This window comes from uncultured Veillonella sp., from assembly GCF_900545795.1.
Taxonomy (GTDB): domain Bacteria; phylum Bacillota; class Negativicutes; order Veillonellales; family Veillonellaceae; genus Veillonella_A.
In genome coordinates, this window is sequence record NZ_URAR01000009.1 from 1 (window position 1) to 90,701 (window position 90,701).

The window sequence follows — 90,701 nt, forward strand, 5'->3', positions numbered from 1 at the left end:
CGGTAGTATCCGTATTTATCAATCTGATGTACAGGAAAAAGTATTCAATGCTATTGGCCTTACAGAAGAAGAAAGTCGCAGTAAGTTTGGCTTTATGCTTGATGCATTCCAATTTGGTGCACCTCCACATGGCGGCTGTGCCTTCGGTCTTGACCGCTTGGTAATGCTTATGGCAAAACGTCAATCTATCCGCGATGTTATTGCATTCCCTAAAACACAAAGTGCATCTGACCTTATGAGTCAAGCACCATCTGAAGTAGCGCCAAAACAATTGCGTGAACTTCACATTAAAACTGATGTTGAAAAAGAAAAATTAGTTTAGTTCATAGCACATTTTATTGGAATGTCAAGCCCCTTATTTATGACAAATGTGTATCAAGAATACGCTGTGAGGACTTGAAATAACCGAGTGAGTTTGCTAATATATTATTAAAGATTACCCCTGCTGTGTGCGTGTGGTATCGCAGTTTTGAGCCAACACTATTACATAGGGAGCTTGGACTCTTGTAGTGGCGCTACGCCTGAAGAAGGACAGTAAAACTATGAGGAGAGCACCCACCTGCTCATGCAGGATCAAAACACGATACATATACGGCATGGTGGGGCTCTTAATAAGCCGCCTTAGGGCGGTTTATTTTTTTTCGCATAATGATTGTTAAACTGAAGCTGATGAGAAGCTTTAGTGCAAGGCTGTAATAAGTTTTCAGTCTAGATTTCGAAAACTTATTTAGTGCAAATTGTAATAATTTCTAAGTTTAGGCTGTGGTAATTTTTAGTGTAGACTGTAATAACTTTTTTAGGGAGGCTACCATAGTTTTTATTGGAGTCTGCAAAAAGCTTTTTAGTTTCAGGAAGAGGTAATGAGTGGCGCCTATAAAAGTTGCTATACCCTAGAAGATTGCAGTATTCTATGAGATAATAAAAATAATGATGAATACTTAAGTATAAGAAAATTTAAGCTCATCCTATGAATTAGTAGGACGGCTTTGTTCATATAGGGGCGCATAGCTCCTGTTGTGTAAACGAGTGAGGTGTTACGATGGATAGTCTCTTTGATTCAGTGGAAAAGAAAAGTTTTGAACCCTTAGCTGTGCGCATGCGTCCTACATCATTAGATGATTTTTTTGGACAGGAAAAAGCAGTTGGCAAAGGGACTTTTTTACGTGCCATGATTGAGCAGGACACCATTCCATCTTTACTTTTTTATGGGCCTTCAGGTACTGGTAAAACTACCTTGGCTGGTATTATTGCGAAGTTGACATATAGCCATTTTGTCGTGTTAAATGCAACGAATGCAGGTATTGGGGAGTTGCGCACGATTATTGATACAGCGCGTAAGACAATTCGCAATTTACAACAGCGGACAATTTTGTTTTTAGATGAAATTCATCGCTTCAATAAGAGTCAACAAGATGTGCTCTTGCCTTGTGTGGAAGATGGCACAATTATTTTGATTGGAGCAACTACAGAAAATCCATTTTTTGAAGTGAATCGACCTCTATTGTCACGCCTTCGTTTAATTACTTTAGAAAGTCTTACCCCCAAGGCCATTGTGAATGTACTGTCTAGAGCCTTGAAGGATACAGAAAAGGGCTTAGGCAATAAGCGCGTGACAGCATCTGACGAAGTACTACATGAAATTGGTATCTTCGTTAATGGGGATGCGCGCATTTCCTTAAATATTTTAGAACAAGCTGTAGCCATGGTCCCGGAAGGGGGCGAATTGACTTTAGACATACTGGAGCGCGTTGTGGGTCGTCGGATTTATAGTTATGACAAAAAAGGCGATAATCATTATGATACGATTTCGGCTTTTATAAAAAGCATGCGTGGTTCTAATCCAGATGCAGCAGTGTATTATTTGGCGCGCATGATAGAAGCGGGGGAAGACCCGAATTTTATTGCTCGACGTATTGTTATTTGTGCAGCTGAAGATGTAGGTTTAGCTGATCCTAATGCGTTAGTTGTGGCGAATGCAGCGGCTCAAGCAGCCCATTTGGTAGGATTTCCAGAGGCTCGCATTATTTTATCTGAAGCCGCTTTATATGTGGCGTTAGCACCGAAAAGCAATAGTGCTTATTTGGCTGTAGACAGAGCGATTCAAGACGTGCGTCATGGCGAGCAAGGTGCTGTACCGGCTCATTTGAGAGATGCCCATTATAGTGGGGCGAGTAAATTAGGCCATGGCGTGACATATAAATATGCCCATGATTATCCTAATGGTTATGTAAATCAGCAGTATTTACCTACGCCTTTAATGGGACGTATATACTATGAAGGGGTACGTAGAGGAACAGAAGCGGACTTATTGGATGATTTTGATAAACGGACTGGGAAAAAATAAAGTGTTATTACTTCAAACGTACGAACGATAAAAGTTCAAAAATCTAGCTCTTTTGTGGTATAATAGAGTGCTAAGGAATTATTTTGATTCTAAATAAAAGCGTCTATTCTTCTTTGGGTAGAAGAGTGAGACAATAGTAGCAATATATTATTTTTATTGTGAGTGAATAGATAGAGGTGTAAGGTTAAGATTATGGCGCAGCAAAAGGATTCGACTAAAGCTAAGCCTAAGAAAAGGCAAACTACGAGCCGAAAACGAACAACTACGGCAACAAAACAAGCAGTGACTTCGCCTAAAAGCACTAAGATTCGTAAAGAAGTGCGCGGCTTGCTCATCATGCTCATTGCCATCGTAGGGCTCATCGGGATTTTTGGTTTATCATCAGGCACATTTATTGATATTTTATCTGGATTTTTTATTTATGGTTTTGGCCTTGGTGGTATCATTCCTTGTCTTTACGTAGGCTATGTAGGTTGGCGTATATTGTATGCTGATGAGGGATTTCGCATTACGAGACGTGGTCTTTTACTGACCATATTTTTCTTGTTTTTAATTACCTTAATCACATTGATTCGCGTTCCTAATGGACAGGAATTACAGACGACTATGCTCGCTAATCAAGGTGGGGTAGTAGGGGGCTTTTTAGGTTCTGTATTGCGTAGTTTATTAGGTGAAATTGGCGCCTTAGTGGTTGATATTGTTATTTTATTGGCTTTAGGCCTGTTGATTACACAACTTTCCTTGCGTACCGGTTTGCAGAAGACCAAAGAAAAGGCGGAAGTTGGGTTTGTAGCAGCTAAGGCTGTTACAGAAGATGCAGTACAAACTGTGAGAGAACGCTATGAAGATTGGAAAGAAGAGCAGGTAGAGCGCCGTCGCGTATATGATCAAGAGAAGGATACGAGTTATACATATGACGACAAGGTAACGCCTGTAGAGGAAATTATAGATCCACATCCTGCAGTCAATGCTGATGCCGTATTTGAAGCGGAGTCTGAGGATGATGCGCTTTACAATGGGCGCTATGAGGAACATACAGGTAGTAGCGAGTCCCATGTAGCCGCTCAGGACGTTGTTGTAGCGCCGGAATTTGTTTCTGAAAATGTGGCAGAGCGTCCAATTTACGAGAATCACACAGCAGAAGACACCAAAGTAGCGCCACCAGTTCATGAGGAGCTACCAGTTAATACAGGCCAAGCGCCAGCTTTCTTAGAACCGCATATGGCAGATTCTATGAATGCCACTGGTGTAGATGCGCATAGTGCAACACCGGCTGTTGAGCTCAGTAGTACGATGGCAACTGCTGAAGATACGACTCGTAGTGCTGAAGATGATGTAGTATTAGGCCGTGAATGGCAGGCTGAGTCTACGCCTATGAGTAGCAATCAAACGGGTATGACTATTGATGTGAAAGCTGATCCTGCTGAATTTGCCTATGATGAATCTGATGTAGACGAGGCTCAAGAACATAATACTGGAGCTGTGCCGAGTGAATCAGCTCGTCCTGAGATTCCAGCGCTAGAAGGTACGGAAGAGGACACAGCGGCCGTAGCTGTAACAATTGGTACTCATGTACCAGCAGCTACTGCGGAAGTGCCATATCATTATCCACCGCTTAGCATGTTGGCGAAGGGCTCGGAAAGTGCCGTTTCAACAGAGGAAATTCAACATAATATTGTGACCTTAGAACAAGTCCTTAAAGACTTTAAAGTGGATGCGCGAGTAATTAATGCGACACGTGGACCATCTGTAACACGTTATGAATTAGAGCCTGCTGCAGGTACAAAGGTAAGTAAGATTGTCAATTTAAAAGATGAGATTACTATGGGCCTAGCAGCTTCTCATAGTATTCGTATTGAAGCGCCTATTCCTGGCAAGTCGGCGGTAGGCATTGAAGTACCAAATAGAGAGACTTCAGCTGTGTTTTTACGAGATGTGTTAGAGAGCGACGATTTCCAACATGCTGCGGGCGGTATTCCAGTCGGTTTAGGTAAAGATATTGCAGGCAAGCCTGTAGTAACTGATTTATCTAAAATGCCTCACTTACTTGTGGCCGGCGCTACTGGTTCAGGTAAGTCTGTATGTGTAAATACTTTAATCTCTAGTATCTTGTTTAGCCGTAAGCCATCAGAAGTTAAATTGATATTAGTGGACCCTAAAGTGGTTGAATTATCCATGTATAATGGCATTCCACACTTAATGGCGCCCGTTGTTACGGATATGAAGAAGGCAGCCAATGTACTTCGTTGGTTAGTTCGTGAAATGGATCAACGCTATAAGATTTTAGATGCCGCCCGTCAACGTAAAATTAGTGGCTATAATAAAGCCCATCCTGAAACGGCCTTGCCGTATATCCTTGCTATTATTGATGAAATGGCAGATCTTATGATGCAGGAGCCAGAAGTAGAAGAACAAATCAGTCGCTTGGCTGCAAAGGCCCGTGCTGCAGGGATTCATTTAGTATTGGCTACACAGCGCCCATCGGTTGATGTTATTACGGGCGTTATTAAAAGTAATGTGCCAAGTCGTATTTCCTTTGCCGTAGCAAGTAGTATTGATTCCCGTACTATTTTAGATACGAGTGGGGCAGAAAATCTACTTGGTAAAGGTGATATGCTCTTTAGCCCAATTGGCTCTAATAAGCCATTGCGTATTCAAGGGGCCTTTATCTCTGATGAAGAAGTGGAAAATCTAGTAAAATTTGTTAAGCGTCAAGGTCAACCTAGCTATGATGAAGGTGTCTTAGCGGCTAGTACAGAAGAAGTAAGCGAAAGCAATAATCCAGCTAATGAAGAAGAGTATGATGAATTATTGCCTCGAGCTATTGATTTAGTATTTGAACATAAACAAGCCTCTGCGTCTTACATTCAGCGTCGCTTACGAGTCGGTTTCTCACGCGGTGCACGACTTATCGATACGATGGAAGATATGAAGATTGTAGGACCGACTAATGCAAGTAAATCACGAGAGATTTTGATGACTCGTGAAGAGGTATATGAAAAATATAAGATTTAGTTAAGAAGGAGGAAACCCATTGGCAACGATTGGGGAAGAATTAAAGCGAGAGCGCAATCGCCGTGGCCTTACTATTAAGGATGTGGAGCGCGTATTGCATATTCGAGCGGCCTATTTAGAGGCTTTAGAGGAAGATAATTACAAATTAATCCCTGGCGATGTGTATGTGAAGGGCTTTATTGGTAATTATGCAGACTTCTTAGGTCTAGAGCGCCATCGTTTTATAGATCGTTATAAAAGCATAATCGGAGAGCCTTTGGGTGTGCCACTTCGGAAGATAAAGCCTCGACGCGTACAAGCTCATGAGGAAGTGGAGCGTCAAGTAGAGGTTGTGCCGCCTAGAGCGAAGCGTTTAAGTTATACATCAAGACAACAGAGACGAAAGAAAACGTTGGCTCAAGAGCGCTTAGCTGTAACGATTATTCTTATTTGTATTGTCATATTTTTAATTTGGTTATTCTTTATGTAATGACAGTTAAGAGAAAAGGACTAAGTAGTGGAGACAAATCGTTATTTAATTACTGAAAGAGCTGAGATGGAGGCCAAAGGCTGGGCTGAACTTGATTTTGTGCTCATCACAGGCGATGCCTATGTAGACCATCCTTCGTTTGCTGGCAGTGTTATTGCGCGCTTATTAGAAGCACATGGCTATCGCGTAGGGCTTATTGCACAGCCAGATTGGAATGATGTAAATGATTTTAAACGCTTAGGGAAACCGAGATTGGCCTCGTTAGTAACAGCGGGTAATCTTGATTCTATGCTCAATAAATTTACAGCAGCTAAAAAGTTTCGCCACACAGACGGCTATTCGCCAGGTGGTGAAAGTGGTCATCGGCCAGACCGGGCGACCTTGGTATATGCGAATCGCATGCGTGAAGCATTTCGCGATGTGCCGGTTATTATTGGGGGAATAGAAGCGAGTTTGCGGCGCTTTGCCCATTATGATTATTGGTCGGATTCTGTGCGTCGCTCCATTTTGCCAGATAGTAAGGCAGATGCTTTAATCTATGGCATGGGGGAAAAGCAAATTTTAGAGTTAGCAAAAGCGCTAGATGAGGATCAATTTGAGGCGCGCTTGCCAGAAATTAAGGGGATTTGCTACATGAGTAAATCCTTACCCGCCGGTGAGATAGTGGAATGCCCTTCTTTTGAAGCTGTAAAAGCTGATAAAAAGGAGTTTGCTGAAGCGTTTCGCTTGCAATATTACGAACAAGATCCTTACATTGGTAAGACTGTGGTACAGGCTCATGGAGATCGCTTTTTAGTACAAAATAGTCCAGCACTACCTCTTAAGCAAGAGGAGATGGATGAAGTATATAATTTGCCATTTACTAGACAATGGCATCCTCGCTATGATGAAAAAGGGGGCGTACCAGCGCTCAGTGAGGTGCAATTTAGCTTAGTTAGTCATCGTGGCTGCTTTGGTTCCTGTTCCTTCTGTGCGATTACAAGTCATCAAGGGCGCATTATTCAAAATCGCAGTCATCAGTCTTTAGTGGATGAAGCAAAGCGCATGATTGCCATGCCTGACTTTAAAGGCTATATACATGATGTAGGAGGACCTACTGCTAACTTTAGACATGTAGCTTGTAAGAAACAGGCTAAGTTTGGTGCTTGTCCTGGCAAGAATTGTGCGGCCCCGATAGCTTGTGAAAATCTTGATACAAGTCATGATGATTATTTAGCATTACTTAGAAAATTACGCAAGCTTAAAGGAGTGAAGAAGGTCTTTGTTCGCTCTGGTCTGCGTTATGATTATGTTTTAGAAGATAACAATCGAGAATTTGTTAAGGAGCTTTGCGAGCATCACGTAAGTGGACAACTTAAAGTGGCGCCTGAACATGTTTCTAAAAATGTCACTGATATAATGGGAAAGGCCGGGAAGGATGTATTTTTAAACTTCAAGGATTGGTTCGATACAGCTAATCGTCAGTTGGGGAAAAAACAATACTTAGTTCCTTATTTTATGAGCTCTCATCCAGGTTGTACTTTAAATGATGCCATTGAATTGGCAGAGTTCTTGCGCGACCAGGGAATGAATCCAGAGCAGGTACAAGACTTTATTCCTACGCCAGGAAGTTTGTCGACGGCTATGTATTATACGGAGATAAATCCACTTACTGGGGAGTCTATTTATGTGCCGAAAAAAGCCCATGAAAAAGCTATGCAGCGAGCACTTATGCAATATAAGCGCCCAGAAAATTATAAATTAGTTTATGAAGCCTTAACTAAGGCAGGTCGCCGTGACTTAATTGGTTTTGGTCCTCATTGTTTAATTCCTCCAAGACCGATTAAAAATTTCTCCTCTCCTCGCAATACTAATGGTATGCGTAATGGTGAGGGGCGTCAGCCTAGTCATAGAGGAAGTCGTAGTACTTCTAGCTCTCGCCGCACAGGTAAAGAATCTCGCTTTGGTAGCAATGGTGATAGCCAACATGAGATGCATCAGGTGAATCAAGCAAATCGCCATAGCTCTTCAGCTGGGCGTAGAGTCACTAATGATTTAGGTAAGTCATTAGGTGGCAGGGCAAAGCCGCAAGGACATGGCAAAATTGGTATAAGTAGTAACAGAAAAGGACGCAAAAGTCCTAGATAATTATATTTCTCTTGTGTCATAATGGAGGCGGGCAATAGTATGAAACGATTTTGGCCTATTGCACTATTAATAGTATTTGTTATGGCAGTATTTGCTGCAGGCACTTACTTTGAAAAGAATATGCAAAAAGCACGAACGGCAATTCCCATAAAAGCGGAACTTACAATTTATTCAGATTTGCCAACCAATGTAACGACTTTATTGGCACAACAATATGAAATGCTTTACCATGTGCGCCTTAATTTTCAGCCACTTACAGAAGAACAAATGGCCATGCGCATGACCTTGCCTTTGGTGGATCAAAAAGGCGATTTAGTAATTACGAGTCGAGATAATTTAGATATTGGCGTTAAATACAATCAGTTAAAACCGGTATTAACTGAAGGGGTAGACGAAATTTCAGACCGCTTTAAAAACCCTGATGCCCAATGGGTAGGGCTGTGGTATGATCCGGTGATTTTTGCACAGAGTGAAAATTTTTACGAGCACACAGGGCGCTATGTGACGGCTTGGCAATCATTGATTTTGCCTGGTGAATGGCGCGTTGTAATGACTGATTTTGTTGCGTCTCGCAGTGCAGCCAATATTTTATACAGCTTTGTAGAACGAGATGGGGAAGAGCAGGGGCTAGACTATTTTGTAGAGCTTAAGCCTCATGTCACGCAATATGCGAAGTTCTTATCTACCCCAGTTCGTTTGGCTGCTTTAGGCGAAACTGATTTAGGCATTGGCAATTATTCTGATGGAAAGCAATACGCTATGCATAAATACCCTGTAAAAATAATTTTCCCAGCTGATGGAACACCCTATTATTTAACTGGTGTGGGCATGTTAAAAAGCGTGAGCAATGAAGAAGAAGCTACGCGCGTAGTGAAGTGGCTATTATCAAAGCAAGCGGCTCAAGTATTGACGGATAATAGTTTTTACTATGTATATACAAATCCAGAAATTCCCAATCCTGTGGACTCCATAGGTAGGGAGCTCGTATTATTTGATAGCCAAGGTGGCTATACTGAAGAAGGTAAGAAAGTATTATTAAATAAGTGGATTAGTCAAGTGCGTTTTAGAAAGGGTTAAGAATGAGTAAAAAGTTAGGCTATGTCAGTTTAGGCTGTGCTAAGAATCTAGTAGATACAGAGATTATGTTAGGTGCTTTAAAAGCCAATGATTATGAAATTACTGATAATTTAGAAGAAGCCGAAATTATTATAGTAAATACTTGTACATTTATAGAAAAAGCTAAGGTCGAATCGGTTAATACGATTTTGGAAATGGCGGAATTTAAAAAGTTTGGAGCATGTCGAGGTTTGATTGTAGCGGGCTGTTTGAGCCAGCAGTATCAAGAGGAGTTATTTAAAGAAATTCCTGAAATTGATGCCTTAATTGGGACTGGCTCCTGGAATCGTATTATGGAAGCGATTGATGCCATCAATGAAGGTCATCGTGCTTGCATTATGGACTCCATTACTAATATCTATAATGAACGCATGCCGCGCATGCAAACAACACCTACTTATAGTGCATATGTAAAAATTGCAGAAGGCTGTGACAATGGCTGTACTTTCTGTATCATTCCTAAAGTGCGTGGTTCATATCGCAGTCGTACTATAGAGTCTATTGTAGAGGAAGTAGAGCGCTTAGCTTCTATGGGGGTAAAAGAAATTAATCTTATTGCCCAAGATACTACTAGTTATGGGTCTGATTTAAATAATGGCAAGCCTATGTTGGTAGATTTATTAAAAGCTTTGGTAAAAGTAGAAGGGATTCAATGGTATCGTTTGCTTTATTTATATCCTAAATACTTTACCGATGATCTACTTGATTTTATCGTACAAGAGCCTAAGATTTGTAAGTACATTGATTTACCATTACAGCATATTAATGATGATATTTTACGCCGTATGAACCGTAAGGATCGCAAGGCAGATATTGTATCTCTCCTTAAAAAAGTACGCAGTAAAGCTAAACATGTTACATTGCGAACATCTATTATTGTGGGATTCCCTGGTGAAACTGAGGAACAATTTGAAGAGTTGTGCGATTTTGTAAAAGACGTGCGCTTTGACAATATGGGGGTATTTACTTACTCCCAAGAAGAGGGGACACCAGCTGGCGCTATGGCTGATCAAATTTCAGAAGAAGTGAAGGAAGAGCGATATCATTCCTTAATGGCTATTCAAGCAGCTATTTCCGAAGAAAACAATCGCGATTTAGAAGGCACTAGTCAAGAGGCCATTGTCGAAGAAATTGATGAAACTGAAAATGGTCAATTGTTGGCTAAAGGTCGTCTTTCTACACAGGCGCCAGATGTAGATGGCAATATGTACATTGAAGACTGTGAAGGGCTGGCAGTAGGCGATATTGTACCAGTAAAAGTAGTGCAAGGCTTTTCTTATGATGTGGTCGTTGAAGTAGAGCGATAAGGCGAATACATATCTAAATACTAAGAGGCCGGTATAGTGCATTAAGACGAAATGAGGCGAAGATTCATGATTGTAGAACTTATTTCTACAGGTTCAGAATTGCTGCTTGGGGATACCTTAAATACAAATGTAACCTGGCTGGCAAAAGAGTTGAATATTTTGGGCTATACGGTGGCCTTTCAAACAACTGTAGGTGATAATCCTCAGCGCATGGCAGAAGCCTTTGAAATTGGCTCTAAACGTGCTGATATTGTAATTTGTACAGGCGGTTTAGGGCCTACTGATGGCGATATTACTCGCAATATATTAGCTCAGACTTTAGGCGCCCCCTTAGAGCTTAATAGCGATGCAGAGGCTATGGTACAAGGGTATTTTGAGGCACAAGGGCGTGACATGCCGGAGAAAAGTCGTCGTGAAATGTTTTTGCCCGCTCGAAGCATAGCGCTTTCGAATAGCAAGGGCATTGCCCCTGGTGTTGTTACGGAAGGCTTAGATACAGTCTTTATTCTATTGCCAGGTCCTCCTGGTGAAATGAAGGCCGTATTTTCTGAAGCGGTAGTTCCCTTTTTAGCAGAGCGCTATGGAGCACAAGGCACGGTGTTGTCTCACCGCTATGCTATATATGATATGAGGGAGCTTGCCTTAGAAGCGGCGCTAGAGGATTTGTTTAAAAATCAATCCAATCCTACTATTGCAAGCCTCATCAAAAATGGCTATATTGAATTGCGACTTACAGCTAAAGCGGCGAATAAGGAGGAGGCAGAAGCTTTGTTAGCTCCTTGGGATGAGATTGTAGCCTCGCGTCTTGGCGAGCATGTAGGACGCAATGTAGATACATCTATATTGGAATTAGTGTCTCAAAAGTTATGGGATGAAAATGCCACCATTGCAACGGCTGAATCCTGCACAGGTGGCTTAGTGGGTAAGTATTTGACTGATTTAGCTGGTAGCAGTTCCTTTATGCGAGGTGGTGTCATATCCTATGACAATGACATAAAGCATGAAGTGCTAGGGGTAAATGCTGAAGATTTGAGCACCTATGGTGCAGTTAGTGAAACTGTAGCCAAGCAAATGGCTGAAGGAGTGCGCCAGCTCATGAAGACCACTTATGCCATATCCACTACCGGCATAGCTGGTCCTGGTGGGGCTACGGATACTAAGCCTGTGGGCTTAGTATATATTGGCATTGCTGGGCCAGAAGGCACTAAGGTGTACAAAAATGAATTTCTTGGCGATCGCCAAAGCATACGCGAAAGCACTGTAGAACGGGCATTATTTTATTTATATAAATGCATGTAATATTTTTTGTTAGAAAGGAATTACCATGGAAGGCAGAGAACAGGCACTGGATAGTGCATTAAAGAAGATAGAGAAAGATTATGGTAAAGGCGCGATTATGCGTTTAGGGGATATTGGAGATCGCATGAATATTGATGTGATTTCCACCGGCTGTTTAGCCATCGACCTAGCTGTAGGTGTAGGCGGATTCCCTCGCGGCCGGGTTATTGAAATTTACGGTCCAGAATCTTCTGGTAAAACAACTGTAGCGCTTCATGCGATTGCAGAAGCTCAAAAAGGTGGCGGTATTGCTGCTTTTATTGATGCGGAGCATGCGCTTGATCCAGTATATGCACGCCGTTTAGGTGTTGATATTAACAATTTATTAGTATCTCAGCCAGATTGTGGTGAGCAGGCACTAGAAATTACAGAATCTTTAGTGCGCAGTGGCGCTGTTGATATTATCGTAGTAGACTCCGTAGCAGCTCTTGTGCCTAAAGCCGAAATTGAAGGTGAAATGGGTGATGCTCATGTAGGCTTACAAGCTCGTCTCATGAGTAAGGCCCTTCGTAAGTTGACTGGTATTATTAGTAAATCTCGTACAGTAGTTATCTTTATTAACCAATTGCGTGAAAAAGTAGGGGTTATGTTTGGTAATCCTGAAACGACTACTGGTGGTCGTGCGCTTAAATTCTACTCCACGATTCGCCTTGATGTGCGCAAAGGGGAAGTAATTAAGCAAAATAATGAAAATGTAGGTAGCCGCACGAAAGTTAAAGTAGTTAAAAACAAAGTGGCACCTCCATTTAAAACTGCTGAATTTGATTTGATGTATGGCACTGGCGTTTCCTATGAAGGTACTTTAATCGACATTGGTACTAATATGGAAATCATCAAAAAATCTGGTGCTTGGTACTCCTATAATGATGATCGTATGGGCCAAGGTAAGGAAGCGGCTAAAGAATATTTACGTGCTAACCCTGCTATTGCCCAAGAAATCGACAAGATTATTCGCGATACCTTAATGGCTGAGCCAGAAGTCTTTGATGTAGTTGGTGAAGATGTAGAAGCTACAGAAGAATAAGAAAGGGGCGGCGAATGAAAGGCGATTCAAACCTGGAATACAACTTTTCTACAGCTATGGATCAGGCTTTGCGCTTTTTAGCTCCGCGTTTTTTAAGTCGTTTAGAACTCACTCAGAAATTGAAGCGAAAACAAGTTCCAGATGCTCTTATTGAAGAGGTTTTGGCACGCTTAGAAGAACTAGACTATATTGATGACGAACGCCTCTCTCGGGAGGCGTTACGCCTTTATATGGAGGCTGAAAAGTATAGCGAGACCTTTATACGTCAAAAAATGTATCAACGAGGTCTTACTGTAGGATCTTTTATTAGTTCATATGATGAATCTTCAGTAGCCTATAAACTTTGTGAACGCCATTTTTTGCCCCTTAATGCAGAAGGGCGATATGAATGGGGAGACACTTGGGATGAAATTGATAAGATTCCTCAAAAGAAAGTTTTTAATTACTTAAAAAATCGCGGCTTTAAAATCGGCACTATTCAAGAGATTGCCCGTAAAATCGCTCGATTTAGCGAATTTTAAGCAAGATTTAATAGTCCCATTTAGACCGCGCAGTGCTTGACATGTTAATGTTCACCGTCTACAATTATAGTAGTCTCACAGTAGTGGGCAAAATATGAATATTGGATGAATTAGACGGCAACTTTAGAAGAAGCCTAATGGCTTCTTACTTTTTATACAGGAGGTGAAACTTATTTTAGAGTATAGTATTATAGCCGTTGTAATGGTTCTCATCGGTCTTGGTGTGGGCTATTTAATGCGTAAAAATATTGCTGAAGGGAAGCTCAATCGCGCTGAAACTGAAGCAGCTCGCATTATTGCTGATGGCGAACGCGTAGCTGAAGCTAAGAAAAAAGAAGCTTTGGTTGAAGCTAAAGAAGAAATCCATCAGATGCGCACTGAGGTAGAGAAGGAAAATAGAGATCGTAGATCTGAATTACAACGCTTAGAAAGACGCATTCTTCAAAAGGAAGAACATCTTGATAATAAATTAGAAACATTAGAAAAGAAAGAAGACAGTTTACATCGTAAGGAACAAGAAGTGACTACGATTCGTGAACGTGTTGAAGAACTTTATAAGAAAGAAATGGCTGAATTAGAACGTATCTCGGGCATGACTTTTGATGAAGCAAAAAACATTTTGCTCTCTAATGTGGAACGAGATATTCGCCATGAAACTGCTATTTTAGTAAAAGATTTAGAGCAACAAGCTAAAGATGAAGCTGAGAAAAATGCTCGTGAAATTATTGCTGCAGCTATTCAACGCTGCGCAGCTGACCATGTAGCCGAATCTACAGTATCTGTAGTGGCTCTTCCTAATGATGAAATGAAAGGGCGTATTATTGGTCGTGAAGGCCGTAATATTCGTGCTCTAGAAACCTTAACAGGTATAGATCTTATTATTGACGATACACCAGAAGCAGTTATTCTCTCTGGTTTTGATCCAATTCGTCGTGAAGTAGCGCGTATTGCTCTAGAAAAATTAATTGTTGATGGTCGTATCCATCCAGCTCGTATTGAAGAGATGGTGGCTAAAGCTCGTAAAGAGGTGGACAATACAATTAAAGAAGCTGGTGAGCAAGCTACGTTTGAAGCTGATGTACATGGCTTACATCCTGAAATCGTTAGAATTTTAGGTCGCTTAAAATATCGTACAAGTTATGGTCAAAATGTACTTAAACATTCCATTGAGGTATCTCATTTAGCTGGTATTATGGCGGCTGAATTAGGTTGTGACGTAACGCTTGCTAAACGCGGTGGTTTACTTCATGACTTAGGGAAAGCTCTTGACCATGAAATTGAAGGCTCTCACGTACAAATTGGTATTGATGTAGCTAAAAAATACCATGAAAGCGTATTGGTACAAAACTGTATTGGTGCACATCATGGTGATGAAGAATTTAAATCTGTTGAAGCTGTTCTTGTAGCAGCTGCTGATGCTATTTCTGCTGCTCGTCCAGGCGCACGCCGTGAAACATTGGAAAACTACTTAAAACGCTTAACTAAATTAGAGGAAATTGCCGAGTCCTTTGATGGCGTTGAAAAATGTTTTGCAATTCAGGCTGGTCGTGAAATTCGCGTTATGGTTAAACCAGACAAGATTGACGAAGCAGAAGCTACTTTATTAGTTCGCGAAATGGTTAAACGTATTGAGTCTGAATTGGAGTATCCAGGACAGATTAAAGTGGTGATTATCCGCGAAACTCGTGTTGTTGATTACGCTAAATAAATTTAGTATTTTACATATCATTACTCATAACAATTGTTTTGCATTAATAATTACGTAATATACAAGAAATTTTAAAACCTAATTTAACAAGATGAATATACTAGACTACAGCCCTTACGTTTGTAAGTGGTTGTAGTCTTTTATTGTGCCCTTGTGAAGTAGGGCTTTCCGCTATTGTAGTCTTTTGAAGTGCCGTTATGAAGTGATGATTTTAATATGATTGTTAGACGTATTTTGATGAAAGAGTCAGAGTAAGAACAGTGCTATTGTAAGCGGCATAAAGAGGTCAAATATAATAAAAACTTGATTTTTTACCAGGAAAACTAGTAAAATATATATTTGTCTGAAAAAATAATTTATATCATTCTTAAAGCGAGCGCAAAGTACTTTAATAAGCTACTTGCGCTTAATGCATTTATATTTTGCACTATTGATGTAATAAAATCTGCAAAAAATATTCTTGACAAAGAAGGAAAATAGTTCTTTTTTGTAGAATTATATAACAGAGAAGTTGAAGTATGGGGTGCGAAGAGATGAATAGACACTTTGATGACGAGTTAATTGAACAAATAAAAAACGCGAACGACATAGTGGAAGTAGTTTCTGAATACGTACCGCTAAAGAAAAATGGGCGAAACTATTGGGGCAATTGTCCCTTTCATAATGAAAAGACTGCGTCCTTCAGTGTTTCCCCAGATAAGGGCTTTTTTTATTGTTTTGGCTGTAAGTCAGGTGGAAATGTATTTAATTTCCTCATGCGTACAGATAATTTAACATTTCCAGAATCTGTAGAGAAGTTAGCTAATCGTGCCAATATACCGCTCCCTGTAAAAGCGTTAACCAAGGAAGAAATGGAACGAAAAGCTCACCGGGAGGAGCTATATAGGGTAAATGATTTAGCAGCTACTTTTTATCATAATTGTCTCACACAGACTGAAATGGGAAAGGATGCGCTCGAATATCTACATAAGAGGGGACTTTCAGAGGAAATAATTAAGCAATTTCGCTTAGGTTTTGCCCCAAAGAGCAGAGATAGATTGAATCGAGCCTTTACGCAACGGGACATACAAGAGCGTACTTTACTTGAGCTAGGTTTAGCTCGACGGAATGAACGAGGTTTGTATGATTATTTTAGTAATCGCGTGATGTTCCCTATCTGTGATGGTCGTGGTCGAGTAGTGGCCTTTGGTGGTCGTATGATTAATCCGGGGCAACGAGATCCGAAATATTTAAACTCAGCAGAAACTAGCTTTTTTAACAAAGGACATATGCTATTTGCTTTTGATAAGGCCTATCAAAGCATTCGCAAAAAACGGCAAGTTATCTTAGTAGAGGGCTACATGGATGTTATTAGTGCACATAATTGTGGCATTACTAATGTAGTGGCCTCTTTAGGAACGGCCTTTACGGAGAATCAAGCACGACTCTTAGTGCGCCAAGCGGATGAAGTAATTTTAGCCTATGACATGGATGGTGCAGGGCGCCAGGCTGTGCGCGATGCAATCCGTATTTTGCAGCCTATGGACTTTAAAGTTCGCATTGTGATTATGCCTGATGGGAAAGATCCAGATGATTATTGTCGAAATCATGGCGGAGAGGCTTTTGCTCAATTAGTGGAGGAAGCGGTGTCTCCTTTTGATTTCTTCTTAAATGAAGCCTTAATTCAGGAAGATCGCAATACGGCAACAGGTAAGCAGGCTATTTTAAAGAGAATGTTTGATTATATTAAAGGGGTAACGAACCCTATTGAAAGAGAGACTTACCTAAAGGCTTTGGCACTCCCTTTGTGGCTTGATAATAGTGCCATATTGCGCATGTTTAGGCAGTACACTGGTAAAGGTTCCCTAGACCTTAAGCCAGCACCTAAACCTAATAGTAAGGCAAAGGCAAGTGAAGAGGATTATTTGACGGCTATGGCTGTAAGCTCAGTTCCGTATTTAACAAGAGTTATACAATACTTGCCCCTAGAAGATATAAGCAATGACATTTACCGGACCTTATTGGAAAAGGCCGGACAAGTTCTAAAGGAAACAGGACAACTGCAGTCCACTGTGTTAGAAGAGCGCTTAACCGACGAAGAACGAGCAGCCTATGCACAATTGATGTTACTTCATTATGATGATAATACATTAGATGGCTATATACGGGCTGTGCGACTTAAGTCGTTGCGAGAACAGTATAAAACACATAGCACATTAGCAGATCAGTTAAATCGTGCAGGAGATAAACGGTTTATTGAAGAACTAAAACTCTGTCAGGACTTACAATCCTTGATAAAACAATGGTCCTGATAAATCTATAAAAGAAAGGAAGAGCGTTGTGGCTAAGAAGCAAAATAAATCGCGTTTAGAAGAAATAATAGAACAATTAGTAGCAAAGGGAAGAAAAACAGGTGCTTTATCCAGCAAGGAAATTACCGATGCTCTTCATGAAGAAGTGGAGCTTACAGCAGAGCAGCTGGATGATATGTATGAAGTATTGCAGAAGAGCAATATCGAGGTCATTACTGATGACGTAGCCGTAGAAGAAGAGGAAGATATTATCGAAGATGACGATGAAGAAGTAACTGATGATGTACGTGAAGCTAAGGAAGTAACTCTTGATTTAAGTATTCCTGAAGGCGTTAATATTGATGACCCAGTGCGCATGTACTTGAAGGAAATTGGTCGTGTGCCACTTCTTTCGGCAGATGAAGAGATTTTATTGGCGCAGCAAATTGAAGCTGGTGCAAAGGAAGATGCTACGTACAAAGAAATGCGTACTGGTGAGAAAGCTAAGCAAAAGCTGATTGATGCAAACTTGCGCTTAGTTGTTAGTATTGCAAAGCGCTATGTAGGCCGTGGCATGTTATTCTTGGATTTAATCCAAGAAGGTAACTTAGGTCTCATTAAAGCAGTTGATAAGTTTGATTATACTAAAGGGTATAAGTTCTCTACTTATGCAACATGGTGGATTCGTCAAGCTATTACGCGCGCCATTGCTGACCAAGCACGTACGATTCGAATTCCTGTACACATGGTAGAAACTATCAATAAATTGATTCGCATTTCTCGCCAATTGTTGCAGGATAAAGGGCGTGAGCCATTGCCAGAAGAAATAGCAGAAGGCATGGGGATCAGCGTGGAACGTGTTCGCGAAATTCAAAAGATTGCGCAAGAGCCAGTTTCTTTAGAAACGCCGATTGGTGAGGAAGAAGATTCCCATTTAGGTGATTTCATTGAAGACCAAGATGCTATTGCACCAGATGATGCAGCTAGTTACATTTTATTAAAAGAGCAAATTGAAGATGTATTCTCTTGCTTAACTGAAAGAGAGCAACAAGTATTAGTGCTTCGCTTTGGCCTAAAAGATGGCAAGCCAAGAACACTAGAAGAAGTGGGGCAGCATTTTAATGTAACTCGTGAACGTATTCGTCAGATTGAAGGTAAGGCTCTTACTAAGTTACGCAATCGTGGCAAGCGCGATAAAATTAAAGATTTCTTATAAGAACTATATATTGGGTATTTATGATAAGTGGCACAGATTATGTGTAATGAATTATAAATAGCCATGGGCTAGAAGCTAAAAAAGGCTCTCACCTAAACTCCTGAAGCACAGGGGACTAGGTGAGAGCCTTTCGAGTATGAAGGGGAAACGAATATGGGATAATAGGCAAAGGACTATTAGATGGTAGGTAAAAGAATATTGAATGATAGGTAAAAGAGTATTAGATTATAGGTAAAAGAATCTCGGCTGATGAGCAAAAGAACATCATATCATGGATAAAAGAAAATAAAAAGAACCAACTACAATGTAGTTGGTTTCTTTATTTGGTGGGCCCACCTGGGTTCGAACCAGGGACCGACCGGTTATGAGCCGGTTGCTCTACCCCTGAGCTATAGGCCCGCAAAGAAGTATGTTCTATACTTTGGTGCACTATATTAGAATTAACAGTCTAATATAGTACTACCAAAATATTATACAAAAAAGAATATCTTTTAGTCAATACAATTCGGAGTTTAGCGTGTATTGTTTTAATGGGCTTATAAATTTATAGCAGTGATTACGAAGGCAACGGTTAGATGCGTGTATTTCTTAACTCTAGTGTATATTGTTTTAATTCAGTGATGAATCGATGCACTGTAGGGGAGAAGAGACGATGACTTTTAGTTACTAAATACCATTTGTTTTCCACGGCAGGTTCAATAGGGCAAGCTGTTAATGTCGGATGATTGGCAGGCAATAGGCCATCTAACGTTATAGCATATCCAAGGCCTGCTTCTACTAAATAGGTCATATTATTAATTAAATTATAGGTGGCTACAATATTTAAATTGGAGCGGCTTGTACCAAATAGCTCGTAATCGGCGGGATTGACAAAGCCTTGACGAGATAAAATTAAAGGGAGATTTTTTAAATCCTCGCGAGCAATAGCATTTAACGTGGCCAAGGGACTATCACGGCGCATGACGAGCATACTTCGGTCGCTCATTTGAAGATCATAGTAGTCATAGCCTTCTTTAAAGATAGGTTCCACGACGAGCCCCATGTCAATGAGACCTTTGTCGAGACGATCCATAATAACTAGATGATCCCCTGTATACAGATGTAAATGGATTTGCGGATATAAAGATTGGAGTTCTTTAAAACATTGGCTAATCATAGCGATATGTCTTGTTTCACCACAGCCTAAATAAATATTGCCATTTAAAAGCTCACTCTCTTCTTGTAAAGCTGATTCAGTGCTTTCTAATAAATCTAATATTTCACGACCTCGTTGCTGTAAATAGCGACCTTCTTCGGTCAATGTAATTTTCCGTTTGCCTCGAAGGAATAGTGTTTTACCTAATTGATCTTCTAGTTCTTTTATTTGTTTAGACAAAGTGGATTGTGTAATATGAAGCCGCTTAGCTGCACCAGTAATCGTTTCTTCCTGTGCGATTGTGAGGAAATAGGTTAATAATCGTGTTTCTATCATATGCGCTCCTTTCATTACTTATTTTATCATTCCTTAAAGCGATGGTAAATAAGGACTAATAACTGTTGGTCATAATATAAAGATACGTCTATACTAAATACATAAACACCATGGTAGAGCGCATAGTGATGTTATGAGTCGGATATACTCTAGGATGATTATTAGAGGAGGTTTATATGAGTCGTTCATTAGTTGCGTATTTTAGTGCTACTGGCACTACCGAACAAGTAGGCGAAAACTTAGCAAAAGCCATAGGGGCTACGAATTATAAAATTCAACCAGCTCAGCCTTATACGGCAGATGATTTAAATTGGAACAATAAGCAAAGTCGTTCTTCTGTAGAGATGGCTGACTTGGATTCACGTCCAGCTATCAAAGGACCATTACCATCTACGACAGAGTATGACCATTTATACATAGGTTTCCCTATTTGGTGGTATCGAGCGCCTTCTATTATTAATACTTTTCTAGAAGGACTAGATCTTACTGATGTAGTTATCGTTCCCTTTGCCACCTCAGGGGGCAGTGGTATGGGGCGCACGAATGTAGCCTTATCACCATCTTGCGTGGGTGCAATTTTAAAAGAAGGTAAATGCTTCTCAGTTCATACGTCATTAGATGAATTAAAACGGTGGGCTCAAAGTTTTTAAGGTAACATAATATAACACATAACGAATTTGAGAGAGTAGAGTGGGAGGAGACATATTTTATGAAGAACAAGTATAAGAAAATCATGTTATTAGGCTTGGCCCTGTGTGTCATGGGTGCTGGCACTGTGTTAGGTGCTGCTGCACCTACAAGTGACACTATGCAAAGCGGTATAGCTGAGGAGGAGAGACTTATGAAAGATGAAAATAAAGAATTATTAAGTAAGAAGGATATTCATTTAGTTAAAATCAGTCAATATACAGCTACTGGTGATCAAGTTAGTCTTAAAGATAGCCTTATGAAAGGGTTAGACGATGGCTTAACTGTGAATGAAGCTAAAGATGCAATGGTTCAGCTCTATGCTTATACAGGTTTTCCGAGGAGCTTAAATGCTCTTTCTGTATTAATGAATACGGTGAAAGAACGAGAAGATAATGGCCTCGTTACAGAAGAAGGTCCTGCACCTACGACGACTTTGGTGGAAGGAAAGGCGCTACGAGAAGGAACAACAACACAAACTGAATTAGTTGGAAGCGAAGTAAAAGGTGCATTATTTGATTTTGCACCTGCCATTGACCAATACTTAAAGAGCCACTTATTTGGCGATGTATTTGCTTCTAATGTATTGGATTGGCGAGAACGTGAAGTGGTTACAGTGGCTGCATTAGAAGCAATGAGTGGTGTAGAATCACAGCTTGGAGCACATCGTCAAATTGCTAAACACAATGGTGTGAGTGAAGCTGCGTTAGATCAAATTGCCACTTTAGTTCATACAGAAGGAACTGTATCTGGTTTTGCTATAGGAGCACCTAATGAGGGGTATGCTCAGTATTTTAGTGGAAAAAGTTGGCTTGCACCGCTTAATACGGAGGAAGTGGGGATTTATAATGTCACTTTTGAACCGGGCAGTCGTAATGACTGGCATATTCACCATGGGGCAGCGCAAATTCTCATTGTAGTTGGTGGCAAAGGTTGGTATCAGGAAGAGGGCGGTGTAGCACGGCCATTACAAACTGGTGATGTAGTATATATTGCGCCTGAAATTAAACATTGGCATGGAGCAACAAAAGATAGTTACTTCTCCCATTTAGCGCTTAGCGTCAATAGAGATGATGTAAGTGTAACTTGGCTTGAAACGGTTAGTGAAGCACAATACAATCCACTTGAATGGAATGTACCTAATAAAGCGTAATGCTAGTATTGCGTAACTAGTAATTAATTTAGTAAAAGAAAAGGCCACTGTACGAAAGTACAGTGGTCTTTTTTACTATTCTGCAGGTAGCAGACTGCTATATGGAGGGGCTAAGATTTGCGAAATTAAAATAGGTTTGTTACACTAAATTATATATAGTAATATTGGTACATTAATCATTCGATTATAGGTCTAATGATACTTGTAGTTACTAGATAATATAAAATTATAGTTAGTTTTAATGAGGAGGTTGCGTATGTTTAAGAAATTATGGAAGCCTGTAGTATTAGGAGCTATAATGGGTCTTGCTCCAGCCTTAGTAAATTATATTGGTGTAGAGGCCGTTAATCAAGGGGCTCTTACAGACGGAGAAAGAGCTCCACATTCTGCCGTACAAGTGGAAGCGGTAGCTTCGCCTAGTGCTGTCGTGGGGATGGCACAAGAGGATGGTAATTTAAAATTACAATATCCTTTAGTTTATGTGGCAGATGAGAAGGCACAACAGAAAATTAATACAGAGATAGCTGATTATGTAGTGAAAATGCGAGATTTATATTATAATCAGAAAATGCATCAAGTGGTATTGGATTATAAAGTAAGTTATGAAGATGCTGACTTGTTATCAATTATTATTAACAGCGGTTGGTATAATGGACAAAGTGCACATGGCTATCATCAATCGCAGGGCTTAGTATTTAATAAACATACGGGTGAACACATACCAGCTACATATTATGTACATCTTAAGAGCGATGAGCAATTAAAAAATCTGGTAATGTCTGAGACTGTAAAAGTATATTCCCAAGGGATGGAGCTAATGCCTGTAAAGAGTTTATTTGGACTTAAGGATATAGAAGTTCGCAATGACAATTATATTTTATTAGGTCATGGGAATATAGCTATGTTATATCAACCTTATGAATTAACTGCTTATGCTTATGGTGTTACTCGTGTCGTGCTAACGAAGGAAATCATTGAAGAAATAAATCGAGAGTATAGTCACTAAGTGATGAATATAATGAATGAAGGAGTTCGCGGTGCATATTAAAAAGATGACAGATCGCTTAGAGGCGGTATTTACACTTATTCCTAAAGCGCAGGTTATAGCTGATATTGGTACGGACCATGGATATTTAGCTGTGGAATTAGTGCGCCGTGAGAGGGCGCAAAAAGCGATTGCTGGAGATGTAAATAAAGGCCCTTTAGCCTCAGCGCAAGGATATGTAAATGAACAAGATTTTACATCATTGGTTGAATGTCGCTTAGGCAATGGTCTGCAAGTTGTAAGCGCTGATGAAATTCAAGGGGCCGTTATTTGTGGCATGGGTGGATTTTTGATGCGCCAAATTATTGAAGAAGGGCCCGCTTTATTGGACTTTTATGTATTGCAGCCGCAAAATGGACAGGCCGAGTTGCGTCAGTATGTAGTAAATGCAGGCTACCGCATTTGTAAAGAAATAATTATGACTGATATGGGCAAGATGTATCAAGCATTTTTAGCGATAAAGAAGGGTAAAGAGGCTTTGTACATTACAGAAGAAGATCTTTTGAATGCGATGAAGAATGCATCTAGTGTATACGAAACTTTGCCCAAAGAGTCAATGCTTTGGACTGTAGGCGCGTTGATTAATGCAGAACGACCTCCTCTTTGGGAGGCTCATATGAAGCATATTATGCATGCTCGTGAAGCTGCCTTAGAAGGAATGACAGAGGCTCTTAAAGAGACTCAAAAGTATAAGGACTTAGCCAAGGAGCTCGCAGAATTAGAGCAAATAGCCTATGGTGATTAAACGCAAATATAAAATTTAGCTAAATTTTAGTGAGGAAGGAGATAGAGATGATAAAAGTACAAGATGTAATAGAGTGCATTGAAACACTGGCGCCTACGCATTTAGCCGAGTCTTGGGATAATGTAGGGTTAATGGTAGGACGCCGTGACCAAGTGGTGACCAATGTGCTCACTGTATTAGATGTTACTGAAGAGGGGATTGAAGAGGCCATTGAAAAACAATGCAATCTTATTGTCAGTCATCATCCACTTATTTTTAAAGGTTTGAAGCAAATCACCAGTGATACAGTGCTTGGTCGCATGATTGCGCGCTTGGTAAAAGCGGATATTGCTGTATATAGTGCACATACTAATTTAGATGTAGCTAAAGGTGGCTTAAATGATTTAGCGGCCGTACAATTAGGTTTAGGCTCTGTGGAGGGACTTGAAGTCGTTCACAGCGAAGGTCTATGCAAAATTGTTGTGTTCGTTCCTATAGAGCATACAGAAGCTGTAGTAACTGCAATGGGAGATGCTGGTGCTGGTCATGTAGGAAATTATAGTCATTGTGCTTACTATGGTGAAGGTACAGGCATGTTTAAACCGTTAGAAGGGGCTGAGCCATTTATTGGACAAGTAGGTGAAACTTCTAAAGTGGCAGAGAACCGTGTGGAAACAATAGTGCCTAAAGTCTTGCTTAGCAAGGTTATAGGGGCTATGAAAGAGGCTCATCCTTATGAAGAAGTGGCCTATGAGGTGTATGAGTTGAAATCTCCGGCTACAATGGAGGCTATTGGGCGTCAAGGTATTTTAAGTGATACTTTAGATTTAGAGGGCTTTATGGAATTAGTAACACATGCATTTCCTCAAGGTCGTCCTCGCTTTGGTGGGGCAAGAGTTAAGGAAGTTAAAAAAGTAGCTCTTTGTACTGGATCTGGTGCGGAATTTATTAAAGCAGCTGCTAAAGCAGGAGCGCAGGCCTATGTTACTGGGGATGTGAAATACCATGATATGCAATTAGCTAAAGAGCTCGGTATTGTGGTGGCTGATGTAGGACATTTTGGCACAGAAATTGGTGCTGCTGGCTTATTGGGGGCTCATATACAATTGACCTTTGGTAAAGAGCTCACTGTATTGACGAGTACAACTCAAGAAGACTTCTTTTTCTAATTGAGAGCGCTTATTATTTCAGCTTTTATCGATGAACTTAAGAACATAGCGCATTTGATAAAAATATAATTGACCGAATCATTATCAATCTGTTAGACTTTAATTAGCAAGTATGAAAGGTGATTGCGAGCGTAAGTTCGAGGAAAGTCCGAGCTCCAAAGGGCAGGATGCCGGATAACGTCCGGCGTGGGTAACCATAGGGAATAGTGCCACAGAAAAGTAAACCGCCACAGCAATGTGGTAAGGGTGGAACGGTGTCGGTAAGAGCGCACCAGCAATGCAGTAATGTATTGGCTCGGTAAACCCCATCCGGAGCAAGGCCGAATAGGAAAGGGATAAGGGTGGCCCGCCTACCTTTCGGGTTGTGCCGCTTGAGCCTATAGGCAACTATAGGCCTAGAAAGATAATCACCACTGCGCAAGCAGAACAGAACTCGGCTTATTGATTGCTTGCTTAACCGCTCCTTGCGAGCGGTTTTTTCTTTTCATGCAAAATCTATTATCTTTTTTTATTCTAATAGAGGATATTTTTTATTATAAGTAGAAATAGTATATAATAGAGGTTAAGATATCCAATTAAAGTATTCTCAGAGGGTCGATTTTTATTGTATACTATATATAATAAAGTATATCGAGGAGAGTAGGTATAAGGAGGTTTATTATGGCAGTAACAAAGATTGAGGACTTGGCTGCCCTCGAAGCGTATTTAGAAGAAAATCAAGGTGTTGTTGTGGCTGATTTTTGGGCTACCTGGTGTAAACCATGTGCACTTATGAATCCTGAAATTGAAAAAATGGCAGAAGATATGAAGGATGTTGTATCCGTAGTTACCATCGATGTGGATGAAGCTAAAGATGTGGCATTAAAATATAATATTCAGGGGATTCCTACTTTGATTTGCTTCAAAGGGGGCAAAGAAAAAGATCGTATTGCAGGCTACAAACCAGCTGCAGTAGTAGAAGGCCTAGTTAAATCTATTATTAAATAATATCTTGATATAGCTAAGAGCTTAGTAAGTGCAATCTAGGACGCTGAAATACTAGAGCACTAAGATGATATGTCTTCTAATATATGGACTGCGAGTGTATACGTATGCGTGGGCACACAATTACGTATACGCTTTGTCCTATAAAAACTATAGACTATAAAATGTAATTATTTTTGATTTATTTAATTCACTATATGTCTATCAGTGTAGAGCGAATCAAGCGTAAAACTAGACTAGGCTACTGGGCATATTCAGATGAGACTTTCAATAAAGTTATTGCTAATGAAGGGGGTCTTCCTGTGAAAGAGACGAAAAATAGTCTTTGGAATTTATTCCAGGATCGTAAACTAAGCCGCCGTACGTTTATGAAAACATGTGTGGCATTAACAGCTATTTTAGGTATGCCACCAACATTTTTAAATAAAGTGGTAAAGGCTGCTGATACGAAAGAATTGCCAACTGTGATTTGGCTTCATGGTCACGAATGTACAGGCTGTGACGAGTCCTTTATTCGTTCTACTTCGCCATTTGCATCCGATGTAGTACTTAATATGATTTCTCTTGAATATGATGATACCTTAGCTGCTGCAGCAGGGGCTCCATTTGAGGCCCATCTTCACCATATTATGGAAACGAAAAAAGGCCAATATGTATTGGCTGTTGAAGGAGGCGTGCCATTAGATGAAAATGGTACCTACTGTATGGTAGGGGGCCGTCCTTTTGTTGACGTATTAAAAGAATGTGCGGCTGGAGCTGCATTTATCATTGAATATGGTTCTTGTGCTGCGTGGGGTGGCGTGCAGGCCGCTAAGCCAAATCCAACAAATTCCGTATCTGTTTCGTCAGTTATTTCTGGTAAGAAAATAATTAAAGTTCCTGGTTGTCCTCCAATTCCAGAAGTAATGACTGGGGTTATTATGCACTATGCATTATTTGGTGAGATACCACCACTTGATGTGGAAGGCCGTCCAAAACAATTTTATGGCAATCGCATTCATGATACATGTTATCGTCGTCCATTCTTTGATTCTGGTCTTTTTGTTGAAAAATTTGACGATGATGCATCAAAAGCTGGATGGTGTTTGTATAAAGTAGGTTGCCGTGGTCCAGTGTCGTATAACTCCTGTGGTAATTTGCGCTGGTGGAATGGCTTATCCTATCCAATTCAATCTGGTCATGGTTGTATCGGTTGTAGTGAAAAAGGTTTCTGGGATAATGACAATTTCTATCAAAGATTACCGCAAGTACATGTAGCTAATACGATTACTGATGCGGATACTGTCGGGACTATTGCAGGTTTAACTGCCTTTGGCGCGGTTGTAGCACATGGTGGTGTTACCTTAGCAAAACATAAATATGATACAATTCAGCTTGAAAAGAAACAAAAGGCTGAATTAGAAGCTAAACAAGCGGCAGATGCTCAGGCAAAGCAAAGTGCAACTGAAGGAGCGAGCGAAGTGTCTGAGGAGACAAACAAAGGAGGTAACCATTAATGAAACGTGTAGTAGTAGATCCGATTACTCGTATTGAAGGCCATTTGCGAGTAGAGATTAATGTGGATGAAGCAACGGGCAAAGTAGAAGATGCCTTGTCTAGCGGTACTGCATGGCGTGGTATTGAATTGGTTGCTAAAAATCGTGATCCTCGCGATGTATGGGCTTTTGTACAGCGTATTTGTGGCGTTTGTACGTCTACACATGCATTGGCCTCTTTGCGTTGTGTAGAAGATGCATTGGGCATTGAAATTCCTAAAAATGCTAACTATATTCGCAATATTATGCATAGTTGCTTAGATGCTCATGACCATACGGTGCATTTTTATCATTTGCATGCATTGGACTGGGTAAGTCCTGTAGAGGCACTTAAAGCTGATCCGGCTAAGACAGCAGCCCTTCAAGAAACTGTGTTAAAAACTTATAATGTAAGTGGTTTACAGCCACCTGAATTAGCTAATGCCACCTCAGCGTATCCAAAAGAATTCCCGAAAGGCAATGCTACTTATTATGCAGCGATTCAAGGGAAGGTTAAGAAGATTGTTGAAAGTGGCCAGCTTGGAATTTTTGCCGCTCAATGGTGGGACCATCCAGATTATCAACTATTGCCGCCAGAAGTACATTTGATGGCAGTAGCTCACTATCTTAATATTTTAGATAAACAGCGTGATATTGTAACGCCACAAGTTGTGTTTGGTGGTAAAAATCCACATCCACATTATATTGTAGGCGGTATGCCATGCTCTATTTTTATGGATGATATGAATGCGCCAATCAATGCAGCGCGTCTAGCTGTAGTTGACGAATCCATTGCCTTAGCAAAGGATTTGGTAAACTATTTCTACTTGCCTGATTTATTGGCTATTGGCCATATTTATGCTAAAGCAGGCATGATTGATGGTGGCGGTTTATCTAAAAAACGCGTACTCGCTTATGGCGACTATCCTGATGAGCCACATACAGGCACTAAAAATGGCGATTACTTTAAGAAATGTATCGTTCGTGCCAATGGCGTCGTAGAAGACTTTGGCCTTGGTGTAGATAAGGCTAAGTTCATCCCATTAGAAGGGAAAGACCTTATGAATCCAGACTTCTTGTCAGAAGAAGTGGAACATTCTTGGTTTGAATACCCTGATGGGAAAAAATCTATACATCCTAGCGAAGGTGTTACTAAAGCTAATTATACTGGTCCTAAAACGGGTACTAAAGAACATTGGGAATACTTGGATGAAACCAAGAAATACTCTTGGGTTAAGTCCCCAACCTTTAAGGGCGGCGCTTGTGAAGTAGGCCCATTGGCTAAATATATTGTTGTATATACAAAAGTAAAACAAGGCATCATTAAAGATCCAACTTGGGCAGAAAAAATGATAGTACAGCAAATTGATACTGTATCGTCCGTGCTTGGTGCGCCAGCTCATGTATGGATGTGCAGCACCTTAGGGCGCACTGCTTGCCGTGCATTGGATGCTCAGGTAGCAGTAAATCTTAGTCAATATTTCTACAATAAATTAGTAGCTAATATTAAGGGCGGCAACACTAAGGTAGCTAATGTGACTAATTTTGACCCTAATACTTGGCCAAAAGAATCTAAAGGCGTAGGTTTAGTTGATGCACCTCGCGGTGGTCTTGGACACTGGTGTGTGATTAAAGAGGGCAAAACTGATAATTATCAATGTATTGTACCGACTACTTGGAATGCTTGTCCTAAGACGATTGCTAATGAACATGGCGCCTATGAGTCTAATATGATTGATACAAAGGTAAAAATTGCCGACAAGCCTCTTGAGATTTTAAAGGGTATTCACTCCTTTGACCCATGTCTTGCTTGTGCTACGCATTTATACAATAAAAAAGGCGAAAAAATCGTCTCTGTTAATACCGATGCTATGTGTAAATAATAGGGGGGATGTATATGCTACAACAGCCGGATAAAAAGCCGTATCGCGTGTTTAGTCTGTGGCTTCGCATATTCCATTGGACGATGGTACTTTGCGTAACCTTCCTATTTTGGACAGGGCTTTACATTGGAGATCCTGGATTTAGTATGTTTGTAGGACGTGAACCAGCAGAAGCCATTACGAGTTGGTTTTCTATGGAGACAATTCGTCGCGTTCATTTTACTTTTGCATTCGTCCTTATATTTTCATTCGTGTTCCGTATTTATGGGGCCATTCGCTATCGTGGTGACCGCTTGTTACCTAAGTTTAAAAGCCGCTTGTATTGGGTGGGCATTAAACAGACCTTCTTGCATTATTTGATGTTGCCTCGTCAAGAAGAGCATCGCGTGCTTCGCAATTCCTTAGCTCGTACGAGTTATTTGATTGTGTATATTATGATGTTCCTAGAGATTTGCACCGGTCTTGCTATGTATTCGCAAATCAATCCTAATAGTTGGTTAGCCATTGTGTTTAATCCTATTAATCTAATGCTTAGCGAATATGATATTCATATCATTCATCACTATATTGCCTGGTTCTTCTTGCTCTTTACGGTTATGCATGTATATTTAGCATTCCGCGAAGATGTTATGGAAGAGTCTGGTGAAGTATCCAGCATGGTATCAGGGATGAAATTCTATCCACATGATCCAGAAGATATTGAGGATTTATATGGTAAACGAAAGTAATATCATTGTGCTTGGTGTAGGCAATATTTTGCTCACTGATGAAGGCTTAGGTGTGCATGTAGTAAAAGAGTTAGAGGCAAATTACTCTTTTACGCCAAACATTGCTCTCATTGACGGTGGTACGATGGGGATGGAGCTCCTATCTTATATGAGAGGTATGACGAAGCTTTTATTAGTGGATGCCATTCATGGTGGTGAAGTGCCTGGTACAATATATGAATTTCCGCATCAGGAAACAGAAACATATTTCACTGGCAATATTTCTGTCCATGAAGTGGGCATGCAGGATATTTTGCGAATTCGTGCCCTTCAAGAAGATCCTTTGGAAGACGCCACCGTTATTGGTGTTGAGCCAGAGAGCTTAGATATTGGATTAGAACCAACCGATACAGTAAAAAAAGCCCTGCCAGAAGTAATTGCACGAGTGATTAAGCAATTAGAGGTTTGGGGGATTGAGGTAGAAAAACGATGATTGAACATTATGGCAATGTAAAGGTAATTTTAAATGAGTTAAAATTAGCTTTAAAGCAACTTCGCGAAACTGGTGAGACCCATACCATATATATTGAAAAAACGGGTTTAACCATGGAAGAACAAGTGGAGGTTATGGAAACATTAGGCCGTGGAACGATTACTATTAATTTCACGGAAACAGACCAACCTGTGGAGTGGTATGAGACTCAGTTTTCAGGGATTTGGTTAGGCACATTCCGCAATCCACGAGATGAAGCCATTGTGTACACCATTGAAGTAGGTCGTTATCCAAGCCTTTGCGGTGCATTTGATGAAGACATAATCAATGCAGAAGAAGAATTGCAAACTTGGATAGAGGCAGCTGATTTATAAAATCCTGGCCTTAAATAATTTTTATATAAATAAAGACTCCTAACTATACATTTACTCGCGGCGAGACAAGCTCGAATGTTCGCTGCATGTATAGTTAGGAGTCTTTTGTGTTTGTATTTAAATGATTCTTAAAGGCCAGGATTTTATAAATAGGAAAGAGGGAGAAGGATGTTCGTTATCCCTCAATTTAGTCTCCATTGGTAATGAAGATTTTGGTTACACGGTAGCCATCATGGTGGAAGAAGATGCCTTGGATATAGCCGGATCTTGGTTTAAATTTTCCGTAGAACCATTGGTTGTTGTACATGAGGTCAGGGCGACCATAGGCTGCATACACTTGTTCTAATGTATCGCCTACTGCAATGCCACGGTAGGTAGTGGCGTCGCGATTGATAACGCTAATATAATGCACAGGATTACAACCATAGGTGATGCCACCATAGGTGAGTTCGACGCCTACAAATTTTACATGGTCATTGTAATTGGTAGGGGTGCCCAAGCTTTGAATGACATTAGCAATTGGTGTGCCTAAAGTAACGCCAGCAATGGACATGTCTTGAGCACTTGGGCGCTGTCCATATACTTGGCCTTGTTGTACATTGGTATAGTTTGGATATTGCGGCAAGGCGGCCATAGCTGTTGCGCCAATTGAGCTAGCTAAGAGTAAACTTAAACAAATGGTTGACATTTTTTTCATAGTAACACTCCCTTAAAATAATAAAAATGTCTGCACAATTTTTGCAATTATAGAGCTTTGAAGAAATCTGTGTTTTCAATGGCTCTATATGATTTAAGTATAGCACTTGTACAGTAAGTTGCAATAAGATAGAATGTGCTAATATTGGCAGCTAGAATGTATTGATATGGGCAGATAAAATGTGTAATATTGACAGATTCAAAGGACATATTCAAGACGTAGCACATAATTGCTTGCCACTTAGGGCACAATATCATATAATTAAATGCTATGATTTGCCAAAGTTTCGAAAAAATAGTAAAATTAAAGCGCAATAGATTAACGGAGGCAGTGTATGTTATTGTCAATAGTGGTACCTGTTTATAATGAAGAGGCTAATATAAAAAAGTTTTATAGTTCAGTGAAGGAAGTTCTTAATACTCTTCCTTATGAGCAAGAAATCATTTTCGTAGATGATGGCTCATCCGACAATTCTGCCACTATGCTACGTCATATTGCGGCTGAAGATACAGCGGTGAAAGTCTTACTTTTAGCGCGTAATTTTGGACATCAATTGGCTTTGACTTGTGGGCTAGACCATGCCAAAGGGGATGCAGTAATTACCATGGATGGTGATATGCAACATCCACCAGAATTAATTCCAGAGATGGTTAGACTTTGGGAAGAGGGGCATGATGTGGTGCGCACGATTCGCGATTCCACAGAAGATGCTAGCTGGGCTAAGTCCTTCACGTCAAAATACTATTATAAATTAATGAATAAAATGGCCAATGTGCCCATCGTAGAAGGTGGGTCAGATTTTCGTCTCATGAACCGCAAAGCCTTAGATACGCTTCTTCAATTTAGGGAGCATGGGCGTTTCTTGCGCGGGATTGTAGGCGCTATTGGTTACAATCAAGGTGAAATTCACTTTGTAGCACCACCGCGATTTGCTGGCAAATCAAAGTTTAGTGTGCGAAAAATGTTGCATTTTGCCTTAGATGGCATTGCGGCATTTTCTAATGTACCGCTTCGTGCCGCCTTATATATAGGCCTCATGTCAGGCATTTTAAGTATTATAATGATTTTACATATTTTGTTTGTCCATTTCTTTACAGATAGTGCTGTAAGTGGTTGGGCAACGTTAGGCGTATCCATATTCTTCTTAGGTGGGGTACAATTAGTTTGTATCGGCATGATTGGAGAGTATGTAGGTCGAGTGTTTCAAGAAGTTAAACATCGACCATTGTATTGGATTCGCGATAGTGTGAATTGCGAAAGTGATAGTACACAAAAGTAGGATTGGCTAATAATTTAAGCATAATCCTAATTATAGGTTAATAGTTTAAGCATAATTATAATTATGCTTAGGGTTTAGCAAAATGAATGGTTTAGCACCGTGAATGGCTTATCACAGTGATAGGTAGGACGTAATGTTTTGTTCAGTGCTAACATAGAAGAAGGTGTACTGATGGGGTTCCTTGATAGAGAGCCCAGGTTAGAAACATAGCGAGGAAGAATGATGAGATACAAGTATAAGAAGTTGTCTATTATGGTAGCCTTAGTGCTAAGTGTAGGCGCTTATACAGTAGCTGGTGCCGCTGGCTATGAATATGGAACTAAGGGTGGCGAGATTCCTGCCATTCAAAAAAAATTAATTGCTGCAGGCTATAAAGCTCGTCCAAATGGTGAATATGATGCCAATACAAAATGGGCTGTACGTTTATACCAAAAAGATATGGGATTGCCAGTCAATGGCATTGTAGACGAAGCTACGTATAAATCTTTGATGGGTAAATCGTTAGATGCGAGTAAGCTTCGCAAGTTAGGTAAAATGTCTGACGATAAGATTGCTGCTGAATGGGCTGCGAGCCAACCGACGAAGGACAGCAAATCAGCTATTAAGGCAGATGAGGATCAATCCAAGAAGTCCGATAATAAAAAATCCGACAGCAAAAAATCTGATAGCAAGAAATCTAAAGCCGATAAAAATAGCAAAAAAGACAAGTCTGATAAAAGTAATAAATCTAAAATGACTGTAAGTCGTGCAGACAGCTTACTTGATCCATTTGATTCCGATTTTATTTTTACTAAAACGGGACCTGTATCAAAATCTATACAAGATATAATTAAAGAAGCAGAAAACTATCGCGGTGTGCCTTACGTATTTGGTGGCAATACGCCTAAAGGGTTTGACTGCTCTGGTTATGTGCGCTATGTATTTGCCAAAAAAGGCATTAGCTTACCGCGTTCTGCTGATGAGCAATATACAGTAGGCACTAAGGTGGCTAAAAAGAATTTACAACCAGGTGATTTAGTATTTTTTGAAACCTATGAAAAAGGCGTATCTCATTCTGGAATCTATATTGGCAATGGTAAATTTATCAGTGCCACTAGCAGTCGTGGCGTTGCTGTAGCTGATTTAGCAGGTGGCTACTGGGGCGAACGATATATTGGGGCGAAGCGCGTTATGTAAGGCGCAAGGCTCAGATAAACAAAGTACTTGGTATGTTGAAGAGGAGGCATAGCCTCCTCTTTTTCTGAATTGTTAGAAGGGCGGATATGGTAGGCATGATTGAGGTAAAAGAAGTCCAATTCTTCTATGAGCAAGAGGAAGTCTTATGCAATATTTCCATACAAATAGAAGAAGGCGATTTTACAATTGTTGTAGGGCCTAATGGAGCTGGTAAGACTACATTTTTGCGTCTCTTATCTGGTCTATTGAGTCCTACTCATGGGCAGATTTTAATAGATGGTAAAACAGTAAATGAGGCACAGCAAGCTGGCTTACTTCACTTGGTGCCACAAATATACAATAAAAATGCAGCACAATTTCCCGCTACTTGTTTAGAAATTGTTGAACTCGGCTTGCGACTTCATAAGGGCTCACGTGAAGAGCGCCGTCAAAGTGCCTTAGATGCCCTAGAACAAGTGGGCATGAGTGAATTTAAGGGTCGGCGTATTGGTGATTTAAGTGGTGGACAGCAACAACGGATTATGATTGCGCAGGCTTTGGCGCGCAAGCCAAAGTATTTATTGCTTGATGAGCCTACTAGTGGCATTGATTTTGAGGCTAGCCGGCGCATTATGGAGCTTCTACGCACCTTATCTGACAAGGGCATGACCATCGTCATGGTCACACATGATGTAGAAGAAGGCTGTAAATTGTGCGATCAGACCATTTGTATTAATCGCCATGTGTGCTATCACGGCAATGGCGCTGGATTTTTAGACTCTCATAAAGGGCCTTTATTGTTTTGGCATATAGGAGGCTAAGATGGATATTTTTAATTATGAATTTATGCAGCGTGCCTTTATTGCCGGCCTCATTGTGGCTCTCATGTGTCCTTTGATTGGCACATTTATCGTCATTAAACGGCAATCACTGCTCGGTGAGGGCCTAGGTCATATCGCCTTTGCTGGCGTTACAGGAGCTTCCTTTTTATCCCTATATCCACCGCTCGGTGCAGCGGGCTTGACTGTGTTAGCGGCTATAGGCATTGAACTAGTTAGACGGCGGCATAATCAATATACGGATATGATTTTGGCCTTATTCTTTTATACAGGCTTGGCGTTAGCTGTTATTTTTGCTAGTCTTAATAAAATGCCGAGCACGGGGTTATTGAATTTCTTGTTTGGCAGTATTTTAACAGTTACTGATGCGGATATTATGAGCATTGCCGTGGCGGCTGTAGTGGTGGGACTTATTATTTACAGCATATATTCACAGCTTTTGTTTACATCCTTTGATGAACAAGTAGCGATTACGGCCGGTGTACCAGTAAATCGGATTAATATGATTTTTTCGATTCTTACGGCCTTAGTAGTAGTTATGGGGATGACCATTGTAGGGATTTTGCTCATTGGGGCTCTCATGATTGTGCCGGTGGCGAGTGCACATTTATGGAAAGCAGGGTTTACTAAAACGTTGTGGATTAGTGAAATTTACTCAATCTTTAGTGTTCTAGCAGGTCTCGTGGTGGCCTTTGAATTTGATTTGGCACCAGGCGGCACGATAGTCCTTATGGCGATTTTAGCCTATGCTCTTACTTTTGTCGGCAGTATGGCATTAAATCGTCAATAAAAAGGGAAGTCATAATCGCAGCGGATTTGACTAAATGATGAGTATAGGTGCGAGGCTAGTATATGAGTGAGCTTAGCATATTGTAGGACTTAGAATTTGAATCTATAGATGCATATCATACGAGGTATAGGTATTTTAGTGACATCTATTACTGATTAGAGTATAATAAAAAGATAGTTATTAGTTTAGGAGGCTGAACTCATGAAGGGTAATGAACTGCGTCAAGCATATTTGCAGTTTTTTGAAAGTAAAGGACATTTAAAATTAGATAGTTTTTCGCTCGTTCCGGAAAATGACCCATCCCTATTGCTCATCGGGGCAGGTATGGCGCCATTAAAACCGTTTTTTACAGGTAAATTAGTACCACCTCGTACGCGTGTGACCACTTGCCAAAAGTGTATCCGCACAGGTGATATTGAAAACGTAGGTCGCACAGCGCGCCACCATACATTCTTTGAAATGCTAGGGAATTTCTCCTTTGGCGACTATTTCAAAAAAGAGGCTATTCATTGGGCTTGGGAATTCTTAACTGAAGTGATTAAACTCGATAAAAATCGCCTCTATGTTACTGTATATCCAGATGACCATGAAGCATATGATATTTGGCATAAAGAAGTAGGTCTTGATGATTCTCATATTAGCCGCTTAGAAGATAATTTCTGGGAAATTGGGGAAGGTCCATGTGGCCCAGATAGTGAAATTTTCTATGACTTAGGTGAAGACCGCGGTTGTGGTGAAGACACTTGTGCCCCAGGTTGTGATTGCGATCGTTATCTTGAAATTTGGAACCTTGTGTTCACTCAATTCAATCGCACTGCTGATGGTGAGTATGTGCCATTGGCTAAGAAAAATATCGATACTGGTGCCGGTCTTGAACGCTTGGCATCAGTACTACAAAATAAGGAAAGCAATTTTGAAACTGATTTGATTTTCCCTATTATTGAAAAAGCAGCCGCTATGGCGAAGATTGAATATCACAGCGATGTTAGCAAGGATGTATCCTTAAAAGTTATCGGTGACCATGCTCGCGCCATTGCAGCGCTTATTAGTGATGGTGTATTGCCATCAAATGAAGGTCGTGGCTATGTACTTCGCCGCATTTTGCGCCGCGCTGTTCGCCATGGTCGTTTACTCGGCATTGAAGGTCGTTTCTTAACTGACCTTATGGACGTAGTTATTGATATCTTAGGCCCAGGTTTACCTGACCTTGTAGAAAAACATGATTTCATTACACGCGTGGTAGCTAATGAAGAAGATCGATTCAATCAAACTTTAGCACAAGGCTTAGAACTTCTCAGTACATTAGTGGACTCCTTAAAAGCAGAGGGGGCTAATACAGTACCAGGTGCAGAAGTATTCAAATTATATGACACTTATGGATTCCCTTGGGAATTAACAGAAGAAATTGCTCATGAAGCAGGACTTGCTATTGACATGGACGGCTTTGAATCCGCTATGGCAGAGCAACGTGCGCGTGCTCGTGCAGCTCGTGAAGATGTAGATGCTAAAGTAGCTACACCAGATATTACATTTCTAGCTAATGAAGAATTGACTGATGATGAAAGCGCTACTGAGTCTGAAATCCTCATGCTTGGTGAAGGCGCTAATCGCTTAGAATCTGCTTCAGATGGCATGGAAGTGACTTTAATTGTTCGCACTACGCCATTCCACGCAGAAGGGGGCGGCCAATTAGGTGACTCTGGTCTTATTGTAGGCCCAATGGGTAAAATGGAAGTTCACACAACTCGCAAGCTTCCAGAAGGCACAACCTACCATGTGGGGACTATTATTGAAGGTAACTTGCAAGTAGGCGACACAGTACAATTAGATGTAGATACTACACGCCGCTTGTCGATGGCTCGCAATCACACAGCCACTCATTTATTGCATGCTGCTTTAAAAGAAGTGCTTGGCAATCATGTAAATCAAGCAGGCTCCTTGGTAATGCCAGATCGTCTACGCTTTGACTTCACTCATTTCTCTCCAGTAACAGCTGAAGAATTGCAAGAGATTACAAATCTTGTAAATGGTGAAATTTTAAAAGCTACTAATTTGGACATTAAAGAAATGCCTATGGATGAAGCAAAGAAATTGGGCGCTATGGCACTCTTTGGTGAAAAATATGGCGATGTAGTACGCGTCGTTACAGTACCTAAATTCAGTGTAGAGCTCTGTGGTGGCTCTCATGTACCTAACACAGCTGTTATTGGTACGTTCCGCATTGTTTCTGAAGGCGGTATTGGATCTGGTGTACGTCGTATTGAAGCTATTACAGGTGAAGCAGCCTTGCAATTAGCTCAAAAAGAACAAGCTGACCTTCGCGCGGCAGCGACTATTTTAAAAACTAAACCAGAAGAACTTGTACATCGCGCACAACAAGTGGTGGAAGAAGTAAAACAATTAGAACATGAATTGGCTGCTGTACGTAAAGAGCTTATGGCTGGTGGCCTTGATGGCTTATTAGCAGGTGCTTTTGACCTTAAAGTAGGTAAAGCTGTAGTGGCTGAAGTAAATGTAGCTGATATGGATGAACTTCGCAATACTGCTGATATGGTACGCGACCATCTTGGTTCTGGTGTAGTATTGCTCGGTATGGCTCATGAAGGTAAAGTTAATTTTGTTTGTATGGCTACGAAAGATGCTGTTAAAGCAGGTTACCATGCAGGTAATATCGTTAAGGCCACTGCGCAAGCTGCTGGTGGTAATGGCGGTGGACGTCCTGATATGGCCCAAGCTGGTGGTAAAGATCCAGCCGCTTTAGCTGCTGCTCTCAAAGTCGCAAAAGAAACTATTTTGGGCATGTAATGACTTTGATAGCATATGAGGAAATAAGTTCATATAGTTTTATGAAAATGAATTTCATATGCTTATTAAGTAAGCATGATATAATAGAGATATAACAAATAAAGGAGGTTATAGCATGAGTGTATCAGATGAAACTATGATGTTTAAAAAGGTTGAAGATACCCCTTCGGCTCGTGAAGTACTTCGTGATGTATATCACGCTTTACAAGAAAAAGGATATAATCCGATTGAACAAATCGTAGGATATCTTATCTCTGGCGAGCCTACCTATATTACAAGCTACAATAATGCGCGTAGCATGATTCGTCGTTTAGAGCGAGATGAATTGTTAGAAGAATTAGTAGCTGAATATGTAAAAGCAAAAGGTCTATAAGGGGCATATATGAGAATTATGTCCTTAGATGTGGGCAGCCGCACCATTGGCGTAGCATGTAGCGATGCCTTGTACTTAACAGCACAGGGCATCGAGACGATTCGCCGCACTTCCTTGGAGCGTGATTTTAATCGCATTCAAGAGCTCATTACTGAGTATGAAGTGGAAGAAATTGTGGTAGGCTTACCAAAAAATATGAATGGAACCAAGGGCGATCGAGCGCTCAAAACAGAAGAGTTTGTGGCTAAGATGCAAGAAGTCATCGAAGTACCTGTTACCTTTTGGGATGAGCGATTGTCTACGGTTATGGCGGAGCGATCATTAATCGCCGCCGATGTGAGTCGTAAGAAACGAAAAGGCGTGATTGATAAAATGGCCGCAGTGGTCATTTTACAAGGTTATTTGGATCGACGACAGAGTAAATCCTAAGGAGGTTGACCATGGCAGAGCAAGGTTTTGAAAATGAAGTACCTGTAGTAGTACTCACTGATGAGGATGGTAATGAATTATTCTACGAAGAAGACATGATCATTAACTATGAAGGTAAAGAATTTGCTATTTTAGTATCCTTACCACCTGAAGAATGTGAACCAGGTTGTAAATGTCATGAAGAGCCACATATTACGATTGCCCGCCTTGAAGAAGAGGACGGCGAAGAAGTATATGTTGTGCCTACAGACGAAGAGTTTGATGCAGTAAGTGCCTTATACGAAGAAGGTATGGAAGAAGAATAATTCTATGAGGTACGAGGAAGAGGGGCGATGCCCCTCTTTCGTGTGTTATATTAAAGGCCTAGAACTTGAAATATAACCACAATATTTACTGACTAGCGGTAAATAAAGAAGTATAAAAGTGTGTTACTAGATAAGGAGTTATTTTGCTTATGAGTCAACGCAAGAAGTTGATAACCTATGTATTGGGAGGTATCCTAGGCATAGTGCTTATCACTTTCTTAGGCGCTTGGGCATATTATTATATGCCTAATAGTAAAATGGCCCATCCACAGCAAGTTGTTTTAATTGTCGACAAGGATCAAACAGGGGCGGAAATTGGTGATATGCTCTATGAAAAGGGGCTTATTAATTCTCCTACAGCCTTTCGTTTAGCTTTGCGACTTACAGGCACTGTTGATAAATTGCAACAGGGCTATTATCAAATACCACAGAATGCGAGTTTACATCAAGTCATTGAACTCTTACAAAAGGGAAAGTTACAAGCTATTAGAGTGACCATTCCAGAGGGGTATACGATTGAACAAATTGCTGACGAACTAGCAAAAGACGGATTGGGTAGTAAAGAGGCCTTTTTAGAGGCTGCTAAAACCTATGTGCCTTATCAATATATGTATGGCCCTGCACCGGTCGTATATAAGCCGGAAGGTTTCTTATTCCCTAGCACATATGAAATTCCAGTGGGCGCTAAACCAGAAGAGATTTTAAAAATTCTCACAAAGGAAATGAATAGTAAAATAACGCCTGCTGTAAAACAACAAATTGCAGCTAAGAATTTGACGGTATTTGAATTCATCACGTTGGCTTCTCTGGTGGAAAAAGAGGCGAAATACGATGAAGATCGACCTATTATAGCGGCGGTATTTTTAAAACGTTTACAAATTGGTATGCCCCTTCAATCTTGTGCGAGCATTCAGTATATTTTAGGCTATCCTAAGCCTCAATTATCCATTGAAGACACGGAGCTACCAAGTCCATATAATACATATTTACACAAGGGCTTGCCACCAGGACCGATTGCTAATCCAGGGCTAAAATCCATGGAGGCAGTGCTCAATGCAGGGGATACAGATTATTTATATTTTGTAGCCGATAAAGAAGGCTATCATCACTTCACTAAGACCTATGAAGAGCATTTAAGCGTAGTAGCGTCTATTTATGGTGAGTAAGCGTGTTACTAAAGGTGGTTGCGTCAATTTATGGAATTAAAAGACATATTAAATGAGCAGCGCATTTATGCTGTACTCAATAAAGTGCCTATTTTGCGCGAGTCAGAAGTGCATCTGTTTGAGGAGCTCATTTCGCTTTACAAACCGAGCCGGATTCTAGAAGTGGGGACGGCCATTGGCTATTCAGCTTTGCTATTAGCTCGTCATGGTAGCCCAGAGGTGCAAATTGACACGATTGAACTGGATGAACAACGATATGGTATGGCGCAGCATTTTATCGGTCAGTCTAAGTATAAAGATCAAATTTCATTACATTTAGGGGATGCCAATGAAGTTTTGCCCACATTAGAGGGGCCTTATGATTTAGTATTCTTGGATGGGCCAAAAGGTCAGTACAAAAAACAGCTAGCGCTTATCTAACCTAGTTTAGCTCCTCAAGCTGTTGTGTTAGCTGATAATGTATTATTTAGAGGATATGTGCGAGGTGGCAAAGAAGCCCCGTATCGCTATAAGACTATTGTAAAACGACTTCGTGACTATTTAGACTTAGTAGAGGACAAAGAGCGTTATAATACGACAATTTATCCTCTCGGTGATGGCATGAGCGTAAGTGTTTGGAAAGGTAATAAGTAATACATGAAACCACAAATCGAAGTATTATCACCAGCTGGTAATATGGATAAATTAAAAATGGCCATTCGTTATGGCGCCGATGCAGTATATTGTGCAGGTCAGTCCTTTGGCCTACGAGCAAGTAGCTCGAATTTTAACAATGAACAATTAAAAGAAGCCGTTGAATTTGTTCACAGCCATGGTAAAAAGCTCTATGTAACTTGTAATATTATTCCTCATAATGAAGATTTAGTAGGTCTTGAGGAGTATTTGCAGTTCCTAGAATCCATTGGTGTGGATGCTATTATCGTAGCTGACCTTGGCATTTTCTTGTTGGCTAAACGAGTAGCACCTAATTTAGAGCTTCACGTAAGTACTCAAGCCAATACAACTAACTATTTGACTACTGAATTCTGGAAAGAGCAAGGCGCTACGCGCGTAGTAGTGGCTCGCGAGGTGAGCATTGCAGACATTAAAACTATGAAGGAAAAGGCGAATATTGAAATTGAAGCCTTCGTTCATGGTGCTATGTGTATTTCCTATTCAGGTCGTTGCTTATTGAGTAATTATTTTACAACACGCGACGCCAATCGTGGGCAATGCACGCAGGCTTGCCGTTGGAAGTACTCTCTTGTAGAAGAAAATCGTCCTGGTGAATACTATCCAATTGAAGAAGATCAACATGGCACTTACATTTTTAACTCCAAGGATCTTTGCTTATTAAAATATATTCCTGATCTCGTAGAAGCAGGTGTAGACAGCCTTAAAATTGAAGGTCGTATGAAGAGCGTTCACTATGCGGCTACAGTAACTAAAGTGTACCGTGAAGCAGTAGATACATATTTAGCTGATCCAGAGAATTATGAAGTGAAGCCAGAGTGGATTGAAGAATTAGAAAAGATTTCTCATCGTCCATATACAGAAGGTTTTTCAGTGGAAAAACCAGATGAAACAGCACAGAACTATGGCGCTTCTAGCAATACACAGACCCATGACTTTATCGGCCTTGTAGAGGGTTATAATAAAGAAGAAGGCTTTGCGTATTTAGAACAGCGCAATAATTTTAAAGTAGGGGATGAAGTGGAATTCTGTCAGCCTCATGGGGACTTAGTGCACCATGTGATTACTAAAATGACCGATGAAGATGGCAAAGATATTTCCGTAGCACCTCATGCACAAATGAAAGTGCGTTTATACATTGATACACCATTAGAGGAATATGCTATGATGCGTCGTAAATGTAAGCCAAAGGCGCCTAAGGCATAATCGTAGGGACTAATTAGGAGGCCGACATGAAGTCAATTTGTGAAGAATCATATGTATATTTTCGTATTGACCCATGTGAGACTAATTATGTAAACCGCATCTTAGAGGGCTATGAGTACTTAGGTGTTATGACTACCTTAGAGGGCTCCACAGGTCTTTGTATGGTGCGAAGTACGCCTGATACAGCGCCTGTAGTGGTTGAGGTACTGCAGAGTTTAGATGTGCCTATTGATTTGATTTCGTATGAAGAAATTCAGAAAAATTTTTAAATTGTGCGCAATGAGTATTGACAGTCCCTAGATTTTGGTGTAGCATGTATACATACATTGAAACAGGTAGTGCGAAGGACATGATATATATCCCCTGTGTTTCAGAGAGAGATGGCTAGGCTGTGACCATCTTACACATGATAGTGTATTACCCCCTTCAAACCGATTGGCTGAACTTTTAGTAAGTCAATCCGCGAGTAAGCGTTATCGACAAAAGAGTGAGTTATTAATGACTTCAGATAATCATACAATATGAGGCTAAGGCTTAAGTTTCTTAGTGGGCATAATAGATGATTATACAAGCTAATTAGTGACTAACTAGGGTGGAACCACGAGACCTTCGTCCCTTGTATTAGGGACGAAGGTCTTTTTGTATATGAATTAAGTAATCAGTAAGCTATGACGTGTCCCGCCGGTATAGCTCATTTCCAAGGAGGAATTTGTTATGTCAGACGTAAAAATTATTTTGCCAGATAATAGTGAAAAAGCCTATCCTGCTGGCACAACTTTAGGAGAAGCAGTAAAACAATTATCCAACAGTCTTGCTAAAAAAGTATTGGCTGCTGACGTTGATGGAGAATTAACAGACCTTCGTGAAGAAGTAAAAGATGGCTCTCATGTAAGCTTCTTAACTTTTAACGAACAAGGTGGTAAAGACGCTCTTCGTCATAGTGCATCTCATATTATGGCGCAGGCTATTAAACGCCTTTGGCCAGAAGCTAAATTAGCTATTGGTCCTGCTATTGAAAATGGCTTCTACTATGATTTAGACATGGAACATGTGCTTGTACCTGAAGATCTACCTAAGATTGAACAAGAAATGCAACGCATTGTAAAAGAAAACTTACCAATTCAAAAAGAAGTTATCTCTCGTGAAGAAGCGCTTAAATTATTTAAAGAAAAACACGAAGATTATAAAGTTGAATTGATTGAAGATTTGCCAGCTGATGAAGAAATTTCCATGTATCGTCAAGGTGAATTCGTTGACCTTTGCGCTGGCCCACATGTGGCAGCAACTGGTAAAGTAAAAGCCTTCAAACTTCAAAACATTGCAGGTGCTTACTGGCGTGGCGATGAAAAGAACAAAATGTTGCAACGTATTTATGGTACAGCCTTTGAAAAGAAAGAAGAATTAGAAGAATACTTACATTTACTTGAAGAAGCGGCTCGCCGTGACCACCGTAAATTAGGTAAAGAGCTTGGTCTTTTCGTATTAAAAGAGCAAGGCCCTGGGTTCCCATTCTTTTTACCAAAAGGTATGGCTCTTCGCAATGAGTTAGAAAACTTCTGGCGTGAAGTACATCATGACTTTGATTATGAAGAAGTGCGTACACCAATTATCTTGAATCGCCAGCTTTGGGAACAATCTGGTCACTGGTTCCATTATCGTGAAAATATGTATACTACTATGATCGATGATGAAGATTATGCAATCAAACCAATGAACTGCCCAGGCAGTATTTTAGTATACCAAAACGAAATGCACTCTTATCGCGACTTGCCAATTCGCATGGCTGAACTTGGCCTTGTACATCGTCATGAATTATCTGGTGCTTTACATGGTTTATTCCGCGTTCGTAGCTTCACTCAAGATGATGCTCATGTATTCATGTTGCCATCTCAAATTAAAGCGGAATTAATTAAAGTTATCGAGTTATTCGACCGCATTTATAGTCAATTTGGTTTAAGCTATCGCGTAGAATTGAGCACTAAACCAGATAATGCTATGGGTGATGATGCAATTTGGGAATCTGCTACTAATGCACTTCGCGAAGCAATTGAAGAAAAAGGCATTCCATACCAAATTAATGAAGGGGATGGCGCTTTCTATGGTCCTAAACTTGACTTCCATATTCGCGACTCCATCGGCCGTACTTGGCAATGTGGTACTATCCAATTGGATATGAACCTTCCTGAACGCTTCCAAATGGAATATATTGGTGAAGATGGTCAAAAACATCAACCAATCATGATTCACCGTGCTTGCTTTGGCTCCATGGAACGTTTCATTGGTATCTTAATTGAACACTATGCTGGTGCATTCCCAACTTGGTTGGCACCTGTACAAGTTAAAATTTTACCAATCAGCGAAAAACATGTAGCTTATGCTGAAACATTGCGTAAAGCTTTCAAAGATGCTTACATTCGTGTAGAACTTGATGATCGCAATGAAAAAATCGGTTATAAGATTCGCCAAGCACAAATGGAAAAAGTTCCTTACATGTTAGTTGTAGGGGATAAGGAAGAAGAAGAAGGTGCAGTAGCTATCCGTAAACGCGGTGAAGGCGAAGTGGGTAGCAAGAAATGGGAAGACTTCTTACAAGATATTGTGGCAGAAGCGAAAGACCGCAAATAATATACCACTGTACTGAGGCAGTACCTATGCTAGTATCGGCTCGATGATTAGGTAGGCATTTTACACGCGGTGCTAGTAAAGCTGGATATAAAGATATCATTACCTTATAATCGCGTCATATAAGACATAATTATAGCGGTGTACTATAAAACATAATTTATAGACATGTCATGTGTGGCATAGTTTATGAAGATGTTGTATAAGACATAATGTATAGTCGTGTTATATAAGACATAATAAAAGCCCAGGAGAACGGGATGGTTAGGCCACTGTGGCTAGGTCCCGAGTCTCTTGGGCTTTTTGCTTTGTATGTTGTTTTTTGTTTTGTATGTAATTACTTGGCTTAGATTTTTAGCCTTGCATCTTGAAAGGATTAAGAAAAACTTTTACAATAAGTTAAGGATTAATATATTATGTTTGAGGAGTTGTAATATGAAAAAGAATCGTGTAAGTAAGGCGCCTGCTGAGACTGCTGAAGTTATTGCAGGTCTTGAGCGCCTATATCCATACTATCAATCCATTGAGCAGGTGGAAGATCAAAAAGCGGAGCTCTTAGCAGATAGAGCAAAGACATTGGGACATACATACTATACGCCTAAAGGACTTATTATTCATCTTGTTTTAGGGGTGATTATCTTTGGTATTGTATGGTTTTGGCATAGCAAGGCACCTAATGTTGTGACTGGTTATATTGTGGAATTTGGCTTCCCTAATTTTGTGGGCTTATTTGCTATTTGGATGGCTATGATTGCTCTCTTTAGAAAAGCAGGTCATGCTAAACGACGCCAATTAATTGATAAGCAAGTCGCTAAATATGATGAATATATTATTGCCATTAAACGTCAAATTACGGATGATTTTATCCCCGTAAATTGCCGGACTACAGAAGCTATTACTTTTATGAAGGAAAAGCTTGAAGCAGGGGACGCTGTATCTTTTAAAGAGGCACAGCAGCAATATTATGAAATTCAAAAAGACGAGCGTCAACAAAAAGCAGAGCAGTAAAAAGTAAAAGAGGAAAAAGAAGCATAAGAGAAATGCAAAAGAACAGTAAGAGCGGGACATAGAAAAGATAAGTAAAAGAGAAACATTAAAGCGACTAGTAAAAATCAGCAAAAGAAAATAGGTAAAAGAACTAAATTAAAAGAGCTAAATAAAAAAGAGTTAAATAAAAAAGGTAGTGAAGCCTAGGCTTCACTACCTTTTTGTTTTCTTGTACAGTGCAAATTAATTCTTGTACAGTGTAAATTAATTCTTGTACAGTGTAAATTAATACTGCCTACAAGCATAATACGGGTGGATATAATCCGTATATTTGGTATTAGATTGCTTTATCGAATACAGCTTTAATTAAAGATTTTGTTTCTCCATAAGATTCGCCAGGATGAGCTTCGTACTGTTTGTCAGTGCCGAACCAAAGGTTTGGATAATAATCATATGGATGTGTTTTGAAGAGTTCAGCAGCATCGCTGTCTTCAACCCATTCAATTTTAATATCGTTGTAAGCAGGATTTTCTGCTTTTAATTCTTCAATGGCTTTAAATGCATTGTGGCAATAAGGGCAACCATTTAAATGAAAACCTAAAATTTCTTTCATAGTATCGCTTCCTTTTCTTAATAATATGTATTGTACTATATTAATTAACTATTAAATAGATATATCTCTATTTATATATATTATACATCAAATGAATAAAAAAATCACGGATCTTTTGTTAAATAGGCAGTTATAAAATAGAAATTAACTTACATAGACAGTTTTTTGTTGGTTAAAAATCAAACTGCGTATTGTATACAGTATTATTTACGTAAATTATCCATATATTAGTATTTTTTGTATATACAAATGTCTTTCTTGTGCTATAATAAACCATGTTGATTCTATAGAGATGCTGTCATAGTATGTTGGGGGTGTCAATATACTGAGGAATTGACGACGGGGTTTGAGAGAATAAGAAAGAGACATAAATAGAGTGAAGCCTTGATGGGAGGGAGACGTATGCAAGATGATAAGACCCTCGCTAGGGGGCTTAAGAATCGCCACGTACAATTAATTGCAATTGGTGGCGCCATTGGGACGGGATTATTTTTAGGATCAGGTCATTCGGTGGCCTTGGCAGGTCCGGCCATACTTTTTTCCTACATAATCACAGGCATCGTATGTTTCTTTATGATGCGTGCCCTAGGAGAACTACTTTTATCTAACACGGAATATCATACTTTTGTGGAATTTGTGCAAGACTATATGGGCGAGCGAGCGGCCTTTGTGACTGGCTGGACCTATTGGTTTTGTTGGATATCCGTTGCTATGGCAGATATTACAGCAGTTGGGATTTATGTGAAATTTTGGTTTCCTTATATAGAAACTTGGATTCCTAGCCTGATTGTATTAAGTATATTAGTGTTGTTAAATTTATTAACAGTTAAATTATTTGGTGAAATTGAGTTTTGGTTTGCCTTAATAAAAGTCATTGCCATTATAGCTTTAATTGGCTTGGGATTATATTTTATTTTCTCTGGGCAAACAACTACAGCAGGGACCGCCTCATTTTCCAATTTATGGAATCATGGTGGTTGGTTCCCACGCGGTATGGGAGGCTTTGTACAGTCCTTCCAGATGGTAGTGTTTGCGTTTGCAGGCATTGAGCTGGTAGGCCTTACAGCAGGGGAAACGCAGAATCCTCATAAAGTAATACCTCAGTCAATCAATAGCATTCCTGTGCGCATTATATTATTTTATGTAGGTGCTTTAGGTGTGATTATGAGTATTTTCCCTTGGGATGCGGTCAATCCTGATCGAAGTCCTTTTGTGGAAGTATTCTTAGCTGTTGGTATTGTAGGGGCTGCATCGATAGTTAATTTTGTCGTTTTAACTTCAGCAGCGTCGGCTTGTAATAGTGGTGTATTTAGTACGAGCCGTTTACTTTATTCATTGGCTAAACGTTGTCACGCACCAGGTAAACTTGAAATGCTTACTAGTAAGCAAGTACCAGCAAATGCCCTTTTATTATCGGTATTGGTTATTTGTTTAGTGGTGGCGATGCAATATATTGTGCCAGAAGGCGTATTTGTTATGATTACGAGTGTGGCTACTTTCTGCTTCTTATATATTTGGGCGACTATTACGATTTGCCATATGAAATTTGTAAAAGCACGTCCTGATTTAGCGGCAAAGAGCAAATTTAAAATGCCATTATTCCCTTATTTAAATTATTTAGTATTAGCTTTCTTTGCCTTTGTGCTTGTGACCTTAGCTTTTAATCCAGCTACACGCGTGGCCTTATTAGTTACACCGGTATGGTTTGTGATTCTATTGGCTATCTACCAAGTGAGGAAACAAAATGAAGGGCGTGAGCTAGAAGAAGCACAGATGACAAAAGAATAATACAGTTTTAGAGAATGGCTAAGTTTTAAACTTATCTGTTATGTGTAGGATGTAGTATCTTAATATTAAAAAATAATAGTTAATTTTCTTATTTTAGCTTTTTAAGAGTCTTTTGTAGAGTTTTTGCATATATAATGCATGATTCTATAAAAGGCTCTTTTTTATATGCTATTAATGAATGCTTGCTAGTTTTAAAATATGAACAGCTCTGATACAATAGAGATAATATATATTATTGGTGAACATAAAGACATAAATTGAAAAGTTAGATATGAGCTAAAAGTTTAATTATACACTAAAAAGTTAGATATGAGCTGAAAGTTTAGTCATAAACTAAAAAATTAGTTATATGCAAAAACTTTAGCTATAAGTTAAAAATTTAGTTATAAGTTATAAGTTAAAAACTCGACTGCGAGTGAAATCGTCGATTATAGTAGACCTTCAGCTGTATTAGGCTATAGGGGATAGATTAGGTTAGAGGTGTTTATGGAGCACACATTATGTATAGGGGTAAAAAGACGCTTAGATTCGATTAAGTCTGTCTTACAGCATATGGAGATGACTCATTTAGGAAAAGATTTGGTTTTAGATTATATAGACTTGTTAGATGAGGCATTAGTATGTCAGGAGTTAAGTGCTAATTTATGTAGTTCGCCGGATTCTTTAGGGGGTGAGTCTGGAGCATTTATTTTAAAGGAATCGAAGGTACCGGATGGAATGCCGATGCAAGCGGAGCAGGGGCGTATGGCGGTACAATCGGAGAAATCGGATTACGATTTAAGTAAGCTGCACCAATGGGCATTACACTTAGCTTGTTTTTTATTAGTGTTATATTCTTTTTATGAAGATGTAAGGCAGCAGACTGCTAATGAAATAAAATATGCGTTGCGTCTACAGCGACAAGTGCAATTGATGGACATAGAGATAGGTGTGCGTGGCCTTGTAAAGAATATAAGCATAGATCATCCTTTTTTAGAGGCTGCTATATTGAAATGGAATCTTCAGGGAACAGAACTTCATAATGATGGTTATGAACAGTTTCGAGCTCTTATGAATGACATACAGCCTTATGCTACATATGAAGTATTTTGCCATCACTATAGAGCAGGCGACTATGATTATGTGTTGGACTTAGGACAATGGTTACTAATGCAGTATGGCCAGCATAGCGCCTATAGTCAGTGTAGAACCAATGGATATCAATCTACTGAACTTACAGGTGAGGAAGTAGTAGCTAGTGAGGATAATAATAGTGAAGTTGCACTTGGTAAATCGTTAGCTAGAAAATCTACATTGAGTGATTCTACAGCAAGTCGTCATATAGCATATATATTAGCTCATATTAGATTATGTATGGCGAAGATTTATTTGTATCATATGGAGGCGACTAACAGACATAGCTTAGCGCTACATTTGTTAATAGAACTGAAAGAATTACAGTACATACCATATATGCCGGAAATTGCCTATCAGTGGGCACAATTAATTATTCAATGTCCAGAGGTTCTTCAGGAAACATATAATGACTCTAAGGCGACGAAGGGAACATTTTTGCAATTAACTGCCGAAGAAATGGCTCTGATATATTATGAAGAAGCAGCACAAGCGGGTTATATACCAGCATTGTTAAAATTAGGTGCCATGTATCAGGATAGGGGACGCACAGATGAAGTACATAAAGCACGGGCTTGGCTTCATAAAGCGGCACAATATAATAGCCCAGAAGCTTATGGGCGTTTAGGGCGCCTATATAGCGATTGGGAAATGTCCGAAGTTTTTGATAAAACTAAGGCGCTCTATTGGGCCCTAAAAGGTTTAGATGTGGAGGATGAAGAGTCCTTGTTTGTGCTTATCAATATCTTTGTATGGGGGCTCAATGGTGCAATAGAGCCTGACTATAAGGCTGCTGTTGAGATCTTAGAAGGGCGAGTTAAAGAACAAAGTTTATTCTTGTTTTTACTGGGCAAGATGTATGTTACTGGCGGCTATGGTATTTTTAAAGATATGACAAAAGGACTTTCCTATCTTGAAGAGGCTGCTAAACTAGGTCACCTAGAATCGGCTTATATGTTAGGAACTACCGCTGCTAGCATAGATATGATTGTACCTAATTATGAGGTGGCCTTATTCTGGTTGCGTCACGCTGTAACTAAGGGGCATGTTAAGGCGCGTGATGCATTGCGCCAGGTTGAGGCACAATGTAGTGGGAAAAATCGATAGAGATAATAGCTCGAGATAATAGATAGAGACAATAGCTAGGGCAAATAGATAGCAAAAGTAGATAAGAAGAATAGAAAGAAAAGTAGATAAGAAAAACAGAAAGAAAACGTAGCTAGGAAAAATGAAGCTTAGTGTTTACTTATAAAGATAATGCTGTATTAGGGAGTTTGTGAGGATAGCCATTCTATGACATATGATTTGATGGGAATTATGCATTCCACAATAGAACAATTAAAACAATTGGAACGACTGATAGAGCGCGATAGGGAGATTTTCTATGACGATGAAATAAGTATTGATAAAGTCAATGTGCAAGAATTAGCGGACTCTATGTTTTCACCCCTTCAAATTATGGTAATGGGGGCATTCTCGACAGGTAAATCATCTTTTATTAATGCCTTATTAGGTGAAAATCTCACAGTTGTTGGAGCGCTACCCACTACCGCAGTCATTACTAAGCTCGTGTATGGGCCAGAGGCTAAAGTAGTGGTTCATTTTAAAAATAAAGAGCAACGCGAATATGATCCGATAGAGTTTCGCCAATTAACAGCAGAACAAGAAGATGCTTGGCTCGAACTTCACAGGCAGATTGATTATGTGACATATGAGGTTCCTATTGAATTATTAAAGTCCATTAACATTATTGATAGTCCTGGCCTAGATGCGTTAAATGAGCATCATATGGAGACTACTAAACAGTTTATACGCTATGCAGATACAGTGTTGTGGATTATGTCCGCGGAAGCGGCGTTGACCACGAAAGAGCTGGCTCATATAGAGCAGTTAGAAGGGCGCATGAAGCCCCTTGTCATTGTCAATAAAATTGATACCATTGATGAAGAGGAAGACAGTGTTGAAGATATTATCGATGAAGTCGAGCGCAAACTAAAACATCGTGTTCAAGCAGTCCTCCCAGTATCGGCACAGTTGGCTTTAGAAGGGAAGCTAAAGACTTGTGAGGAGCTGTTAGAGGACAGTTTGTTGCCTCAGGTTGAAACATATATTAAAGAGCGCATTATTCCGCATTCTTTAGATTATAAAATGGATAAACTCATCAATACCATTAGCTTTATGGTATTAAAAGTGGAATGGGCTTTAGGCTTTTATAGAGAAAGTTCATATTTTGATATGACCCTTTTTAAGTTGAAAAAGACTCCCCTAAAAGGGCTATCTGTGCAGGCTTATAGGCGAAGTTTACTAGATATAATTCAATCGATTCAACTCTATTGTGAGGAGCAGAGTTTAGAAGGCAAGGCTGAATCACTTGGATTTATGGGACTTATGTACTTATTTGGGTATGCCTATTTTCAAGACACAGAAAAAGGAATCACCTATTTAGAGTATGCTGCCATGAAGCAGAATTCAGTAGCTCAAGGTCTTTTGTTTGTACATCACTATATGGTTGTAATTAAGCATTTGCAGGAGTGGCAGCAGTTTTATTTGAATAAAAAAGTGCCATTTAATTTACGTGATTTACCGAGCTATGATAAAGCAGTTTATTGGGCTAAATCATTTAATACATTAGATATTACACAAGTAGACTCTATTACTAAACATTTTATAGAAATGGCACATGAGTTTATGTGTGAAGACCTTTTACTTACAGAGTTTCAAGCTGTAGATGGGGCGAGAGAACTGGATGTAGTGTATAAAGAATTACGGCAGCTCTTGAGTCAAGATGAAGCTGTAGGTATATATAGTACCTTACCTATGTTGGGGCACTTACATGAATGTGGCTTAGGTGGGCCTGTAAATTTACAAGAGGCCTATCGACTATACCAGGTGAGTAGTGATCATATGGTACATGAAGGCATGCTCCGCATGGCGCTATATCATTTAAAGCACGGCAATGGAAAGCATGGTAATGCCATTATGGCTTGGTTTAAGGCCGCTGCAGAACATGGCAATACAGCCACTTTGGAGCATATGATTAATCTATATTTTGATACAGAGCATGATATTACGTATGATATTAGTTATGTGCTTTGGGCTTTAGAGAAAGCGTTAACGATTAACGATCATCCAGCGCTGCGAGTTGCTGCTGAAGATGTACTTTTAAACTTATATGCATTAGGTATAGACGGGGTAATAGAGCCGCAATTTGAAAAATTAGAGGAAGTAAGCTTAGACCTATTGGAACATAATCCTAAGGCCTTAGTATTTTATGGAGAGGTACTATGGGCGAAAGGACTTGAAGCAGAGCAACGAGCCTATTTGGAACAGGGCGTACAACGAGGATGGCGTGAGGCTAAAGAAGCGTTGGCCCTAGCTCTTGCCGGTGATAGAGCTATTGAGAAGGATCCAAAGGCGCGATGGCAGTACATTACTTTGCTTCGAGACCTAACAGATGTTCCCTATATGCAGTTCTTAATTAGTTTATTGTTTTTAAAACCTGGACCTTATATTGAACCTGATTATGAAAGATTTAAGTATTGGCTTGAATTAGCAGCTCAAAATAATGAAGGGCAAGCCTATCATGTTTTGGCTTTGCAGTATAATTATGGCCAATATGGCTATCCTAAGGACTATAGTAAGGCCTTGCTTTGCATGGAGAAAGCCATTGAATTAGGCTTTGAAGATAAAGACGATGATTTACAAATGATTAGGCGGAATATGAGTAAGCCGTATTAATTTTGAGGAGCAAAGACATGGGCTTTGATGAGTATGCAGTAAAGCGAGCCGACCTATTGGCTCAGCTAGAGTCGCTACAGGGCGTGAACGATTCATTACACAATATAGAGGTTAAGGATGCCTTAGCACAATGCGCAGAGGCTCTAGCGCATGACAAGTTTCGCGTTGTTGTAGTGGGACGTTTTTCCCGTGGTAAATCTACTTTTGTTAATGCTTTATTGGGGCGGCGTATACTGCCAACTAGTAAGAAGCCTACGACGGCAGTGATTAGTAAAATTACCTATGGAGAGCAGCCTCAATTTACGATTCATTATAAAAATAAGTCTCAAGAAGTAGTTAATGAAGAGGAGTTTTTTGCTATTAAAGCACCTAAATTTTGTGATAGGGAGTCCACCGCTGATGAGGTGGCAGAGACTTTAGCAGAGCAGGCAAAAATCAATGATATTGACTATGTAGAAGTAGCCTATCCGCTAGAATTTTGTAAAAATTCAGTAGACTTAGTAGATACGCCAGGTACGGATGATTTAAATCAGACGCGCATTGAAATTACATATAAATATTTAAATCAAGCTGATGCGGTGATTTTATTGTTAGCCGCCGATCAAGCCCTATCTATTGGGGAGGTAGAATTTTTAGAAGAGCGCATTTTAAAACAGCAAATTCGAGATATTTTTTATATTATCAATCGCAAAGATACGCTTAATGGCCCTGATGAAGAAGAACGAGTGCGCCAATTTGTGCGTCAGAATCTTGGCAAAATCCTTCAAGTTAATCCTGAGACCATTACGCCTTATTTAGTATCGAGCTATCAAGCCTTGCTTTTTAGACGGCAAGCTAGTGGTGACATGTTGACCGCTAAGCAAACAAGACAGCTTCCTGATTCCTTCGAGGTAACTGGTTTTGATGAGTTTGAGCAAGCTTTACAGCAGTATTTAGGGGAAGAAAAAGGGCGCAAACGCTTAGCCTTATATGGTCGCAAATTAATTTATAATATTGATGCTATGATAGAAGATATAACTGCGCGCTTAGGGCTATTAGATCATTCAACAGATGAAATAAAGGCTGTTATTCAAGCTTTAGAGGCAGAAGCCGTTAAGATAAAACATCATACGAAAGCTGTTTTAGGGCAGACGAAGCTTAATCTAGAATCGAGAGCCGCTTCTTTAGAAGAGCAGTGCCAATTAGCGTTAGTAAGTATTACAAAACGATTACAAGATTTAGTGAATGCTTATGAAGGGGATGTGACGGATAAGACTATACATGATCTTGTGCAGACTGAAATGACAGAACAGCAAAAAGAATTAGTTCACTCCTTGGAGCAATATATTTCACAAGCTATTGATGTAGAATATGAAGCTGCTATCAAAGCTTTACAAGCCTTGTGGTGTGATTTTGAAGAATCGTATGCTCATGTAGTACCCACAGCATTTGGCTCTTTACTTCATAAGACGGCCATGGTGAATCTAAGTCGCTTAGATCAGGTCGGCCTGGAAAGTATAGAATCACAATCAGATGATGATGGATATCTTAATTTAGGGACTACCATTGGTGGCGTCGTTGTTGCTATTGCGACAGGAAGCTTTATTCCAGTGGCGCTTGGTTTAGGTTTGGCCGCACTGTTAGAGAGTTCAGAAGAGGGGCGAAATATAAAGGCAAAACAGCTCATATGTGAACAAATTGAGTTTCATATGGAGCAGATGATGCAGGAGCTTCAAAGTAATTTACTGGATATTTATAGTGCTACTTGTAATAATCTGATGGAATCACTTAGATTGTCTATAGAGGCTCGACTGCATACAGTAAGGGCTCAACTAGAAGAATCCTTATGCATAAAAGCCGACCAAGAAACGGAACGAGATATGCAACGTGAAGCATATAAGCAGTGTATAAGTGATTTACAGAATCGCAAGGTTCACATAGAAGCGCTTATAGTATAACTATTAAAGGGGATAGGAGTTTATAAGTAATTGAGGTTATTATGGGACAAATTAGTATGAAGGAAATACGGCATATACTTAGCAGATTAAAGGATTTGCCTTATTGTAAGGAGCAAGAGTATATCCTTAAAGAGGTAAAAGCCATTGAAACATCTATAGAGAAAGATTTCTTTCGCGTGGTTGTGCTAGGGGAATTTAAACGTGGCAAGTCCACCTTTATCAATGCTTTACTGGGGCAGCGTATATTACCTACCGATGTATTACCAGAAACGGCGACAATTACCAATATTTTGTATGCATCAGAGCCTCGTTTGCAAGTGGTATATAAAAATAAGCAGGTGGAAGAAAAACCATTAAATACATCGGAAATGGAGCACTTTTCAGCTCGTGCTGATAAAGCCTATATAGATACGATTGATTATGTAAAAGTGGGCTATCCTTTAGATTTATTGGCACCTAAAATTTGCTTAGTGGATACACCAGGTGTAGCAGACTTAGATGAGAGCCGTACGGACATTACATATGGCTATGTGCCAACGGCTAATGCAGTTATCTTTTTGCTTGATGCCAATACACCGCTTACAAAAACTGAAAAAGATTTTATAGAGAGCCATATTTTGCCACAGGGCTTATCAGATATTTTATTCATTGTTAATAAATACGACCATGTAGATGAAGAGGAAGACGAAGATTTCTTGGATGATTTAAAGCGACGCATTCGCCAAGCTTTTTCTATGAGCAAAGTGGATAAAGTGAATAATGTGGATAGTGCCAATCGCGTAGATAGTATAGATAAAGTAGAGTATGAAGATAATGGAAACCGTATAGAGCTTGTAGATTGTAGAGAACGAGGAGCTAATGTAGCTCATGTAGATAATGTAGAAAGCGAGACGAGCCTATTAAAGGAGTTTACGGTGCTACCGGCGTCCTCCTTAATGGCGCTAGAAGGCTATGAACAAGGCAATCAAGCGCTCATTGAAGAGTCAGGCATTCCTAGAATCCTAGAAGAACTTAAATCTATGTTAGGCACAAGTAGTTTGGAAGTGAAAAAGCAGGCGTATTACCAACGAGCAGTGACACGCTTGCTAGAACAAATTGTTCACAGTATTGAGCGCGACATAGCATTGAGTAGAAGTTCTATAACGTCTTTGGAGGCTATACAAGTTAAATTACATGCACTTATGAATCATCACTCAGAATTGGAACAGAAAATTTTTGCTTACATTACCCAGTCCACGCAAATATTTAGATCTATGGTGAGTAAGTCTTTAGAAAAGTTTAAAGAAGAGCTCAGTGAATTAATCATTGATATGGTAAATGATTATGAAGGGGAGGACTTTAAGAAGTTTATAGAAGTAAAGCTTCCACGAGTTCTTAAGAAGCAAATCGAGCAGTGGATTGTAAGTTACATGCCACAGTTTAAAGTTCTGTTTAAACAATTAGAGCAGGAATTAGTGGCAGGTTTAACGTATCATTTTAATCAAACTGTACAATTATCAAAGGCGGCAGTTAAGGATATTTCATATAATAAGCCAGTCGTTCAACTAGAGGCCGCTGATTTATCTAATACTAAAATGTGGGCAGCGGGCTTGGCTGCTATTGGTGGCATGGGATTAATTTCTGTGTTAGGTTCCACTGTCATGCCTTTATTAGGTGCTGTAGTGATTCCTTTTGTTGTGAAATATCAAATGAAGGATGCCTTGAAGCAAGCAAAGGAGCAGGCTTTGCCTCATCTTAAGGAGCATATGGAACAAGTATTTGTTCAACTTGAAATGGATATTCATGAATATATTCTCGCTCAATGTAAAGATATAGGACTACGCACTGAAGCCTCTTATTTAGATTTACTAAATCAATTAAAGCAAAAAGTTGATGCGCTCTTGGCTTTAAAGGCGGAAGAAATGCATTGCATTGAACAGGAAGTACTAGCTTTAGAAGGCGACAAAAAGCTAGTGGCATCTTATATGGAAGTTATAAAATAGGTAAGGAGGGGATAGTATGGATATGTTTGATACGTTTGATGCCTTGGATGGTATGGAGGAAATGCATGAAGGGGGCGCATATACATCAATTCCAACAGGAACGGGGCTTCATAGTATTATGCACAAAGGGCTGATTGTGGATACTTTGACTGATTTGGGTACTAATGTAGGCGATTTTGTAGTGCCTAATGTAGATGGTGGCATCGATGTCTATGAGGATGGAGCATTGACAGCGCACACTAAGCCCAATGTATTTGGTGGCGCTGATGTATATGGGGAGGCCATGAATTTAGACCATTTCAGCATGCCCAATGTAGATGGTGGTGTAGATTTTTATGATACCTCTATGGATCACTTGGGCCATACTATGGATAATGTCTTTGGTGGTACCGATTTAATACTTGAGCCAGGGAATGCAAGTTATATATTAGACTTAGATGATCCACTCCGTCATGCGAATGATTTAAAATTGCCAAAATTTAAATTGTAAAATAATTTTTAATCAGACAGACCTTTGTCCAGTTACTTTGATATGATGAGTCTATCAAGGTGACTGGGCATTTTTTATTTTCCCATGCAAGGAATAATAACAAAGGAATAATAAAAAGTTCAGAGCCTGTTTGCGTAAACTCATGATGAAAAAATTAGTATTTTATTTTAATCAGACATTAAGGTGTCCACTGCCTTTGGTATGCTGTACATAAGAAGTAGAGTATATATGTAAAGAAAGGTTGTGATAGTATGGATGCCTTAAAGCCTGTACTTCGATTAATTGGAGCAAAAGTAGCATATTATCGAACCCTGCGTGGTTTAAAGCAGCAGGAGTTAGCTGACTTAGTGAATGTAAGTAGTAGTACGATTAGTAAAATTGAACGTGGCACTTATAATGAAAATTTATCTATTGAAATGCTCATCGTTTTAGCTCGTGGGTTAAAGGTGGATGTAGGTGTGTTACTTACAGTTAGCCCCGCAGAATTAGATTTATTGGACGGCGATGTGTATGGATAAGATAGATTATAGGGAGAGGAGATATGTATGGATAAGGATTCAAAGAAATCAATAGAAGCAAAGAAAACAACAAAGCAAGTCATTGAATTTCCTGATGCTAAAAAGGAAATGGGAGCGCATGTGAAGCGCAAAAAAATAGTCAATGGGGCCAATGGGTCATTTACCAATGAAGATTATTTTAATCTCTCTATGGATTACAGCAGGCTTAGTATGGAGGTCACTCAATTGCGTCTTGAATTGAATAGGGTACAGTTAAAAGCTTCGCGGGGCCTTAATCACATGCGAATCTTTTACCTATTATTGGCAGGTATGGCGATTGTGATGGGCGTAGTACTTTATAATTTTGTGGGCTTAGAAGCGTTGGTAATGAATCTGATGTTTACGTTAGGAAATTAAAATTAGTAAAACGAATGATGATTATTAGTTGAGGAGCAGGGATTTATTATGATTAGTTCATTTATCAGAACACCGGGAAATATAGATTATATTTTTAAACTATTTGCTATTGTAGAAGCCATTCGCCGATTGATGGGGAAGACTAACTTAACAGCGGAAGAACATAATGAACTCAAAGATTTACAGGAAGAGCGTAAACGTTTAGAACGTGAACACAATCGCATGAAAAAATGGTAAAAATAAAGTTTAAAAGTAGGCACAATAGATTGACTAAAGAGAGACTGTTTGAATAAGCGGTCTCTTTTTCTGTATAATATTAGTAATTGATGAAAATTTAATTGTGAGGGCAGTTAGTAGATACGAAAATATAAATGTGAGAGGAGTTTAAGATTTTATGGAAAAGAATAAAATTAATGATATTAATAGCATAGATGATGTTGAATTTGATATGTCAGAAGAAAGCCTTAAATATTATGATAATTCTAATGTTATGGGAACTAAACAGCAAAATGAAATTGCAAAAAAAAGAGAAGAACTCAATGAACTAGAGATTAATGTGTCCAAAAATTTAGACGCTCTATTTTTGGATTTAGATTCGCTTGTTAATGAGTCAAATAGTATGAGTAATCCAGAGAATTTAAGTGATATAGTTATTAATGAAGTATGGAATCAATTAGGCCAACAGTTAGGGTTAGAAATGACTGATGAAACTACATCACAGGCTTATATTAGAGAACATCCAGAGCAAGCTCCAACAAAAGAAGCATATCAACAAATAAAAGATAAAGTTATGCAAAATAAAAATTATCAAAATAAAAAGAAGGAAGCTAGTAAGCTTCATAAAGAGGGGAAGGCAAAGGATGAATATACAGGTAACATATTAGATCCTGAGAAAGATACGGTTAATATAGACCATGTAGTTTCTCGTGCAGAGACTCATATGAAGTGGGGAAGAGTACAGGGGCATATTCCGACGGAAGAGTTGGCTAATATAGAAGAAAATTTAGCAATTACAAATGAAGCCTTAAATAAAAGTAAAGGGGCTAAATCTGTTACGGAATATAGTGAAAAATCTGAACAACGGGCTAAGGATTTATTAGAACAAAATAAAAAAGCTAATGAAAAAATTAGAAATTCTAACAAATCTGAGGAGCAAAAGAAAAAAGAAATTGAAGAAAATAATAAACGATTAGCTGATAAATTGGCAGCAGATCCAGAGTTAATGAAGGCTGCCGATGATGCTGCAAGAGCTGCACAAAACAAGGCCATTTTGAAGGCAGTAGCTAAAGAGACAACGAAAAAAGCATTAAGAGATGCTCTTATTGTTATGATTACAACCGTGTTAAAAGACTTTTTAAGGGAAATTGCTAATGCTATTTACCAGTTTTTCAAATCGTCAATTAAAAATCTTGAAATGCTATTGATGGCGTTGAATGATGCTTTAATTCGTTTTTACGAGAATTTAACTAAATCTTATAAAAAGATTTTTAAACAAGGCCTTGATTCTATTGCTGGAACTTTCTTTTCAGCTATTATTGATAATATGATTAAGGATGCTAAAAAGGTAGTTAGTAATATAAAGCAATTAATAGGTTTAGGACGTCAAATTAATGAGTTTTGGAAAAAACCAGAAAATAAAGAAAAAGAATTTATTGAAAAGGCTGGTGGTGTAATTAAAATAATTACTACTACAATAGTTGGTAGTGTGGGATTATTTCTTCATACTATTCTTACTAAAGCAGCAGAATCTATTCCAGGGTTCCAAATACCTATTCCTTTATTCGGCACTATAGGTAGTTTGATTGCAGGCGTTGTTTCTGGAATTATATCTGGTGTAATTGGAGCTATAGCCTTATATGAGATTGATAAAAAAATAAAACAACTTTTAAAAAGAAAAAAAGAAGGTCACGTTTTAGATAAGAAAAACGAAATAATAACGGAGCAAATTCACCATAATAAAGTGTTAGAAAGTCAGGCAACGCTTGCATTAGCAGATACATATGTGACTATTAGTAATGCGATTGGAAAATCTAAAGCTTTTATGCGCGAGTCTTTAGAAAAAGAGGTAATTTCAAAGGAGACAATTGAAGTTATGCGCAATAATAGAAAAGAAGATTTGGTAAGGTTGCAGGATGAATTAGATGATTTGTTTAACTAAGTATATTTATATAAATTAAGGCATTTAGTGGGTTATAAAACTTTCAGGAGGTCAGTACGGAAATGAATGAAGAAACAAAAGCAGTAGAAGAACATACAGAGGAGACAATGAATTCTTTGATTGAGGATTTAGATACATCATTTAATGAAGAGGATAAAGAAAAGCTTGAAATTACAAAGGTTGAGGAATCACCACGATGGTATCAAGTCGGGGAGTTTATTAGAAATTGGGGAGACCGAAATGTTACTGGCAAAGAGGTAAATAAGGTAATTCAAGACATTCAAAATGTTTTTATAGCGAATAATAACCGCCTATCAAAGGTAGTGGGAAATATGCGTGATGGATTTGATGTTATGAAATCTACATATAAAACTATTTTTGAAGGGTTGAATGTTCAAACAGCACGTCATACAGCACAGATTGATGAAAATAAAAAGATAAATGATGAGCTACAAGGGCATTATGAAATTATTATGAAAACTATCAACGCTTTGAAAGATTTTAAAGCGCGAATTGATGCATTAGAACATCTCTATGACATTGATGCTCTTTTCGATCAATATGAAGAGTTGAGAGATGGTTATGTACAATTACATGAACAAGTAATGAGTTTAGCGGCGCTTGAGCAACAACAAGCTGAGAAGATTAAGTTGTTAGGCTCTAAGCTTGAAGAAGTGTATAAAGAGCTGTATCAATCATATAGGAAATTAGAAGACGCTTGTGATGCATTAACGAAAGCGAATAAGGAACTAAATCAATCATATGAAGAGTTAAATTTGGCTCTTGCTACGATGAAGGGGGAGCTTCAAGTTATTCATACTACAGTTCAGAACAATAATGCTCAGCAGATGGCATTGATTACAGCTTTACAACAAGATGCATCCAAATCTAAAATGATTTCTGTGGTAGCGATTGTAATAGCCATTATTTCTATAGTGATTAATTTTGTTCGCTAATTGGGGAGTCTGCTGGTTAGGAATATAGAATAAATTCAAAGATGGGAGGCTCACATGCTTTCAGATCAATATAAGCAGCAGTTGCGTACAGAAGTTCTTAAGCTAGATGACTTAACGGACAAGAAGTATGACCTAGACGTTCTGGTCAAGGCTGTTGAAGATGGGATAACGAAAAGTGCACCGCTGGAGCTAATTAAGAAATTAGGCGATATTCGTCGTACATTCGGCACGAAGCAGATGGAAGAAAAAGAGGAACAAATTGTAGAACTCTTGTATAAATATCTGGGCGCAGCTTCAGTAGATGAAGTGTATGAAATGTTGCGCGAGCAAATTGATACACCCTTTGAAGAGCTAGTTAGGCAGTTAGAGTCTTTAATTGGCTTAAGTGGTGTAAAATCGCAGGTTAGAGACTTAATTGCTTTTAATGAGCTGCAGCGAAAGCGCGTAGAATTAGGTTTAAAGAAATCGAATAAGACCTTGCACATGGCCTTTTTGGGTAATCCTGGGACTGCTAAAACTACGGTGGCACGCATTGTAGGGCGCATGTATAAATCTTTAGGGATTTTAAGTAAGGGCCATTTTATTGAAGCTGGCCGTGCTGATTTAATTGCAGAATATCAGGGGCAGACCGCCATTAAGGTGCGCCGTTTAGTCAATAAAGCACGCGGTGGAGTGCTCTTTATAGATGAAGCTTATAGTATTACTGAAAATGAACACAGTGATAGTTATGGCCGCGAGTGCTTGACGGAACTCACTAAGGCGCTAGAAGATTATCGTGATGATTTAGTCGTCATCGTTGCTGGATATCCTAATTTAATGGATCAATTCTTCACCTCGAATCCAGGTCTTAAATCTCGATTTAATGCCTTTATTACATTCCCTGATTATAATGAAAAAGAATTAGTAGATATATTTAAATATTTATGTAAACAAAATGACTATCTTATAACTGAAAAGGGTTTGTTAAAGTTAAGAGAAAAAATACAGCAAGACTTGGAGGTCGGAAAAAGCTCGATAACCTCTAATGGACGCTATATTCGCAATATTTTTGACGATGTAACGATGAACCAAGCAAAGCGTTTATATGGTAGAAAGGAAGCATTAGATAAACATAGCTTAATGCTTCTTTGCGAATTAGATTTTAAAAATTAGAAAAAAGCCTAAGCAATTCTTTCATTGCTTAGGCTTTTTGTATATTAGCATTTTATATATTAGGTTTCAGTATTTGGATTGGTATCAGTAGAGAGTGGAATTTGTACCATTTTTTCTTCTTTTAATTCCCAATTAGCTTGTCCGCTACTCATGTTTTCTACTGCTGTTTGTAGAGTATATAAATTTTGTGGCGCTACATAGATTTGTAGGGTTACTTTGTCAGTAAAATTAGTTTCGAAATGGTACTGTTGATCTTCTAAATACCTCCCCAGGGTATTATAAAGGCTATAATCCACTGTTACTTCCACGATTTGACGCAAAGTGTGAAGCACTTTAGGAGCCGATTTGATTACTTCTGCAGCGCTGTGAGAATAGGCCCTAATGAGCCCACCAGCGCCTAGTTTTATGCCGCCGAAGTAGCGCGTAACGACGATGAGTGTATTAGTTGTTTCAGTCTTTTTTAAAACCTCTAGGATAGGCTTACCAGCGGTGCCAGAGGGTTCGCCATTATCAGAGGAGCGCTGTTGCTCCTGTGTAGGGCCTAGGGCATAGGCTGTACAATTGTGCGTGGCATCCCAAAATTCTTTATTGATGCGGGCAATACCGGCTTGCGCTTCTTCTTCAGTAGTGCAAGGGATGGCAGTGGCGATGAAGCGCGATTTCTCTACAATATATTCGATTCGATGCTCTTGGCCAATGGTAATAAAGGATGCCATAATATACCCCCATGAAAAATATAATCAATTACATATAAAACAAATCTATGAGATGCAAGCGCTTCAAAGACTATAGTTAGATATAGTGGAAGTCTTGCGCTTTTTATTGTCACTTAACATATTACGGAATTTTGGCGATGAATTCAATACCCCCTTGTTGACGAGGTAAGTGAGAAAGAGTAACATAATACATGTGGAGATACCCCGTGGGGGTATATATTGATTAATGCGTATAACATTTAATATATAGGAAGTAAGGTCTATATAGTGTAAATGTAAATTCGGTATAAATTTAAAGGAAAGAGGTAGCCTATGTTAACAGATATGGAAGTAGATAAAGTAACTCGTCGCCTGCGCCGTATTAAAGGGCAGGTAGAAGGCATTGAACGGATGGTAGAAGATCATCGTTATTGCATTGAAGTACTGCAGCAAATTGGCGCGGTTAGAGCAGCTCTATATCAGGTTGGCATGATTATGTTAGAAAGCCATTCTCGCTCCTGTGTAGTAGAGGCTATTAAAAAGGGCAATGAAGACGATGCTATTACAGAATTAATGGGCGTATATAAATCATTACATAAATAAATTTAGAGAAAGAAGGATGGATAGATGAGTAGTCGTAGTAACGAGTTTGATATTACAGGCATGCATTGTGCGGCCTGTGTAGCTCGTGTAGAAAAGGTTGTCAGCCGTCTAGATGGGGTAGCTGATGTAAAAGTTAATTTATTAACTCGCAAAGGCAGTGTTACGTATGCACCAGACAGTACAGTAACGCCTGAAGAGGTAGTTAAGGCTATTACGGGCATTGGCTTTGGAGCTGAGTTAGCTAAAGAAGGGGCTCATACCATAGAAAAGGTGAATTATAAGCCTCAATTGTATCGCATGATTATTGCGGCCGTTATGGCCGTGCCTATGATGGTGAGCATGACAGGGCATCATCTCTTTGGCTGGCCTATGTTACCGGCTTGGGTAGAATTAGTGTTAGCTACGATAGCCCAATTTGGCCCTGGTCTCGTATTTTACAAAGGTGCTTGGGGGGCTATCAAAGGCGGTTCCCTTACGATGGATGTGTTAGTAGCCCTTGGTACTACAGTGGCCTATGTATTTAGTATTTACAATATGATGATAGGCAAGCATGAGTTATATTTTGAAACATCGGCTTGGCTTATTACCTTTATTTTACTTGGCAAAGTATTAGAAGAAGTAGCTAAGGGGCGTACGTCAGAAGCTCTTGAAAAACTTATGGGCTTGCAAGCGAATATAGCTCATGTACAACGAGACGGTCGATGGGTGGATATCCCGACTGCTGAAGTTGTCGTTGGTGATGTACTTCAAGTGCGAGCTGGTGAAAAGATTCCAGTTGACGGTATTGTCTTAGCTGGTCAATCGGCTGTAAATGAGGCCATGCTTACAGGGGAAAGTTTGCCAGTAGAAAAATCTGAAGGTAGCAAGGTCATTGGTGCTACTGTAAATGAAACCGGTGTCTTTACAATGAAGGCGGAAAAAATTGGTGCTGATACTATGTTGTCTCAAATCATTAAAGTCGTTGAGCAAGCACAAACATCTAAAGCCTCTATTCAGCGTGTAGCTGATGTGGTGGCAGCCTATTTCGTGCCCATCGTTATTGCCCTTGCTATAATCACTGCGGTGGTGTGGTATTTTGGCTTCACTGATGATTGGGGTGTAGCACTCATTCATGGCACCGCCGTACTTGTTATTGCCTGTCCTTGTGCGCTTGGTCTTGCGACACCCACATCGATTATGGTGGGATCAGGTCTTGGTGCAGAACATGGCATTTTAATTAAAAGTGCAGAGTTCTTAGAGCGTGCTGGTCAACTAAATGCAGTAGTATTAGATAAAACCGGCACTTTGACTAAGGGGATTTTAACAGTAAGTAAAACAGAGCATTTCACAGGGCTTGAACAAGAAAATATGAGTCTTATGACTGCCGTAGAACTTGGCACTACTCATCCGATTGCCAAAGCTATGTCTGCTTATGGTCTTGCGCAATTGGACGGAGCTCCACTTCCTGCTGTTGATTCCTTTAAAGATGTACCAGGACATGGATTAGAAGCAGTAGTGGCTGGCAAAGAGGTAAAAATTGGCCATAGCCGTTGGATGAAGGAACTAGGCTACTTAACTGAGGCCGTTGAAGCAGCGGTGCTGCGTGAAGAAGAACGAGGCGCTTCCGTTTCCTTATTAGCTGTAGACGGTGTGATTACTTCTTTGTGGGCTGTAGAGGATGAGCTTCGTCCTGAGGCGCCTGAAGTCATCAAAGCCTTGCAAGCACGTGGTATTGAAGTATGGATGCTGACTGGTGATAATCGCCGTACGGCTAATTATATGGCTAAGAAGGTCGGTATTACACATGTTATGGCGGAAGTATTGCCTCAGGATAAATCAGGTAAAATTGCTGAACTACAAAGTCAAGGTAAGGTAGTAGGCATGGTTGGTGATGGTATTAATGATGCGCCAGCTTTGACTTTAGCTGATATCGGTTTTGCCATTGGCAATGGTACGGACATTGCTGTAGAGTCTGCTGATATTGTATTGGTGCGCAATGATTTGCATACTTTAGTTCAGGCTGTTACTTTAAGCCGCAAGACCATGACTAATATTCGTCAAAATCTATTCTGGGCTTTAATTTTCAATAGTATTGGCATTCCATTGGCCGCAGTAGGATTGTTATCGCCAATGATTGCGGGCACAGCTATGGCCTTTAGCTCCGTAGCGGTAGTCACAAATTCCTTGCGTTTGAAACGCGCTTCATTAGCTTAAATGTATCTTAAAACGAGCTGAATTAGTTTAACCCCATACAGACTACTTAAATAGATTGCTTATACAGGCTAAAAAGTAGAGGGAAAATTCCCTCTGCTTTTTTATTTTTAATCTGTAAAGGGAAAGTGCTTGACATTGTATGTTAGCTTTGATAGAATAGCGTGTAAAGTTTTTTAGCTTGACAGCCATGAAGAGAGGAGTGAGGCCGATGGAAGAACGTGTATTAATTAGTTTATTACTCGATTTTTATGGTGCCTTACTAACTGAGCGACAAAGACAGTGCTTATCTTGGCATCATGAAGATGATATGTCTTTAGCTGAAATTGCCGAGACTCTTGGCGTGTCACGACAAGCTGTGCATGATAATATGCAACGAGCTCGTCAATTACTCGATATGTATGAAAGCAAGCTGCACTTGGTAACGCAATATGAAAAACGGGAGCATCTTCTCAGTCATTTAAAAACAGAGCTTTCTAAACTAGATGATGTATTTCATGTAGCCCATAATCAGGTGGAGCAAGTTACACAATATAAAAATTCACTATATGAATTAGTAGCCCAAATGGAGGGATAAGATGGCTTTTGATAATTTAAGAGATCGTTTGCAAGAAGCCTTTAAGTCCTTAAAAGGTAAGGGGAAGGTTACTGAAGAAGATGTAAATCTGGCGCTGCGTCAAGTGCGTATTGCATTACTAGAAGCTGACGTAAGTTTAGTGGTAGTAAAAGATTTCATCAAGCGCATCAAGGAAAAAGCCCTTGGTGAAGAAGTATTCGGTTCCTTAAACCCAGTACAAACAGTTGTTAAAATCGTCAAAGACGAGTTAACAGATCTTCTTGGTGGTACAGAAGCGCGGATTATGATTTCCCCACGGCCACCAACAGTTATTATGCTTGTGGGTTTACAAGGTGCAGGTAAAACAACTACAGCTGGTAAACTGGCAGTGCATTTGCGCAAACAAGGTAAACATCCTATGTTAGTGGCAGCGGACGTGTATCGTCCAGCAGCGATTAAGCAATTGCAAGTAGTGGGTAAGCAAATCGATATTCCTGTATTTGCTAAGGAAGAGCCTGGTGCAAATCCTGTAGAGATTGCTAAGGAGGCTATTGCCGCTAGTAGCTCTATGTTAAAAGACGTAGTGATCATCGATACGGCTGGTCGTTTAGCAATTGACGAAGAATTGATGAATGAACTTGTGAATATTAAACAATCTGTAAGACCTCATGAGATTCTTTTAGTTGTAGATGCTATGATTGGTCAGGATGCGGTGACTACTGCTAAGACCTTTGATGAGCAACTCGGTCTTGATGGCATCGTTATGACTAAGCTTGATGGTGATGCTAAGGGCGGTGCCGCTCTATCCATTAAATCGATTACTGGCAAGCCAATTAAGTTTGTTGGTACTAGCGAAAAGATGGATGGCCTGGCTGTATTCCATCCAGATCGTATGGCGTCTCGTATTCTTGACTTAGGTGACTTAGAAACTTTGATTGAAGGGGCTAAGGATTTAATTGATGAAGAAGAGGCGAAAGCATTAGCTGACAAAATGCGTAAGAATCAATTCACTTTGGATGATTTCTTAGCACAGATGCAGCAAATTAAAAAATTAGGTAATTTCCAAAATATCCTTGGTTTACTTCCAGGTATGGGCCAGGTAAAAGATAAATTAAAGGATATTGATTTAGATAGTAAAGAAGTACGTCGCATGGAAGCTATTATTAAATCCATGACGATGGCAGAACGAGCTAATACAAAACTTCTTAATGGCTCAAGACGTAAGCGTATTGCCATGGGGTCTGGAACTCGCGTGCAAGACGTAAACCGTCTCATTAAGCAGTTTGAAGAAGCTCAAAAAATGATGAAGAAAATGGGATCCATGCGCGGTGGTAAGGGCGGACTTTTATCTAAAATGATGCCAAAATTACCTTTCGGCGGTTGATCTATATAGAGATTAATATAAGGAGGTGAAGTTATACATGTTGAAAATTCGTTTAACTCGTTTGGGTGCTAAAAAAGCTCCTTTCTATCGTATCGTTGTAGCTGACTCTCGTGCTCCTCGTGAAGGTCGTCCAGTAGACACTATCGGCCAATACGACGCAACTAAGTCCCCCGCTGTTATCAATATTGATGAAGAAAAAGCTTTAGCTTGGTTGGGTAATGGTGCACAGCCAACTGACACTGTTCGCTCCCTTTTCAAACAGCACGGTGTTATGCAGAAATTTGCTGACGCTAAGAAGTAATTCATAGAGAGGCATACTGTGATGAAAGAATTAATTACATTAATTGCAAAGTCATTGGTTAAGCAGCCTGAAGCCGTTTCTGTTACCATGACCGTAAAGGGCGACGTGGAAATTTATGAAGTACATGTAGCTCCGGAAGACATGGGCAAGGTTATTGGAAAGCAGGGCAGAATTGCTAAAGCAATCCGAGCTGTTGCCAAAGCGGCAGCTATCAAAGAAAACAAAAAGATATCTGTTGAGATTGTCTAAAAGGTGAGGTACACATGGAAGAAATGACGATTCGCGTCCCTGTGACTATTAAGTCTAAAGTGACCGAAGATCTAAAAGTAAAGCTTACTGCTGACTTACAGCATCGTCTCGACTTAGTGGAACAAGACTTGCAACAACTTGAGTTCCAAGCTAAACGTTTGGAAAGCGAACAAGCTAAGCTTGACTTGCAAGGTATTATTCAACTTCGTCAGCAAATCGAAGAAAACAAGAATCAACGCTTATCCATTAAGGCGGACGTAGCAGCCAAATTAAAGGATGTAGAAAATCTTGAATTAGGCTCTGAAATTAATCAGGGTACTTTTGAACGCTCCGTTACGGTAAAAGTTGGCGACGACTTTGATTCCTTAATGGGCAGCGAAATCTTGCTTGAAGATGGCAAGATCGTAGCGTTCCGCAACTAATAATTAAACACATGAATCAGGATGAACTGATTACTATAGGTGTTATCGTTGCCCCGCACGGCGTGCGGGGTGATCTTCGTATAATGCCGACTACCGATTTTCCTGATCGGTTCTTAACGATGGAGGACTGCTACATTGATGGTAAGGTATACCATATTACTTCCGCTCGTTATCACAAACAATTTATATTAGCTACTTTTAAAGAGTTACCTGATCGCAATGCAGCTGAATTAATGGGCCGCAAAGAGATTAAGGTGAGCCGCGATGAGTTGGTAGAACTTCCTGAAGGCCGATACTATATTTTTGATATTGTAGGCCTTACTGTGTTTGATACAGAAGGAAATGAACTGGGCAAAGTATCTGACGTACTTCAACCAGGGGCCAATGATGTATATGTAGTACAAAAAGATGGGACACCTGATTTATTACTACCTGTACTGGATGATGTAATCTTAGAGATTGATGTTCCAGGCGGCAAAATCATTGCCAATCCACCAGAGTGGATTTAGTAGAAGTAGGCTAGCAGCGTAAGATTGAGTGTATAAGAAAGGTAATGACGATACTATGAAAATTGACATCATTTCTTTATTCCCTGAGTTTTTCGCTGCTTTTTTTGATCATAGCATTATAAAACGCGCTATTGCAGCACAGCGCCTCGCCATGACAGTGACAAATCCACGTGATTTTGCGCATAATAAGCACAATCAAGTAGATGACACGCCTTATGGTGGTGGGGCGGGTATGCTGATGATGGCACCGCCCATTTTTGAGGCTGTAGAGCATGTATTGGCTAATGAAAGCAAAGGCACAGAACATGCTGTAGAGCCGCGAAAACGGGTTATTTTTTTAGGCCCCGCAGGGACTACCTTTACGCAAGAAAAGGCGCGCGAACTGGCGACCTATGACCAATTAGTCTTGATTTGTGGTCATTATGAAGGTGTTGATTATCGCGTAGAAGAACATCTTATTGATGAGACTATTTCCATTGGTGACTATGTATTAACGGGCGGTGAGCTGCCTGCTATGGTGGTTGCTGATGCAGTGGCTCGCATGATACCAGGTGTATTAGGTGCTGCTGCAGGGGCGGTGGAAGATTCTTTCTATCGACCTATTTTAGAAGGGCCTCAATATACGAAGCCACCAGAATTTCGAGGTTGGGAAGTGCCAGACGTATTGCGCAGTGGTCACCATAAGAATATTGCGGAATGGCGCTTACAGCAGTCCTTACTACGAACTGAACGCTTACGTCCTGATTTATTGGACCGCGAATTAACAAGTGAGGAAGCTAAGGCTATTAAGACTTTGAAAAAAGCTGGACTTTGGCCTAGCCACGAAGACTCTACTACTGAAGATGGTAGCAACAAAGATTGCGAATGAAATAAAATCGAAAAGTAGAATAGTGGAAGTAAATAGTAAAAATAAATAGTCTAAGTAAATATTGAATGTAAATGATTAATAAAAAGGAGGGAATTTCATGTCTAGACGATTGCGAATTGGCATTACAGCGGATACCTTGCACAATGCAACGGATATAATTAATGAAGTGAGAGCACCTTTTGCGCCTCGAGATGTAGTAGAAGTAATTCATCATTTAGGAGCGATTCCCCTCATTTTGCCAGATGTATTAGAGCCAGATGAAACCTGTGAAGAATTGGTTGCCATGTGCGATGGTTTTATAATTCCTGGTGGTCCTGATATTGACCCTCTTTTATTTGGTGAAGAACCAATTCCTCAACTAGGCTATGTGAATTTTAAGCGCGATATATTTGAAAAAGCTCTTATCCTAGAGGCGCAGGCTAAGCATAAACCTGTATTAGGTCTTTGCAAAGGGGCACAGATGATTAATGTTGCCTTAGGTGGCACTGTGTATCAAGACTTAAGGGCTCAATATAAGAAGCTGAGCATCAAGCATTCACAAAAGGCCTTTGGTGGCGATCCAACGCACTCTGTAACCTTTGAAAAGCAAAGCTTTTTGGAAATGGTCTTTGGCCCTCAAACCTTAGTTAACTCTCGTCATCATCAAGCTGTTCGCGAGCTAGGTGAAGGCTTGCGTGTTACCGCTCTTAGTGCTGATGGTGTAGTAGAGGGCATTGAAAATGATGATGCCACCATTGTGGGGGTGCAGTGGCATCCTGAAAATATGTGGCGTGAATATCCAGAGATGCTTCGATTATTTGAAGCCTTTTTAGATAAAGTTGAAGAATGTATGTAGTTGAACATAGCAAATGATAAGAAAATAAAGTGAACCTAGATTCTTTTAGAATACTATCTAAAGAATCTAGGTTCTTTTTATTTTATATTCAATTGTGTAGTCGTGAGCTTGCTAGCTTAGCGTGTTATAGACGTCTCTATATTACTAAGCTCATTAACTCATACTATTATATAAGCAATATATTGCTAATCGTATTGTATTACAGCACCAGTTTATTAATTGGATATTGTGCTAGGCGTATTGGATTGAGCAGCACTAGGCGCATTGGAGTGTTCATTATTAGGTACATTAGCTTGTTGCGGTGTATTTTGATGATTTAGATTATCTTGATTATGCTTTGTACGTTCCCAATGTTTTTCTTCTTCTTTTTGTCGCTTTTGTTGAGCCTTGTCTTTTTTATTTTTTTCCATATTAGGCTGTAGTTCATTTTGGTACCACTTTACATAGCTAGATAAATCGTTTACTACGAAAGAGGTGGCGCCAATGCCAAAGCAAAATAGGGTGATTAACACGGTAATTAAAATGCGTTTCATGCTGTAGCCCCCTTGTTATTTTGTCCAGATTGTTGGTTGAATTGGTTTGTTTTTTGTTTATAGTGTTTAAAGCATTCTTTACCTATGAATAGGCAAGTGAGTCCAGCACCTAGTCCTGAGAGGAAGAGGGAGACGATGGTAACCATAGAAATTGGTGGCAGCGGAGCTACATCAACAAATGGTTGCCACTGAATCGATAATAAATAGGTAATAATAAGCGTTACGAACCAGCATAAAGCGGCTACGAGGTAGGCTACTGTACCGCTTGTCCAGAACACGGCTTTGGAAGCTTGTTGCCAGTATTGCGGTAATTGTGGTTTCATATTAGATTGGAATTCCACTTGGGCCTTCTCCAACATATCTTTTAAATCTTCTTTTATATCGCCCTTTAAAAGTCCGCGGCGCTCTGTAATAATGCCTTCGGAAATATAGGCTTCATAAATTTGTTTAGGATCCCCTAAGGATTTGATAATTTCTTCATCAGTAAGATTTTGTTCATAACCGCTGCGAAAATGCTCTTCATAATCAGATAGAATTTCATTTACGTCTTCTGTTTTAGCTTGGCGGAAGTAGTAGCGTAGTAAGTCTAAATATTGTTCTTTATTCATTAATGTCAACTCCTTGTAGGAAACGATTAACTGCGCTAGAAAACTCTTGCCATTCCTTGGTCATATCGTGAAATGTAGTAGTTCCTAAGTCAGTAATACGATAATACTTGCGTGGTGGACCACTGATAGATTCCTCCCAATAGGTCTCGACTAAGGCATCTTTTTGTAATCGTTTGAGGAGGGGATAAATGGACCCTTCAGACATTTCGACATAGTCTGAAATAGTATCCACGATTTCATAGCCATACTGATTCTTTTGGGTTAAAAGCCCTAGCACTAAGAGCTCGATAACCCCCTTTTTTAGCTGTGTTTTCATGGCAACTCCTTTATTATATAAAAATATATCTAGCCTCTGTTTTTTTATTTATTAATATGAGATGGAGGCTGTATTGTTAGCGCGGAGATTGTATTGCTTGTATTGTTGTTTGTTGTCAGTTTGGTTATTCAAGGGTTGTAGAACTAACGATAAAGTCATTTACTCATAATTCATCCAAAAGTAATTTACTGATAGCTCATCCAAAAGTAATTTACTCACAACTCATTCAAAAGCATTTGCTCATAACTAACTTGTATTGACAACTACATATTATCACAAGGTATAAAACAATGCAAGGTACTATGTGATGAAGAGTTTGTGAAATATAAAAGTAGTATTCGCACTTTTGTTTGGTTCAAGGTCCTAGGAAGTGTTATAATAAAATGATTGAGTAAATAAGATTAGATAGGAGTGTATATTTGTGAGAGTTATTGGCATAGATCCAGGCAGCGCTATTTGCGGCTATGGAGTCATTGATGTGGAAGGCAATCGCCTTAAGACGGTAGCTTATGGTGCCATCACAACTACGCCACAAGATACTGATGCGAGACGCTTAGAGATTTTATTTAATGATTTAAGCGATATTTTAGAGGAATATCGACCTGATAAATTTGGCGTAGAGCAACTCTTTTTTAATCGCAATGTAACGACGGCTATTACGGTAGGTCAGGCAAGAGGGGTTATTTTATTGGCGGCAAGCCAACAAGATTTACCGATTTATGAATATACGCCTCTACAAGTGAAGCAAGCTGTGACTGGCTATGGTCGGGCTACTAAAGAGCAGGTTATTAGTATGACGATGAAGCTGTTGGGGATTAGAGAAAGAATTAAGCCCGATGATACAGCTGATGCCTTAGCGATTGCTATTTGTACAGCGTATAGCTCGCAGTCAGAAGAGTTAAAAAAGAAATGGCAAATATAAAAGAAATAATAAATATATAAACGAAGTAGAAAAGATAAAGAAGAGAAGAAAAGATAAAGAAGAGAAGAAAAGATAAAAGAGAGTAGAAATACAAAAGAAATAGCAAATAATAATATAGTATTGATAATACAGATAAGGATGTAACCATGATTGGATATGTACGTGGCAAGGTAAGCCATATTTTTAATGGCTCTTGCTTTATTGATGTAAATGGCGTAGGGTATCGTCTATATATTTCGGCTAATACGCGAGATGCCCTTCACGAAGGTGAAGAAACTATGCTCTTTACCTATATGAGTGTGCGCGAAGATGCCATGCAGCTCTATGGATTTGCTACTCAAGACGAGTATGATTTATTTACTTTGTTGATTTCCGTGTCAGGCATTGGCCCTAAGGTTGGGCTTGGCATGTTATCTGGCATGAGTGCCGATGCGATTAAAGTGGCCATTATGAATGGGGAGCTAAATACTCTGACTAAATTACCTGGCATTGGCAAAAAGTCAGCGGAGCGCCTAGTATTAGAGCTCAAAGATAAAATTGCTAAATTTGCACCTGTTATTGCTACTGGAAAACAAGGTGGTCTTGCTCCTCAAGCTGACTTCAGTCGCTCAGGTGTGGGCGGCTTAGTAACAGAAGCACTAATGTCTCTAGGCTATATGGAAACTGAATTTGTTGATATTTTACAGCGATTAGATGATGCTTCTTTAGGTGAGTCTGAATTATTGCGCGCTGTATTAAGTGAATTGGGAAAGGGTAAATAGGTATGAAAGAAGAAGTTCGCATTATAGGAACTGAAGAGCATGACGAAGATACTTGGCAACTTAGCTTGCGCCCTCGCTATTTTAAAGAATATATAGGTCAAAAAAAGGCAAAAGAAAATTTAGAGATTTTTATTGAAGCAGCTAAAAAGCGTGGTGATGCTTTAGATCATGTCCTTTTATATGGACCACCAGGGCTTGGCAAAACAACATTGGCAACGATTATTGCTAATGAGATGGATGTAGCCCTTCGGGTTACCTCTGGTCCTGCCATTGAGCGTCCTGGCGATTTAGCGGCGCTGTTGACCAATCTCAATGAAGGGGATGTATTCTTTATTGATGAAATTCATCGCTTGTCGCACAGCGTAGAAGAAGTACTCTATACAGCAATGGAAGACTATGCTATTGATATTCTTATAGGGAAAGGTCCTAGCGCACGCTCCATGCGCTATGAATTACCAAAATTTACCCTCGTCGGTGCCACTACGAAAGCCGGTGCTTTAGCGGGTCCTTTGCGAGATCGCTTTGGCATAGTCAGTCGACTTGAATATTATAATGAAGCAGAATTAAAAGTTATTGTAGAGCGCTCGGCAGAAATTTTGAATATGCCTATTGAAAGTGAAGGCGCTTCTGAAATTGCTCGTCGCTCGCGTGGGACGCCGCGTATTGCTAACCGTTTGTTAAAGCGCGTGCGCGATGTGGCTGAGGTTAAAGGTGATGGCACGATTACGCGTTCTATTGCCGATGAAGCCCTGCGACGTCTCGATATTGATCAGTTAGGTCTAGATCTTACAGACCGCCGTTTATTGCGTTCTATTATTGATATTTATAGAGGTGGTCCGGTAGGGCTGGATACCTTAGCTGCTCAAGTTAGTGAGGAGCGCGAAACTATTGAAGATTTATATGAGCCTTATTTAATGCAATTAGGCCTATTAGCACGTACTAGCCGAGGGCGAATTGCTACACCATTGGCGTATAAACATTTAGGTATACCGCTGCCTGAAATGTAAGTTCAAAATAAACTGTTAGCTATATGCAATAAATTGCTATATATACTGCAAACTATTAGTTAGGTTAAGTAAAAATAATTAGGAGATATTATGAAACGAAATACATGGTCTACGTGGTCGTTCATGTTGTTATTAGGCATTACTACATTAGGTGTAACGGCTGTAGATGCTGTGTATAGTCCGGCAGTTAAGGCCGCAGTGATTCCCATTATAAAAGAAGGGGATGGGCAGAGCTCTAAAGGTCAGGAAGGACGTATTATGGGCAATGTGGTGGATGTGGAAACAGGGACTACTGCATCAAACTATGCCACTACTAAGGCTGATTCAAGCGATAAGAGCAAGGGCAGCAAAGCGAAAACTGAGGCTATAAAGACTGATTCAAAAGAAAAGAGTCAAGGGGCTAAAGCCAAAAATGATGCTTCAAAGTCAAATAGTACAGTATCCAAGAGCGAATCCTCTAAGAGTACAGCCTCCAAGTCAAATAGCACAGTGGCTAAGAATGTAAAAACTGTAAATAGCCCAGCCTATAATACTAATGAAGATACTAAAATTCCCAATATTCGTGTGTTATTAGGGGGCCGTACAACTCCATTGACTGTAACCGGCAATGGGGAAATTAGCGTGTATAATGAAGACAAAAAGCCCTTTCAACGAGTGACTACGGGACAAGCTGTAGTGGTAGGTCTAAAAAAGAATAAACTTACCATTAATGGTAAGGCTGTAGAGGGCGAAATATATTTAAAATCTTGGCAAGGCAAGACGAGTACCATTGTCAAAGTGGATGGTAAGCCTTATCGTGGGGCTGTAAAAATTGTGCCCACCTCTAATGGCTCTATGTTAGTCATTAATGAGACATCTTTGGAGTCCTATTTATATGGTGTAGTTCCAGCTGAAGCGGTGCCAAGTTGGCCGCAAGAAGCGCTGAAGGCACAAGCAGTAGCGGCGCGGACCTATGCTTTATATAATATGAATCAAAGTGTATCTAAGCCCTATGATGTAAAGCCTACTACCAGTCATCAAGTATATAGTGGCCAAGCTGGTGAATATGATAGCACGACGCGCGCTGTTGATGCGACAAAGGGCATGGTCATGAAATATAAGGGGGCGCTTATTGAAGCGTTCTTTCATTCTGATGGTGGTGGATTTACAGAAGATAGCGTCAATGTTTGGGGGAGTGTAGTTCCCTATTTAAAGGGTGTTAAAGATTATTCTAATAATAGTAATACTTCAGCATGGACAGTCAATCTAACTCGCAGTGCTTTGGAAAACAAATTAAAGGCTGCCGGCAAAGATGTAGGCACTTTAAAAGAAATCAAGCTTAGTACTTTGCGTAAGCGTCCAATTAAAGCCAGTGATCGTGGTGTTTCTGGCCGTGTATTAAATGCTACTTTTGTAGGTTCAAAGAAGAGCTTAACCCTCAGTGGCGACACAATCATGAAGATGTTAGGGCTAAAATCTACTTTATTTGATTTTTATGTTAATGTGAAGCCACCTGCTACGGCTGATAGTTTTAAAAGTCCTAAGGCCTATCATACGTTTAAGAAGGCAAATGATACAGTCTACATTCGTGGCTATGGATGGGGACATGGCTTAGGTATGTCTCAGTGGGGCGCTGCTGCGATGGCGCAAAAAGCAGGCAATAGCAAGGATTACTATAAGACGATTTTAACCCATTATTATTCAGGCATCACTATTGATAAAATATATTAGTCTTAAAGAATGTTAGCAGCCGTTATTAATCCCAATACAGGCATCACTATTGATAAATATATTAGTCTTAAAAGGCGTGTTTATGATCTTGAGTTTCGTAACTATGGATAGAATATATTGATTTAATGGTGTGCTTATAAAAGAGAATTTCGTGACTATCGTTACAATGTATTTTTATGGAACGTTTATAAAGTAGGCCTAGTATAGATAAAGATATGTATAGTTAAGGATTTGTATAGATTCGTATAGATGGAGAATGGAAAGGAAGTAATAAGTCCATGAAAGTGACAGATTTTGATTATGAATTGCCAGAGGATCTCATTGCGCAGCATCCGGTGGAGCCAAGGGATTCCTCGCGCCTCATGGTATTAGATAAGCACACAGGGGGCGTAAGTCATAAAGAGCATTTCTATGACATTATGGATGAATTAGGTGAAAATGATGTACTCGTGTTCAATGATACCAAGGTAATTCCTGCTAGACTTTATGGACATCGCAAGGGCAGCGGTGGCAAGGTAGAAGTACTTTTACTCACTCCTTGTGGCGAAAACCGTTGGGAATGCTTAGTGAAACCAGGCAAGAAATGCCCTATTGGTCAAGAGTTAGTCTTTGATGATCGCTTAACTGGTGAAGTAGTAGATAAAACAAGCTTTGGTGGCCGTATTATTCAATTTACCGCTGATGGTGTATTTGATGATATTATTCAAGACATTGGTGAAATGCCTTTACCTCCATATATACACGAAAAGTTAGAGGATAAAGACCGGTACCAAACTGTGTATGCCCGTGAAAAAGGATCTGCTGCAGCGCCTACAGCAGGGCTTCATTTTACGCCAGACTTATTAGAAAAACTAAAAGCTAAAGGCGTTACCTTAGCTTTTGTGACCTTGCATGTAGGACTTGGTACCTTTAGACCTGTTTCAGTGGACACGATTGAAAATCATGAAATGCACAGTGAATACTATGTAGTGGCTCAGGAAACAGCTGATTTAATTAATGCTGCTAAGGCGGCAGGGAAGCGCATTATTGCAGTAGGCACTACATCGGTGCGCACTTTGGAGTCAGCTACTAAAGAGGGGCAAGTGCAGGCTGGTCATGATTGGACTCAGATTTTTATCTACCCAGGTTATGAATATAAAACGGTGGATGCTTTAATTACTAATTTCCATTTACCGCAATCCACCTTACTTATGTTGATTAGCGCCTTAGCAGGTCGTGAACAATGCTTAGCAGCCTATAAAGAGGCGGTGGAAAAGCGATACCGTTTCTTTAGTTTTGGCGATGCTATGTTTATTCGTTAACTAAGAGTTGTGTAAATTTTCGATTGCAGATTGCGTAAAATTTCAATAAAGTTCCTATAATATCTAGGTAGGCTTAGTGATTTATGTTATAATGTTTACTTGATAGATTAATATAGTTAGGAGGATATGCTTGGTTATTACCTATGAATTACAAAAGGAGTGCCCCCATACAGGCGCTCGAGCTGGTTTATTGCATACCCCTCATGGAACATTTAAAACACCTATGTTTATGCCCGTAGGTACACAGGCTACGGTTAAAACTATGTCTCCGGAAGAGTTAAAAGAGATGGGCGCTCAAATTATTTTGAGCAATACCTATCATTTATTCTTACGCCCAGGTCCAGAGCTTGTGGAAGAGGCCGGTGGTTTACATCGTTTTATGAATTGGGATGGTGGCATTTTAACCGATAGCGGTGGCTTCCAAGTATTTAGCTTAGGCGATCTTAGAAAAATTACAGAAGAAGGGGTAGCCTTTAGATCTCATATTGATGGGTCTAAAAAGTTCCTATCTCCTGAAATTGCTACAAAGGTTCAAGAACAACTAGGGGCGGATATTGCGATGGCATTTGATGAATGCATTCCATATCCTGCTGATTACGCCTATGCTGATCGCTCAACAGCGCGCACAACTCGCTGGGCAGAGCGTTGCCGTGAGGCCCATACATCAAAGACACAAGGTATGTTTGGCATCGTGCAAGGTGGTATGTATAAAGATTTGCGTACCCGCAGTGCTAAAGAACTTGTGGCTATGGATTTTGATGGATATAGTATTGGTGGTTTATCTGTAGGTGAACCACATGATATTATGTATGATATATTAGAACACACGACACCATTATTGCCGACCAATAAGGCGCGGTATTTAATGGGCGTTGGCACGCCAGACTGCTTAGTAGAAGGTGTGGCGCGCGGTGTGGATATGTTTGACTGTGTGTACCCAACGCGGGTGGCGCGCAATGGTATGGCCATGACTCATACAGGCCGTGTTACTTTGAAAAATGCAACCTATGCACATGATTGGGGCCCTATTGAAGAAGGCTGCCAATGTTATGCATGTCGCAATTATTCACGGGCGTATATTCGTCATTTATATAAGGCTGAAGAAATTTTAGCATTCCGCCTTGTATCTTATCATAATTTGTACTTTTTATTGGATTTCATGCGCCGCATGCGTCAAGCAATTTTAGACGATCGATTCCCGGCTTTCCGCGATGAATTTTGGGGTCAATACGGTAAATAGGTGCTGAAAGATATATTTTTTGGAGGTGAATACGAATGGGTGATGTATCACAATTATTTCAAGCAGGTTGGCCGATTCTATTAATGGTTGTTATTTTCTATTTTCTTTTGTACCGTCCTCAAAAGAAACAACAGAAAGCTAGAAATGAATTGCTTAACAATTTGAAACGTGGTCAAAAAATCGTTACAATTGGTGGCATTTACGGCACAATCAACGAATTACATGAAGACTATGTAATGCTTCAAGTAGCTGAAAAAGTTGAAATGAAATTTGCTCGTACTAGCATTGCGACTGTATTAGGCAAAGATGACAAGTAATATGGATAAATCAACCTTACGCCTTGCTTTTAAAGCAAGGCGTCAAGCTATGTTGGCTGAAGATTGTGAAGTTCGTGCACAAGCATTAGTGGAGCATATAAAAAGTCTCCAGATTTATAAAAATGCCCGGTCTATTATGGCGTATTTAGCCATGCCTAAAGAGGCGAACTTAGATGCACTAATAGAGTCGGCGCTGGCTTCAGGTAAAACTGTATATGTGCCAGTGTGCGTAGATAAAACTCATATGATTGCTGCTAAGCTGACTTCTTTAGATGATATAGATCGAGGTGTACTCAACATTCGAATTCCTAAAGCAGGATATGACACAATTGATGCATCTGCACTTGATCTCATTCTCGTGCCAGGCGTAGCCTTTGATGAAACAGGTGGTCGCCTTGGTATGGGCGCAGGCTATTATGATCGATTTTTAGGGCCTGTGCAGACTCATAAATGTATTGGTGTAGGTTGGGACACACAGGTCAGTGAGGAATTACTGCCTATGGAGTCCTATGATAAGCGACTCGGTGGACTTGTCACCGATTGTAGAATTAAGATGTTTTAAACCATAGGGTTTAAAAAGGGGGAATAACCTTTGAATAGTAAGGCAGTTGCCAAGTTTCTTGCTGCCATTGCAATTATAATTGGGGTCTTCGTTTATTTTATTGGACCTCTGGCAGAATCAATTAAACAAGGCCTCGATTTACAAGGTGGTACACATATTGTACTTGAAGCCGAAGATAGTGGCGATAATAAGGTAACCGACGATGCGGTGGACCGTGTTATCCAGATTTTGAGCCGTCGTATTAATGAAATGGGGCTTACTGAGCCACTCATTCAACGAGAGGGCAAGAAACGTATTATCATTGAATTACCAGGTGTAAAAGACCCTGATGAAGCGATTAAGACCATCGGTAAAACGGCGGTTATGGAATTTCGCGATGAAGCAGGCGTTGTGCATTTAACTGGTAACGACTTAAAAGATGCTAAAGAACAACTTGTTCAAAATAAACAAGCTGAAGTAGCGCTTGAATTTACTGATGAAGGGGCAGAGAAATTTGCTCAATTAACAGGTGCTAATATTGGTCGTCATATCGGGATTTATCTTGATGGCGAACAATTGACAAATCCTATCGTTAACCAAGCGATTACTGGTGGTAAAGCGGTTATTACAGGGAGCAGAAACTTAGATGAAGCTAAGAATTTAGCTGTATTATTGCGTTCAGGTGCGCTTCCAGTAAAAGTTAAAGTTATGGAAGTTCGTACAGTAGGTCCAACACTTGGACAAGATTCCAAGGATAAATCTGTTACAGCCTTTGCTGTAGGGGTTGGCCTCATCGTCGCTTTCATGTTAATCTTATATCGTCTATCTGGCTTTGTTGCTACCATGGCATTGCTTGTCTATGTTATGATTTTGCTCGTCGTGCTCGGCCCGTTGGTACTCAATGCTACTTTGACATTGCCGGGGATTGCGGGGATTATCCTGTCTATGGGGGTAGCGGTGGATGCGAATATCCTTATTTTCGAACGTTTTAAAGAAGAAGTGTTTGAAGGTAAAACGCTCCGCATGTCCATGGAATCAGGTTTCCGTCGTGCTTTTGGTACGATTTTAGACGCTAATACATCCGTTATGATTACGGCGATTGTTTTGATTTTATTAGGTTCTGGTCCAGTAAAAGGCTTCGCCATTACACTGGCTCTAGGCGTTATAGTAAGTATGTTTACAGCTATTACAATGAGCCGCTCCTTGCTTCATTTGCTCATTCAATGTAACATTACAAATCATCCATTCTGGTATGGTGCGAATATTTCTCCAAGCGCAACAATGGACCTCTTTAAGAAGGGAGGGACTAAGAAATGAGTTTTGACGTAATTAAGCACCATCGCTGGTGGTTTATCATTTCTTCCATACTCGTTATTGCGAGTTTAGCCTCCATGTTGACTAAGGGCTTTAACTTTGGTATCGATTTTACTGGTGGTACAATTGTAGAAGTTCGCTTCGCTCAACATGTAGATGTATCACAAGTACGTGAAGATTTAAAACAATTTGGTTTAGAAAATGCCATCATCCAAGAGTCTAATCAAGACCAAGCTAGTGCGGAAAGTGATATTATCATTCGTACTCGTAATTTGGATGCTAATGAAAGCCGTGCTATTGTAGATAGTCTTTCTAAGAATGTAGGCCCTAATGAAGTAAAACGTGTGGAATCTGTAGGGGCTGTTATTGGCTCAGAAGTAACACAACATGCGTTAATTAACTTGGCAGTTGCCTTTGTAGCCTTGGCGCTTTATATTTCCTATCGCTTTGAATATAAAATTGCCCTTTCTTCATTGGCTGCGATTTTCCATGACTTGTTCATCGTACTTGGTGTATTCTCCTTCTTCCAGTTAGAGATTGACTCCTCCTTCTTGGCGGCGATTCTAACCGTAGTAGGTTACTCCATGAATGAGTCCGTAGTTATTTTTGACCGAATTCGTGAAAACACACATACACATAAGCGTACAGACACATTTGCTGACCTTGCTAATGCAAGTATTGAGCAAAGTATTCACCGTAGTATGTACACCTTGCTTACTGTTATGTTTGCTTGCTGTTCTCTTTACTTTTTCGGTGGAGATACAACTAAAAACTTTGCGCTTTGTATGATTGTAGGCTTTATTAGTGGTGCGTATTCTGCGATTTGTGTGGCTACCTCCATTTGGGCGATTTGGAAAAGTCGCAATAAAAAAGATCTGCGCAATGCATCTCGCGCTTAGCTTATAGAGTTAAATTAATAAACACAGTGATTATTTGTGGCGGTCTTTCGTATTATGACCAAAGCAAGAGAAATCACTGTGTTTTATTTTAGTTGTCTGTATTGTAAAGTATAAGTCGGAGGGAAACTATATTGTAAATTATATTAAAAATCGCTTTGTTGGTGAGTTAGAGAGGAAGGTTATATGAACACGATAAAAGAAAATAATCGCATATGGACGCCTGAGTTTATAGGGGCAGGGCTTAGTAGTTGTTTATTTTATATGAGTCAATATGTATTAATCGCTGGATTGCCATTGATTATTACTTTATCCTATGGTGGCACTGCGTTTGAGGCTGGCCTGGCTATGACATACTTTCAAATAGGGACTATTTTGTGTAGACCGTTTGCTGGTGAATTAATTGATGCTTTAAATAAGCGTCGTGTACTTTTTACATCGACTCTAGTATTTTTACTTATTATGATTGCCTTTTACTTTACCACGTCCTTAAACCTCATATTTTTATTGCGCTTTTTCCATGGCATGGTATTTGCTATTGGCACAACTGCTGTGGCTGCGGTTGCGGTACTCGTATTACCTAAAGCGCGGAAGGGTGAAGGGATTGGTTATTTTTCCGTATTTGTCAATATTGCCATGGTAGTAGGTCCTTTTTTGGGATTGACCATTTTATCCGTATGGGAAAATGAAGCCTTCTTTGGATTTTTAATTTTAGGTTCCTTCATTAGTTTTTATGCAGCGAATCGAAAACGATTGGATGATACGATTGCATTGCCTGTGAAAAATAAGACTAAAAAATGGAATGTAAGTAGATTTTTAGAGAAAGCTACCTTGCCTTGGGCTATTATGGGGGTATTTTTGAGTTTTAGTTACTCTGGAGTCTTAGTGTTTATTCCCATTATGCTAAATGAAATGGGACAAGGGTTGATGGCTAGCTTTTTCTTTGTAGTATTTGCTATTACAATTGTGGTCACTCGTCCTTGGGTAGGGAGAGCTTTTGATCAATTAGGGCCGAATCGATTGATTTACCCAGGTTTTATTATTTACATTTTAGGGATTGTCGTATTAAGCTTTGCTGCTAATGCATGGTGGGTTATCCTTTCCGCACCCATTATTGGGTTGGGGTATGGAGCCATTAGTCCAGCCTTTCAAACCTTAGGTGTACAAGCAGCGAGACCAGAACGAGCTGGAGCTGCCAATGCGACGTACTTTTTATCTTTAGATATTGGCGTCGGTCTAGGCTCTGCTATTTTGAGTTTAATTATAGGCTATGTGGGCTTCCGTGCTATGTATTTACTAGATGCAGGGATTGCTCTGTTGGGGTTTGTAATATATCACATGTACATTAGGAGGATACTGTAGTGTACATAAAATTGAAATAATCACATTTAATTTACAATATTACATGTAATATAACTATTCAATTATTTTTTATATATTGATATATTTAGATTTACTTTAATTATAATTGCCGTATTTATAAGGTGTTTTATTACACGGTTATAAATACGGCTAATTTTATTTTCATTAAATATTTTTATGTATGCAAAATTGAGATGATAGTGTAGTTGTTTGAGTTCTCTAATTATGATAATATAATGAAGAAAAGGATAATAAAAGAGCAAATAAAAGGACAAAAGATATATATGTAGTTTAGTATTTGAAATAAAAAGTTTATTAATATAAATTAATTATTTTGAGTATATACTGACTATAATTAGTGGATTTGCCGATTATCTGTTTTTTATGTGCCTAATATGGAGAATAGTGAGGACTCTTATATATAAATATATCGAAATATAGGGAATTTTTTATGAATAAATGTATACCAAATAGCTATTCATTTATATTGGCCAGTTTTACATGAGGGCGAAAAAGTTTACTTAGATCCTCCTGTAATTTGTTTGTTGTGTGATGTTGGTTAAGCATGTGACTAAAAGTGTAGCAGTATTGGCATAGAAGTAGTCACGATTAGAAAGGAAGAGTGTTGTGAACAAAATCTACAAAATCATTTGGAGTCGTACAAAGAATTGTTATGTGGTAGCATCTGAGCTAGCGAAGAGTCATACTAAAAGTACTACAACAAGTTGTATGAGCGGATTAAAAGGTAGTGTGTTAACCGCGGCAGTTTTAACTGCGATGGCAACTACTGCGCTGGGCATACAATCTGTAAATGCTGAAGCAGTGATTGTAGAGAATGCTTTGGGGATGGCTATTTCTAATACGACTGCGGCAACCCATGCTGTTGCAGAGGGGCATCAGGCTATAGCTATAGGAGAGGGAAGTGTATCAAATGGTGCAGATAGTATAGCAATAGGAACATCAGCCAAGGCAGAGCCTTTAGCAGAAAATCATGTTTCACAAGAGTCGATTGCTATTGGTAAAGAAGCAACTACTACTATGCTTCGTGCTATAGCTCTTGGCTATAAGGCTCAGGGTACTGGGAACTGGGGTATTTCTATAGGGTCTGAGTCGGAAGCTAGTGGTCCTCGAAGTATGGCTGTTGGACAAGAAGCAAAAGCTAAGGGACAGTTTGCTACAGCACTAGGAATTTGGTCCGAGGCATCTGCTGACTCGGCTATTGCCATAGGGGCTGTATCGCGAGCGTCGGGTCGCCATGCAATTGCTATTGGTGGATCGGAACCAGCAGACGATAGATCAAATCTAGATGGCGCAGTTTCAACAATAGCAAAAGCTGAGAATGCTATTGCAATGGGATATGGGGCGTCTACTATTGCAAAAGGTGGAATTTCTATCGGTGCTGGGGCGAGAACTCTTGAAGAAGATGGTGTGGCTATTGGGGCTCGCTCGATTGTTGATGGTCGTTATGCTGTGGCTGTTGGGGAGAGTACAAGAGCAACTAAATATGCTACTACGGCTATAGGTTGGTCCGCCGATGCTACAGCTATGGGGGCTACAGCATTAGGTGCTGTTGCACATGCCACAGGTACGAGTTCAATTGCTATTGGTGCGCCGAAAATTAGAATTGATAATCAGGGTAGTACAGCTATGGAGTATATTACTGAAGCTGAGGGAGAAAGCTCTATTGCTATAGGGGCGGGCTCTGTAGCTCGTCCGAACGCTAAGAGTTCCATTGTTATAGGACATGAGGCTAAAGTTGAAGATGCTGAAGGGATTAGTATGGGGCGCGAGTCCAATAGTTGGGGCAAAGGTTCTGTAGCAATCGGTACACGTAGCTATGCTCGAGGTGAGAACTCTATTGCTATTGGGGTTGCAGACTTAGGTGAGAAAATTGAATATGATTATGATTACAGTGGTGAATTTGCAACTATAACTGGTTCTACTGCAGTTTCAATATATGAAAGCACAACATCTGGTGGTGCTGGTTCTATTGCAATGGGGGTAAGTGCTAAAACAGTATTTGATGATTCTATTGCGATTGGTACTCATGCAGAAACTAGAGGAAATCAAGATGTAGCTATTGGTAAAGGAGCTATATCTAATGGTGGTGTAGCCCTTATGGGTACCATTAATAAAAGATATAATGAGTTTAAATATGAATTTGATGAAGAAGGCAATTTAGTAGAAGATGCAGAAAAGAATTATGAAGTTGGGGAATCTAACTTTGCTGTTCATGGAGATGTAACTGGGGCCCGGGCCTACACTATTGGCGGCGCGGTGGAAGGCATGGACTCTTTCGCTGTAGGGTCAAATGCTAATGTGGAAGGTAACTACTCAAATTCAATTGGAATGAGCTCTTCTGTATTAGGGAATAGTAGCATTGCCATTGGTGATTATGCTAATGTGACAGCAGACAGGGCACAAGCTTTTGGTAATCAAGCATCTGTTATGTCTGAAGGTGGTCTTGCATTAGGGACTGATTCGGCTGTTAATAAAAATTCAATGAATTCTATTGCTATTGGTCCGAGCACAAGCGTTTCAGGATTTTCCTCTATTGCCATTGGTAATTCCACAACAGCTGTGGGCACTGATTCTATCGCTATTGGGAGTAATGCTGAAACTTCATCTGAACAGACTATCGTAATAGGTGGTCACGCACAAACTGATGACGTTTCAAAAATTGGTATTAACTCAATTCTTTCTATGGCTATTGGTCAATCAGCTAGCATTGGAGATAATGCACAAGTGGATATTGCATTAGGTGCTGAGTCTAAAGTCACCGATGGTGCTTCTTATGCTATAGCAATTGGTAATAGTACCGTAGTTGGCAGTAGTCATAGTATAGCTCTTGGTGGTGTAGCATCTGTTCAAAAGGAATATGGAACAGCCTTGGGTTATGGCTCTAATGTAAATGTAGAGCAAGCTGTAGCTCTAGGGAATTACTCTTTTACAAATAAAGAAGCTACACAAGTAAGTAATACAACAATTACTAAAGGTAATGTAGATAAAACATTTGGTACTTATGCCGGTACGGCTAAGAGTGTCGTGTCTGTTGGCGGTAGTAGTGAGGTAACTGAGCGCCAAATTATTAATGTAGCGCCAGGCGAAGTATCTGCTACATCCACAGATGCAATCAATGGCTCTCAATTATATGCGGTAGCAGATCAAGTTGTTCAAAATCAGGACGATATTAAAACGGTTACTTCAACAGCTAACTCAACAGCTACAGTAGTTAACACTAAAGGGATTACCTTTGAAGGTGACCTTGGCACGCCTATCACTAAAAAATTGGGTGAGCAAATTAAAGTATATGGTGGCAATACGACTGAGGCGGATTTAACAGAGAATAATATTGGTGTAGTTGCAGGGGTTGATGGTTTAGAAGTGAAATTGGCCAAAGAGATTAATCTTGGTGGTGATGGAAAATTAACTGTTGGAACTACAGTAATCAATCCTAATTCGATTGCTACTAATGGATTAACAATTCTAAATGGTGGCCCATCAATTACTGTGGATGGTATTAATGCAGGTAATAAAAAAATTACTAATGTGTTAGCGGGTACAGCGGATACTGATGCAGTTAACTATAAGCAATTAAAAGAAAAATTAGCTGAGGCAAAGCCAAATATTTCGCCAGGTAATAATATTACTATTGATGGACCAACAACTGCTAATGGTAATCAATATGTTATTAATGGCTTAAACACAACTGTTTCTGCAGCTACAGGCGATAAATACGTAAAAGTTGTGCCAGGAACAGCTGTTAATGGGACTACTGATTATGCAGTATCCTTAACAGACAGTGCAAAGAACGCTATTGACGCTGTTGAAAATAAAGCTGATAAAAGCGAAGTAGCTAGCTTAGCAAAATCAGCGATAGAGGTTAAGGCTAAAGGCAATAATGTTGTAGTAGAATCAACTGTAACAGATACGAAAACTACCTATGAAGTATCCATCAGTAATGCATTAGACTTAACTAAAGACGGATCCCTTACTATTGGCACTACAAAAATTGATGGTACGCAAGTAGCTGTAGCGGGTACTACAATTAATGCTGACGGCATTACTACCAAGGCAGTAGCAGCGTCTACTGTAACTGCTGATACCGTTACAGTTGGTGGCATTTCCATTACTGAAGGTGGCATTAATGCAGGTAATACGCAACTTACCAATGTAAAAAGCGGTGGTGATGTAGCGACTAATGGTGCTAATATTGGCGATGTGAATCGTATTGTAGATGCCAAAGTTAGCAGTAATGCAAATGAAATCATTAACAAAGGTATGAACTTTAAAACCGAAGAGGGTGAAGTTCATCGCAACTTAGGTGATACGTTAGAAATTGTTGGTGATGATAGTGGCATTACTACAGCTGTAAAAGACAACAAAATCGTTATTAGTGTTGGCGATAATGTAATGTCTGGTAAAGCAGGTCAAGATGGCCGAGATGGCAGCGTAGGTGCTACCGGTAAAGACGGAGCTTCCGTTGTGCTTAATGGCAACGATGGTTCCATTGGTTTAACAGGTCCTAAAGGTGCTGATGGTAAGCCAGGCGAAACTATCACGATTAAAGGTGTACAAGGCCAGCCAGGGGTCGATGGTGAAGACGGTATTTCTCGCTTAGAAGTTGATGGCCGAGAAGTAGCAACCCTTGATGATGGTATGGTATATACTGGTGATGCAGGTAAAGCAGCTGTTAAACTTAACAAAACTGTTAACCTTGTAGGTGGCCAAACTGATGCGTCTAAATTAGCGGATGCTCCTAATATTGGTATCGTAGCTAGTCAAGATGGTGTGAATGGTAAATTAACTGTACAACTTTCTAAAAACTTAACTGGCTTAGATTCCGTAACTACTGGTAATACAACTATTAATAATGATGGCTTAACAATTAAAGGTAAAGATGGTAAAGACGGCACTGTTATTACTAATGAAGGTATTACAATCAATGGCAAAGACGGCAAAGATGGTACTGTCATTACAAATGAAGGTATCACGATTAATGGTAAAGATGGCTTAACTATTACTGGTAAAGATGGAAAAGACGGTAAAGATGGCAAAGACGGTATTAGCATCACCGATGCTGGCATTGATATGGGTGGCAATCCTATTAGTAATGTAGGTGACGGTATTAGTCCAAGTGATGTAGTAACTAAAGGTCAACTTGATCGCGGTATCAATAAATTAGGTAACCGTGTGAATAAAGTCGGTGCTGGTGCGGCTGCATTGGCTGCATTAAGTCCATTGGATTTCAATCCAGATGATAAATGGAACTTTGCTGTAGGTTATGGTAATTATAAGAATGCCGATGCTGTAGCAGTTGGTGCATACTATCAACCAAATGAAGATACACGTTTCAGTGTAGGTGGCACTGTTGGTAGTGGCGAAAATATGATTAATGCAGGCTTAAGTATTCGCTTTGGTCAAACTAATGGTGTATCTACATCTCGCGTAGCATTAGCAAAAGATGTAGAAACGCTTAAACGTGTTGTTCAACAATTAGTTGTTGAAAATGAACAACTTCGTCGCGGTGGACAAGGATTGGCGTCTGGTTATCCAGATATTTCTGAACGTGAATTCCCAGATGTACCTAAGAATCATTGGGCTTATGAGTATGTTGATACAATCGCTAAAAAAGGTCTTACTATTGGATATCCTGATGGTGAATTTAAAGGTGACCGTACACTTACTCGCTATGAGTTTGCTGCTGTTGTATATCGTGCGCTTAAGAATGGTGCAGAAATCGATGCAGGCATGGCAAGAGCTATCGATGAATTTGGTCCAGAAATTGCACGTTTAGAAGGTCTTGACCACAGCCGTGTTGATCGCGTCGCTGGTGAAGATAATGATCGTTATAAAATCGAACGTCTTCGTACAAATAATAAAGACAATGAAGAAACCGGTGATTATCGCGATATGTATGGTGCAAAAATAAAAAAAGATAAATAATAGTTGTCTGTAAGAAAAGCCCCACAGAGGAGACATCCTTTGTGGGGTCTTCTGTATTAATGAAGACATTTTAAATAAAATGGGAATTAAAGAAGATATAAATATAGGGTAAAATAGAGAATAAATAAAACAGAATAATTAGTACATAGAGAATAAATAACCTAAACGAAATTACTATAAGAGAGAAACTAGTAAAAGAGGGAAATTAATAATATAGAGGAGAAACAAGCTAATATAAGAGAAAAATAATATAAGGGCAAAAATAATAAAAACGAAAGGATCAATTATAAAGAAGGAAGGTAATATAAAGAGGAGATAATAGAAAACATCATATAAAACATAATTTTAAACATAATACAAAACATAATACAAAACATAATACAAAAAATAATACAAAAAATAATACAAAAAATAATACAAAAAATAATACAAAAAATAATACAAAAAATAATACAAAAAATAATACAAAAAATAATACAAAAAATAATAC

78 protein-coding genes, 1 tRNA gene, 2 other RNA genes, 1 pseudogene and 1 other annotated feature are annotated in these 90,701 nt (G+C 39.6%); of the genes and pseudogenes, 74 read left to right on the top strand and 8 right to left on the bottom strand.

Features of this window, described 5'->3' with window-relative positions; translation table 11 throughout:
* The 14 genes from QZR90_RS05430 to rpoD all read left to right on the top strand — a co-directional run.
* On the top strand, positions 1 to 322 hold a 322-nt coding region (locus QZR90_RS05430), incomplete at its 5' end, for an amino acid--tRNA ligase-related protein (RefSeq protein WP_295789634.1).
* A 114-nt stretch (positions 323 to 436) separates the two neighbouring features.
* Positions 437 to 610: non-coding RNA, 6S RNA (gene ssrS, locus QZR90_RS05435), on the top strand.
* Between the two features lie 429 nt (positions 611 to 1,039).
* Positions 1,040 to 2,344, top strand: coding sequence for a replication-associated recombination protein A (locus QZR90_RS05440; protein WP_295789635.1), 1,305 nt, complete (start codon positions 1,040 to 1,042; stop codon positions 2,342 to 2,344).
* Positions 2,345 to 2,536: 192 nt separating this feature from the next.
* A complete protein-coding gene (locus QZR90_RS05445) occupies positions 2,537 to 5,359 on the top strand; it encodes a DNA translocase FtsK (RefSeq protein WP_295789636.1) in 2,823 nt (940 codons plus the stop codon).
* Between the two features lie 19 nt (positions 5,360 to 5,378).
* Positions 5,379 to 5,828, top strand: a complete 450-nt coding sequence (locus tag QZR90_RS05450; RefSeq protein WP_295789638.1) for a RodZ family helix-turn-helix domain-containing protein — start codon at positions 5,379 to 5,381, stop codon at positions 5,826 to 5,828.
* Positions 5,829 to 5,855: 27 nt separating this feature from the next.
* On the top strand, positions 5,856 to 7,955 hold the full coding sequence (locus tag QZR90_RS05455; RefSeq protein ID WP_295789640.1) for a YgiQ family radical SAM protein: 2,100 nt from the start codon (positions 5,856 to 5,858) through the stop codon (positions 7,953 to 7,955).
* Positions 7,956 to 7,994: 39 nt separating this feature from the next.
* On the top strand, positions 7,995 to 9,032 hold the full coding sequence (locus tag QZR90_RS05460) for an ABC transporter substrate-binding protein (RefSeq protein WP_295789642.1): 1,038 nt from the start codon (positions 7,995 to 7,997) through the stop codon (positions 9,030 to 9,032).
* A 2-nt stretch (positions 9,033 to 9,034) separates the two neighbouring features.
* Positions 9,035 to 10,378: a 30S ribosomal protein S12 methylthiotransferase RimO gene (gene rimO / locus QZR90_RS05465; protein ID WP_295789644.1), complete on the top strand. Its 1,344-nt coding sequence runs from the start codon at positions 9,035 to 9,037 to the stop codon at positions 10,376 to 10,378.
* Positions 10,379 to 10,444: 66 nt separating this feature from the next.
* Positions 10,445 to 11,677, top strand: a complete 1,233-nt coding sequence (locus QZR90_RS05470) for a competence/damage-inducible protein A (RefSeq protein ID WP_295789646.1) — start codon at positions 10,445 to 10,447, stop codon at positions 11,675 to 11,677.
* Between the two features lie 19 nt (positions 11,678 to 11,696).
* Positions 11,697 to 12,740 carry a recombinase RecA gene (gene recA / locus QZR90_RS05475; RefSeq protein ID WP_295789783.1) on the top strand — a complete coding sequence of 348 codons (1,044 nt, stop codon included), beginning with the start codon at positions 11,697 to 11,699 and terminating at the stop codon, positions 12,738 to 12,740.
* A 14-nt stretch (positions 12,741 to 12,754) separates the two neighbouring features.
* Positions 12,755 to 13,261 (top strand): regulatory protein RecX, encoded by a 507-nt coding sequence (locus QZR90_RS05480; protein WP_295789647.1) that lies wholly within the window; start codon positions 12,755 to 12,757, stop codon positions 13,259 to 13,261.
* A gap of 163 nt (positions 13,262 to 13,424) precedes the next feature.
* Positions 13,425 to 14,969 carry a ribonuclease Y gene (gene rny, locus QZR90_RS05485; RefSeq protein WP_295789648.1) on the top strand — a complete coding sequence of 515 codons (1,545 nt, stop codon included), beginning with the start codon at positions 13,425 to 13,427 and terminating at the stop codon, positions 14,967 to 14,969.
* Positions 14,970 to 15,502: 533 nt separating this feature from the next.
* Positions 15,503 to 17,260 (top strand): DNA primase, encoded by a 1,758-nt coding sequence (gene dnaG, locus QZR90_RS05490; RefSeq protein WP_295789650.1) that lies wholly within the window; start codon positions 15,503 to 15,505, stop codon positions 17,258 to 17,260.
* Between the two features lie 28 nt (positions 17,261 to 17,288).
* Positions 17,289 to 18,455 carry an RNA polymerase sigma factor RpoD gene (gene rpoD, locus QZR90_RS05495; RefSeq protein ID WP_295789652.1) on the top strand — a complete coding sequence of 389 codons (1,167 nt, stop codon included), beginning with the start codon at positions 17,289 to 17,291 and terminating at the stop codon, positions 18,453 to 18,455.
* A 324-nt stretch (positions 18,456 to 18,779) separates the two neighbouring features.
* On the opposite strand, the gene QZR90_RS05500 is transcribed toward rpoD, so the two are convergent.
* Together QZR90_RS05500 and QZR90_RS05505 are read right to left on the bottom strand one after the other, a co-directional pair.
* Positions 18,780 to 18,854: transfer RNA gene (locus tag QZR90_RS05500), tRNA-Ile, on the bottom strand.
* A gap of 172 nt (positions 18,855 to 19,026) precedes the next feature.
* Positions 19,027 to 19,926: a LysR family transcriptional regulator gene (locus QZR90_RS05505; RefSeq protein WP_295789653.1), complete on the bottom strand. Its 900-nt coding sequence runs from the start codon at positions 19,924 to 19,926 to the stop codon at positions 19,027 to 19,029.
* Positions 19,927 to 20,102: 176 nt separating this feature from the next.
* On the opposite strand from QZR90_RS05505, the gene QZR90_RS05510 reads away from it, so the two are divergent.
* The 12 genes from QZR90_RS05510 (at position 20,103) to QZR90_RS05565 (ending at position 30,659) form a co-directional block, all read left to right on the top strand.
* Positions 20,103 to 20,576, top strand: coding sequence for a flavodoxin (locus QZR90_RS05510; RefSeq protein ID WP_295789655.1), 474 nt, complete (start codon positions 20,103 to 20,105; stop codon positions 20,574 to 20,576).
* A 59-nt stretch (positions 20,577 to 20,635) separates the two neighbouring features.
* Positions 20,636 to 21,766 (top strand): carboxymuconolactone decarboxylase family protein, encoded by a 1,131-nt coding sequence (locus tag QZR90_RS05515; protein WP_295789658.1) that lies wholly within the window; start codon positions 20,636 to 20,638, stop codon positions 21,764 to 21,766.
* A 256-nt stretch (positions 21,767 to 22,022) separates the two neighbouring features.
* A complete protein-coding gene (locus QZR90_RS05520) occupies positions 22,023 to 22,772 on the top strand; it encodes a hypothetical protein (protein ID WP_295789660.1) in 750 nt (249 codons plus the stop codon).
* Between the two features lie 31 nt (positions 22,773 to 22,803).
* Entirely contained in the window at positions 22,804 to 23,556 is a 753-nt protein-coding gene (locus QZR90_RS05525; RefSeq protein WP_295789661.1) for a class I SAM-dependent methyltransferase, read from the top strand.
* A 47-nt stretch (positions 23,557 to 23,603) separates the two neighbouring features.
* Positions 23,604 to 24,704, top strand: coding sequence for a Nif3-like dinuclear metal center hexameric protein (locus QZR90_RS05530; protein ID WP_295789663.1), 1,101 nt, complete (start codon positions 23,604 to 23,606; stop codon positions 24,702 to 24,704).
* Between the two features lie 106 nt (positions 24,705 to 24,810).
* Positions 24,811 to 25,161: RNase P RNA component class A (gene rnpB, locus QZR90_RS05535), an RNA gene on the top strand.
* 203 nt (positions 25,162 to 25,364) lie between these two features.
* On the top strand, positions 25,365 to 25,691 hold the full coding sequence (gene trxA / locus QZR90_RS05540; RefSeq protein WP_295789666.1) for a thioredoxin: 327 nt from the start codon (positions 25,365 to 25,367) through the stop codon (positions 25,689 to 25,691).
* Between the two features lie 194 nt (positions 25,692 to 25,885).
* The gene (locus QZR90_RS05545) at positions 25,886 to 27,184 is read left to right on the top strand and encodes a hydrogenase small subunit (RefSeq protein WP_295789668.1); all 1,299 of its coding nucleotides are present in this window, start codon (positions 25,886 to 25,888) and stop codon (positions 27,182 to 27,184) included.
* Positions 27,184 to 29,085 carry a nickel-dependent hydrogenase large subunit gene (locus QZR90_RS05550; protein ID WP_295789670.1) on the top strand — a complete coding sequence of 634 codons (1,902 nt, stop codon included), beginning with the start codon at positions 27,184 to 27,186 and terminating at the stop codon, positions 29,083 to 29,085. The genes QZR90_RS05545 and QZR90_RS05550 overlap by 1 nt, the downstream gene beginning before the upstream one ends.
* 14 nt (positions 29,086 to 29,099) lie before the next feature.
* Positions 29,100 to 29,813 carry a Ni/Fe-hydrogenase, b-type cytochrome subunit gene (cybH, locus tag QZR90_RS05555; protein ID WP_295789673.1) on the top strand — a complete coding sequence of 238 codons (714 nt, stop codon included), beginning with the start codon at positions 29,100 to 29,102 and terminating at the stop codon, positions 29,811 to 29,813.
* Positions 29,797 to 30,285: a HyaD/HybD family hydrogenase maturation endopeptidase gene (locus QZR90_RS05560; protein ID WP_295789675.1), complete on the top strand. Its 489-nt coding sequence runs from the start codon at positions 29,797 to 29,799 to the stop codon at positions 30,283 to 30,285. The genes cybH and QZR90_RS05560 overlap by 17 nt, the downstream gene beginning before the upstream one ends.
* Positions 30,282 to 30,659 carry a hydrogenase expression/formation C-terminal domain-containing protein gene (locus QZR90_RS05565; RefSeq protein ID WP_295789677.1) on the top strand — a complete coding sequence of 126 codons (378 nt, stop codon included), beginning with the start codon at positions 30,282 to 30,284 and terminating at the stop codon, positions 30,657 to 30,659. Before QZR90_RS05560 ends, QZR90_RS05565 begins: the two co-directional genes overlap by 4 nt.
* Positions 30,660 to 30,846: 187 nt before the next feature.
* Here the strand turns inward: QZR90_RS05565 and QZR90_RS05570 are convergent, their stop codons facing one another.
* Positions 30,847 to 31,356, bottom strand: a complete 510-nt coding sequence (locus tag QZR90_RS05570; RefSeq protein WP_295789678.1) for a TonB-dependent receptor — start codon at positions 31,354 to 31,356, stop codon at positions 30,847 to 30,849.
* 334 nt (positions 31,357 to 31,690) lie between these two features.
* Here QZR90_RS05570 and QZR90_RS05575 point away from each other — a divergent pair, with 334 nt between their 5' ends.
* The 14 genes and pseudogenes from QZR90_RS05575 to QZR90_RS05645 all read left to right on the top strand — a co-directional run bounded on the left by QZR90_RS05575 (position 31,691) and on the right by QZR90_RS05645 (position 46,005).
* Entirely contained in the window at positions 31,691 to 32,635 is a 945-nt protein-coding gene (locus tag QZR90_RS05575; RefSeq protein ID WP_295789679.1) for a glycosyltransferase family 2 protein, read from the top strand.
* Positions 32,636 to 32,854: 219 nt separating this feature from the next.
* The gene (locus tag QZR90_RS05580) at positions 32,855 to 33,811 is read left to right on the top strand and encodes an NlpC/P60 family protein (RefSeq protein WP_295789681.1); all 957 of its coding nucleotides are present in this window, start codon (positions 32,855 to 32,857) and stop codon (positions 33,809 to 33,811) included.
* 86 nt (positions 33,812 to 33,897) lie between these two features.
* A complete protein-coding gene (locus QZR90_RS05585) occupies positions 33,898 to 34,611 on the top strand; it encodes a metal ABC transporter ATP-binding protein (RefSeq protein ID WP_295789683.1) in 714 nt (237 codons plus the stop codon).
* Between the two features lies 1 nt (position 34,612).
* Positions 34,613 to 35,419: a metal ABC transporter permease gene (locus QZR90_RS05590; protein WP_295789685.1), complete on the top strand. Its 807-nt coding sequence runs from the start codon at positions 34,613 to 34,615 to the stop codon at positions 35,417 to 35,419.
* Positions 35,420 to 35,620: 201 nt separating this feature from the next.
* Positions 35,621 to 38,224: an alanine--tRNA ligase gene (alaS, locus tag QZR90_RS05595; RefSeq protein ID WP_295789687.1), complete on the top strand. Its 2,604-nt coding sequence runs from the start codon at positions 35,621 to 35,623 to the stop codon at positions 38,222 to 38,224.
* 115 nt (positions 38,225 to 38,339) lie between these two features.
* Positions 38,340 to 38,597 carry an IreB family regulatory phosphoprotein gene (locus QZR90_RS05600; protein WP_295789689.1) on the top strand — a complete coding sequence of 86 codons (258 nt, stop codon included), beginning with the start codon at positions 38,340 to 38,342 and terminating at the stop codon, positions 38,595 to 38,597.
* 9 nt (positions 38,598 to 38,606) lie between these two features.
* The gene (gene ruvX / locus QZR90_RS05605; RefSeq protein ID WP_295789691.1) at positions 38,607 to 39,026 is read left to right on the top strand and encodes a Holliday junction resolvase RuvX; all 420 of its coding nucleotides are present in this window, start codon (positions 38,607 to 38,609) and stop codon (positions 39,024 to 39,026) included.
* An 11-nt stretch (positions 39,027 to 39,037) separates the two neighbouring features.
* On the top strand, positions 39,038 to 39,331 hold the full coding sequence (locus QZR90_RS05610) for a DUF1292 domain-containing protein (RefSeq protein ID WP_295789692.1): 294 nt from the start codon (positions 39,038 to 39,040) through the stop codon (positions 39,329 to 39,331).
* Positions 39,332 to 39,480: 149 nt separating this feature from the next.
* Positions 39,481 to 40,497, top strand: coding sequence for an endolytic transglycosylase MltG (mltG, locus tag QZR90_RS05615; protein ID WP_295789694.1), 1,017 nt, complete (start codon positions 39,481 to 39,483; stop codon positions 40,495 to 40,497).
* Between the two features lie 30 nt (positions 40,498 to 40,527).
* Positions 40,528 to 41,130, top strand: a pseudogene (locus QZR90_RS09405) (O-methyltransferase).
* 3 nt (positions 41,131 to 41,133) lie between these two features.
* The gene (locus tag QZR90_RS05630; protein WP_295789700.1) at positions 41,134 to 42,375 is read left to right on the top strand and encodes a U32 family peptidase; all 1,242 of its coding nucleotides are present in this window, start codon (positions 41,134 to 41,136) and stop codon (positions 42,373 to 42,375) included.
* A 26-nt stretch (positions 42,376 to 42,401) separates the two neighbouring features.
* Positions 42,402 to 42,644 carry a DUF4911 domain-containing protein gene (locus tag QZR90_RS05635; RefSeq protein WP_295789702.1) on the top strand — a complete coding sequence of 81 codons (243 nt, stop codon included), beginning with the start codon at positions 42,402 to 42,404 and terminating at the stop codon, positions 42,642 to 42,644.
* Positions 42,645 to 42,704: 60 nt separating this feature from the next.
* Positions 42,705 to 42,995 (top strand) — a binding site (T-box leader).
* A 94-nt stretch (positions 42,996 to 43,089) separates the two neighbouring features.
* Positions 43,090 to 45,000, top strand: a complete 1,911-nt coding sequence (thrS, locus tag QZR90_RS05640) for a threonine--tRNA ligase (RefSeq protein ID WP_295789703.1) — start codon at positions 43,090 to 43,092, stop codon at positions 44,998 to 45,000.
* Between the two features lie 432 nt (positions 45,001 to 45,432).
* Positions 45,433 to 46,005 carry a hypothetical protein gene (locus QZR90_RS05645; RefSeq protein ID WP_295789705.1) on the top strand — a complete coding sequence of 191 codons (573 nt, stop codon included), beginning with the start codon at positions 45,433 to 45,435 and terminating at the stop codon, positions 46,003 to 46,005.
* Between the two features lie 316 nt (positions 46,006 to 46,321).
* On the opposite strand, the gene QZR90_RS05650 is transcribed toward QZR90_RS05645, so the two are convergent.
* Positions 46,322 to 46,597 carry a glutaredoxin gene (locus tag QZR90_RS05650; RefSeq protein ID WP_295789707.1) on the bottom strand — a complete coding sequence of 92 codons (276 nt, stop codon included), beginning with the start codon at positions 46,595 to 46,597 and terminating at the stop codon, positions 46,322 to 46,324.
* Positions 46,598 to 46,999: 402 nt separating this feature from the next.
* On the opposite strand from QZR90_RS05650, the gene QZR90_RS05655 reads away from it, so the two are divergent.
* The 12 genes from QZR90_RS05655 to QZR90_RS05710 all read left to right on the top strand — a co-directional run bounded on the left by QZR90_RS05655 (position 47,000) and on the right by QZR90_RS05710 (position 62,825).
* The gene (locus tag QZR90_RS05655; RefSeq protein WP_295789709.1) at positions 47,000 to 48,385 is read left to right on the top strand and encodes an amino acid permease; all 1,386 of its coding nucleotides are present in this window, start codon (positions 47,000 to 47,002) and stop codon (positions 48,383 to 48,385) included.
* A gap of 486 nt (positions 48,386 to 48,871) precedes the next feature.
* Positions 48,872 to 50,605: a tetratricopeptide repeat protein gene (locus QZR90_RS05660; protein WP_295789711.1), complete on the top strand. Its 1,734-nt coding sequence runs from the start codon at positions 48,872 to 48,874 to the stop codon at positions 50,603 to 50,605.
* Positions 50,606 to 50,791: 186 nt separating this feature from the next.
* Entirely contained in the window at positions 50,792 to 53,236 is a 2,445-nt protein-coding gene (locus QZR90_RS05665; protein ID WP_295789713.1) for a dynamin family protein, read from the top strand.
* A gap of 17 nt (positions 53,237 to 53,253) precedes the next feature.
* The gene (locus QZR90_RS05670) at positions 53,254 to 55,173 is read left to right on the top strand and encodes a dynamin family protein (protein ID WP_295789715.1); all 1,920 of its coding nucleotides are present in this window, start codon (positions 53,254 to 53,256) and stop codon (positions 55,171 to 55,173) included.
* A gap of 41 nt (positions 55,174 to 55,214) precedes the next feature.
* Positions 55,215 to 57,155 carry a dynamin family protein gene (locus QZR90_RS05675; RefSeq protein ID WP_295789717.1) on the top strand — a complete coding sequence of 647 codons (1,941 nt, stop codon included), beginning with the start codon at positions 55,215 to 55,217 and terminating at the stop codon, positions 57,153 to 57,155.
* A 16-nt stretch (positions 57,156 to 57,171) separates the two neighbouring features.
* Complete coding sequence (locus QZR90_RS05680) at positions 57,172 to 57,645, top strand: hypothetical protein (RefSeq protein ID WP_295789719.1); 474 nt, start codon at positions 57,172 to 57,174, stop codon at positions 57,643 to 57,645.
* A gap of 251 nt (positions 57,646 to 57,896) precedes the next feature.
* On the top strand, positions 57,897 to 58,163 hold the full coding sequence (locus QZR90_RS05685; protein ID WP_295789720.1) for a helix-turn-helix domain-containing protein: 267 nt from the start codon (positions 57,897 to 57,899) through the stop codon (positions 58,161 to 58,163).
* Positions 58,164 to 58,190: 27 nt separating this feature from the next.
* Positions 58,191 to 58,559: a hypothetical protein gene (locus tag QZR90_RS05690; RefSeq protein ID WP_295789722.1), complete on the top strand. Its 369-nt coding sequence runs from the start codon at positions 58,191 to 58,193 to the stop codon at positions 58,557 to 58,559.
* 48 nt (positions 58,560 to 58,607) lie between these two features.
* Complete coding sequence (locus QZR90_RS05695; protein ID WP_295789724.1) at positions 58,608 to 58,796, top strand: hypothetical protein; 189 nt, start codon at positions 58,608 to 58,610, stop codon at positions 58,794 to 58,796.
* Between the two features lie 157 nt (positions 58,797 to 58,953).
* Positions 58,954 to 60,717, top strand: a complete 1,764-nt coding sequence (locus QZR90_RS05700; protein ID WP_295789726.1) for a hypothetical protein — start codon at positions 58,954 to 58,956, stop codon at positions 60,715 to 60,717.
* 62 nt (positions 60,718 to 60,779) lie between these two features.
* The gene (locus QZR90_RS05705) at positions 60,780 to 61,673 is read left to right on the top strand and encodes a hypothetical protein (RefSeq protein WP_295789728.1); all 894 of its coding nucleotides are present in this window, start codon (positions 60,780 to 60,782) and stop codon (positions 61,671 to 61,673) included.
* 54 nt (positions 61,674 to 61,727) lie between these two features.
* Complete coding sequence (locus QZR90_RS05710) at positions 61,728 to 62,825, top strand: AAA family ATPase (RefSeq protein WP_295789731.1); 1,098 nt, start codon at positions 61,728 to 61,730, stop codon at positions 62,823 to 62,825.
* A 59-nt stretch (positions 62,826 to 62,884) separates the two neighbouring features.
* On the opposite strand, the gene QZR90_RS05715 is transcribed toward QZR90_RS05710, so the two are convergent.
* The gene (locus QZR90_RS05715) at positions 62,885 to 63,541 is read right to left on the bottom strand and encodes a YigZ family protein (protein ID WP_295789732.1); all 657 of its coding nucleotides are present in this window, start codon (positions 63,539 to 63,541) and stop codon (positions 62,885 to 62,887) included.
* A 312-nt stretch (positions 63,542 to 63,853) separates the two neighbouring features.
* Here QZR90_RS05715 and QZR90_RS05720 point away from each other — a divergent pair, with 312 nt between their 5' ends.
* The 10 genes from QZR90_RS05720 to QZR90_RS05765 all read left to right on the top strand — a co-directional run bounded on the left by QZR90_RS05720 (position 63,854) and on the right by QZR90_RS05765 (position 71,437).
* The gene (locus QZR90_RS05720; RefSeq protein WP_295789733.1) at positions 63,854 to 64,123 is read left to right on the top strand and encodes a metal-sensitive transcriptional regulator; all 270 of its coding nucleotides are present in this window, start codon (positions 63,854 to 63,856) and stop codon (positions 64,121 to 64,123) included.
* A 24-nt stretch (positions 64,124 to 64,147) separates the two neighbouring features.
* The gene (locus QZR90_RS05725) at positions 64,148 to 66,316 is read left to right on the top strand and encodes a cation-translocating P-type ATPase (RefSeq protein WP_295789737.1); all 2,169 of its coding nucleotides are present in this window, start codon (positions 64,148 to 64,150) and stop codon (positions 66,314 to 66,316) included.
* Positions 66,317 to 66,524: 208 nt separating this feature from the next.
* Complete coding sequence (locus QZR90_RS05730; protein WP_295789740.1) at positions 66,525 to 66,890, top strand: putative DNA-binding protein; 366 nt, start codon at positions 66,525 to 66,527, stop codon at positions 66,888 to 66,890.
* A 1-nt stretch (position 66,891) separates the two neighbouring features.
* Positions 66,892 to 68,253, top strand: a complete 1,362-nt coding sequence (gene ffh, locus QZR90_RS05735; RefSeq protein ID WP_295789741.1) for a signal recognition particle protein — start codon at positions 66,892 to 66,894, stop codon at positions 68,251 to 68,253.
* A gap of 37 nt (positions 68,254 to 68,290) precedes the next feature.
* A complete protein-coding gene (gene rpsP / locus QZR90_RS05740; RefSeq protein WP_162098956.1) occupies positions 68,291 to 68,554 on the top strand; it encodes a 30S ribosomal protein S16 in 264 nt (87 codons plus the stop codon).
* Positions 68,555 to 68,575: 21 nt separating this feature from the next.
* Positions 68,576 to 68,803, top strand: coding sequence for a KH domain-containing protein (locus QZR90_RS05745; protein WP_295789744.1), 228 nt, complete (start codon positions 68,576 to 68,578; stop codon positions 68,801 to 68,803).
* A gap of 14 nt (positions 68,804 to 68,817) precedes the next feature.
* Positions 68,818 to 69,225 (top strand): YlqD family protein, encoded by a 408-nt coding sequence (locus QZR90_RS05750; protein ID WP_295789746.1) that lies wholly within the window; start codon positions 68,818 to 68,820, stop codon positions 69,223 to 69,225.
* An 11-nt stretch (positions 69,226 to 69,236) separates the two neighbouring features.
* On the top strand, positions 69,237 to 69,734 hold the full coding sequence (rimM, locus tag QZR90_RS05755; protein WP_295789749.1) for a ribosome maturation factor RimM: 498 nt from the start codon (positions 69,237 to 69,239) through the stop codon (positions 69,732 to 69,734).
* A 55-nt stretch (positions 69,735 to 69,789) separates the two neighbouring features.
* A complete protein-coding gene (trmD, locus tag QZR90_RS05760; RefSeq protein WP_295789785.1) occupies positions 69,790 to 70,602 on the top strand; it encodes a tRNA (guanosine(37)-N1)-methyltransferase TrmD in 813 nt (270 codons plus the stop codon).
* Positions 70,603 to 70,699: 97 nt separating this feature from the next.
* Entirely contained in the window at positions 70,700 to 71,437 is a 738-nt protein-coding gene (locus QZR90_RS05765; protein WP_295789750.1) for a gamma-glutamyl-gamma-aminobutyrate hydrolase family protein, read from the top strand.
* A gap of 215 nt (positions 71,438 to 71,652) precedes the next feature.
* Here the strand turns inward: QZR90_RS05765 and QZR90_RS05770 are convergent, their stop codons facing one another.
* The 3 genes from QZR90_RS05770 to QZR90_RS05780 are packed head-to-tail and all read right to left on the bottom strand — an operon-like array spanning position 71,653 to position 72,894.
* Positions 71,653 to 71,970, bottom strand: a complete 318-nt coding sequence (locus tag QZR90_RS05770) for a hypothetical protein (protein ID WP_295789752.1) — start codon at positions 71,968 to 71,970, stop codon at positions 71,653 to 71,655.
* Positions 71,967 to 72,578, bottom strand: coding sequence for a DUF1700 domain-containing protein (locus tag QZR90_RS05775; protein ID WP_295789754.1), 612 nt, complete (start codon positions 72,576 to 72,578; stop codon positions 71,967 to 71,969). Before QZR90_RS05775 ends, QZR90_RS05770 begins: the two co-directional genes overlap by 4 nt.
* Positions 72,571 to 72,894 carry a PadR family transcriptional regulator gene (locus QZR90_RS05780; protein ID WP_295789756.1) on the bottom strand — a complete coding sequence of 108 codons (324 nt, stop codon included), beginning with the start codon at positions 72,892 to 72,894 and terminating at the stop codon, positions 72,571 to 72,573. The genes QZR90_RS05775 and QZR90_RS05780 overlap by 8 nt, the downstream gene beginning before the upstream one ends.
* A gap of 421 nt (positions 72,895 to 73,315) precedes the next feature.
* Here QZR90_RS05780 and ruvC point away from each other — a divergent pair, with 421 nt between their 5' ends.
* The 12 genes from ruvC to QZR90_RS05840 all read left to right on the top strand — a co-directional run bounded on the left by ruvC (position 73,316) and on the right by QZR90_RS05840 (position 90,211).
* A complete protein-coding gene (gene ruvC, locus QZR90_RS05785; protein WP_295789758.1) occupies positions 73,316 to 73,816 on the top strand; it encodes a crossover junction endodeoxyribonuclease RuvC in 501 nt (166 codons plus the stop codon).
* Between the two features lie 146 nt (positions 73,817 to 73,962).
* The gene (gene ruvA, locus QZR90_RS05790; protein WP_295789760.1) at positions 73,963 to 74,577 is read left to right on the top strand and encodes a Holliday junction branch migration protein RuvA; all 615 of its coding nucleotides are present in this window, start codon (positions 73,963 to 73,965) and stop codon (positions 74,575 to 74,577) included.
* Between the two features lie 2 nt (positions 74,578 to 74,579).
* Positions 74,580 to 75,584, top strand: coding sequence for a Holliday junction branch migration DNA helicase RuvB (gene ruvB, locus QZR90_RS05795; protein WP_295789762.1), 1,005 nt, complete (start codon positions 74,580 to 74,582; stop codon positions 75,582 to 75,584).
* Between the two features lie 90 nt (positions 75,585 to 75,674).
* Positions 75,675 to 77,294: a SpoIID/LytB domain-containing protein gene (locus tag QZR90_RS05800; protein WP_295789764.1), complete on the top strand. Its 1,620-nt coding sequence runs from the start codon at positions 75,675 to 75,677 to the stop codon at positions 77,292 to 77,294.
* 278 nt (positions 77,295 to 77,572) lie between these two features.
* Positions 77,573 to 78,595, top strand: a complete 1,023-nt coding sequence (gene queA, locus QZR90_RS05805; protein WP_295789766.1) for a tRNA preQ1(34) S-adenosylmethionine ribosyltransferase-isomerase QueA — start codon at positions 77,573 to 77,575, stop codon at positions 78,593 to 78,595.
* 130 nt (positions 78,596 to 78,725) lie between these two features.
* The gene (gene tgt / locus QZR90_RS05810) at positions 78,726 to 79,835 is read left to right on the top strand and encodes a tRNA guanosine(34) transglycosylase Tgt (RefSeq protein WP_295789769.1); all 1,110 of its coding nucleotides are present in this window, start codon (positions 78,726 to 78,728) and stop codon (positions 79,833 to 79,835) included.
* Positions 79,836 to 79,870: 35 nt separating this feature from the next.
* On the top strand, positions 79,871 to 80,152 hold the full coding sequence (yajC, locus tag QZR90_RS05815) for a preprotein translocase subunit YajC (protein ID WP_295789772.1): 282 nt from the start codon (positions 79,871 to 79,873) through the stop codon (positions 80,150 to 80,152).
* Position 80,153: 1 nt separating this feature from the next.
* The gene (locus tag QZR90_RS05820; protein WP_295789774.1) at positions 80,154 to 80,714 is read left to right on the top strand and encodes a 5-formyltetrahydrofolate cyclo-ligase; all 561 of its coding nucleotides are present in this window, start codon (positions 80,154 to 80,156) and stop codon (positions 80,712 to 80,714) included.
* 30 nt (positions 80,715 to 80,744) lie between these two features.
* A complete protein-coding gene (secD, locus tag QZR90_RS05825; protein ID WP_295789776.1) occupies positions 80,745 to 82,010 on the top strand; it encodes a protein translocase subunit SecD in 1,266 nt (421 codons plus the stop codon).
* Positions 82,007 to 82,906 carry a protein translocase subunit SecF gene (gene secF, locus QZR90_RS05830; RefSeq protein WP_295789778.1) on the top strand — a complete coding sequence of 300 codons (900 nt, stop codon included), beginning with the start codon at positions 82,007 to 82,009 and terminating at the stop codon, positions 82,904 to 82,906. Before secD ends, secF begins: the two co-directional genes overlap by 4 nt.
* 183 nt (positions 82,907 to 83,089) lie before the next feature.
* On the top strand, positions 83,090 to 84,265 hold the full coding sequence (locus QZR90_RS05835; RefSeq protein ID WP_295789780.1) for an MFS transporter: 1,176 nt from the start codon (positions 83,090 to 83,092) through the stop codon (positions 84,263 to 84,265).
* 627 nt (positions 84,266 to 84,892) lie between these two features.
* Entirely contained in the window at positions 84,893 to 90,211 is a 5,319-nt protein-coding gene (locus QZR90_RS05840; protein WP_295789781.1) for an ESPR-type extended signal peptide-containing protein, read from the top strand.
* The last annotated feature ends 490 nt before the right edge of the window (positions 90,212 to 90,701 follow it).

Coding starts and splice junctions, on each gene's coding strand:
- QZR90_RS05440 (WP_295789635.1), top strand. CDS start 1,040: ATGGATAGTCTCTTTGATTCAGTGGAAAAGAAAAGTTTTGAACCCTTA.
- QZR90_RS05445 (WP_295789636.1), top strand. CDS start 2,537: ATGGCGCAGCAAAAGGATTCGACTAAAGCTAAGCCTAAGAAAAGGCAA.
- QZR90_RS05460 (WP_295789642.1), top strand. CDS start 7,995: ATGAAACGATTTTGGCCTATTGCACTATTAATAGTATTTGTTATGGCA.
- rimO (WP_295789644.1), top strand. CDS start 9,035: ATGAGTAAAAAGTTAGGCTATGTCAGTTTAGGCTGTGCTAAGAATCTA.
- QZR90_RS05470 (WP_295789646.1), top strand. CDS start 10,445: ATGATTGTAGAACTTATTTCTACAGGTTCAGAATTGCTGCTTGGGGAT.
- QZR90_RS05480 (WP_295789647.1), top strand. CDS start 12,755: ATGAAAGGCGATTCAAACCTGGAATACAACTTTTCTACAGCTATGGAT.
- dnaG (WP_295789650.1), top strand. CDS start 15,503: ATGAATAGACACTTTGATGACGAGTTAATTGAACAAATAAAAAACGCG.
- QZR90_RS05505 (WP_295789653.1), bottom strand. CDS start 19,926: ATGATAGAAACACGATTATTAACCTATTTCCTCACAATCGCACAGGAA.
- QZR90_RS05510 (WP_295789655.1), top strand. CDS start 20,103: ATGAGTCGTTCATTAGTTGCGTATTTTAGTGCTACTGGCACTACCGAA.
- QZR90_RS05515 (WP_295789658.1), top strand. CDS start 20,636: ATGAAGAACAAGTATAAGAAAATCATGTTATTAGGCTTGGCCCTGTGT.
- QZR90_RS05520 (WP_295789660.1), top strand. CDS start 22,023: ATGTTTAAGAAATTATGGAAGCCTGTAGTATTAGGAGCTATAATGGGT.
- QZR90_RS05530 (WP_295789663.1), top strand. CDS start 23,604: ATGATAAAAGTACAAGATGTAATAGAGTGCATTGAAACACTGGCGCCT.
- trxA (WP_295789666.1), top strand. CDS start 25,365: ATGGCAGTAACAAAGATTGAGGACTTGGCTGCCCTCGAAGCGTATTTA.
- QZR90_RS05545 (WP_295789668.1), top strand. CDS start 25,886: ATGTCTATCAGTGTAGAGCGAATCAAGCGTAAAACTAGACTAGGCTAC.
- QZR90_RS05550 (WP_295789670.1), top strand. CDS start 27,184: ATGAAACGTGTAGTAGTAGATCCGATTACTCGTATTGAAGGCCATTTG.
- cybH (WP_295789673.1), top strand. CDS start 29,100: ATGCTACAACAGCCGGATAAAAAGCCGTATCGCGTGTTTAGTCTGTGG.
- QZR90_RS05560 (WP_295789675.1), top strand. CDS start 29,797: ATGGTAAACGAAAGTAATATCATTGTGCTTGGTGTAGGCAATATTTTG.
- QZR90_RS05565 (WP_295789677.1), top strand. CDS start 30,282: ATGATTGAACATTATGGCAATGTAAAGGTAATTTTAAATGAGTTAAAA.
- QZR90_RS05570 (WP_295789678.1), bottom strand. CDS start 31,356: ATGAAAAAAATGTCAACCATTTGTTTAAGTTTACTCTTAGCTAGCTCA.
- QZR90_RS05575 (WP_295789679.1), top strand. CDS start 31,691: ATGTTATTGTCAATAGTGGTACCTGTTTATAATGAAGAGGCTAATATA.
- QZR90_RS05580 (WP_295789681.1), top strand. CDS start 32,855: ATGATGAGATACAAGTATAAGAAGTTGTCTATTATGGTAGCCTTAGTG.
- QZR90_RS05585 (WP_295789683.1), top strand. CDS start 33,898: ATGGTAGGCATGATTGAGGTAAAAGAAGTCCAATTCTTCTATGAGCAA.
- QZR90_RS05590 (WP_295789685.1), top strand. CDS start 34,613: ATGGATATTTTTAATTATGAATTTATGCAGCGTGCCTTTATTGCCGGC.
- alaS (WP_295789687.1), top strand. CDS start 35,621: ATGAAGGGTAATGAACTGCGTCAAGCATATTTGCAGTTTTTTGAAAGT.
- QZR90_RS05600 (WP_295789689.1), top strand. CDS start 38,340: ATGAGTGTATCAGATGAAACTATGATGTTTAAAAAGGTTGAAGATACC.
- ruvX (WP_295789691.1), top strand. CDS start 38,607: ATGAGAATTATGTCCTTAGATGTGGGCAGCCGCACCATTGGCGTAGCA.
- QZR90_RS05610 (WP_295789692.1), top strand. CDS start 39,038: ATGGCAGAGCAAGGTTTTGAAAATGAAGTACCTGTAGTAGTACTCACT.
- mltG (WP_295789694.1), top strand. CDS start 39,481: ATGAGTCAACGCAAGAAGTTGATAACCTATGTATTGGGAGGTATCCTA.
- QZR90_RS05630 (WP_295789700.1), top strand. CDS start 41,134: ATGAAACCACAAATCGAAGTATTATCACCAGCTGGTAATATGGATAAA.
- QZR90_RS05635 (WP_295789702.1), top strand. CDS start 42,402: ATGAAGTCAATTTGTGAAGAATCATATGTATATTTTCGTATTGACCCA.
- thrS (WP_295789703.1), top strand. CDS start 43,090: ATGTCAGACGTAAAAATTATTTTGCCAGATAATAGTGAAAAAGCCTAT.
- QZR90_RS05645 (WP_295789705.1), top strand. CDS start 45,433: ATGAAAAAGAATCGTGTAAGTAAGGCGCCTGCTGAGACTGCTGAAGTT.
- QZR90_RS05650 (WP_295789707.1), bottom strand. CDS start 46,597: ATGAAAGAAATTTTAGGTTTTCATTTAAATGGTTGCCCTTATTGCCAC.
- QZR90_RS05655 (WP_295789709.1), top strand. CDS start 47,000: ATGCAAGATGATAAGACCCTCGCTAGGGGGCTTAAGAATCGCCACGTA.
- QZR90_RS05660 (WP_295789711.1), top strand. CDS start 48,872: ATGGAGCACACATTATGTATAGGGGTAAAAAGACGCTTAGATTCGATT.
- QZR90_RS05665 (WP_295789713.1), top strand. CDS start 50,792: ATGACATATGATTTGATGGGAATTATGCATTCCACAATAGAACAATTA.
- QZR90_RS05670 (WP_295789715.1), top strand. CDS start 53,254: ATGGGCTTTGATGAGTATGCAGTAAAGCGAGCCGACCTATTGGCTCAG.
- QZR90_RS05675 (WP_295789717.1), top strand. CDS start 55,215: ATGGGACAAATTAGTATGAAGGAAATACGGCATATACTTAGCAGATTA.
- QZR90_RS05680 (WP_295789719.1), top strand. CDS start 57,172: ATGGATATGTTTGATACGTTTGATGCCTTGGATGGTATGGAGGAAATG.
- QZR90_RS05685 (WP_295789720.1), top strand. CDS start 57,897: ATGGATGCCTTAAAGCCTGTACTTCGATTAATTGGAGCAAAAGTAGCA.
- QZR90_RS05690 (WP_295789722.1), top strand. CDS start 58,191: ATGGATAAGGATTCAAAGAAATCAATAGAAGCAAAGAAAACAACAAAG.
- QZR90_RS05695 (WP_295789724.1), top strand. CDS start 58,608: ATGATTAGTTCATTTATCAGAACACCGGGAAATATAGATTATATTTTT.
- QZR90_RS05700 (WP_295789726.1), top strand. CDS start 58,954: ATGGAAAAGAATAAAATTAATGATATTAATAGCATAGATGATGTTGAA.
- QZR90_RS05705 (WP_295789728.1), top strand. CDS start 60,780: ATGAATGAAGAAACAAAAGCAGTAGAAGAACATACAGAGGAGACAATG.
- QZR90_RS05710 (WP_295789731.1), top strand. CDS start 61,728: ATGCTTTCAGATCAATATAAGCAGCAGTTGCGTACAGAAGTTCTTAAG.
- QZR90_RS05715 (WP_295789732.1), bottom strand. CDS start 63,541: ATGGCATCCTTTATTACCATTGGCCAAGAGCATCGAATCGAATATATT.
- QZR90_RS05720 (WP_295789733.1), top strand. CDS start 63,854: ATGTTAACAGATATGGAAGTAGATAAAGTAACTCGTCGCCTGCGCCGT.
- QZR90_RS05725 (WP_295789737.1), top strand. CDS start 64,148: ATGAGTAGTCGTAGTAACGAGTTTGATATTACAGGCATGCATTGTGCG.
- QZR90_RS05730 (WP_295789740.1), top strand. CDS start 66,525: ATGGAAGAACGTGTATTAATTAGTTTATTACTCGATTTTTATGGTGCC.
- ffh (WP_295789741.1), top strand. CDS start 66,892: ATGGCTTTTGATAATTTAAGAGATCGTTTGCAAGAAGCCTTTAAGTCC.
- rpsP (WP_162098956.1), top strand. CDS start 68,291: ATGTTGAAAATTCGTTTAACTCGTTTGGGTGCTAAAAAAGCTCCTTTC.
- QZR90_RS05745 (WP_295789744.1), top strand. CDS start 68,576: ATGAAAGAATTAATTACATTAATTGCAAAGTCATTGGTTAAGCAGCCT.
- QZR90_RS05750 (WP_295789746.1), top strand. CDS start 68,818: ATGGAAGAAATGACGATTCGCGTCCCTGTGACTATTAAGTCTAAAGTG.
- rimM (WP_295789749.1), top strand. CDS start 69,237: ATGAATCAGGATGAACTGATTACTATAGGTGTTATCGTTGCCCCGCAC.
- trmD (WP_295789785.1), top strand. CDS start 69,790: ATGAAAATTGACATCATTTCTTTATTCCCTGAGTTTTTCGCTGCTTTT.
- QZR90_RS05765 (WP_295789750.1), top strand. CDS start 70,700: ATGTCTAGACGATTGCGAATTGGCATTACAGCGGATACCTTGCACAAT.
- QZR90_RS05770 (WP_295789752.1), bottom strand. CDS start 71,970: ATGAAACGCATTTTAATTACCGTGTTAATCACCCTATTTTGCTTTGGC.
- QZR90_RS05775 (WP_295789754.1), bottom strand. CDS start 72,578: ATGAATAAAGAACAATATTTAGACTTACTACGCTACTACTTCCGCCAA.
- QZR90_RS05780 (WP_295789756.1), bottom strand. CDS start 72,894: ATGAAAACACAGCTAAAAAAGGGGGTTATCGAGCTCTTAGTGCTAGGG.
- ruvA (WP_295789760.1), top strand. CDS start 73,963: ATGATTGGATATGTACGTGGCAAGGTAAGCCATATTTTTAATGGCTCT.
- ruvB (WP_295789762.1), top strand. CDS start 74,580: ATGAAAGAAGAAGTTCGCATTATAGGAACTGAAGAGCATGACGAAGAT.
- QZR90_RS05800 (WP_295789764.1), top strand. CDS start 75,675: ATGAAACGAAATACATGGTCTACGTGGTCGTTCATGTTGTTATTAGGC.
- queA (WP_295789766.1), top strand. CDS start 77,573: ATGAAAGTGACAGATTTTGATTATGAATTGCCAGAGGATCTCATTGCG.
- yajC (WP_295789772.1), top strand. CDS start 79,871: ATGGGTGATGTATCACAATTATTTCAAGCAGGTTGGCCGATTCTATTA.
- QZR90_RS05820 (WP_295789774.1), top strand. CDS start 80,154: ATGGATAAATCAACCTTACGCCTTGCTTTTAAAGCAAGGCGTCAAGCT.
- secF (WP_295789778.1), top strand. CDS start 82,007: ATGAGTTTTGACGTAATTAAGCACCATCGCTGGTGGTTTATCATTTCT.
- QZR90_RS05835 (WP_295789780.1), top strand. CDS start 83,090: ATGAACACGATAAAAGAAAATAATCGCATATGGACGCCTGAGTTTATA.